Below are 115,343 nucleotides of genomic sequence, written 5' to 3'. Positions count from 1 at the left end.
TTTTATCACGTGCTTCCACCAGCACTGGACGCCAAATACCAAAAGGCACAAGCCCAGAAAAATAATCGCCGGAGAAATTTACTTTTTTACCACCACAATTACGATAATTCTTTGGTGGCGGGTCTAATTTCACCATCAACATATTCGAACCATCACGCCAATCTTCATAGCTGACAACTTCAGTAATATCAAATTCAAAAGATGAGAACATTCCTTCATGGCGGCCGAGGTATTGACCGTTTAGCCATACTTCACAGCTATAATCAACACCTTCAAATTTAAGAAAAACCTGCTTGCCTTGCATGCTTTGAGGTACTTCAAAACGACGGCTATACCACCATTCATATTCAGCTGCCCACTTGGCTTTGTGCATATTACGCCCAAAATATGGATCATCTATTTCATTTGCACGATGAAGATCCGTATATACATCTCCAGGCACCTTTCCAAAATTCCAGCTGAAGTGAGTACCTTGATACTCTGCAGGTAAGAGGTGTAACCCCTCAATCACCCCTTGCCCCGGACGCATCCGTTCCATCTGCCAACGACAGCCACTTAAATCTAATATTTCTTTCATTTCTCACCCTTACAGATAGATTTATATATAAACATTAAATTCAAATATAAACCACGGCATTGTAAGTTCAACCAATATTTAAAATTGGTTAACTAACTTGATAGGTGGGTCACTTTTCACATCTTAACTTTACATTCCAAGACGACCATAAAGGCAGAAACAAAATTCTAAATAAAATGAGGTTATTTCCTAGAGACACTAAGTTTTAAGATGACATGTAGCGGTGAGGATGTAAGAGAAGTCATTTGTTAAAACTTTTGACAGCTATAACCATAGTATGTTCTAGCTAAACAATCTCTCTAGAAGGAATCTTTAAGCAAATAAAAAAACCTCAAGCTTTTAATAAAGCTTGAGGTTAATTGTTTAATTAACTCGATTAAATTAACCGAAGTTCACATAGAACGTTTTTTTCTCTAAGTATTGTTCAAAACCGTACTTACCATCTTCTCCACCTGTTCCACTCAGTTTGTAACCATTATGGAATCCTTGATGCTGCTCTCCATGTCCACGATTTACATAAATCTCACCACATTCAAGCTCATGAGTTAAACGATGAACATTTTTAATATTTTGGGTGCAAATCATCGTTGCTAATCCATAATCGCTATCATTAGCATAACCAATAGCTTCTTCAAAAGTATCAAACTTGATCACAGGTAGAATCGGTCCAAAAGCCTCTTCATGTACGATTGTCATCTCTTGCTTAACATTGGTAAGCACGGTAGGTTCAAACCAATAACCTTGAGCAAACTCCCCACTAGTTAAACGCTTACCGCCATAAGCTAAAGTTGCACCTTCTTCAATTGCTTGGGCAACAAGTTGCTCCATATGTTCAAGCTCTCGGGCGTTAACTTTAGGGCCCATATCAGAATCCGCATGCATGGGATTTCCCACCTTAATGCCTTTCACTTTTTCCATAAAAATAGACATGAATTCATCATAAACGGCTGAATGAACATACATACGTTCATTACATGTACATACCTGACCACAGTTATCAAAGCGAGAATGTAATGCAGCGGCGGCAGCTTGTTCTAAATCTGCATCATCCATCACAATAAAAGGAGCCTTTCCGCCTAACTCCAATTGCACGTGAGCCATATTATTAGAAGATGCTTTAATAATTTGCTGACCAACTGGTGTACTACCTGTCATTGTCACCATATTAGTCATAGGATTGGAAGTTAACGCACCACCAAGACTTGCTCCACCACCGGTCACAATATTAAGAACCCCAGCAGGAATACCAACTTTTTCTGCAATATAACCCAATTCCAGTGTGGCTAATGGTGTTTCAGATGTTGGCTTAACAACAATCGTATTACCTGCAACTAATGCTGGTCCAATTTTTCGGCCTGCAAGAGCTAATGGAAAATTCCAAGCTGTGATAGCGACAACGACACCACGTGGAATCTTCTGGATCCAGATATGTTCATTCTCATTATCAGATTGAACAATATCACCGTCCATTTGACGAGCCCAGTCGCAAGCATAGTCAATAAAAGAAGCAGCAACATCGACTTCACCTAGCGCCACTTTCAACAATTTCCCTTGCTCTTGAACTAAAAGCTCCGCTAGAAACTCACGTTGATTACGAATTTCTTGTGCAAACGTTCTCATCAATTCAGCTCTTTCGCGAGCGGGTTTTCGCTTCCAGTCTGCTTGGGCTGCTTTTGCAACCGATAACACAAGTTCTGCATCATCAGCATCACCATCTTGAATTTGAGCAACGACTTCTTCTGTTGAAGGGTTAAGAACTTGATCTAATTTGCCATTTTTTGCATTGATCCACTGACCATCAACGTACATTTGATAACATTTCATATATAGCTTCCATTAACTAATAAATCACATCACACCAGTGGTGGATTAAATAAAATTGGTTTGACATATATTACACAATTAGCATACCAATTGTTCGTGAGCAACATCAAAATTTTCTTTTTTACTACCATATTATTATGATTCAAAAAGAGCTTGCAGGATTAATATTGGTATTATTTCAAAATCACAACTAAGTATAATTAGGAGGGGTAAGTAGATAAAAAGGTCGCAAAGACATGCGACCTATAACCGATGATTATTCAATTAGTTACTAATACATTGGCCATCTTGATTAAAGATATGACACTTTCTAATTTCAAACCAAAGTGGAATGCTTTCATATGCTTTCACTTCTTTGTCACTTGGAAGATGTACCACGAAACCTTCTTGGTATCCATATTGACCAAATAAATAAGTACTATTACCTAATCGCTCAACCACCTCAGAAGTAAATTCAATGCAAACTTCTCCTTTTTCTTTCATATTTAAGTGCTCAGGACGAATACCTAACTTCAAAGTTTGACCAGTAAGTTCCTCACCTAAACCAGGTAAAGGCATATCAATCACTTGGTCATCTGGTAACTTAACAATCAAACTATCAGCCGTTACTCGTTCGACATTTACGTCAATAAAATTCATTTTTGGTGAACCAATAAAGCCGGCCACAAACATGTTGGTTGGTTTTTTATAGAGATCTAAAGGTGAACCGACCTGCTCAATCCTTCCATCTTTTAATACAACAATTTTATCCGCTAGCGTCATAGCTTCTACCTGATCATGCGTAACATAAATCATTGTTGTATCTAACTCTTGGTGTAAGCGAGCAATTTGCAAACGCATTTCGACTCTTAACTCTGCATCTAAGTTTGATAATGGTTCATCAAATAAAAATGCTTTAGGGTTACGGACAATAGCTCGTCCAATTGCAACACGTTGGCGCTGACCACCAGATAACTCTTTAGGTCTACGTTTTAACAATTCTTCTAGTTGTAAAGTTCGTGCAGCAATCTCAACTTGAGATTTAACTTTATCTTTAGCTACACCACTCATTTTCAAGCCAAAACCCATATTTTGCTCAACCGTCATATGGGGGTACAACGCATAAGATTGGAATACCATTGATATTCCCCTCTCAGCAGGCTCTACATCATTCACTAAGGTGTCACCAATATATACATCACCATCTGATATCGTTTCTAACCCCGCAATTAAGCGCAATAATGTCGATTTACCACAGCCTGATGGGCCTACGAATACCACAAACTCACCGTGGTTTATTTCTAAATCAACACCATGGATTGTTTGTACCTTACCAAAGCGTTTTTTTACATTTGATAACTTTATATCTGCCATAACTACAAGCCTTTAAAATTCAATTCCAGTTAAAACTAACAACCAAAAAACAAAAAAACAAGGTCATTGGTTAACCTATTCTTACTATTTATATCTTATTTGTGATTTATCGCATATAAACAAGAAATGAACAAAGACAAACAGTGTAAACGTTTTACTAGTTTGAGTTTTGTCACATTTATCAATCAGAACTACTGCTAGTCTAAATTCAAAGTTTTGATAGGTTTGTAAGAGTTCCTTTTCTTATATCCATTTATCAAGCAAAAAATAAAGAGGATGAGATTGTGAGAATAGATAAACGGTTATATTTTTTAATTCCAGCATTGTTTTTATATTTAACATTTACTATTTACCCAGTTATGCAAGGTGTTTCACTATCCATGACACAATATGCAGGTATAGGTGAGGCTAAATGGATTGGTTTGGAAAATTATCAAGCTATATTTCAAGATCATAGGTATCTACAAGTTCTTAAAAACACTTTAGTTTATGGAATCACTGTGGTTATTTTTCAAAATGGCTTGGGCCTTATCTTTGCTTCGATTCTCTATAACATACCTAAAGTTCGAAACATGTTAAGAACGGCTCTTCTTGTACCGTCAATGCTCTCTCTTGTGATTGCTGGTTACATTTGGCAGTACTTATACTCACCATTAGGTGGGGGGTTAAACGAATTACTCGCCTCTATTGGACTTGGCAGCTTACAACAAGTCTGGTTAGGTGACTCACAAATAGCCATTTTTTCTGTTGCCGCTGTACACGTATGGATGTTTGTTGGTTACTCAACAGCTATATTCCTTGCAGGCTACGCTGGCATTTCTTCCGAAGTAAAAGATGCGGCTCGAGTTGATGGTGTATCACCAATCAAATCATTCTTTTACATTGATATTCCCCTGCTTGCCCCGGCAATTACAGTAAATATTACCTTAGCAACTATTGGTACATTAAAGTCATTCGAATACCCATTTATTATGACTGGTGGAGGTCCAGATTATTCAACCATGACATTAGGGTTACGTATTTTCATGCTGATCTTCCAAGAGTTTAAATATGGTATGGCTGCTGCACTGTCCGTTGTAATGATTGTATTTGTTGCACTTATTACTATATTGCAAAACAGTTACTTACGTTCAAGAGAGGATAAAATATAATGAACAACATTACCTCAACTGACACTCAAAATATGGTGGGTACACCTGTGAATCGAACTCAGAAAAAGAAATTATTAACGCCACGTAATATCAAGCAAGGCTCGTTAATTGGGCTTATGTGCCTCATTACTACGGTTATTTTATCGCCAGTTGTCTATATGATCTTTATGTCTTTTCGTAGCCGTAAAGAAATAATGTTAGAACCTTTAGGCTTACCAACAGAGCTACATTTTTCAAATTATGTAAATGTCATATCAGACATGAACTATTTTGGAACAGTAATGAATACGATTGGAATTACCGTCACGACAATTATTGCAGTGGCTATTCTTTCATCTTTAGCAGCTTATCCATTAGCTAGGATTAAAGGTAAATTAACTAATACTGCGTATATTTTCTTTATGTTAGGTATGGTGATCCCACCATTTGCAGCCCTAACTCCGTTATATTTATTTATGCGAGACCTTGGTTTATTAGATACTTATATAGGCTTAATTATTGTCTATACCGTGGGTCATTTACCATTAGGTGTATTCTTTTACACTAGCTTTATGAAAGCGATTCCTAAAGAATTAGAAGAAGCCGCGACTTTAGATGGGGCAACGTTCTTAAAAACTTATTGGTACATAATTTTTCCAATGTTGAAACCAATTACCGGCACACTAGCGATTTTTGTCACTCTTGGTGTTTGGAATGATGTTGTAAACCCACTGTTATTTATTACTTCCGAGAGCAAATTAACCATTATGCCAGCAGTATTACGTTTCTTAGGGACCTATTCTGTTGACCCTACACAGCTATTCCCAGCAGCAGTTTTAGCCTCTTTACCGTTGCTTATCGTATTTTTTGCACTCTCTAAACAGATCGTAAATGGTATGACTGCAGGGGCAGTTAAATAAATTATTGAAGATAACAGCAAAGTGATTTGCATATAACAATAGGACAAAAAAGATATGAAATTAAAAACTCTCTCTTTATGCTGCGGGTTAGCGCTAACGCTAGGAACAAGCACCCTTGCTTCAGCTGCCACAACTCTAGAAGTATCCAGTTGGAAAGGCGCTGGAACAGAAGTCGCTGGGTTTCCAGAGATTATTGCTAAATTTGAAAAAGAAAATCCTGACATAAAAGTAAAGCTTAATTACATGGCTCGTAACGATATGATCACAAGTATTCCCGCTCGTTTTCAAGCAGGAAACCCACCGGATGTAGTGATGGTCGATCGTGAATTTATCCAGCATTGGGGAGGGAATGGTCAACTTATGAAACTTAATGACCAACCCTTTATTGACCGTATAGAACCAAGCTTAAAACCATACCTTGGTTTAGGTGACTCTGCATATTATGCAATGATGCAAGTTTCCGGAATGGGCGTTTATGTCAATGACGATTTGTTTAAAAAAGCTGGTGTCACTCAATACCCTCAAACAATTGATGAGTTAACTAAGGTTTGTGGCCAATTAAAACAAAATGGCATTGAACCAATGTTATTGGCTGCCAACAATGGTAGTTGGACTCCATATGTTTATTTCTTAGCTATGGGGTTAGCAAACTCTGATACGCCGGATCCAGAAATGATTAATCGTTTAGTCTCTGGCGAAGAAAAATTTGCGGATAACGCTTCTTTCAAGCAGGCTTTTGAAGGGATGAAAAAGATTGTAGAAGCGGAATGTGTTCAACCTAAGATCAGTGCTGGTACTGACCCTTGGTCTGTTGCACTTACAACCTTCCAATCTGGGCGAGTAGCCATGTTACCACAAGGGTTATGGAATATAGCACCATTCCAAAAAGACGGATTACCAGAAAACTTTAGCTTGCATCCATTTCCAAGTATTAATGGACAAAAAGCAATTGTAATGGACTATACCGGAACTGGTTGGGCTATTCCTAAAGATTCAAAACATAAAGATGCTGCCAAAAAGTGGGTAGATTTTTGGATGCAAGATGCCAACTTATCAACTTATGTAAAAGCGGACACATCAATTACAACTCTAACAAATGGAACCAATGGTGTGCCTTCTCTTGCAAAACCATACCTTGATGCTCGAAGTGCGGGACACAAAGTAACCTTCCCTGTTGGAACAGTTGGTGTTGACTTAGGTGCAGAAATGCCGAATGACATTACTTCATTTATGTTAAATCCAAATCAAGATTACAATAAAATTCTACAACGCTGGGATGATCTAGCAGCGAAAGATCGTCGTAATCAAGCACGTAAGAATAACTAATTTAGACCCAAATAAAAAAGCGAGCTTGATAGATCGCTTTTTATTACCTGCTTGCCTATCGCTTTGCGTGTAGTTGGGCAAGTTTCTCTACAACCATATCTAACAACTTAAAATCAATTTGTTTAATTCGTACCTATTTGTTTTTCTTTAGTGGTGTTAAACACTTTTGCGTGCTTATTCAAATATTGATGGCAAGTCAATTAATACAACAAAAGGATGTGCATTAGATGAAACTCAAAAAACTATCGCTCTACTGTGGATTAGCGTTATCTTTCAGTAGTCCCACTTATGCCAATATCACCACTCTTGAAGTTTCAAGTTGGAAAGGAGCTGGAGCTGAAGTAGCCAACTTCCCAACAATTATTGAACGGTTTGAAAAAGATAACCCTGACATTAAAATTAAACTTAACTACATGGCTCGCAACGATATGGTTACGAGTATTCCTGCCCGATTTCAAGCAGGAAACCCACCAGATGTCGTCATGGTTGATCGAGAGTTTATTCAACATTGGGGGGGGAATGGCCAGTTAATACCACTTAATGATCAACCATTTCTCGATAGAATAAAGCCCGAGCTTATCCCATATCTTGGCATCGGTGATAATACCTATTACGCTATGCTACAAATTTCTGGTATGGGTGTTTTTGTCAATGATACATTATTTAAAGAAGCTGGAATTTCACAATATCCACAAACAATAGACGAGTTAACACAAGCGTGTACAAAGTTGGATGCTCACGGTGTTCAACCTATGTTGTTAGCTGCTAATAATGGTGGATGGACTCCATTTATTTATTTCTTGGCAATGGGCTTAGCAAACAACGATCAACCTGACCATACTTTGATTAATGATTTAATGAGTGGAAAGAAGAAGTTCTCAGAAACCAAATCATTGAAAAATGCTTTTGAGGCATTCCGAAAAATGATCGATGCCAAATGTTTCGATCCTAAAATCAGTGCAGGAACTGATCCTTGGTCCGTGGCGTTAACCTCTTTTCAATCAGGCAAAGTAGCAATGCTTCCTCAAGGCTTGTGGAATATTGCTCCATTCCAAAAAGATCAATTACCTGAAAACTTTAGTTTGCATCCATTCCCTAGTATCAATGGCACTAAAGCTATTTCATTAGATTATAATGGTCCTGGTTGGGCAATTCCAAAAGATGCAAAACACAAAGAAGCAGCAAAAAAATGGATAGATTATTGGATGCATGATGAAAATCTAAGCTTATATGTGAAAGCCGATACATCTATATCAACCTTGAAAAATGGCACATCTGGTATACCTCCATTAGCAAAACCTTATGAAGATGCTCGCGATGCTGGAAACTTTGTCACTTTTCCAGTAGGAACACTTTCCGTAGAGTTAGGTGCTGATATGCCAAATGATATTACTTCTTTCATGCTTAATCCAAAGCAGGATTATATGAAGATAATGCAACGTTGGGATAAAATGGTAGAAGATAAATAAGGAAATGTTAGGTTATTCTCGAACGTCAGCGTTCGAGAATAACTGATCTTTTATTATGTTAATAAACAAACTGATAAATTGTTTTATGCCTATATGGCTGACCCGGCTGTAGAAGTGTATTACTTATTGACCACTCAGGATGATTAGGTGAATCAGGTAAACACTGCGTCTCTAGGGCAAATCCCGAGTAATTCTTATACACAGTTTCTTTTCGTCCAGGGCAATTATTTAAGAAGTTTCCCGAGTAAAACTGTAATGCTGGTTGGGTTGTTTTAACCTTCATTACAATAGAATAATCTGACGAAGCTGCTTTGGCGACTACATTAGGGTTTGTGTTATTACCAAAATCAAACAAGTATGAATGGTCATAACCACCGACGACTCTTTGCTCGGGATCTGTTAAAAAGTCTTGCCCTATTAGTTTACAGCTTCGAAAGTCTAAGCCTTTGTTTTCAACAGAATCAATCTGATTTAATGGTATTCCATACTCATCAGTTGGAAGAAACTTTTCTGCAAGAATCAATAATTCATGCTGACGACAATCCATTTTCTCGTTGTGCCCATCTAAGTTAAAGTAGGCATGATTTGTTAAATTAATTGGCGTAGTTTTCGTTGTAAATGCATGATAAGAAATTTCAACTTCATTTTGCTCCGTTAACCTATAGCTTACTGAAACGTCAAGTTCACCAGGAAACCCTTGATCCCCGTCAGGGGAAATTAACGAATAAATTACTTGATTGGTACTTTGAAGTTCAACAGACCATCTACGTTGATCAAATCCTTCTATCCCTCCATGTAAACAATATCGTTCATGGTTTTTATTTAAATGATACTCAACGCCATCTATCGAAAATTTGCCATTATTGATTCTGTTAGCAAATCTCCCAACAGTAGCTCCTAAATAACATTTTTGTTGATAGAATTTTTCTAAAGTATCAATACCTAATAGAATTTCCCTATGGCTATCTTCTAACGGTACTGTGCAACTGAGCCAAGTGGCACCAATATCCATGAAGGTTGCTGTCATTCCCTTATTATTTGTTAAAGTAACAAGGTTACTGATAGCTCCATCTTTTGCTTTACCTTCTTGCATTGTTTGATATAACGAATGAACAGAGTTTGGGTAATTAAGTAATTTTTGTTTCATTACAACCCTCTCAATTGATTAGCACCATCCATTGCTTTACAAACATAGATAGTTTCTTTTAAACCTGTCAATTTTTCATATTGAGATTCAACAGCTTGTTTCACCGCATCAACAAGAGATGGTGGAACTAAGGCGACCACACAACCACCAAAACCACCTCCAGTCATTCGAACACCACCTTGATCATTAATAACCTTTTTGACAATATCAACAATCGTATCTACTTCTGGACAAGTAATTTCAAAGTCATCTCGCATAGAAACGTGTGATAACTCCATTAATGTAGATAGTCGTTGCATATCATGTGACTTAAGCGATTCAGCAGCTTCAAGCGTACGTGTATTTTCCGTAATAACATGCTTTGCGCGCTTTGCAACAATTGGATCAAGTTCGGCTTGACGCTCTATAAACTGTTCAATCGTTACATCACGTAGAGCTTTCACTCCGAAGAACTCCGCCGCCTCTTCACATTGTTGGCGGCGAGTATTGTATTCACTATCCACTAAACCACGTTTCTTATTGGAGTTAATGATCACTATTGCCATGTCTTCAGGCATGGATACAGCTTGTGTTTCCAGTGTTCGACAATCAATCAACAATGAATGGTTACGTTTACCTTCCGCAGAAATTAATTGATCCATAATCCCACAATTACAACCAACAAATTCATTTTCGGCTTGCTGGCCATTCAGTGCTATTTCTTGTTGGGTAATATTTAAATTATAAAGGGCTTTAAATGTCTGTCCGATCACAACTTCTAAAGCTGCAGATGAGCTAAGCCCAGCACCTTGTGGAACGTTACCTGATACCGCAATATCTGCACCCCCAAATTTATAACCGCGTTTTTGTAGGCAATCTATAACACCACGAATATAATTGACCCACATTGTGTCTTGATCAAAAACCAAAGGTTTCGAAATATCAAACTCATTCATTTGGTTGTTATAATCAACGGCGATGACTCGTACAATTGTATCCTTTCGCTTATTAGCCGCGACAACCGCTTGATAATCAATTGCGCATGGTAGAACAAATCCATCGTTATAATCTGTATGCTCACCAATTAAATTCACTCGGCCAGGAGCTTGGATAATATTTCCAGCGGAATAACCAAATACGCTTTCAAAAGCACTTGATACAGCTTCAATCAGTTGTTTTGAACGTTCTGTCATAATTAAACCTTTATTTTTTATGGGCCAGATTAAAATCCAACCTTTACAATTTATTAGTTATAGAGTTTAGATATCTGAGGATACTCACTCTAATTCATATACCATTATGCTTCTTTGTAGTGCTTGTCACTTACTGCGCGTAAACGTTCAGCAGCTTGCTCTGCCGTCAAATCACGTTGACTTTCTGCGAGCATTTCATAACCAACCATAAATTTTTTCACTGTGGCAGAACGCAATAATGGTGGATAGAACAAGGCATGAAGCTGCCAATGCTCGGTACTCTTATCTTCTCTTTCTAATTCATTATCGAAGAATGGTGCATAATGCCACCCCATTGAATATGGGAATGAACATTGGAATAAATTATCATAACGAGAGGTTAATTTTTTAATCGCTATTGATAAGTCATCCCTCTGCTCATCAGTAAGATCTTCCATTCTTTGAGCAGGAACTTTTGGTAATAACATCGTTTCAAAAGGCCAGGCAGCCCAATATGGAACAACCGCTATCCAGAACTCGGTCTCTACAACCGTTCTAGACCCATCATTTAACTCGGCTTGAACATAATCAATCAATAAGTTTGAGGCATACTGCTCATAATATTCACGTAAGTATTTATCTTTACGTTCAATCTCATTGGGTAAAAAGCTATTTGCCCAAATTTGGCCATGTGGATGTGGCTGAGAGCACCCCATAGCCTCACCTTTATTTTCAAAAGCCTGAACCCATAAGTAAGATTTACCTAGCTCCTCTATTTGTTCATTCCAGGTATCTATAACATTTCGTATTTGTGTTGTTTTAAGTTCTGGTAATGTTTTACTGTGATCAGGAGAGAAGCAAATAACACGGCTCAATCCGCGCACTCCTTGAGTTTTAAACAACGGATTATTAGACTCTGGCGCATCTGGAGAGTCAGGCATTAATGCCGCAAAGTCATTTTGAAAAACATAAGTCCCTTGGTAATCAGGGTTAGCATCCCCAGAAATTCGAGTATTAGTAGGACATAAAAAGCAACTTTCTTCATACGGTTTAATCGAATCGATTACTGGCTTTTCATCCTGGCCACTCCACGGTCTCTTTGCTCTATGTGGTGAAACTAATATCCATTGACCTGTTAATGGGTTATATCGGCGATGAGGGTGATCAACTGGATTAAATTCAATATTTGACTTCATGTTTTTTACACCTTAATTATTAGTCTTCATAACCATTTGGGTTGCTCGATTGCCAACGCCATGTATCAATCGTCATTTCTTCTATCGTTCGCGTTGCTACCCATCCGAGATCTTTTTCTGCTTTTTGAGTACTTGCCCAGCACTCAGCTATGTCACCAGCACGGCGTGGTTTAATTTCATAAGCAATATCATGGCCACAAGCATCAGAAAAAGCATTAACGACATCCAATACACTACTTCCTGTACCCGTTCCTAAATTATAAATATGCAAACCAGATTTATTTGATAAGTGGTTTAATGCCGCTAGGTGCCCATCTGCCAAATCTACAACATGTATATAATCCCTGACACCAGTACCATCTTGAGTTGGATAATCATCACCAAAGACTGCTAACTTATCTCTTCGCCCAACCGCAACTTGCGCAATAAATGGCATTAAATTATTAGGGATACCTTGAGGATCTTCACCCATAATTCCACTGCTATGAGCTCCAACTGGATTGAAGTATCGTAATAACGTAATACTCCACATATCATCCGCTACAAATAGATCACTCAAGCATTGCTCAACCATGTACTTACTGCTTCCATAAGGGTTAGTGGTATTACCGGTAGGGAAGTCTTCTGTGATCGGAACGGTTTCTGGATCACCATAAACCGTTGCAGAAGAGCTAAAAATTATCGTTTTTACATTAGCTTTTTTCATACAACGCGCAAGAACCAATGAGCCATTCACATTGTTATCATAATATTCAAGGGGCTTCGCTACAGATTCCCCAACCGCTTTTAAGCCTGCAAAATGAATCACCGCACCAATATCATGTTGTGAAAATATTGAATCTAAAGTTGCTTCATCTCGGACATCACCATGAAAGAATAAGGGCTTACAACCTGTTAATCGTTCAATACGATTTAAAACTTCTTGCTTACTGTTTGATTGATTATCAATAATCACAGGTTCATAACCACTTTCAATCAATTGCACACAAGTATGACTACCGATGTAACCTAAACCCCCTGTCACTAAAACTTTCATTGCTATGTCCTCAATTAAGAATTTCTGAACCACGATAATAACAATCTTCATTTATTCACTTCTGTGACCGCCCCCAAATAACTGTAATCGTTTCCACGCAAAATGAATATTTCTGTATTACTTTCTATAGGACGGCTTAAAAACACAACCATACAATCTCCACCATTCAAATATAACCCATTACAAATTAATAACTTACTATTTTTATTATTGGAATGTGATCTAAAGCTAATCTCATAAATTAAAGACGTAATACTATATAAGTATCATGTAAAACGATTACAAATACTCAAGTTACGCAACATAAAAATAACATTCTAATAAATAAGGGATATGAAGGAGATAGTAATGACATTGGACAAAGCACACTTTATAGAGACAAATGGTGAAAATTATATTCCTCTTTTTGAAACCAATATGAAAACGTTTCCATCAGGGTTTAAATTTAAAAATGTCATTGCGAAAAAGAAAGACAAAGCTGTAGAGATTCACACGAAAAGTAAAGAACACATGTATACTAGTATGGATATCATCCCAGCTATGGATGAAATATGGGATTGGAGTCAGCTAACAAGCTTTTGCTTTGCTTTTGATGCTCATAACTTAGGCCATCGTTCAACTCAGATATTTATTAATATTTTTGATCATAAAGGTCAAATGCACAGCAGAAGTATAAATATTGCTGGACAGTCAACTCATACATATCTGATCGAATTAAAAGGCGAATATTTAAACGGAAAGACCAACTATTATTCTGGTTTTCGTTCCAATCCAGCGCCTTGGGAGCATGACAGTATTTACGCTACATGGATGTGGGGGGAAATGAATCTAGATCTCACCAATATCCAAAGAATAGAATTCAGTATCAACGGTAGCTTAATTGACCATACTTTACTACTGAGTCACTTCCGTCTCTTAGAAAGCCCTAAATGTAACTCTAAGTATTTAACGAATATTATTGATCAATATGGTCAAAACGCCCACTTCGAATATCCAGAAAAAATTCATTCAGACCAAGAATTAGCGCATAAAACCCAGGAGGAATTAAAAGAGCTTTCTAATGGTGCTCTCCCCAATCGCTCACGTTTTAGTGGTTTTACAGGAAAAGGACAACATAACGCTACTGGTTACTTTAGAACTGAAAAAATTGATGGTAAATGGTCCTTAATTGACCCTGATGGTTATCCATATTTTGCAACAGGCTTAGATATTATACGTTTAGCAAACTCATACACTATGACTGGCGTTGATTATGACCATAATACTATTCAGCAACGTAATGTAGACGACCTCACACCTGAAGATTCACTTGAAAAACTTGAAGTTTCAATGGAGTCTAAGTCGACGGCGAAAGTTCTCAGTGCAATAAGAAGAGATTGTTTTCAATGGTTACCTAAATACGATGAACCTTTAGGCCAACATTATGCTTATATGAGAGAATTATTTGAAGGCGCTTTAGATCAAGGTGAAACATACAGCTTTTATGCGGCTAACCTTCACCGTAAATATGGTAATAATTTCATGCAAAAATGGCGTGATGTTACCATCGATCGCATGCTCAACTGGGGTTTTTCTTCTTTGGGAAACTGGACTGCTCCCGATTTTTATTCCAACAAAAAACTCCCTTTTTTCGCAAATGGATGGATTATTGGTGATTTCAAAACAGTAAGTAGTGGCGATGATTTCTGGTCTCCATTACCAGATCCTTTTGATCCATTATTCAAAGTTAGAGCTGAAGCAACAGCTAAACAAATAGAAAATGAAATCAATCAATCACCTTGGTGTGTTGGTATATTTATTGATAATGAAAAAAGTTGGGGGCGTATGGGTACCATTACTGGTCAACATGGTATTGCTATTCATACATTAACCCGTGATGCATGTGATAGCCCTACAAAAGCAGTATTTGTTAAACTGCTTCAAGATAAATATGGAAAAATTGAGGCATTAAATAACGCTTGGTTAACCAATATTTCAAGTTGGGAATCTTTAGCAAGTGGCGTTAACAACCTTCAGCATAACGAAGCACAACTAGATGATTATGGGATGCTATTGGAAGCATATGCCACGGAATACTTCCGTATAGTTAATGACTCTTTAAAAAGCAGATTACCAAATCACTTATATTTAGGATGCCGATTCGCCGATTGGGGTATGACTCCTGATGTGGTACGTGCTGCAGCGAAGCATTGTGATGTAATTAGTTATAATTATTACAAAGAAGGCCTACACCCAGAAGCGTGGGAATTTTTATCTGACATTGATATGCCAAGCATTATAGGTGAGTTTCATATAGGTGCAAAAGATACTGGTTTGTTTCATCCAGGATTAGTTACTGCAGATAACCAAAAAGAAAGGGGGGAAATGTACCAAGCTTATATGAACTCTGTTATTGATAATCCATATTTTGTTGGTGCACATTGGTTTCAATATATAGATTCACCGATTACAGGCCGTTCATACGATGGCGAAAACTATAACGTAGGTTTTGTTTCTATTACGGATACACCTTATGAAGATATGGTAAAAGCAGCAAAAGATGTTCACAATTCACTCTATAAACGCCGTTTTTCATGAACAGATTCAGATACTTTATGAAGCTTTCCAACTAAGTTAATCGTAATCAATAATGGCTAACAAAATTAATCTTTGTTAGCCATTTTAAATCTCACATGTAATGTTAAGATCGCTATATCGAATGTTAGATAGCCATATCCATAGAGAAAAAGTAGTCATCTAAATCAGCTTCTACGCCATTATCTGAACTTGCAATTTTTAGTAACTCTTGCTTAGAGTTTTCAATATGTTGCCACACAGCTTGCTTTGCTTCTTCAGGTGACTTTCTTTGTAGAGCCATAAAGATTGCTTTATGATCTCGTAACCAACTCTCTTTTAATTTAGGTTCATGCAAATATTTATCATTTAATGCTTTCCAAAGGGGGTTTTCTACACGAACATTTCGCCACATTTCTGCTGCTTGATTAATTAGCACCCTATTTTGTGTGGATTCAGCAATTAAACAATGGAACATTCGATCCAACTCTTCAAACTTCTCACTATCGCCGTTCAATTCTTGAACTTGCATATCCAACACGCGTTTCAATTCACGTAGTTCATTAATTTTAATTTGAGAAGCAGCAAATGCGGCAATGTTAGATTCAATAATCTGACGAGCTTGTAACAATTCAAATGGGCCAACATCATTGTATGGAATAACGGTACGCTGCGTGATTTTTTCAGGTGAATCAATAAAATAAATCCCAGCACCTTGTTTAACAACAACTAATCCCTTTAATTCAAGCATAATGATAGCTTCACGAATTGTCGCGCGGCTACTATCAAATCGTTCACTTAACTCTCTTTCTGAAGGCAGCCTTTCCCCAGCCTTAAAAACGCCTGAATATAGTAGATCTTCTATCTGTAACCCAACTTCATAGTATCTACGCTTTGTTTTCTTTCTATCCATATTACACCTATTTCAATCAACCAATTTCGAAAAATTGTTAAGTGGATTCATCATATCAGCAAACCAATATACACACACAAAGAAAAGCAACAAAATTGTAACTCATTCTATAAAATTTGAAGAACATCAAATAATCATACAAATAAGAGTTCTCATGTACAATGATAAAATCGAGATAACTTAGTTGAAGAAAGGTGTCTAAGAAAATAGCGCACATATTAGAGGCGGTTAGTAATGCACGATCTCAACTTATGATGAAATATTGTCCTGAGTATTGTTCATTACTCAAGCAACCAGCAATTTCTTTTAACAAAATGATGCTGTCTACTTAGAATTACATATGTCGTAGTTTGGAGTTGAGCTAGGGATCCCGAATTCGACTCTAATCTTGTTCTAATACGCCAGATATCTTCCAGTTTGAATGTTTTTTCTGTCCTGTTGAGTGTCACTAAAAAAGGGATGTTTACATTGATTACGCCAAACTCCTTTGAGGCAATAAACAAGCCACAAGCGATAAACCCATCAAGCCTTCTTCACATACTTGCCTGACACCAACATCTCGCCAATGCCTTGTAGCTTACAATCTAGCTCGTGATCTTTGCCTTCAATAATGCGGCGAACCACGCCTTTAGTACCAATCTTTAATACTTGTGAGGTACCGGTGACTTTTAAGTCTTTTGCTAAGGTAATTTTATCGCCTTCTTCTAATAACGTTCCGTTGGCATCTTTTACCGTAAAGGCATTTTCTAGTTCTTCTTGCGGGTTCCATTCGTAGGCACATTCTGGGCAAATAAGATGGTTTTGATCTTGATAAACATATTCAGACTGACAATTTGGGCAAGCAGGTAATGACATAATGATTTTCTCGATAAATGGTTGGGAATAAATAAATGATAGGAACGCACTTAATTCAAGCGAATAACATCAGAAGACAGGTGCGACAAAATAAACTCAACTCTTGATTGAACCGACTGTTTAGGCACTTCTATTAATTGATATCCGAACTCTAGATAAACAGATTGCATCACATTATAAGTACGAACCGCTTCGGCAAAATCTTGCTTACGTTCCGCATCATTGGTGTATATGTCTTCCCACGGTGGAAAAATAAAAACCTTTTGTGCGTATTGAGAATCTCGGCAAGAGTCTAATAGTGCTTCTGAGACCGGTAAGCTTTCAAGTATTGAATATCCATAACTATCAATAATGCCACGGTCAAAAAACACCGGTTTATTAGCACTCGAATACATCACATATAGATGTCTATCTTCGACTACCATTGCATCACGAAAGGCCGATTTATTTGCCCAAGGCAATGCATCACCGCCTTGCTCCACTTGTTGTTGAATAACGGCACGACCAGACTCTGGCGCACAGGTATAACCTAACGCTTTTAATTCAGTAATCACTGATGATTTCCCTGAACCAGGGCCACCGGTGAAAACATAACATTGATTTTGTTTCATAGAATACACTCTAACGAATAAGAGAAAACTGCTGCTGAAAGTGCTTTAGCAACGCTTGTAACCGCTTAGGTTGATAGCGGTCTTTATGATAAATCACGGAAAGGCTGACGTCGGGGATTTTCCATTCTGGCATCACTTCCACCAGCTTTTGTTGTTCGATTTCGGTTAGGCAATACAGCTTAGGGACTCGAATTAAACCACAATCTACCAGAGCCGCATTAATCAACGAGCGGCCATTTTTGCATTCAAATTGGCCCGAAACCGTCACATCGATATTTTGAATTGGTTTGCTTAACGATTGGTAGTGCCATTTCTTCACACTACCCGTGAGGCAATTATGTGCAAGTAGATCTTTCGGATGGTTTAAAGCCGTCGCTTGTTGGTTTAAATAATGCGGGCTGGCGAGTGTCACCATTTCTAAGCTCAATAATTGCCGACCAACAAAACCGGCATCTTCTAGCGACCCCATGCGAATAGCCAAATCAAAATCATCTTTAATCAGATCCACTCGATGACTACTAAAATCCATGCTAATAGTCACATCAGGGTACTGACGCATAAAGCTTGCCACCATAGGCGCAATAATATCCTCGCCTAAATGGCCACCCACACAATTAAGGTTAATGTGGCCACGCATTTGCTCAACATCATCTACCGCCGCATTGATTGCTTGCTCTATACCTGAAAAGTGGCTTTGACATTGGTTGAAGAATAATTCCCCTGCATCGGTCAGCTTTAAGGTTCGAGTGGTGCGGATCAGCAAAGTCACACCCATTTGCTTTTCAAGCTGAGTGATCTGTTTTGATACATGTGAGCGCGACACTTCAAGCGCTTCAGCCGCTTTGGTAAAGCTCCCCAGTTCAGCAATTAAGACAAACGAGCGAACATCGCTCAAGTTGATTTGATTTAGCATCATCACGCTCTTTTATTGTTTCTATATGGAAACAGTATTTCAACTTAAGCCATATATATCAACAGTAAACTTCTCCTTATAATTCTCGCCATCAGATAAACAAACGAATTAAATCAGGAATCAAATATGAAAAAACTTATCGTCATTACAGGTGCAAGTTCAGGTATTGGTGAAGCGATCGCACGTCAATTCAGCGCATTAGGACACCCACTACTCTTATTGGCTCGTCGTATTGAGCGTTTAGAAGCGCTAAATTTACCAAATACCTTATGCGCTAAAGTCGATGTGAGTGATGAACAAAGCTTTATTGATGCGATTGCCAAAGCTGAAGCGCAATATGGCCCTGTCGATGGCTTAATCAACAACGCTGGTAGCATGCTACTTGGGCAGTTAGATACTCAAGATTCCAGCGAGTGGAAGACAATGTTTGACGTTAACGTGATTGGTTTAATGAATGGCATGAAAGCGGTGTTAGCGCCAATGAAGTCACGCCAAACAGGCACTATCATCAACATTAGCTCAATTGCAGGTCGTAAGACTTTTGGCAATCACGCCGCTTATTGCGGAACCAAGTTCGCCGTTCATGCAATTTCAGAAAATGTGCGTGAAGAAGTGTCTGATTCTAATGTTCGAGTCACTACTATCGCACCTGGAGCGGTGGATACTGAGTTACTTTCTCACACTTCATCTGATGAAATTAAGCAAGGCTATAAAGAATGGACTGCCAGCATGGGTGGCGCTTTAGTGGCCGATGATATAGCTCGAACCGTCGTGTTTGCTTATCACCAACCACAGAATGTCTGTATTCGTGAGATTGTCGTCGCGGCGACTAAGCAAGCGATGTAGTAAATATATGAGTGAAGGAGGTTAGCTGAGTTCATCTCAACCAACCTCCTATTTTCAGTCATTATTTTATATATTGACCGACCGTATTAAGCCACTTTCAATGACACTGTTTTTTGGTCTAGTCTGCCCGAAAGACGTGTCAATAATAGAGCTACGACAACAATTAAAGCGCCAACCCACGGAGTATCGGTCAACGTCATATTCTCCACAACTGCACCGCCAACAATCGAACCAATAGCAATACCTACGTTGAAAGCTGCAATATTTAATCCAGATGCTACATCAACCGCATTAGGTGTGTACTTTTCGGCAATTTGAACCACATAAACCTGCAATCCTGGTACATTACCAAAAGCAAATGCTCCCCAAACCAACACGGTTATCATCGCCGTAATCGGATTCGTTGCGGTAAAAGTAAAGACAAGTAGTACTACCGCTAAAGCTGAGAAAATAATGGATAACGCTTTCACAGGTCCAAGTTTATCCGCCAGTTTCCCACCCCAGATATTGCCGATAGTAACGGAAATACCGTACACCAGCATAATTAAACCAATAGAGCTAGATGCAAACCCTGACACTTGCTCAAGAATTGGGGCAAGGTAAGTAAATGCAACAAAAGTACCGCCATAACCGACTGCCGTCATCATATACACCAACAACAAACGTGGTTGAATCAATACTTCTAACTGCTCTTTAAACGTCGCACTTTTTGATTGCTTTAAATTATTAGGAACCAATAAAGCACTACCGATTAACGCAATGACGCCAAGTACAGCAACAATCAGAAAGGTTGCTCGCCAGCCAAATAATTGCCCAATCCATGTACCTAAAGGAACCCCTGTGACTAATGCCACCGTTAAGCCGGTAAACATAATCGCAATGGCACTGCCTTCTTTATCTTTGCTCACTAACCCAGTTGCAATTGTGGAACCAATAGAAAAGAACACACCGTGAGCCAACCCTGTCAAAATCCTTGCCATAATCAGTGTTTCATAACTTGGAGCCTGCCAAGCTAATAAATTACCAATGACAAACAACCCCATTAAGGTCAACAATACATGTTTTCGGTTCCAACGCCCGGTTAATGCGGTTAGTACTGGCGCACCAATCGCAACACCTAATGCATATAAACTGATTAATAGCCCAGCAGAAGGAAGTGAAACCGCAAGATCGTTGGCGATAGTCGGGACTAACCCCACAATCACAAACTCAGTGGTACCAATAGCAAACGCACTTAGCGTCAGCGCCCATAAAGCAAGTGGCATAAAAACTCCTCATCAAAAAATTTGTGCTTAATCTACGGTATCGAGGTTAAGCATATTTATGTTGCTAAGGAGTATGCCCCAGTCTACTATTGTGAAAAATGGCATATTAGGCAAATTACTTTTTCACTTATGGCAATAATATCTAAAATATCAGACCTTACGATTCTATTGGCGATTCAAGATGTCGGAAGCTTTTCTGGCGCGGCAGACATCCTAGGGTATCCCGTCGCGAAGGTAACTCGGGCGATTCAACGATTGGAAAATGATCTCAATACCAACTTATTTAATCGTACAACCAGAAAAGTCGAGCCAACTGAAGAATGTAAGCGCTTTATCGAAGAAATAAGGCTTGGGATATCCCATATTGAAAAAGCAGAAGAATCATTAAAATTAATGCAACACCAGCCTTCTGGTCGCTTAAGAATCGATGCCGCTAGTCCATTTGTATTACATCAACTGATCCCTATTATTCCCGCCTTTCAAAAGGCTTACCCCCTAATTCAGCTCGATCTTGTTTCAAGCGAAGGCTTTATTGATCTCATTGAAAAGCGAACTGATATTGCTATTCGGATTGGTAAGCTAGCGGACTCTAATCTACATTCCAAAAAACTGGGGACAAGTCGATTACGCTTATTGGCAAGCCCGGAATATATAAAGGAATACGGAATTCCAAAAACAACGGAAGCGCTTAAGCAGCACAAAATTATCGGATTTTCTGATAATGAAGCTTTAAATGAATGGCCATTAACCGAACGAGTGAAACTTCCGCCGTCGATTACCGCCAGCAGTGGTGAAACTGTGATGCGTCTTTGCCTAGTTGGTCAAGGCATTGCTTTATTAAGTGACTTTATGACCAAGCAAGCTAGAGAGACGGGGGAGTTAATCGAAGTATTACCTAACGAATTAATCCACCCAACGCCAAGAGAAGAAGTGCATGCGGTCTATTATCGTAATACCGCACTCTCTAAGCGAATCTCAGTATTTTTAGATTTTGTCGCGGAAAACTGTGAAGCTTTTGTCATTAATAAAACAACATAAATAACCTTATTATCGATCAAAAGCATTCAACTTAAATACTGCATAGCAATCTTATAAAGAGCAGCCTTATAAAAGAGTGAGCTTAGCGTTAACGCACCACCGCAGATTTCACTATGGTCACGCCAATAATACCTAATAAAGCACCTGTGACTTTATCAATATAATACGCTATTTTGGTGAAGCGCTTTCTCACTCGCGGAGTCGACAGAAGATAGATAACCGCAGCATCCCACGCAAAAACAACGACTGTCATCCAAATACCTAAACCGAGTTTAAATCCAAAACTCACATCATTGGTTAAAACAACAGTAAACAAACTCAAGTAAAACAATAGGTTTTTAGGATTTAAAATACCCGACATAAAGCCAGTGAAAAATTCAAACCAGAATGAACTCCCTTTTGGTTCTATCTCGGAATCACCCACAATTTCTAAATTTTGATACGCACTTTTTCTTGCTCTCAGAGCTTTATAAGCGAGATAAATAAGAAAACAGCCGCCAATCACTTTAAGCGTAATCATGATGGGAACAGAAGCCGCCAGAATCGAGCCAACCCCAATAAGACATAATCCAATATAAACCGCATTGGCAATCGCAATTCCCAAAGCAACACCAATAGCATTGCGACCTTTATTACGAATGGCACTTTTTACCACTAAAACAAAATCCGGGCCGGGGCTTAATAACGCCAAAAAATGCGCGATCGCCACGGTGATAAAAATACTGGTTAATGTGACATCCATGTTCACTGATTCCTTATTTGAAGAGTTAACTTATTTAACGCGCTGAGTGTAATGTTCAAATGCCGTTATTTTTTCATACCCTTCTGAAAGATAGAGTGATTTAGCCTGTTCATTAGATATTGATGTCGCTAATTTAACAGTCAACGCATTACTCTGCTTAGCAAAAACTTGAACTTGCCTTAATAAAGCCCTAGCAACACCTTGATTACGAGCACTTTTTGCTACAAACAAATCATTTAAATACCACATTTTCTTCATAGAAACTGAAGAAAACGAAGGATATAGCTGAACAAAACCTAACCCTTCACCATTATCCGACACAGCAAGAAAAATAACTGATTCGTTGTTCTCAATACGAGAATGAATAAATTGTCGAGCAGCATCAAGATTAGTATCTTGTTGGTAAAATTGGCGATAAGCGTCAAATAAGAACGATACTGGACTTATTTCCGCCATCCCTGCTTGGATGATTTTCATTAAACTTCCTTTTTAATACCAATCTATAGCCCACCCGTTACATCAATGTAGTTTCCCGTCGAAAACGAAGACTTTTCCGAAGCAAGCCAATAGATCGCTTCTGCGACTTCTGCCGGATCGCCACCTCTTTGCATTGGTATCTTACTTTTTAACCTATCTACTCGTTCAGGCTCACCTCCGTCGCTGTGCATATCGGTATAAATCAGCCCCGGACGAACACAGTTAACACGAATTCCTTCGCCTGCTACTTCTATCGATAAACCTTTCGTTAAGGTATCAATCGCGCCTTTTGAAGCTGCATAATCAATATATTCATTAGGAGAGCCTGTACGAGAAGCACCCGATGAGACATTAACAATCGTCCCACCTTTACCACCATATCGAGTAGACATTCGCTTCACCGCTTGCTGGCAGCACAAAAAGTAACTGGTTACATTATTCATTAATACATGATTAATACGCTCTGCCGTCATATCTTCTAATCGAGATTGCGTATGTAAAATACCGGCATTATTAACAAGTACCGTTAGTTGCCCTAATTCTTTATCTATGGTTGAAAATAACCGCGCAACATCTTGCTCGCTGGAAACGTCGGCTTGAACCGTAATACAGTGCCCACCTTCTGATAGGATTTTATCAGCCAAATGTTGCGCAGAAGTAGAATCAGACTTGTAATTAATACAAACCGCATAACCATGCTTAGCAAATAATTCAGCGGTAGCTGCCCCTATCCCTCGACCGCCACCAGTAATTAATGCCACTTTATGATGACTCATTAATGAATCCTTATTGATGAGTAAAAAATGATATTAACAAATAGGATATATTTATCGACTTAATCATAACTGTTATCCTACGCACATAACGTGTTAATAGAGTAAGAATGATGATTGACGATAACCTAGTAATTGAAACCCTAGACGATCTGGAAGCGTTTTTGCGCTTAGTAGAAAACGGTGGCCTAGGGCTTGAAAATGTCACGGGTGTGGCGCTGGCAACCAATAATAGTAATGGTCGCCCGTTTGTTGCGGTTTTAGATGATAAGCACCAATTATTGCTTGGTCGCTGGGTCACTCAAGACGTGTTTGATAACGGTAAAGATATCGTACGTAACGGGCCGAAAAAAGCGCACTAGGCTTTTGATTTTCGATTATTAAATTTTCCAATGTTAACTAAGGGCTGACTGATTCAGCCCTATTTTTTGCACTACATTTTAGTTGTAAGGCTTTACACTACCTTCACATCTTTCTCGGTTTCCAATCTCTGCTTTAAATATTCCACAAACAATTGAGTACGGGTATGTTCATAATCCAGCTTCGGATAATAGGCATAAACTCGCGTATGATCTGACGTGACATTCGGCAGTACTCGAACCAATTCACCACGCTCTATTTCTTCTTGCAGCATCACTTGGTTGGATAAAATAATCCCCATGCCGCGTTTAGCACTGTGAAATAACGCTTCTGGATTGGTTGTCGAGAAGTTACCAGTTAATCGCACTTTTTTGCTGCGTTCACCTAGAGTGGTTAGCCTGACTTCTCGTTCGACTTTTTCACCCCAAATCAGCATGTTGTGATTGCTCAAATCATCGACCGTCTGCGGTTCACCATATTGCTTTAAATAGCTTGGCGCGGCATAAAAACCAGATTGATAATCCACCAAAGGAGCGGCACGAAAACTCAAAGTATCAAGGTTTTCAATTTCACGACCAATGTAAATATCAAAGCTCAGCTCCGGCAATTGACCGGGAAGTGTCGTGATCAACTGCACTTTAATTTGTGGGTATTGATGAAGAAAGTCATCGACATAACGCATAAAAAACTTAGAGCCTAATGCGAGCGTAGCACCAACTCGTAGCATCCCAGTTGGGGTTTGATTGATTGAACGTGTTTCATCCACCAGCGATTGCCATTGTTCGACTTGCGCTTTACCTCGTTGATAAAACATCGCGCCAGCTTCAGTTTGACTTAATGAGCGTGTAGTTCGTTTGAGTAGTTGCACTCCAATGCGTTCTTCTAAAAAATGTATGCGCTTACTTACCGCGGAGCTAGTGGTATTCAAACGACGTGCTGCTTGATTAAAGCTGCCTTCTTCCACCACTCGAATATAAGTTCTTACCGATTCAATCCAATCCATCGTTCGCTCCATTATTTCCCAAATAGACTTAATCTCTTTCCTATAGAGTCTATTATCATTTTATATTCACCAAAGTACACTAGTTACATGAAAACAGAAACGATAAACGCCTTTAAAAAAACACCACTTTTGCTCGCGATGATGATCATCGCAACGGGTCAAGTGGGTGTAAGCATTTATCTACCCTCTTTACCTTTGATCAGCCATGATTTAGCGGTTTCCCAAGCGCAAGTTCAGTCTATCGTCACTTTCTTTTTAATTAGCTTTGGCTTATCACAGCTATTTTATGGGCCGTTATCGGATGCGATTGGTCGTCGGCCAGTCTTTCTGGCAGGACAAGGCGTTTATCTACTCGGTACATTGATTTGTGTGTTATGGGCGACCAGCTTTGAAGCTTTGTTGTTTGGGCGTTTTTTGCAAGGTCTAGGTGCAGGCAGTGCTTCGGTACTCGGGCGTAGTGTATTGCGCGATAGTTATAACGGCCCTGACTTAACCAAAGCGTTATCTTATCTCTCGATGACCGCATCAATATTACCTATCATCTCGCCAGTATTTGGGGGGTGGGTCGCCTATCATTTTGGCTGGCAAAGTGTGTTTAGTGCAGTGCTGGTGTATTTAATTGCGATTGTCACGCTCGGCTGGAAAGTACTGCCAGAAACTTTACCCTACCCTAAAAGCCGCTTTAATCCGGTCAAAGTATTAAAAGGTTATGGCGAACTGATCACCTGTAAGCAAGTGGTGTCTAGTGCCAGTTATAACTGGATCAGCTATTTAGGCGCGGTTGTCTCGCTGTCTGTTTTACCTTTTTTGTTGCAAAAACAATTAGGAATGACGGTATCTGACTACGGTGAAGCGATGATCATTCCATCGGCAGGATTATTAATTGGTAGCGTGACGGTTAACCGCCTGCATAAGTATTTCTCGCAAGCTCGCTTGTTGTGTATCGCATTTAGCTTGATGGTGGTTTCAGGGGTTTGGTTGCTGGCTATGCCACTTTCCGCCTTACATTTAATTGGCGCGTTTACCTTATTAACGGTTGCACAAGGCATGAGTTTCCCTATTTCAATGTCGATGCTGTTAGAGCCACATCCAAATCGCGTTGGCGCCGTTTCTGCATTATCGGGCTCGATTCAAATGTGTATCGCTGGCTTCTTTGGGGAGTTTTTAGTACGTAACTTTGTGGCTAGCCAGAATGATCTCGGCATCTTTTATTGCTGTACTGCGTTAGTCATGATGCTGGTGTTGCTCGTCAGCCGCCGCACGCAAATCGAAGCTAAAGCTAAGATTCAAGCAAGTTAACATCGAGCAAACCAATCTGTATTAACGGGTATCTTTCGGGGTATCCATCACGACTAAGGTTGTTATGGTATTCACCTGTGGGATCTCCCCTAACACCTCAGAATGAAAGCGTTTATAACGAGTCAAATCTTTGGTTTCTACTCGCAGCAGATACTCATTCGCACCGGTGATGTTATGACATTCGGTGACTTCTTTTGCCAACATCACTTCTTGCTCAAATCCACGCTGTGACTTTTGACTATGATCCGATAGTCCAATCGTGACATAGGCAATAAAGCCAATCCCTAATTTCTCTGAATTAAGTACCGCTCGATATCCACTGATCACTTCTTGGCGTTCCAGTTCTTGCACTCGCCTTAACGTCGCAGAAGGCGATAAACCAATTCGTTCCGACAACTCAACATTGGATAATCGACCATCCGCTTGAAGCTCTTGCAATATTCTTTCGTCAAATCTATCCATAACTTAACTTTGTTGCTCACTTTATCTAAATAGCACATCAAATAGACATAAAATGTAGCCATAAACCCAATAATATACAAGGAACAGTCACACCAAATGGAAGCTAAGAAATGGATATTCAACAACTGCTCGCATTATTCACTTTTGTTCTAGTCTCAACCGCCTCACCCGGCCCTAACAACATTATGTTGATGACCTCTGGCGCGAACATTGGCTTTCTGCGCACCGTTCCACACATGCTCGGCGTCGTGTTTGGTTTTAGTTTTATGGTACTTCTGGTCGGGGTTGGTTTGATGGGCCTGTTTCAGTTGTATCCGGTTTTACACCAAGTACTGAATATTGCTTGTATTGCTTATCTCTTTTATTTGGCATTAAAAATTGCTCGCGCACAGCCCGGATCTCAAAATGCCGAATATCAACCAATGAGCTTTTTCGCGGCGGTTAATTTTCAGTGGATCAATCCCAAAGCATGGACCATGGCGATCACCGCAGTCAGTGTCTATAACACCCTCAATAACTGGCAAGGTGTGATAATCGTGTCACTGATGTTTGGCTTGGTGAATATGCCGTCCGCCACATTGTGGACTTATGCGGGGCAAAAACTGCAAATCTGGCTTAATAGCCCGCTACGCGTGAAGTGGTTTAACTATTCAATGGCGGGATTGTTAGTACTCTCAATTGCGCCGATGATGTTCTAAAAAGAAATAGAGCTCTAAAAAAACAGGACTCTAAAAAATAGTGCTCTAAAGGAAAATTTCGATTCCAATAAAGCAATCTACAAATCGCTTATTTACATTGTAAATTCAATATTGATTCCATTACGAGCAGTCTTAACACACAGCATTTATCTTCTTTCTATGATTAGTGCGAACGTTATTAAGAAAGGAGAAAATAATGATTAAACAAGGATTTACTTTAAGTTTGGGACTGGCCGCTGTGTCATTTTATAGCCACGCTGCCAACCAAGCTCCTTCACAACTTCCACCAGCCGGCATTGCCGTTGAAAATGCGCCCCAATTTATCGCTATTGCCTTTGATGACAACACGTTAGTCGATGGACAAAACTGGGTACTTGAGCAGTGGGGAAAACGCCAAAACCCAACTGGATACGGCAATGCTGCAACCTTTGACGGCTCGGCTATTCACACCACGTTTTTTAATACTTGTGAAGCGATAGTCGCGGCAAGCGAGCAAGGCACCAATGCTGGTCATGTTAAAGAAACTTGGTATCAAGCCAACCTACTCGGGCATGAAATGGCCAACCACACTCTCAATCATTTACATGGTTTGGAATTTACTTCCGCAGAATGGCAACAACAAATCAATGATTGTCAGAGCGCCATGAGTAAACCATTCACCCAAGTCGATCCTGAATTTCCATCCGATGCAGAAGGGGTTGATGCTAATGCAGTGGGCTTTCGTTCGCCTTATTTAGAATACAACGACGCACTATTTGCTTACTTAAAACAGAACGGATTTAAATACGATGCCAGTATTGTAGAAGGTTATGCGCCTGATCATCATGCCGGAAACCAGTATTGGCCATATACCTTAGATAACGGCAGCCCGGGCGCTGATATGGCCGCAAGTTGGGGCATAAAACCACCTATCACTCAACATGCTGGACTATGGGAAGTACCCGTCTATGCCTTAACTGTACCGGATGATGAAACCACCAAACAATACGGCTTTGATTATTCATTGCGCGACAAAATACAACAAAAGATGAGCTGGTTTGATGTTCAGTCTGGCAAAATTGAAGCCGGTGACTACAACTTATTTTATATGGCGCAACTTAGCGGCCCAGAAGTATTAGCGATTTTGAAATACAACCTCGATATGCGTCTGGCAGGCAACAAAGCGCCAATGACATTTCTTGGTCACTCAACTCAATATGATGACCAAATCGATCAATGGACACCGACTGCATCTACAGCCACAGAACGTCGCCAAGCAATCGAAGACTTCTTAGATTACGCGCTTTCAAAGCAGGATGTGCGTATTGTCAGCCATTTAGAGTTAGTCAATTGGATGGAGAGTCCTCAAGCATTGCCCACTCGATGTGAATCCGCTGAATGGATGAAAGACACTTCTTATAGCACAACTCAAAACGTCAACTATGCAGGATTTGAATGGCAGGCGAAATGGTGGTCTTACAATGAAAAACCACAAGATAAAAGCTGGTCTGCATGGCAGAAAGTGAGGGCTTGTCGCTGATGAGTGATTAAAACTCTCTCTTTCAAGATCCCTTAACAAAAAACAAGCCACATTCACTTATCTACCTAAGCAACCTCAGCTTAGACTAAGTAAATGTGGCTTTATTTATAGAGACCAATTTAACGATGTCGCTTCCTCAGATAATGCCCACAATTGCTTAGCACTTCGTTCATCTAATGCTAATGGTTCCAAAACACACTCACCCACAGCTCCTACGGTATCGGCGCGTTTAGTGGGGCCATAAAGCGTTGCTTCCTCAAGACCTTGTTCTGTGGCGCACATAACCTCTGGCCACGCACCTTTTTCTGCGGATTGGGCAATAATGCGAGAAAGCACCGACCACAGAATTTTATTAAATGAGCTGGCGGTATCCATAAGCAAGTTGGTTCGAGAAGCTCCCGGATGGCAAACATACACTTGAACCGCTTTACCTGCTTTTTTTATGCGTCGCTGCAACTCATAAGCAAACATCATTTGTGCAAGTTTGCTTTGAGAATATGAATTCCACGCGCTGTATTTATCGTCAAAGTTAATATCATCAAATTGAATTTTTTTCAGGCCCATTTTATAGCCATTGCTACCAACAACGACAATGCGTCCTTTAGAATCATTAATTCGGTCAAACAACATGCCACACAACAAAAAATGACCTAGATGATTAACACCAAACTGGCTTTCATAACCATCGACGGTAAGCTGTTGGTTGGCAACTTGTGCAATCGCGCCATTACAAATCAATGCCTCTATCCTAGGAACCGTTTGTAAAATCTCATTCGCCGCTTTACGAACGGAAGCCATCTCAGCAAGATCTACCTGCACGAAGCTTACGTCAATCTGTTGCCCAAGTAGCTGCTTTAATCTTTCAATGGCATGATTTGATTTTTCTACATTGCGGTTCAGCATGACTACTTTGGCCCCCTTGGAAAGAAGAATGCGCGATGCTTCAAACCCTGCGCCACTATTAGCTCCAGTGATCAGGTAAGTTTTCCCTGCTAGAGAATCAATACGCTCAGGAGTCCAACCTTTAATTCCACATTTCTTCTTTGTCATAAATAAAAGCCTTTTGATATTTAAGGGAGTCCAAAATAAATCATTTACATACCATCTATTACACTAGTATGTTGTTCTTAAACACACTATAAATCTCACATCGAAATGATATAAGGCGAATTAATCGCTAAAACATGCCTATTTGTATCAAAAAGAAGAAAGCAACGTGATCAGACAACAAATCAAGCAGTTGATAGAAAATCATATCCATGAAGACGGTATGATCGAAACAGGAATTAAAGGCGTTCAGCTATTTAAGGTGACCAATGCGATTCCATGCGCTCCTGCGGTTTATGAACCAACGATCATTGTAATTATTAATGGCAAAAAAGAAGCCATATTAGATGGTCATCGACATATCTATGATAATAGTCAGTATTTATGTTGCTCGACTTCTATGCCGGTTGAAGCAGGCACACCAGAGGCTTCAGAGGATGACCCTCTACTCGGCATCTATATCTCGTTAGATACAAAAGTGATGACAGAGTTGGCCATTGAGATGGAAAAAACCGTTGGCGTCATCCGAAACACCAAAGACAAAACCACTCAGCAAAGCCTCACCTTAGCAAACTGGGACGAAAGCTTTTCTGATGCTTTATTACGCTTGCTACAAATCACTCAAGATACAACCGACACGGCTATTTTAGGCGAAAGTCGATTACAAGAATTGTATTATGCGGTGTTAAAGGGAGAGGCTGGAGTATCAGTCAGACGTGCGTTTGGGATTGGCAATGAAATTGCTCGCGCTATTGAGTATTTGTCTTACCGGTTAGGAGAAAGCGTCACGATTGATGATCTCGCTTCTCATGTAGGAATGAGCCGAGCGGTATTTCATCGAAAATTTAAACACGCTACCGGTATGTCTCCGATTCAATTTATGAAAGCAATGCGGTTAAACCGTGCAGCGATGAAGATAGCCGCAGGAATGAATGTAAGTGAAGCGGCAATGTCTGTTGGTTATGCCAGTTCCTCTCAATTTAGTCGTGAGTTTAAACGTATGTACGCTCAATCACCTAAACAGTGGAGCCAATCTAAAGAGCTGATTGAGAATATCGTTTAAGGAAATCCCACCGGTAAATAAGCAAGATAATAAGCAAAAAGCCTGCTATCAACTGAATAGCAGGCTTTCATTTTGTCGATGAAAAAGGGAATTAATTCTCTTGTTGAGCATCTTCCATTTTTTCTTGAACTTGCTCTTTCGTCTCTTGCGCTTGCTCAACTAGCTCATCTTTCTTCTCAGCTAATTGCTCTTTGGCTTCAACCAGTTGCTCTTTTTTCTCAAGCAGCTGTTCTTTATTTTCCATCAAAGCTTCTTTTTTGCTCGCTAATACATCAGCAATGCCCGCTAGGTTATCCGCTAACTGCTGGGCTTTATCTTCTGGGAATTTCTCTTGCAGCGTGGTTTTTAGCTTGGCTTTTAGATTCTCAAGCATCTCTTGTTTTTCTGAATCAGAAGCATCACGTAGTTTTGAAACCGTACCTGCAATTTGCTTTAACTCAGGGAATAAGTTGGCATCTTTTAACGGAGCAAGTAGTTTTACATCTTGCAGATTAGCGTTATCAACTTTGCTATCTAGGGTAGTTAGCAAGGTATCCACTTTATCTAACGTTTGCTCACCACGTTGGTATAGCGGTGCAATGGCTTCGTTTTCAGCAAAGCTTGTGATCTTATCGACGGTTAAAAATAGCAAGACCATGATGATCACAATCGGCAGTAGTAGCCCACTGAATAAACCGACAAAAAAGTTATTAAAGCCAGAACCAAAGCTTTTCATTGTTATTCCTTAAGAAATTGAAATTAAAAGTAACTTAACGTCAATGTTAACCGATCTTTTAAAAAACGCCTAAGTCTCAGGTTATCGAAGCTAACCAACAAGCACATAATGATCGACGAGTAAGGCAACAAATAGCCCCATCAAATGGTAAATAGAAAACTTAAAGGTTTGCATCGCGCTGTTCGGTTTAGGGAAGTATTTTAATTCACACGCTTTATAGACAAAGCCTAGGGATAATGCGGTAGAAGCTATCGCATACAGTACGCCACTCATGCCAAATAATACCGGCAAGGCACAAATCATCATTAGTAGTATGGTGTAAAGCAGTACGCTCGTTTTGGTGAATTCTACCCCGTGTGTGACCGGGAGCATTGGAATATCGGCTTTGGCATACTCGTCTTTACGGTGAATCGCTAGCGCCCAAAAATGCGGTGGTGTCCAAATGAAAATGATCATAACTAATAGCCAGGCGTGAGGATGAAGCTCGTTCGTCATGGCTGTCCAGCCTAATAATGGCGGCATCGCGCCGGCAATTCCGGCAATCACAATGTTTTGTGGCGTAGCTCGTTTCAAGTACAAGGTATAAATCACCGCATAGCCCACCAAACTAGCAAAAGTCAGCCAAGCGGTGAGCCCATTTACACCAAAATACAGCACCCAAAAGCCGACAATCCCAATCACACTGGCAAATAAAGCGACTTTCCAGTTTTGTAACTGCCCCGACGGTAAGGGGCGATTTTTAGTGCGCGCCATTAATCCATCAATTCGGCGATCAATTAAATGATTCAAAGCTGCCGCAGAGCCCGCCATTAAGCCAATGCCAAACAGCCCTAGTACTAATGGTTGCAAAGGCAGTTTTCCATCAAGCGATAAACACATTCCCACCAAAGCGGTAAGGAGCATTAACATTACCACTTTGGGTTTGGTGAGTGAGTAATACAAACGCCATTGAGCCAACCAATAAGACTTAGTACGTTGGCGAGCATGTTCAGAAAACGATCTTGGCTCAGAGGTGGAGTTATTGGAAATCGAAGGCATTGCTGAGTGATGGCCTGAAAGCTTCACCGAGATACGCTGACTCTCTCGTATCGGCTCCTGCTTTGGCGGAAAAGGAATTACATTAGACTTCGGCATCGTGACCTCCTAACGTTTAAATCAAGCCTCATAATCACTTTGATAATTTTGATTGTTCGGTGATGTGACTCGGCTTGGTGATCATTCTCATCTGAATATGATTTGCGGCTTGCCCTATGATTTTAGACTGATAGATTTTAGGCTGATAAGACAAGCGTAATTGGGTGCATATAAACACTATATTTAACAATAGCAGCGCTGCGACTAAATTGTGGCCAACCGCTAAAATAACAGGTAGATGCATCACAACATTGGCAATTCCTAAGCTAATTTGCAGCACAACCAAACCAACTAAACTCCAAGCGGCTCGATTAAGTGCACGACTTGATGAAAAGCGCACCAGCCGCCAAGCAAAAAACAATAATGTGATAGCGGTAATAATGGCACCGAAGCGATGCACTAAATGAATCGCCATCCGTGAGCCATAGTCTAAAACGCCAAACTCATAACTATCGCCACTCATCAATAACGGGTGCTGAAAAATAGTGAATGCGCCGCTTAAATTAAACGCTTGCCACCAATCGCCTTCACACAATGGCAGAGAAGTACAAACTAAAGCTGCGTAGTTAGATGACGTCCAACCGCCTAAAAAAATTTGTACGATGAGTACGCTAAGTGATAGCCAGCCCATTCTTTGTAATGAAAGGGTTTGTAATGAAAGCGCTCGTAATGAGGACTTTTGCAATGAGGATTTTGGTAATGAAGCTTTTCGGAATGAAGAAGCGGAATGTAAGCCTTGATAACTCAAGTTCTCTTGTGGTTGAGATCCATCCTTTGTTATTTCAGTACCTTGCTGCTGACAATAAGGCCGACTGACCAAATAAAACACCAGTAACAAACTGAGTAAGGCGAAACCACCAAATAGGTGAAGCACCACAATAATCGGCATCAATTTTAAGGTCACTGTCCACATACCTAGAGCGGCTTGGAACACCACCAACAAAGATAAAGCACTAGGCCAAACTTTCGGAATATTTGGCACTTTGAAGCTCACTACCAAAATCGCCGCAATCAATAAACCTAGAGTACCCGCGACATAGCGATGGATCATTTCAAGCCAAGCTTTATAAGGCTCAATAGTATGCCCAGGAAATAACGCCGAGGCTCGCATAATTTCATCATTTTTCATCGGTACATTGAGTTGACCATAACAACCGGGCCAATCAGGGCAACCAAGTCCAGCATCAGAAATTCGCGTGTAAGCGCCTAACACAATCACCACCAAAGTGAGGCCGATACTGAGCCGAATCAATTTGCTTAACAATGCCGAATAATTCATATCGCCCCCTAGCCTAATTTAACTGCGGTTAACCGACTCGTGATAGCTTCAATAGTTTGCGTAAATCAGCTAATAGCCCTTTAAGCTCATCAGATAGTTCATCCTGACTAGTCACTGTGGGATAACGCATCACCCATTGGCCGAGCGGATCAATCAATACAAAATCTTGCCCAGCAAAGCTCTTCATCTCAGGCTGTTCCCAAAGCTCTGGCGCCGCTAACAACACAAAGCCACTATTTTGTAATGCAGTTAAATCTTCTTCATTGGCGGCAATTACCACAGGCATGACTCGCGGCTGATCTTTACCTAGTGCAATATGGCTTTGCTTTAATAGGTGCAATTGTTGCTGACAAATTTCACCGCAATCTTGTGGCAATAAGTACGCCATTTGCCAGGTATGTCGTGCTGGGTTTGCTAACCGTAAATCTTGATAGTGCAGCTGTGAATCAATCAATACGCCATGATTAGTCACGCCAGATTGATACCAGTTCATCGATAAAATTAATTTCGCAGCAATCACTGGCAGGGCAAAAATCAACAGCATGATAAGCAATACTTTTTTTCCCGAACGAGGAGAGTAAGCCGTTTTTGCCAACGATGATTGATTCAATGCTGCTTCATGTTTTTTGTTATGCATAAATACGCTCATCTTGATCCCAAATTACTGTAAGTGATTCGTTGGATTTATTGATTTCTACTCTTTTCTTTTTTCACCTTTTTCGATGGCTTTCCTTGACGATAAGCAAACCAAAACGCTAACCCCAACAATACTGCCGACATCGAAAACCATTGCACCGCATATCCAAAATGACGTTTTGACTGCATAGGCAATGGCTGCCAAGGATGTGGTAAGTGCTTACTAACTGATGTTTCATTACTTTCTGTTAATCGTAAACCACCCGTGAAAAGCAAGGGCTGCATTGGCTGAATCACATAAGAAAATAAGCTCAGCTGCCTATCTAAAAACAAATGCTGAGGTAAATCTTCAAGCGATAAGTTTTGAATTCTTAACCCTAGACCATTGGTTATTTCCATCATTTCAGGCATCAAGCCTTGGCTCATCGGGTTGTCTTGTTTTCGATACAATCGCCCAACTATTGTTTGTGTTTGAGACGCTTGCTTTTGAAACGTTTGCGTCTGATGCCTTTGATTCTGACTAATACCAACCACTTCAGGTAATACTTGTCTGTCACGACCTGCAGGTATAAAGCCCAATTCAATCAACCCCACAATTTCAAAATCAGATTGCGGATCATTGGCTAATAAACGCACCGGCTGAAAAACCAGATAACCGACTTTCCCCTGCCAAGTTTGGTTATCCCAATACACTCGTTGCACTTTTACGTCATCAGTTAATGGCGCAATCCTTAGCGACAACTTCACACCTGTTGCTTCTTCACTAGGGCTCATTTGCCAATCTTCAATTGCTACAGGATTAGCGTCGGCTCTTAGCTGCAATTGCTGCTCCGTAGCCAATTTTTGGTTACCGCGATCTAATTGCCAAAAGCCTAATTTGACCATCACCGCAAACACGACCACAGTTAATAGCAATAAACCGATCTTTTTGATTCCCCACTTCGACACAGGAGTTGCTATGACACTCGTTTCCTTATTTAAATTAACGCTGGTGCTTCTGCTGTTGTTTGTCATTTTTAACCTCGGCAGAGCTTTATACTCAATGGTGAAATACGATCGAGACGATCCCAATGCGGTGCCTATGAGTCAGTTTCTAGGTAAACGTCTATTCATCTCCGTGATTGTGATTATGGTGTTGTTAATTGGATTAACGTCGGGATTAATCTCCCCCAACGATCGCCCTTACTAATCAGTGTTGAACAACCAAAACCTAGAAACTAGAAACTAGAAACTAGAAACTAGAAACTAGAAACTAATATCCCTAGGTCATAAAACATAGACAAAGATAAATAAACACAGCCATACCACATCGACAAAATGCCAATACCAACTCCCAGCTTGAAAAGCAAAATGATCGCGAGGAGTAAAGTGGCTAAAGGCAATTCTCGCTAATAGCACTATTAAAAAGATGGTCCCTAGGGTGACATGCAATCCATGAAATCCAGTTAGTAAGAAAAAGGTGTTGCCATAAATGCCAGATTGCAGCGTGAGGTTCATTTCTTGGTAAGCATGAATGTACTCTTCGGCTTGATAAAACAAGAAAGCGACCGCTAAAACAATGGTAATTTCTAGCCATATAATCAGTGCCGTACGTTGATTTTTTTCTAAGCTCAATTGTGAAAAGTGCAGCGTAATCGAAGAAGTTAGTAAGATAATGGTGTTCATTAAAGGTAAGCCTTGCCATGGCATTGCTTGGGTTTCTACTCCACTCGGCGTTTTCACCAAAGGCCAAATGGCTTCGAACGTTGGCCACAATACTTCGTTGGTCATCAGGTTATTAGACGCCCCACCAAGCCAAGGCACCGCGATCATTCTGGCGTAGAAAAGCGCACCAAAGAAGGCGGCAAAAAACATCACTTCGGAGAAAATAAACCAGCTCATGCCTTGGCGAAAAGAGCGTTCAATTTGATGTGAATATAAGCCCGACATCGACTCCTGGATCACATTACGAAACCACCCCACCAACATGATCAGCAAAACGATGATTCCTGCCAGTAGCACGAACCCACCAAAATGACTCAGCATACCTTTGGGTTGCATATACAGCCCCGCACCTACTGCTATCAAAAATAAAGCAAAGGCACCAACAATCGGCCAATTACTTTCTGATGGCACATAATAAATCTCTGGTTGATGAGAAGCCGGTTGGCGAGTAGAAGGTGCTTGGCTATAACCAGTTTGCTCAGAAACTGACGACCTAGTTTCTGGCTCTATGGCAGACGATTGAGATAATGGATTCGACTTATTCATCTGGCTCTCCTTAAAACAAGCTAGTTCAGCTCATTTGGCGATGAATGTGATGATTGAGCGAACGACTCTGGCGCTCCCCTGCTCAGACTTTGCATTGCATTTTTATTTTGATTTGGCTGAGACGATGATTTGCCGCTTTCCGTAATGTCATACAAAGTATAAGAAAGCGTTAATCGATTCACCGAACTCGGTAAGTCTTTATCTACATAAAAAATCACCGGTAGTTCCGCTTCGGTATTAGCTTGCAATGGCTGATGATTAAAACAAAAGCATTCAATTTTATTAAAGTGGGTCGCAGCCAATCCCGGTGCAACCGAAGGCACCGCCTGTCCAATCATCGCCACATTGGAATTATTCACCGCCCGATAACTGGTTCTGATCACTTGGCCGGGGTGAACATCCATCTGCGCTTGCACTGGCTCAAATTGCCACGGCATATTCGAGCTAACCTGAGACATAAATTGCACTCGTACCAATCGCGATGTATCGACTTGAATGCCTTGCGAACTGGCCGCTTCAGTATTGGTTTTGCCATTAATACCAAGTTGCTCGCACATAATGTCGTATAACGGAACAAGGGCGAATCCAAAACCAAACATGCCCACGACACTCAGCACTAAATAGCCAATCAGCTTTTTATTGCTCCAGGTCTTTGTACTACCCTGGCTCTTTTTACTACTCTGAATCTTTTGATCTGACATACCCCCTCCTATTTTTGGTTAATCAACCTTTGGAGGTGTTGAAAATGTGTGGTGAGGTGCAGGACTTGGCACTGTCCACTCCAACCCTTCTGCTCGTTCCCAAGGTTTCGCAACGGCTGCTTCGCCACCTCGGATACACTTAATCACTACCGCTAAGAACAACAACTGAGACAAGCCAAAAGCAAATCCGCCAATCGACACTATTTGGTTCACATCAGCAAATTGGATCGCGTAATCAGGAATTCGACGTGGCATGCCAGCCAAGCCTAAAAAATGCATCGGGAAGAACAGAATATTGACCGAGATAATCGATAACCAGAAATGCCACAAGCTCAAGGTTTGGTTGTACATGTGACCCGTCCATTTCGGTAGCCAGTAATAGGCCGCCGCCATGATCGAGAATACCGCTCCCGTCACCAGTACATAGTGGAAATGCGCCACCACAAAGTAGGTATCGTGATATTGGAAATCTGCCGGCACAATTGCCAACATCAGTCCAGAAAACCCACCAATGGTGAACAACACAATAAAGGCAATAGCAAACAACATTGGGGTTTCAAACGTTAGCGCTCCTCGCCACATGGTCGCCACCCAATTAAAGACTTTTACCCCAGTGGGCACCGCAATCAACATAGTGCAATACATAAAGAAGAGTTCGGCAAATACCGGCATACCGGTAGTAAACATGTGGTGCGCCCAAACCAAGAATGACAACAAAGCGATAGAACAAGTGGCGTACACCATCGAATGATAACCAAAGAGTTTTTTGCCGCTAAATGCAGGAATAATCGCTGAAATGATGCCAAATGACGGCAAAATCATAATGTACACTTCGGGATGCCCAAAGAACCAAAAGATATGCTGGAACATCACAGGATCGCCACCACCTGCCGCATCAAAGAAGCTAGTTCCGAAGTATTTATCGGTTAACACCATGGTGACCGCACCGGCTAATACTGGCATGACGGCAATTAATAAGAACGCGGTGATCAGCCAAGTCCAGACAAACATTGGTAGCTTCATCCAATCCATACCCGGCGCACGCATATTCACTATCGTCACGATCACATTAATCGCACCCATGATTGAACTGATCCCCATGATATGTACCGAAAAGACAAACAATGCGGTGCTATCAGAGCTGAACGTAGTCGAAAGTGGTGCGTAGAAAGTCCAACCAAAATCCGGTCCACCACCGGGCATAAACAACGAACCCAGTAAAATCAAAAACGCAAAAGGTAGGATCCAAAAGCTCAAGTTATTCATGCGAGGCAATGCCATATCCGGCGCGCCAATCATCATTGGGATCATCCAGTTTGCTAAGCCAGTAAAAGCCGGCATTACCGCACCAAACACCATGATCAGGCCATGAACGGTCGTCATTTGGTTAAAGAAGTGCGGATCGACCAACTGTAACCCCGGCTGAAATAGCTCCGCCCGAATCACCATCGCCATCGCGCCGCCGGTGAAGAACATGATCAAGCTGAACCATAAATACAAGGTGCCAATGTCTTTATGGTTAGTAGAATAAATCCAACGCTTTATGCCTTTCGCTGGCCCATGGTGATCGTGCTCGATATCAATATGATCGGCAGTATCGGTTGACGCATTTTGATAAGAAGGTGAAGGGTTCATTGTGCCTCCGGTTGACTATCCATAGCCTCTGATGTTGCCTTGCTGTTCGATGTCGCACTTGTGTCTGGCGTAGCATTTGTCTCAGGTACTGCATTTTCTTCAGATGAAGACGAGCTTTGCGTACTGTCTTGAGTATTATTTTTATCTGGTAAAGTGCCGGTAGTAAGTACTTGCTTTATGTCTGAAGCCTGTACAGCATCGCCTGTATCATTACCCCAAGCATTACGCTCATAGGTTACAACCGCCGCCAATTCTTCTTCATTTAATTGATCAGCAAACGCCTGCATGGCCGTGCCCGCTTTACCATTGATGACAATATCGATGTGCGGCAATAAATCTCCAGTGGCAATTGGGCTGCCTTTCATCGCAGGGAAAACATTCGCCATGCCCTCACCGTTAACCTGATGACACACTGCGCAACGGTCGTTATAGACTTTTTCCCCTAACGCCATTAATTCATCCATGCTCAAGGTTTTGCCCAACGCTTTTTCCTGTTCCGCTTTTTTGGCGGCAGCCATTTGTTCTTGCTTGGCTAGCCAAATATCGAATTCATCTTCTGGTAAAGCTTGTACCACGATCGGCATAAACCCATGGTTACGACCACACAGCTCCGCACATTGACCACGATAAATGCCGGGCTTATCAATTTTGGTCCAAGCTTCATTAATAAAACCGGGAACTGCATCTTTCTTCACTGCAAAATCAGGAACCCACCATGAGTGAATCACATCGTCAGACGTCATCAGAAAACGTATCTTGCGATTAGTTGGCACCACCAGCGGATTATCAACTTCGAGTAGATAATGCTCGCCTTTTTGTTCACTACCTTCAATTTGTTTCTGGGAAGTCGTTAAGAAGCTATAGAACGCCACATCATGATTGAAATAGCGGTAATGCCATTTCCACTGCGAACCAGTGACGGTAATCGTGAGATCATCTTGCGAGGTATCTTCCATCGCAATTAACGTTTTAGTAGCAGGAATAGCCATCAATACGAGGATAATGATGGGAATGATAGTCCAAATAATTTCGACTTTAGTACTTTCGTGAAAATGCGCCGCTTTGACGCCTCGGGATTTTCGATGACGAATGATCGAATAAAACATCACACCAAACACCACCACACCAATAGCGCAGCAGATGTAAAAAATCAGCATATGTAGGTCATACACCTTGCCACTGATTTCGGTGACACCTTGGGTGAGGTTTAGTCGTGTTTCGGATGGGGTAGCAATCATCGGAACAAACAGCAGCATCCCGATAAACGCACGAATCGCTAGGCGCAGAGAAAAGCGTCTATCGCCAGAATCCGCGATAAGATAAGCAACAACATTAGTCCATGATCGAATCAAGATGCCCCCTCGTCCTTGCAATATTTTTATTGTTATTGAGGAGCAAAAAGCACACAGATACACCTAGTGAGCATAAGCTCCAACATGTTTAAGCAACATGGAATCATGGTGATGGTGTCATCAGGCAAAATTGGCACCACACCACGTTATACTTTTAGTCGTTCATAACGGGTACGGCTTTTCTAAGCTTTCAAATCAGCTAGATACATCTAAAGCTAGTTAGTGTTTTAAATTTGTTCAAGAAATAAACAGTATCAATATTCAAACTGTGAACACAAAACCAACAAAAAAGTTTTTCTCGCGTTCATTTAGTGTGCTATAAACCTGCGCAACATTTATTTAACAATATATATGCACACCAAAATGCATCAATTGTTAATTCTTGTACTGATATTCTCGCTTTCTAGTAGACAGATTCACTACAGAAGCTATGATGGTTCAGCCTAGAAGCTACTAGGCCGGTCAAACAGGATTTTTGACTGACAATAAAACATAAAACAGGCTTAAATATGCAAAACAACAACTCATTGATTTATCGATTGGCCAATGGCAATTTGGTACTGCAAATTTTAGTGGGTATTATTGCAGGTGTTGCACTTGCTATGATCTCTCCTTCAGCAGCAACTAGTATGTCTATTTTTGGTAGCCTATTCGTAGGCGCACTAAAAGCCATCGCACCTATCCTAGTTTTCGTTTTGGTTGCCGCATCTATTGCCAGCCAAAAGAAAGACTCAAGCAGTAACATGCGTCCAGTGGTAACACTTTATCTTGTCGGCACCTTTTTAGCGGCCCTAACAGCAGTACTAATGAGCTTTGCTTTTCCAACATCGCTTACCTTAGTAAATGCAGCAACAGGCACTACGCCTCCAGAAGGCATTGGTGAAGTATTAAATACTCTACTATTCCAAATTGTAGATAACCCAGTAAACGCATTAGTTAACGCAAACTACATCGGCATTCTTGCTTGGTCTGTTGGTTTAGGTTTAGCGCTTCGTCATGCGAATACCGCAACCAAAGATATGTTCAGCGATATCAGCCACGGTGTTTCTGCCGTTGTTCGCTTTATCATTCGTCTTGCGCCAATTGGTATCTTCGGTCTTGTTGCGACTACGTTTGCAACAACAGGCTTTAGTGCGATTGCAGGTTACGCTCAACTACTCGCGGTTCTACTTGGTTCAATGGCAATTATCGCTTTAATTGTGAATCCATTACTTGTTTTCCTAAAAACGAAACAAAACCCATATCCGTTGGTATTCCAATGCTTACGTGAAAGTGGTGTAACGGCATTCTTCACTCGCTCAAGTGCTGCGAACATTCCAGTTAACATGGCGTTATGTGAAAAACTAAAACTGAATGAAGATACTTACTCGGTATCGATCCCACTAGGTGCAACCATTAACATGGGCGGCGCAGCGATTACGATCACTGTATTAACGCTTGCTGCAGTAAACACTCTTGGTATTCAAGTTGATCTACCAACAGCGGTTCTACTAAGCCTAGTAGCTGCGGTTTCAGCTTGTGGCGCATCTGGTGTTGCTGGTGGCTCTCTACTACTTATCCCACTAGCATGTAGCTTGTTCGGTATTTCAAACGACATCGCAATGCAAGTTGTAGGTGTAGGCTTTATCATTGGTGTTATCCAAGATTCAGCAGAAACAGGCCTAAACAGCTCTACAGACGTGGTATTCACTGCCGCAGTATGTCGCGCCGAAGAAGCTCAAGCCGCGGCACAATCTAGCCAAGCTTAGGTTTCTTAAAACATCCTAGAAAATAAAAATGGCCAACTGAGTATTCAGTTGGCCATTTTTATTCCTATCATTCAAATACCTACCTTCTGGGTAACATTTCGATACATACCTTAATTGAAAATCACTTGATATGTTATAACATAACAGTAACTTTTCGTTAATTAATAAGAATGTGCCGTATGTTTAATATCAAATTTCCTTTATTGCTTGCTTGTGTTTGTTTATCGAGCATCCCTTTAGCTCAAGCTGAACCTAACCGTTCAAATACCCTATCTATTGCTGGAAGCTTAGAGTTTACCAATATTGATCCTTCATCAAATGGTTACTTATTTACTCGCATGCAAGTTACCGAAACCCTGCTTAGCGTTAGCTCAAAAGGCGAATTGTTACCCGGCTTAGCCAAAAGTTACCAAGTCAGTGATGATCATAAAACTTGGCGATTCACTTTAGAGAAAAATGTCACTTTCCATGACGGAAAAGCCATGGATGCTAAAGCGGTTGTCAATAGCTTACAAGTTGCTTGGCAAAAGCATGGCCCATTAAAAAGGGCCCCAATAGAAAAAATTGAAGCTATTGGCAATGATCAAATCGCCATTATATTAACTCAGCCTTATCGATCATTAGCCGCGATACTGGCACATTATTCTACCGTGATTGTTAGCCCAAGCGCTTATGATGAAGCAGGAAAACTAAATCAGTTATATGGTACGGGCCCTTATAAAGTACTCACTCTAGCTCCACCACATAAACTGACCGTAGAAAAATTTGATCATTACTGGAATAAGCCTGCCAACATTCAATACGCTACCTATTTAACTGGCCACAGAGCAGAAAGCCGCGCGTTACAAGCCACCAGCGGGCAAGCCGATATTGCTTTTGAATTGTCACCAACCAGCGTGATGCGAATGAAAATGCAACCACAGATCAAAGTACATGAATATTCCATCCCGCGGACTTTAGTACTAAAACTAAATGCAGGTGATCCACTCCTTAACACTAAAGACACTCGCCAAGCATTAAGCTTTGCCATTAATCGCCAAGGCATTGCAACTGGCGTTTTGCGTACACCTGGTGCCGAAATCGATCAGTTATTACCTGCCGCCATTGGTGACTGGTATCTTCCTCAATATGCTAAGCCCAATTATGATCAAGACCAAGCACAACAATTACTTGCCAAGCAAGGCTGGAAAAAAGATAGCCAAGGCATACTCACTCTCGATGGTAAAAGCTTTGAACTGACACTTATTACTTATGCTGACCGACCTGAACTTACGAGCGTAGCAACCGCTTTACAAGATCAATGGCGTCAAATTGGAGTAAAACTTAATATTAATATTACCAACTCCAGTGCAATTCCAGCAGGTCACAACGATGGGTCATTACAAGTTGCTTTGATGGCACGTAATTATGGTGTGATTGCCGACCCTCTCGCAGTTTTAAGTAATGACTTCTCACCACAAGGTGGAGACTGGGGAGCGATGAATTGGAGCGATAGCAAATTATCCGATTTATTTAACACCTTAAATTTGACCAACGATAAAACTAAATATCGTCAACTTGCTCAACAAGCATCAGAGCATATTTATCAGGGTTACGCTTTATTGCCTATTGCTAGCTATACCCAACATATTGCCGTCAGTACTCGTATTAAAGGCTTCACTTTCGACCCTTATGAGCGAGACTTTAAACTCAATCAAATGACGTTTGAACAATAATGTTAAATATTTTCTATCAACGCTTTCTGCAGCTTATCGCCGTAATTTTATCGGTCGGCGGGCTTACTTATTTATTGATGCGCTCGCTACCCGGTGATATGGCCTATCGACTCGCGGCCAGTCGCTATGGGCAAGATAATGTGAATGCAGAAGCGGCGGAATTTATTCGCCAAGAACTCAATTTAGATCAAAGTGGTTGGCAAAGCTTCATACAATGGTTAATTGATCTAGTCCAATTTAACTTTGGCAATTCATTAGTCAGCGGTGAGCCGGTTTTGGCAATCATTGAACATCAGATTTATCACTCCATGCTATTAGCGGGAGCTGGTATGTTGTTATCGATAATTTTCGCCATTCCACTAGGGTTGATCAGTGCTCGTTTTCCACTAATTAGCAATCCTATTATTTTAGGGCTTTCAACCTTACTCCGTTCCTTACCTGTGTTTGTCATTGGGTTAGGTTTAATCACCTTATTTGCTATTCACTGGGCGTGGTTTCCTGTGGCGGGTTTTGGCACTAGCGCACACTTAGTTCTTCCAGCATTAACATTAGCGATAAGCCTAGCCGCAGCTTCCAATCGCATTGTTTATCACTCGGCTGCTAGAGTATTTAAGTCTCCATTTTATCGATACGCACAAACAAAAGGGTTAAGGCCTACAACAACTTTCCGTCGTCATGGCATCATTAATATTGCCTTACCTGTTGTAGCCTATTGGGGGGTGCAATTAGTCATGGTGTTAGAAGGTGTGGTCATGATTGAATCTTTGTTCTCTTGGCCGGGAGTGGGCCATGGTTTAGCTCACGCTATCTTCGCCCGTGATATTCCAGTGATTCAAGGAACCGCTATTTGTCTTGGTATCGTCTTTGTCATACTCAATACGGCTAATGATTTACTGTGCCGTGCGCTCGATCCCCGCTCAACTCAAGCAGAAAGTAATAAACAAGGAGCTTTCGCTTAATGCACTCATACTCTCAAAAAATAGCGTTTGGGTTGTTATTCTTATTAGGTCTAATCGCACTATTTGGCCCTTGGGTCATCAGTATAGATCCTAATCAACAGAATTTAATGGCTATTTTATTACCACCAGGTAGCGAACATTGGCTTGGTACCGATCAATATGGCCGTAGCATGTTAAGCCGTTTAGCTTATGCATTGCGTTTATCGCTCACAATGGCAATCATTTGTGTGGTCACCTCTGCATGTATTGGATGCGTGTTAGGCATTGTTGCTGGCTGGAAAGGCGGTTGGATAGATAGATCGTTTTCAATACTCGTTAATATTCTATTAGCACTGCCTGCATTAGTCATCGTATTACTCTTAGCGGCGATGATGCCAGGCTCCTTTGCCGCACTTTACTTTGCCATATCACTGGTACAATGGGTTGAGTATTTCCAGCTTTCTCGTACCACAACTCGTAAAGTAATGGCCAATGAAGCGGTGCAAAATTCGCGTTTATTAGGCTTTAACCAATGGTATATCATCCGTCGTCATTTATGGCCTGAGCTTACCGCTCCCGTCATGACCATCGCCTCTTTTGGTGCTGCCAACGCTATTTTATACATGGCATCACTTGGGTTTATTTATGTTGGCATCCAACCACCAACCAGCGAACTTGGGTTAATGATTGTCGAGCTCTTTCCTTATTACAGCGAAGCCCCTTGGTTATTAATTCAACCTATTGTACTCATCGCACTGCTCATCATGAGTTTTCACCTATTAACAGGAAGTAAAAGATGACAGCCTTTTTAGAAGTTCAAAGCCTGACCATCAAACATGGTGAAATAAAATTAGTCACCGATATTTCATTTTCTTTACAAGATAACACACCACTAGTGGTTCTTGGGCAAACAGGCTCAGGTAAAAGCCTATTGCTAAAATTCATTATGGGAACTCTTGAAGATAACCTGACATTCAATGGTAAGCTATTGATTAAAGGTGAAGAAATCAGTTGGAAACAACGGAAAAGTCTATGGGGGGAAACATTAGCGTTACTGCCCCAAGAACCATCACAAAGTTTGAGCCCATTAATGAAAGGCGCTCAACAGGTCAGTGAAGTTTTGCAATTTGTACAAGGCAAACCCAAATCACAAGCGCAGCAAGAATCGGTGTATTCACTTACTCAATATGGGTTAGGTGAACATATCCAAAAACGTCCTTATGAACTGTCTGGAGGAATGGCACAACGACTATCCATGTGTATCGCTAGATCTAATAATAGTGATATTTTCTTAGCTGATGAGCCAACGAAAGGTCTCGATGTCAATCGTCGCGATGATATAATCCATCACTTAAAATCACGCGCGAGTCTCGGTGGCTTACTTGTAGTCACTCATGATATTGATGTAGCAAAAGGGCTTGGCGGCAGAATGTTGGTCATGCAAAATGGTAACGCCATTGAACAAGGTGACACCGATTCTTTACTATCCAATGCCCAACATCCTTATACCCAGGCACTGATCACAGCAGAGCCGGACAAGTGGGATAAACCTTTCATATCAAATTCAAAATCTAAGCCGATTTTAAAAATAAACAACCTTAGCCTACACCGAGGCTCTCAACGCTTATTTGAACAACTGAATTTTCAACTACATGCTGGTGAAGTGATTGGCGTTGTAGGCGATAGTGGTTGTGGTAAAAGTAGCTTAGGTGACGCTATTTTAGGTCAGTTAGAGATAGAATCTGGCAACATTGAGTATCTCGCCGAATGTGGATCTTCCGCGCTATATCCTACTTCTAAAGCAAAATGGCTAAAGTTGTTTCAAGATCCCATCGCTTCACTCCCTAGCCAAGCAACACTGGGTCAATTACTCAATGATCTCGTGACATTACATAAGCTGGATGAAACTCAAATTCCAGAGATGATGGCAACGCTACGTTTAAAACCTAAGCTCCTCAATCAAAAACCGCATCAAGCATCAGGGGGAGAACTGCAACGGTTCGCAATTTTACGAACCTTACTGCTCAAGCCAATCTTTTTGTTTGCCGATGAACCGACAGCGCGACTCGACCCAATTGTAGCAAAGGAGGTTTCAATCATGTTGGTTTTGCTAGCAAAGAAGCAAGGATGTGGCATGTTGATAGTCAGTCATGATCCCCAACTGATCCACGCTGTCTCTGATAGCGTCATTCAACTCTAAAAAGCTAACAAGGGTGGCGGAGCCTTTCGTTACCCTTACTACCTTGCATTTGCATAAAAAGCGCAATTCACCTTGAATGTGACTTTGTTTGCAATCATCAATGCATATTGATAATAAATAGCATTCCCAATGGCGAGCCAGTAAAATGGCCTCATCATTTAGGAGAATGCAATGACCAACCAAGCCGTACGACCACTTGTCAAACTACCGAAAGCCACCCTTTTCGCTTTATATTTCATTATCTTTCTAGGTTCGGCGGGGTTCTTCATTACCATTCCGGCTTATGTGAATTTGTTTTTAACTGATCACTCTCTGGCGATAGCTCAAGCGATGCCATTGGAAGATAGACGTACATTATTTGGTACGGTCATGTCAGCCGCGCCTTTTATCTCGATGTTTTTTACACCGTTTATCGCTCGCTTTGCGGATCGTTACAGCCGTAAAGTGGTGATGGCATTGTGTTTGGTGGTAGCGGCAATCGGCTTTGTGATGCCGGTATATGCGATTATTGCAGGTTCAGTGGCCTTGTTGTTTGCAGGTAATATGATCAACAGTTTGGGCTCGGCAAGCCAGCCTATTGCTCAAGCGATTTTGGCCGATAATAGCCAGGGAAAAACCAAAGCAACCTTAATGAGTTTTGTGGCTGTAGTAATGACGGCGGCAATGTCTTTTGGTCCAGCACTTGGGAGTAAACTTACTGCGCTCTATGGCCCTCAAGCCCCTTTTTATGCTTGTTTATTGATTGCGGTGGTTTGTTTTATTTTGCTACACATCATCCAACTACCAAAGCAAGCCTCTCCCAAACAGGCTACTTTAAAACAAGAAAGTCCATTCTCGTTAGCGGCGCCATTATCACGTAGTCAAAAAGGTTTGTTGCCTTGTTTGGCTATTATCTTTATTTGCCAGTTCAGTTGGAGTTTATATTTCCAAAATATCTCTTTTATTCTGCCGCAAAAATGGCAACTGGCAGTAGAAGGTGAATTTTACCAATACTTCATGTTGGCAATTGGCATCGTGATGATTGCGTCTTTGCTGTTTGTTCCCCGTCTGTTACTCACCTGGATGCCACTTAGGCGCGCGCTAAAATCGGTGTTAACTGGTGCAGGCATAGGCATGATTTTACTGGCGATCACACCGACGCCAGCCACTCACGTTATCGCCATGGTTTGGACATCGATTATGGTGGCGTCTTCGTTTCCTTTATACATTACGGCGTTGTCAGATCGTGCCAGTGATGGTGACCAAGGTTGGGCGATGGCGTTATCAAGTGCCATGGTCGGTTTAGCGTGGACATTAACCGGCTATCTCACGGCTATTTTCGTCAATATTGATTTAATGCTGCCGACCTTTATTGCAGCGGTTGGTTATACGGTGGCTATGATACTAGTACCCCGTCAATCACCAGTAGAACTACAAGAGGCGAAAGCGTAATCATGACTTTTGAATCTGTTCTTAAAAATCATCAATTTCATCCTGTTCTGGATAGTAAGTATCAGTTTGGTAAAGGGCTGATTGTCGACCTGTCACCAAGTAGCGATATCTGGTACAAGGTGAATGAACAGCATGACTTTTCAGCAGAAATAAAAAGACAGGTGGCTGAAACTAGTGCAGTAGTCGAGATTGGTCGTTATGCGGAACAACGTATGATTTATCAAGATACCGATAACTTTTCGGGTAGTGAATCTCGTACGCTACATATTGGGATTGATCTTGGTATCCCAGCTGGAAACTGCGTTTTCGCACCATTAGAAGGTGAAGTGTTTGGGTTTGCTAACCACCAGCAACAAGGCGATTACGGCCCAACTATCATTTTGCGTCATGAGCTAGAAGGTTATGTATTTCACACGCTTTATGGTCATTTAGCGGCATCATCATTAAATAACCTCCAACGTGGGCAAATCATTAAAGCTGGTGGAGCGTTCGCGACTATTGGTGATACTCATGAAAATGGCGGTTGGGCATCGCACCTACACTTTCAAATCATCCGTGATATGGCAGAGTATCAAAATGATTACCCCGGCGTAGTCGATCCCATTCACGCAAGTTTCTACCTCAAAAATTGCCCAAATCCTAATTTGATTCTTAAGCGTGAAGATTTAGCTATATAAAAACTCTCTTTTTAATAACTAAGAGATCTGAACAAAATCACGGAAAAAGTCTGTCTATCCTTTTAATCTGAAAAAACAGCCTAATATCTAAATAAGATAATCAAAAATAGATGTAGCACTCAACAAAAGGGAAGATGATGACGAACAAATATATTCCACCGAAAGTTTGGACCAATGAACAGCAAGGTGGCACTTGGGGTAGTATTAACCGCCCAGATTCTGGCGCGCGTTTTGAACGAGAACTACCAGTCGGTCAGCACCCAATTCAGCTGTATTCAATGGGTACGCCAAATGGCCAAAAAGTCACGATTTTGCTCGAAGAGTTGCTGGCAAAAGGCGTCACCGAAGCTGAATACGATGCGTTTCTGATTAAGATTGGCGATAGTGATCAGTTTTCTTCTGGTTTTGTTGAAGTGAATCCAAACTCCAAGATTCCAGCGTTAGTTGATCGTAGTGGTGATTCACAGATCAATGTCTTTGAGTCGGGCTCTATCCTGCTGTATCTTGCCGAGAAATTTGGCCACTTCATTCCAAGTAACATTGAAGACCGGACTAAGGTATTAAACTGGCTGTTCTGGCTGCAAGGCTCTGCGCCATATTTAGGTGGTGGTTTCGGCCATTTCTATCACTATGCGCCAGAAAAATATGAGTACCCTATCAATCGCTTTACCATGGAAGCGAAACGCCAACTAGATGTACTCGATAAGCAACTAGCCAACAATACTTACATTGCGGGTGAAGAGTACAGCATTGCTGATATTGCAATCTGGCCTTGGTATGGCAACTTGGTACTAGGCAATGCCTACAATGCCGCTGAGTTTTTAGATGTTCAAAGTTACACGCATGTTCAGCGTTGGGCAAAAGCAGTATTAGAACGCCCTGCTGTTCAACGTGGCCGTATCGTCAATAAACCGATGGGCGAAGCTTGGGAAGCCATTGAAGAGCGTCATAGCGCCGAAGATATTGATAAAGCGCTGAGTTTGAAGCCTTAAGTTAATCGAGTATACGTTTGAAATATCATCCCCCAATGGCATTACTGTTGGGGGATTTTTTAATTAGAACTTATCCGAATCAACTATAAAGTCATTATTAGTATTAACTTTAATTTCTTTGGTTGTTTCAGTCGCATTCAATTTGACTAAAGGAGTAAAACGATAAATAACATCGTAAGCACTTTCTATAGAGTTATTCCCTGTTAATGAAATGACATTATTAGATTTCCAGCCCCATAACTTTGCAGTGCCTACTATATCTTTAAGTATCCACTTGCTAAATGTATTGCCTGAATTTGGATAGTTGGTCACTTCCATAAACTCGCCGTATTTACTTGTTAACGAACGAACAAGGCTGTCATAAAAATATCGTTTTTCTTCCTTTGTATTTTGCATAATCATAAAGCGAGCCTGAACTTTATAAAGCAGCTGAGACTGTTGAGTGAAATGCAGTGTAACCCTGACTTTCTTCCCTGCTATTTCCGAAAAATATGAATAGGCTCTAGCTGAAGGATCTCGATTCAAAATCCTTTCATTATATTGGGTACCAAGCAATATATTATTTGAGCCCATTGGTAGGTTTCGACGTTTTGCTTCTGCCTTTACCGCAATAATATTCATCCCATACTGCCAACCATCAAATGCAGACACTCCGTTACCATAATTAAAATCTTCCGCACAAGGCGACGATTGAAAAACCAGGCTATCTCCTTCGCCACACTGATAGATTTTCGCAGCATTGGCAGAACTCGATATAAGCAATAAGTTAATAATGATAAAAATAGCTCGGCATAACATGGGAAACCCGCTTGATATAGATATGAAAATTACCCTTACTCACACACTGCTTGTAAGTTTCTTAAGTAAATCAATATATACGAGGGAGAGTATTATGCTGATTAAAAACAGAAAATTTAGACCGATATGAAAATTTTGGTTCATAAACACCAAAAATCCCCAACCTGAAAAATCAAAGTTAGGGACTTAAAAACTCATAAAGATAAGTGCTTATTTCTGTCTGGTTTGCTTCTATCCAAACTACTTCTGCTTAGCAACCTTACAACAGTAATCAATGATCACTTGGTTACCATCGATTTGTACATTTTGAATCTCACCATCAATGCTAATTCGGTTTTGCAAATACACTACCGCATTTTCTGGCGCGATCTGGTTTTTAAGTGAAGGCAAAATCGTATGCGGCTCAATATCTAGTTGCTGAAAGAAGCGACTGACAAAGCTTTTGCTAATCTCGCCCTTGCCGCGGATCACTTCAAAAAACTCACTGATCGTCATGCCTAAACGCTTTGCCATATCCATTTGTGTTAAGTGACGCTTGGCTTTTTGGGACATCCATAAATGATAAATCGCGTCTCTGTCTTGCTCTGTATATTCCATTACTTCTGTAAATCCATAACCGATAAAAACTGCTTATCAAAATGACAAAATCCGGTAAATGGCATGTCATTGACAGGTCAGGTTTTGTTTAGGGAAATTTAAAACTATGACCTAGACCACACGAGCTATGGCGCCTCCCCTGCTAATCGGATTTTATTGGTTAAAAACCACACTCATCGACTAGGCAAAAACTTGCCGTATAACTGGCAAGTTTTTGCTTAATTTAAAAAAACATAAAAACATAACCATTTGATTTAAATATAAATAAAAAATGGCTCAATTATTGCTTAGACCACTCCAAACATAGTGTTCAACCGATCATATAAATGACCACTATTGAATTCCAAATTTAACGAGCAGGTTTATCTATGGCAGGGCTACAATTTAGTATTCGCGTCGAGGGCGTCAGTGACGAATCGTTAGTGGTGAGAAGCTATCAAGGACAAGATAACTTTTCTTCGGTTCAGCAAGCTGATGGTAGTTGGTGTCATGGTTTTCGTTATCAGATTGAGCTTGCTAGTCGTCGCCCAGATTTAACGGCTTTAGACATGGTAGATAAAAGTGCTGAGCTTGTAATGCATCGCGATGGCGAAATAGTGCAGCGCATCAATGGTATTGTACGAAACTTCACCCAAGGTGAAACCGGTCATCACCACACCTTTTATTCTTTAACCCTAGTGCCTGAAATTGAGCGTTTATCCTTGCGCCATAACAGCCGTATTTTCCAATCCATTACGGTGCCGGATATCATCGCCACCTTATTTAAAGAAATGGATATTCAAGACTTTGCCTTTGCGCTAACTCGCACGCCAAAACAACGTGAGTTTTGCATGCAATATCGCGAAACCGACCTTGAGTTCATTAATCGCCTTGCCGCCGAAGAAGGCATGGTCTATCACATTGAGCAATCGAAAGGTAAACACAGCGTATTGTTCACCGATGATTCTCAAGTGATTAGCTCGTTAGATGCGCCTGTTCCTTATAACGTGATGGCGAGTGGTATCAGCTCAACCCCGTATATAAAAGAATTCAGCAAGACCACTCAATTTGAAGTCAGTGAAGCACACAGTGGTGACAACAGTTTTAAAAAACCGCAGTACACTTTCAGTCAACAAGCGGTAGCCAGTGATATAGACTACCAGCGTGATACCTATGAGCATTTTGACGCGCCGGGACGTTTTAAAGATGACGCCATCGGCAAAGAGTTCAACCAACTACGTTTAGATAGCCTGCGCTGCAGCGCTCACACTGCCAAAGGCAAAAGTAATGAGCCGCAGCTACAAACGGGCGCTAAGTTTGAATTAAGCGAACACACCGATGACAGCTTTAATAAAAAATGGTTAGTGGTTGCGAGCACTCATCAGGGGGAGCAACCGCAAGCGCTTGAAGAATCCGCAGGCAGCAAACCCACCACTTACGCCAATCAATTTGAAGCCATTCCAGCCGATAAAACCTGGCGCATGCCACAAATGACTCGCCCACAAGTCGATGGCCCAATGACCGCTTACGTTGTTGGTCCAGACGGCGAAGAAATCTTCTGCGATGACTATGGCCGCGTAAAACTGCATTTTCCGTGGGATAGATATTCCAACGGTGATGAGCATAGTTCATGCTGGGTACAAGTCTCACAAGGCTGGGCAGGTAGTCAGTACGGACAAATTGCCATTCCACGCATCGGCCATGAAGTAATTGTGTCATTCTTAAACGGCGACCCAGACCAACCGATTGTGACAGGTCGCGCCTTTAATGCCCAAAACCTACCGCCCTACACACTGCCAGATAATAAAACTAAAACTGTATGGCGCAGTGAAAGCCACCAAGGTAAAGGCTTTAACGAAATCAGCTTTGAAGACCAGTCTGGTTCTGAGCAAGTGTATGTTCACGCTCAAAAAGATTTTAAATCCGAAACGCTCAACGATCACATCACCGATGTAAATCACGACCAGCATCTAACAATAGAAAACGACCAATTCACCCAAATCAAAAACAATCACAATCTAACGGTAGAGGGCGAAAGCCGTAGCAAAATCACCAAAGATCAAACCTTTGTGGTTGGCGGCAACCTACAAATCAAATCCGGCTCAGTGATCGTCAATGATGCTGTCAATGAAGTCCATATAAAATCGGGTAACAAAGTAGTGATAGAAGCCGGTGCAGAAATTACCGTTAAGGTAGGTGGTAGTTTTGTCAAAGTCGATGCAGCTGGTGTTCATATTGTCGGTGTTGGCGTGAACATTAATTCTGGTGGTAGTGCAGGCAGTGGTAGTAGGTTTAGTGGCGCGATGGCAGCATTGCCAAATGGGATAGAGCCACCAATTGTAGAAAGCACACCGCCCGCTTCAATTACTCCGAGCATGCACGCTGAGATGGTCGATTCTGGCAGCTTAATGATAGAGCTTTGCAACTGTGGCATGGGGGGAATATGCAAAATTCATGGTTAAATCCTAATTGGAAAATCCAAGAATTGGACAAGGATCCATTAATCGATATTTCCTCAAATACATCGAAGATCTACGCATTAATTGAATCATCATTAATACCGAATTGGAAAGTGGAACTCTACCAACACATCAATCAACACCAACTCAGTGAGCCTTATAGCGAACTACTTTTCAGTGGCACTCACTATCAACACTTAGATTTCGGTCCTGTAGTCGTCGATATTACCTCCTATCCTGAGCTACAAGCCAAATGGCTAACTCAATTTGAGCAAGCCCCTTTAGGTTGCATACTTGTCGCACCTTCAAATGTTCAACAAAGTAATATTGTTGATTTGTTACGCAATAGATTAACCATCTATAAAAATGCCGCCCCCACTTTTCTTCGATACTACGAACCAAGAACCATGTTGGCATTTATCGGAGCTTTGAGTGACGAAGAAAAGCAGCACTTCTTCTATCCAATTCATGCGGTTTATTGGCATCACAACCAATGGTTTCAAGCGCAATGGTCCACACCAGAGTTCACCCCTAAACAGCTAGATTCATGGAAAATGACACCAACTCATCTAGATAAAATGGCAGATATTATGCAACAAATTCAATCTCATGAGGCATTAGCATGAGCCAAACTTATACCGTCCAAGCAGGTGATACCTTACTGGCTATCGCAATTCAACAACAAGTCGATTTTAACCAAATATTGGCGCTTAACCCTAAATATCAGCCCAATCCAGATTTGATTCAGATTGGCGATATCATCAGGTTGCCAGAGCCAGTCACAGCAGAAACCAATCAACCAATCAGCCCAATTGCACCACCAGAGCCGAAACGTCCGTTATGCAATACAGGCTCTTTAGATACTCCTCCGCAGTGTGAAGGCAAAGATATTAAAAATGTGTTGTTTGTTACTGAAGAACAAGGCAAACAATATTATTGTTTAGATGAAAGTTCACAACAATATCTAGAAGAAGAAGCCTCTTATACCCAACAACTTATCGAAGGTTTTCAGCAGGTGTTAGAACAAGCACCAGATGCAAACTCCGCCAGTGAACAAGATCACCTTGATCATGCCAATAAGAAAAAACAATGGGCGATTGATGCGGCAAATGCGGGAGCGATTGCTGTCGAACCACCCAAAGGTGAAACACAAGCAGCTTCGGCACCACAAGATGACAATCCAAAACGAGTGCAAGCCAAGCTAAAAGAACTTAAGCAACGCCGACGCTTTGTTTCCGACTACCGTCCCCTTTTTCTTAAAAATGAAAGTTCGGTTGATGATGTAAAAACGCGAGTTCTACAATCGATTGAAAAAGAAATTGCCTATTATCAACAATTAACAGAATCAACCCCCAAGCCTCAAAAGCCAGCAACAAGTGCCGTAACACTAAAGAATTTCACTCATAGTAAAACATTAACCACTAAGCCAGCTCGTAAACATATTGTTGAAGTATTTTCGGTGCGCCAAAATCAATTCATGTACGTGCGCGCAGAATTTTTAGAGCGCGAGCAAACCTATTGGCACAAAAGAACCACCAACCAAACCATGCTTTCAAAACTGCGTGATGGCAACGTGGCAGAATTTAAAGATGCCATCATCAAAGACATTAAAGACGGCGTCACCAAGAAGATAGAAAACCCAGAAATCGAACTGGTCCTTAAAGAATGGAAAGCCGAAGGGGGTAATAGCGGTGAGTGGAAAGCCAGTCATTATATCTTAAATGAAGATGGTGATACTCGCTTTGCCACTAACGCCGAAGCGCAACTCCTACGTTGGGGTGCCAGTGCTGCCGTGAAATCCACCTTTGAGCCAAGTAAGGGGAATGTTGATATTGGTATTAAAGCAGAGGCCGCCTATTCGCTAGCGGAAGCCTCTGTAGAGTTTACTTCTTACCTCCCTTATGAGGCGGGTTTTCCTATATCACTTAGCTACACCGATGCTAACAAACAGACCATGAACCATTCCTTTGGTCGCTTTCGTACTAACTGCACAGCCAAACTCAGTTGTTTTGCCGGCGTAATGGTCAGTGGTTCAGCAGGAATAAGTAATCAAAATTCACAAAATAACCAACAACCAGCCGGCCATAGCATATTGCTAGCACCATCAGTTGGCATGGGCGTAAACCAAGCAACCGGCCAAGTGGGCGTGAAAGCCGAAGGATTTTCAGGGGCACAAGTTGGGGGAGAACTCTCAGGCGGCCTTGAATGGCAGCATCCAGACAAAGAAACTACGTTAGATTTTGCTGAGCTGGCTAAATTAAAAGCGGAAGGTAACGTTGCATTTGGCCTAGGTGGTGGGATTGATTTCCAAATCGAACTAAGGGGGAGCGAACTCTACCTCTTATGCAATGGCCGTATTGTTTGGGGTGCTGGGGGAAGCGGTGGCTTTGGTGCCACAGTCAACTTTGAACAGATATGGGAGCTCGCTCAGGTAGTCTGGGAGGGGCTGCAATATGTTGATTATAGGCAGTTAAAGAGTGTAAATAATGATATGTATGAATATCTGATGAAGTCTAGTTATGTCGCTTTTGCTAGTGCAATGTTCAAGCCAACTCAAACCCTGATAAATACTATTAAAGTCGGTAGAGTTGAAATTGAAGAATACTGGAATAACAGACAATCACAACAACTTGAAGCCGAAATGCTATCTGAGCGCATTTTAAATAAACAAGCTTGGTCTGATATTACGCCAGATAAACTGCAACCAGAAACCATCGGCATGATGCTCGATACCTTAACTGAAACCTTTAGTGACAGCTGGGAAAAAGACCAAGAACGGGCAATTTGTTACCTACTAGGCAGTAGCATATACAGTTGGCGTAAGTTTGAAGAAGTATTAGTCAGAATGAACCCTGAGGGGAAAAAACAAAGTGATGACAAAGCTTTATTTGATAATCTCGCCCGTTTAAATGCTATTTTAGATAATAACCAACAGCAAGAATTTAACGACTGGGTGCATACCTTAGCGCAAAAAGACAAGCTAACCAAGCTGACACAGGTCAAGGGCACAACCAGACCATTCACGCCCTATAAAGACAATCAATTTGATATGAAACGAAATCAAATCAATATGCAATTAGCCAGCATAGGTCGCCCCCCAAAAAGCAGTCAATATGTATAGCTAAGCGGTTTTAACTAACGTAAGAAAACTAAAGTCTCACTTCACAATATGTGATGTGAGACTTTTTCTTTTTCACTATGGCATTGCAGGAAGAGGTTGCTGTAAAGCACAACGGAAACTTGATGATAGATAGTATTTCTTCTCACCCGGAGAATGTAAACGAGAAAACGTCATTGTTACCCCTCCGCCATCTCGTTGCACCTTTTCCGTGCCTGTTTCTGGGCCTTGTGGGTTATGTTCTGGTGAGTGTAAGTAATAATCTTTGGCATACCAGTCATTGACCCACTCACTTACCTGGTTACTCATACCATAGACTCCTAATGGATTCGCTGGAAAGGTGTCAACAGTTGTTATATTTGTCGAAGCATTCACCTCATCATCAATGTAATTTATCCAATATCCTGTTTTAGAGGAATAATAACTCCCTTCTCTCAGCTGACGATAACCATTATTGGTAGCAAAATAATAATGCTGGCCACGACTACGCGCGGCGTATTCCCATTGCGCTTCGGTTGGTAAATCAAATGGTAACGTAGTGACTCGGCCTAACCATAAACAGTAATCTTTAGCGTCTTGCCAATTTTTAGCAGGAGCGGCAAATGAAGCCCTCTTTTGCAACTGTTTAATATATTCATCGGTTCCTCGTATATAAGGAGAACCATCTAATTTTTGGTAGGCAACAGGCAAATCATTTACTTTACGCATCACCTCCATATCTGGGAAGGTGGTTTCAATTTTAGCTATAGAATAAGAATCTAGAGTGACTTTATGCAGGTGCATAGCTCCTGCCAATGTTGCACTTGGCCCACTAAAGCACTTATGCTCAGGGGACCAATCTATACGGTTAGCTGTTCCACTAGGGATTTCACAGGGCGCTTTAAAGTCGCCCATATCAAAACTGCCACCCTCAACAAACACCAAATTTTCAATAGCTTTTACTGCGACATCCGCAATTTGTTGTTTTTCTTCCGCGCTCACGTTGGGGTATTGAGAGGTAATATTTTGCTTAATGGTATTGGCTTGCTGTTCGCTAATTTGAGTGCTGTTGATAGTGATATCCGAACGGACATCACAGGCGGTTAACAAGGGTAATAATAGCGTCATCCCTAACCAGGTCGCTTTCATAAAAATTCCATATAGTTCAATTATTTCCAATGAAAAAATTATAAATAAAAGGGCATTTAGTGGCTATAAAAACAACCGTTTATTAATTGATTTTCAGAGAACATCTTGGAAATGATGTAACAAAAATCGCCTCTTTCATTTTTCTTCTATCACTTTCGGTTTTAGGCTTACACCGCTTCTCGCCTGTAACCACACACCACTCGCTTTCATGCTGTAACCGAATACTCCACCAATTAACAGTGAAGGAATAACCAACTGCCAATTTCCATCAGCGGCAAAGGTGGCACATGCGCCAATGAAGGTTCCGGGAATAAAACTCAACCAGTGTTTCTGCGCTTGAATACACATAAAAAAGGAAACCAATGCTGTCAGAATATAGCCAATGACATCGCTGCCGAGCCATTGCGAGCCATGAATAATGACCAGCGCCCAAATCACTCCAGAAAGGTTGGTCAGTAAGCTCACACCTAAACCTTTTAGCCCCTGAATTGGCGATGCAAAGTAGCTGGTGCAACCTAGAAAACCAGCCCAAGACAATAATCCCAAAGAAATAGCGACCCAACCCCAAATACCCGAAAGCAATCCAGTGGTCAGTGAAATGGCAAATAATGTCGACATAAGCAGATCTTCAGTTAAAAAATGAAGAAGGGAGAGTAAAGAAGGAACAAACTAAAAGAAGAGATTTTGATCACAGATAATATGAATGAAAAATTGCTATTACATATAAATGATAACGCAAGCGATTAACTACCATCACTTGCGTTATAGACCACTTAAGGTGCGTTGATTTACTTACGTCTCTCCCATTGAGTAATAAACACGATCGAAGCCATCATAATTGCAGCGCCTACCCATAAATTGCCTGTCGGGATCCAATCAAAGACGAGCCAACCTAAAAAGACATTAAACGGCAATTTTGCTAAATCAAATGGTTGCACAAAAGAGGCATCTGCCACGGCATAAGCTTTAACAATCGCCCATTGCGCTAACGCTGTCATTACGCCAGCACCAATCAATAATCCCCAAACACTCCAACCGGTTGGGGTAGACCACTCCGGTAATGCCAATAAGATATTAAAAGGCGTGAGTAAGATCAGCAGGTAAACCACCATAGTAGAAGGTGAATCGTTAACCGACATTTTCTTCACCATCAATGAATAACAGGCCCAGAAAAAAGCCGCGCCGACAGGTAATAATGTTGCCCAACTAAACGCATCAGACCAAGGCTCTAAGATAATCATCGCCCCGCCAAAGCCGGCTAAGGTTGCCATCCAACGTGCCCAGCCCACATTTTCTTTTAGTAATAGCCCAGAACCGACGGTCGCAAACAATGGTGAAGTCATTAACAATGCAATGCCTTGCCAAATAGGAACCGGATACGCCAACGCCCAAAACCAAAGTTGAATGCCGATTACCGATAAAAAGACTCGAAACGCATGCCAGCCAAAATGTTTGGTATACAGAGAACGGCGAATACCTAATGTTTTTAAGTAAGGCATGATCGCCACCAGCGCAATCGCATATTGAAGCAGAGCAACCGTGGTAGAAGGAATAGAAAAAGTAATGCTAATGTACTGGGCAGCGCTGTTAACTACAGCAAAAGACAAGCCAGCAATTAGCATCCACGAGGCACCAAGCACTGGTGAGTGGTTAGGCATATTCAAAAGTTCTCATACAAAGAAATAAATTAGGCTGGGATAATAAATCACACAGATAGGAATAACTAGGCCAAACCACATTCTCCCTACCCCGCGGACTTAATTAACCCGCTGCGGATAGTTAAGATCCTAGTGAGTTGATATTACTGCTCATTAAACCAACGTGGCACCATCACATTCAGTGAGCGAGGTTGAGTGCGAATACTAAGTTGTTCAGTTTCATACAGCTCACCATCAATCACATATTTAAAAGCGACTTCACTGGATATAGTGACGTCTTTGGCTTGCTTATGCACAAACCCCATCGGCTCTGCGGTAGGTAGTAAACCTGAGATAGCCAGTTCAGATAGCGATAATAAGCGCCCCGCAACACTTTGATGACTAGGCATATAGGTAATATCCAAAATACCATCTTGTAAATCCGGCTCTCCGCCACCTTGTGCAAGTAGCGTCGTAAAAGGAGCGGCATTGGCGACCACTAAACTACTCACGTCTAATTCTTGCGGTGCTTGTTTATCTAAAGCGATACGAATCGTTAATGTTTCATTATTGGCAATCGCACCCCATAAACCTTTTAAGTAAGCCAGCTGGCCATCATTATTTTTCTCTTCACGCTCAGCGTATTCAATCATTTGCTGTTCAAAGCCAATCCCAGATACCAACAGCATTAAATCGCTATTACATAAAGCAGTATCAATTTGAGTCACTTCACCATTTAAAATAGCGCCACAAGCCGTTTCCACTGGAATGATTTTATTCTCGATACCATAAAGTACATGACATAAAGCATTCGCAGTACCCAATGGTAAGATGCCAAGAACAATGTCGGTATGGACTAATTGACTCGCCACTTCCGTTACTGTGCCATCACCACCACCCGCGACAATCAAAGAAGCCCCTGAGTTAATCGCCTCTTTCGTCAATTCGGTTGCCGATATTTCAGGTGTGGTTTCGCGCACTTCTACCTGATATTTAGCTTTAAAGTTTTCTAGAATTTCATCTTTATAGGTGCCCCACTTTCCCCCACCAGAAACCGGATTCACAATCAGCCACACGGTTTGTTCAGAAACTAATGCTTGTTGCTTATCAAGTTGCTTTAACATTTTCATTTGCTCCTTATTCAAATTGGCGGTGCTGCGAATCGATTGAATTTTTTTCATCACATCTTCAATGCTCATTCTTGGATAACGACGTAATAAATAAGCAGCCAATACAAACACCGAACGCCCGCGACCTAGTGCGCAATGCACCACTATTTTCTTAGAATCCGCGAGTTGAACATCCATCCAATCTAATGCTTTTAATAACTTCCGCTTTGATGGCACTTTGTGATCAAGCACTGGCAGATTGAAATACTCAAAATCACGACTGGCTTTACGGCTTTGTAATCCATGAAATTCAGCTGTGATATCTAAAATACTGGTAATACCTTGAGCTTTTAACTCTTTTAGATCTTTGGTAAATAAGCGTCGAGCTAAGTACAACTGAGGATCAATACGTTGAATAGGCGCAACCGAATCATGAGTTCGCGCCCAATAATTATAGTAATGCGCACCAATCAAAAAAGGCGCAAGCACAAGTTGAATACCATTTGGGATCACCCCGTTAGGCTTTTTACGAAATAAGTGAGGGAAGTTACATAGATAAGCGATGCTGACAACCGACAAGGATAAAGCAATCCAAGCAAGCGGAATTGACAGCCAAAAATTGGGGCACAATAAGGCCAACACATAAAATAAAATACTGCCCACAATATAGTATTTGGTGACTAACATTATCTCTCCCTGCACACCTCTGCCATTACAATAATGAAACAATAACATTACCTTACTAAAGATGCCTATCTTATCTCAGCCAAATTCCAGCATCGTTAAATTAAGTTTATTCTTTTAAGAAATAATAACACTCGCGGCCTTAACTTTTTCATCAAAACCGGCTGAAAAAACACAAGAAACACCGTTAATCCCACAACAAACAAATCTTATCGAAACCATAAAATTATTCTGATTTACTATTTAAAAATTCGTTTTATTATCGCCCCTGTTCTTCGCAAGAAAGTACCAACCGCCACACTCAACTGTTAACATTTACAGTGTAAACAGCCTATTTAGTGTCGCTATTCGTTAACGCAAGGTTAATGGGCGCAGGTTGCAAATCTACGAGTTTGGATGATTTTTCCCTTCATACATCCAACTCAGAAAACGTCATATTGAATCTTCAATTATTAAATTAATTTATATTCAACCTGACTCAAATCAGTGATCTCCCAAGGCTAAAATCAAAAGGAATGCTGGCTATAAGCTAGGTTGGTGAGCTAACCATTGGATCAACTGATCCATTATTTGGGACCTACTATGTTTATTAAAACTTCAGTGTCTTTCAAAAAGACTGTGTTCGCTGCATCAATGACAGTAACAACCTTGTTCACGTCTGCGGCTTTATTTACTTCAAGCAAAACTTACGCTCAAGATGAGCAAGTGCTACACGTTTATAACTGGAGCAGCTACATCGCGCCGAACACGATTAGCGATTTTGAAAAGCAAACTGGCATTAAAGTGGTATACGACGTATTTGATAGTAACGAAGTACTGGAAGCCAAACTGCTTGCAGGTCGTTCTGGCTATGACGTAGTGGTGCCATCAAATAACTTTTTAGCCAAACAAATTCGCGCGGGCGTTTTCCAGAAATTAGATCGCACTCAACTGCCTAATTGGAAAAACCTAAACCCAGAATTATTGAATGCACTATCACCTAGCGATCCGGGCAATTTATACGCGATACCTTATTTATGGGGCACCATCGGCTTTGCTTACAACATTGATAAAGTGAAGAAAGCACTCGGTGAAGATATGCCAGCCGATTCATGGGATTTGGTGTTTAACCCGCAGTACATGGAAAAACTGAAAACCTGTGGTGTGTCATTTTTGGATTCACCCACCGAAATGTTACCCGCGGCATTAAATTATTTAGGGCTAGATACTGGCACACAAAAGCCGGAAGACATCAAACAAGCGGAAGCATTGTTCTTGTCTATTCGTGAAAACATCAGCTACTTCCACTCGTCTAAGTACATTTCAGATTTAGCGAATGGCGATATTTGTGTTGCGGTCGGTTATTCCAATGACTTATTCATTGCTCGTGACCGTGCCAATGAAGCAAACAATGGCAACAAAATTGAATACGTGATCCCGAAAGAAGGCGCAGGTAGTTACTTTGACATGATGGCTATACCAGCCGATGCCAAAAATGTACAAGCCGCTCATGTATTTTTGAACTACTTAATGACACCAGAAGTGATTGCCAACATTACTAATGAAGTCAGTGCTGCCAACGGTAACCAAGCGGCAACGCCTTTTGTAAACCAAGACATTGGTAGTAATGCTGGAATTTACCCAGATGAAGCAACACTGAAAAACATATACACGATCAGCGATCTACCCGCCAAAACTCAACGTGTCATGACACGTACGTGGACCAAGATCAAAACAGGTCGATAGCGCCGAAAGCACATACTTGAGTTGAAGTGTGATTAAGGCGTCCAAATTAGGACGCCTTTTTATTTTAAGAATAATTTAAAGAGAGTTGAAATGGCCATCACTTCCAGTGCCTACAAAAAAGCATTAGAGCGTCAATCTAAACCCAAAGAAATCTTGGTGAAAATTGATCGGGTAAGCAAACAATTTGACGACACACTTGCGGTCGATGACGTGTCGCTCACCATAAATAAAGGTGAAATCTTTGCTCTACTCGGTGGTTCAGGTTCAGGTAAATCAACCTTACTTCGTATGTTAGCGGGTTTTGAAAAGCCAACCGAAGGACGCATCATTTTAGACGGTGTCGATATTACTGACATGGCGCCTTATGACCGGCCGATTAATATGATGTTTCAGTCTTATGCGCTATTTCCACACATGAGTGTTGAGCAAAATATTGCCTTTGGTTTGAAGCAAGATTCACTGCCAAAAGAAGAAATCAACGCACGCGTGGCAGAGATGTTGAAACTGGTTCATATGACGCAATATGCCAAGCGCAAACCACATCAGTTATCTGGTGGTCAACGTCAACGTGTTGCATTGGCTCGCTCACTCGCCAAGCGTCCAAAACTGTTGTTGCTAGATGAACCAATGGGCGCACTCGATAAAAAGCTACGCTCACAAATGCAGTTAGAGCTGGTTGAAATTATCGAGCGTGTGGGCGTGACCTGCGTCATGGTGACTCACGATCAAGAAGAAGCAATGACCATGGCACAACGTGTAGCCATCATGCACCTAGGTTGCATTGAGCAAATTGGTAGCCCGATGGACATTTACGAAACGCCCGTTAACCGTTTGGTGTGTGAGTTCATTGGCAACGTAAACTTGTTCGATGGCATGCTGGTGGAAGATGAACAAGATCACGCTACGATTGCCTGTGTCGATTTACCACAGCCAATCTATGTAGGCCACGGTATTAGTACTCAAGCTGAAAACAAAAAAGTGACTTATGCATTGCGTCCTGAAAAGTTGTTGATCAGTACTACATTGCCAGAGGATTTAGTCCACCCTGACTTTAACTGGACAACCGGAAAAGTGTACGACATTGCTTATTTAGGTGGCTCTTCGATGTATCACATCCAATTGCCATCAGGAAAGATAGTCCAAGCGTTTATTGCTAACGCCGTGCGTCACGTCAAACGCCCAACCTGGGAAGATGATGTGTATTTATATTGGGAAGATGATAGTGGTGTGGTTCTGCAATGAATAAATGCCTCCAACAACTAGGACGTAAACTGGTCATTGGAATTCCATTCTTTTGGCTGTTTATTTTCTTTTTATTGCCGTTTGTGATCGTACTTAAAATTAGCTTTTCACAAGCCGATGTCGCCATCCCGCCCTACACCGAGCTGGTCAGTTGGGCCGATGAACAGCTGACCATTTTGCTCAACATGGGTAACTACTTGCTACTCAGTGCTGATGAATTGTATTTAGCTGCTTATCTTAGCTCGCTAAAAATGGCGTTGATCAGCACCTTGGCTTGTTTGATGATTGGTTATCCAATGGCGTATGCGATTTCTAAAGCCAAAAAAGAAACGCAAACTATCTTGTTGTTATTGATCATGATGCCAACTTGGACAGCCATTTTGATCCGTGTGTATGCGTGGATGGGTATTTTAAGTAACAACGGGTTATTAAATGGCTTCTTACTCCACCTAGGGCTAATTAATGAGCCGCTACGTATTTTGAATACCGATCTCGCGGTCTACATCGGTATTGTGTACTCATACTTGCCGTTTATGGTGTTACCACTGTACGCCAACCTAGTAAAGCATGACCAAAGCTTACTAGAAGCGGCGTCAGACTTAGGTTGTCGTAATATCTCGACCTTCTGGCAGATCACTGTACCACTGTCAAAGGGCGGGATTATTGCAGGTTGTATGTTGGTGTTTATTCCCGTCGTCGGTGAGTTTGTGATACCGGAACTGCTAGGCGGCCCTGATACTTTGATGATAGGTAAAGTCTTGTGGCAAGAGTTCTTCAACAACCGAGATTGGCCTGTGGCGGCGGCGTTAGCGGTCATTATGTTGGTGGTTCTTATGATCCCAATAATGTTCTTTAATCGTACTCAAGCCAAAGAACTTCAAGGTTAAGTTAAGTACGAATTGTTTAGGAATAACGATGAAACGTTTTGGTTTTGCAAATCTAATGTTGGTGCTCGGCTTGGTATTCATTTACTTGCCGTTAATCATCATGGTGGTTTACTCATTTAACGCTTCCAAACTGGTAACAGTATGGGGCGGCTGGTCAACCCAATGGTATGGCTCGCTATGGCAAAATACTCAGCTAATGGGCTCGGTATTTCGCTCATTAGAAATCGCCTTTTACACCGCTATTTCTGCGGTTGCACTAGGCACTATGGCAGCTTTTGTATTGACGCGAATCCCTCGCTTCCACGGAAAAGCATTACTAGGTGGCATGGTTACCGCGCCATTAGTGATGCCAGAGGTGATCACCGGTCTTTCATTGCTACTGCTATTTGTGGCAATGAATAACCTCATTGGTTGGCCAGTAGAGCGCGGCATGATGACGATTTGGATAGCTCATACCACATTCACCAGTTCGTATGTGGCCATCTTGGTCTCATCTCGCCTGCGTGAGCTAGATATCTCAATGGAAGAAGCGGCGATGGATTTAGGCGCTAAACCTTGGAAGGTATTCATGCAAATCACTATTCCAATGATCGCGCCATCACTTGTTGCGGGTGGCATGATGGCATTTGCTTTATCACTCGATGATCTAGTATTGGCAAGCTTTGTATCAGGCCCAGGCTCAACGACGCTACCGATGGAAATTTTCTCCTCGGTACGCCTAGGAGTGAAACCTGAGATTAACGCGATTGCTAGCTTGATCTTACTGTGTGTATCCCTGTTTACCTTTAGCATGTGGTTCATTATGGCAAGAGCAGAAAAGCGCTGTAAAAAAGAAATTTACCAAAGCAAAAAAGCATTAGTGATGGTCTAAAATTAAAACGAGCTAGTTAATGCGATACCCAAGTGACTTGGGTATCGGAGGGCTTCTAAATTTGAAGCCCTTTTTATATAAAAAGCACAACGAATTCATCAACATCAATTAAAGATCAAATTTCAGTGTCGATGTTTTAACCCAAACATGACGAAAAAAAGCACGAATCAGGCACCCGAAAAAGGAATTTGTAACTAGACTTAATATACCCAACAAAATGGAACAAAGCTCTTTGCCTATTGTCTTAAAGTTTGATAGCTTGAAAGAACAGTGACGAACTTCGAAAGCACTTAGGCTTTTGAATAACAATCACTTATGGATATGAAATCCGCATTTTTGCCTTGTATTTTCAAGGCGCTTCAACAGGAAGGTATTGTGTATGAAAATAAACATCCAAACGCATCATGTTTCTCTCAGCGAAGACTCACGTACTGAGATTGAAGGAAAATTCGATAAAATATCTTCACACTTCCCCGATTTAATCAGCTGCGACATTATTATCACTAAACAGCATAATGAACACCAAGTTGAAACCTTCACCAACTACGAAGGTGTTCGCATCTCAGCTAAAGCTGAAGACAAAGTGATGTATCCAGCGATTGCCGCTGCGGTTAAAAAATTAGAAACCGGACTTAAAAACCGTAAAGGCCAACTTAAAGCAGAGCTTCATGCAACACCAACTAGCACTAAGCCGGAAATTGCCTCTGATATTATTCAAGAAATGAAGTTAGTCGATTAATTACTTCGTTTAACAAGAAAAACAAAAGGAGCTCATTTGAGCTCCTTTTTCATTTCATATACCCAAAATAATTGGACACGATGGATATAAAATTAACTACGAGTAATCATCAACTTAATACCTAATGCCACCATCGCACCACCAAGTACTCGATCAATCCAATGACCACATTGCTTAAACTTCTTATTAATCGTTGGTCGAGACAATAACGTCACAATCAAAGAGAACCATGCGAACTGTAAAATCATGATCCATACACCATAAATTGCGATTTGATAGATTGGCATATCCGCTGACAACACTAAGGTAAATAACGATACAAAATAAATTGGCGCTTTAGGATTTAAAGCATTACACAAGAACCCCATGCCAACCATCTTTTTCGCCGACTGCACTTTCGCTACTGGCAATTCAACCTCGTCAGGCATTGCAGCTTTCGCTTTTAATCCCTGCCAACCTAGATAAATTAAATAACCACCGCCGAGTACTTTAATCACCCAAAGTAAACTTGCTGAATTAGCGATAATTGCCGCTAAACCAAAAGCAGAATAGAGAATATGAATCGATAACCCCAGCGCAATACCGACACTACACAGCAGCCCTGCTTTTTTACCATTCGAGATGGTTTGTTGCGAAACCAGTATAAAATCCGGCCCAGGCGAAGCAGCGGCCAACAAGTGAATAGAGGTAATTAAAACTAATCCGTGCCACAAATCCATTGAAAACTCCTTTCTCATCAATCTCTTGAATATAAAAACATCAATTCATCTTCTATTCAATGGTTATTTTGTGCATTTATTTAGCATCAGCTTCAACTGGCTTCACTTTTTGAAACCAATACACCGCGATCACTACCACAACAATGCCGATCATAGTTATGCCACTCAACTGTTCACCAAAGATCAAATAATCAAACATAATGGCCAAAAGCGGTATGCAATAAAACAACACGCTGACTTGGCTGGCACTGCCTCGCTTAAGCATGTAAAGCAGCAACATCACCGCACCGACCGAGACCACAATACTCATCCAAAATAATGAAATAAACAGTTCATTGGTCCATTCAACTTGCCAGTCGGTACATAAGGCCACCACGCTGAATAGCAATAAGGTGAATAAGTTTTGGTAGACCACCATGCTTTCAATATTCATGTTGATGCCTTTTTGCTTGATGGTGCCAAAAGTTAACGACATCAAAGCCAGCGCAGCAAACAACAGACCTATGACATGTGAAGCATCGATCCCTTTTGCACCTAATACAGCGATGCATAAGCCGATAAAACCAAGCGCTAACAGAGCATAACCTTGTTTCGACATACTTTCTTTCGCAAGGAATGGCGTAATGAGCGGCTGAAAACCTAATATCATGGTAATCAACCCTGGCGAGATTCCAGCATCGATAGACAAAATATACGTACTCAGGTAGGCAAACTGCAAAAAGAAACCGACTTTTAGCACCGCGATAATCGACGCTTTATCATGGCGAAATAATTCAAACTTTAATTTGGGTTTTACCACCAGCAGCACAAGAGTTGAGAATAGGAAAGTCGCCACTGCTCGTAGGAATAAAAAGGTCCAAGGTGACGCATCTATTAACCCCATTTTCACCATTACCGCCCCACTACTCCACATCAGCAAGAACAGCAAAGGAGCAGCCGTTTCAAAGCGAATAGGTGAACGTAAATTTTCAATCCTTTGCATTTTTAACCTTTTGAATCCATAACTTTACCAAATGAGTTTTCAGTATAAGAATCATTAGTAGTTAAAATGTGCTGATCAGACGGTCTTTATGACTAAAGTGATGGTTATCGATATGATTTAGGAGACAGACCAAAAAATTGGCTAAAGCGGCGAGTAAATGCGGATGGGTTGGAAAAACCGACTTTTTCTCCGATCAATTGCACAGGAAGATCGGTATGCGTTAAGAGCGCTTTGGCTTTTTCCATTCGAAGTTGTAAAACAAACTGCTGGCTGGTTTGGCCTAGGTTCGATTTGAATACGGTTTTAAATTGAGTAGGGCTTAAAAAGGATAGTTTGGCTAATCGTTCAACCGACCAATTTTGACTAATATCTTGTTGAATTTCACTTATGACACTCGCAATACGAGGATCGATTCTAAGCTGTTGGCCTTGCTGTTCTAATAGCTGCAATAGCATACCGCACATCGCATTTTCTAAATGAGCATTAGTTTTGCTCATCAACTGCAACCCGGCAAATTGCACATAAGCTAGAGTCGCTGGAGATAACAAAAACTTTTTGGTTTTAGCATGGCATAAGTTAGGTGGAAGTTGGCTGAGATCGACCACTAAAAAGCGTGCCGCTTCATCGGCGGAAAAAGCATGGTTCAAGCCAGCATGAATCACGATGGCATCGCCAACACTGACTTTGCCATCAAACTCGCCGACTTGCATTTCAATCACGCCCTGTAGTGGCAGCACAATTTGATGATAATCATGCTTATGCTGGCGTGATTGACTAATGTAAGAACGAATCGATAACCGATCGTTAATCATAACCGTTTATATTCATTACTTTTTCAGTAAATCTTTCAAGTTCGCAAACGGGTTATGGGTTGCTGCTTGGTGCTCATCTTCTTTTGGCGTTGAGTCAGCCGAGCCATATAAATCATGCTCTAAATATTTAGAGTGTTCATGGTCGTGACAATACAAACAAAGCAATTCCCAATTACTGCCATCTTCAGGGTTATTAGTATGATCATGGTCTTTGTGATGTACCGTCAATTCACGCAAATTAGAGTACACGAATTCGCGAGCACAGTTGCCACAAATCCAAGGATAAAGCTTTAACGCCTTTTCACGATAGCCACTTTCTTTGCGCGCGTAGTTAGCACTAGAGCCATAAAAATCAGACGACATATTGTTTCCTAATCATTGTTATTATTGATTTAATTTACACTGTAAACTGTTTATACCCAAGTAACCTAGTCTGGAATGGTGATCACTCCTAAATGTTCAAGCAGCATTTCTTGTTGCCACTGACAAATCATCGCGCCTTTTAAGTTCACGCTACGAATGTCTAGCCCTTCAAGTTCAACATGCGCGAGGTTACAACTTTTCCAGTTTGCTTGGCTCCATTGTTCGCTAGAAAACTCACCGCGACTAAGATCAGAGCCTTCAAATGAAGTGCCTTGTAGATTAGCACCGCGCCAACGGTTTTCAAACAAATCACACTTTTCGAGGCGTTGATTTTCTAAGTTTGCGTAGGTTAAATCACACTGCGTAATATAAGCGGAACAGAAATAGGTATTGTGCGTTATGTGATTAGCAAACAAGGTTCGAACAAAGCTTGCCCCTTTCAGCATACTATTGCGTATTTCGATGCCAAACGCTGAAGCCCCATCAAAGTTGGCCATGCTCAAATTACAATGTTTAAAACTGGCATCATTCAGTTTGGCGTAAGCAAAGTTGCACCCCATGACGTCACCGGATTCAATAAAAACACAATCAATAAACTGCGCATCAGACAGGTCACAACGAGAAAAGTCACACTGATAAAAATGACACTTATCAAACACTTCACCACTAAGATCTTGAGAAGAAAAATCGTGTTGATGAAAGGTTTGGCTTACTGGTTCAGTCATTAGCATTACTCGAAGAGTTAAAACTTAAGGAAAATTGGCAACAAAAAAGCCGCAACAAGTGCGGCTTTTTTTAATTCGTTATAAGTACTTAATTATAGTACTTCAACGTTTGCAGCTTGAGGGCCTTTTTGACCTTGCTCAACTTCAAACGCTACTTTTTGGCCTTCAGCTAGAGTGCGGAAACCTTCACCTGTGATAGCACGGAAGTGAACAAATACGTCTGCGCCGCCATTCTCTTGAGTGATGAAACCGAAACCTTTCTCTTCGTTAAACCACTTAACTGTACCAGTTGTCTTAGACATGGGTAAATCCTATAAATATTTTTTACTAATCAATTACGCTTGTTGCGTGTTATAGCCGGGAATAGAGTTACTTACGTGAGGATACTTAAAAGGAGGCACTTCATGACACTTAACTGGTATATCAGGTGTTGCGAAGACTTCTAAAGCAAATTTCAAATAAATAGGTCCGTTACAGGCCGTGTTTAAAGATACTCGGGTTTTTCATCGTTGTATAGGGTTATTTTTAAAAACTTGATCTAAGTAGTTCAAATTTTTTTCACGGCTATTATCGACCTACTTATGTGGTTATTTTTATTACTAAAATCACTATAGACATCTAAACGTAAAAGCCCCCATTGCTTAAACAATGAGGGCTAAATTACCGTCAAATTGTCAGAAAAAGATTAATCTAATTCTTCTAATTGGCGCTGATATTTTTTGTATTGTTGAGTGACTTCTTCACTTGGACCGCCCGTTAATAAACTCACTACAACAATCGAAATAGTCGAGAAAATTACGCCCGGTACGATTTCATAAACATCGAACCAACCACCGGTTAATTGCTTCCAAATAACGATGGTCACGCCACCAATCACAATACCCGCGAGTGCGCCATTACGGTTCATCTTAGACCAGTACAAGCTCAGTACAATGGCTGGACCAAATGCTGCACCAAAACCCGCCCACGCATAAGACACTAAACCAAGCACTGAACTTTCCGGATTCATTGCCAGTATCAAAGCAAACACAGAAACGCCAATCACTGCAATACGGCCAACCACAACCACTTGCTCTGACGTCGCATCTTTCTTAAATACTTGCTTATAGAAATCCTCTGCTAGTGCCGATGAAGACACTAATAACTGAGAATCGGCAGTACTCATGATTGCCGCTAAAATAGCCGCCAGTAAGATACCCGCCATTACCGGATGGAAAATCGCATTCACCAGAATCATGAAGATCTTTTCACCATCTTCAATTGCCAGCGTTGGATGGCCGTTAACATAAATCAAGCCAACTAGACCAACCATGATCGCACCTGCCATTGATAGCGCAGTCCACACTACCGCGATACGACGAGCAGTAGTTAAGTCTTTATTGCTACGTGTCGCTTTAAAGCGCGCCAAAATATGCGGCTGACCAAAGTAACCTAGGCCCCATGCAACAAGAGAGATAATCGCGATCGCCGTTAATGGCTCCCCTTTGGCAGATGTCCACATATTCAGCAATTCAGGGTTGATGTTATTCAGGTCGATATCAACTTGTGTAAAACCGCCACTCATTGCCGCAATCGGCACAATCAATAGCGCTGCAGACATCAATAAACCTTGCACTAAATCGGTCCAAGCTACCGCAAGGAAACCGCCAAACAAGGTGTATGCAATAACACAAACCGTACCAATGACGACCGCAATTTTGTAATCAAGGCCAAATACTGTTTCAAACAATTTACCGCCTGCCACTAAACCAGAACTGGTGTAGAACAAGAAGAACAACAAAATAAAGAAAGCGGAAATGGTTTGAATTAATTTTGACTTATCTAGGAAACGACGAGATAAGAAGTCAGGAATCGTGATCGCATCCGTGGTAATACTGTAAGTACGAAGACGCTTAGCACTTACCAACCAGTTAAGCCAAGTCCCGACGAGTAAGCCCCCACAAATCCAAGTGGCCTCTAACCCCGAAGCATAAGCATACCCAGGAACACCCAGTAATAGCCAACCACTCATGTCTGATGCACCCGCTGATAAGGCAGCCGGCCAAGGACCAAGGGTTCTTCCACCAAGAAAATAATCGGTTGAGCTTGAAGTTCGTTTATAGGCAACATAACCAATGGCAAGCATTAAGGCTAGGTATCCGATAAATGTGCTAGTAATAGCAAAACTATTTTCTATCATAATTATACCTTTTATATGATTAGCCCCTCTATCCTGAGGGGCTTTTTATTGTGTAGTAGATGGTTATGATACTAAATAATTGATAGTTATAATAATAAGAATCAGTCTTAACTCAGTATCACATATATTTAATGTTGATTTCCTAACTCTAGCAGAGTCGCGTTTCCTCCGACGGCGGTTATGTTAATAGTGCGAGTTCGCTCAGTAATAAAACGTAGAACGAGGCTAGGATCATGAGCTTGTACTAAGCTTAGTGAATCACATCTGTCTTGCGTGTTTTCAGCTGCAATCGTTTCTGCAATAAAAGGAACAATTGCACCTTTCTTTTGAGCTAAATCTGCGTTTATTGACCTTTGTGTTTTAGCGCTTCCGACAAAAGCAGCCATTCGAATATCCGCTTCAATCACCGCTTGATACGCATCGTACGCCACGATATGGACTAAATGTGCCGGCAGCACGCTACTTATCGCACTTTCAAGGCATTGATTCAGCTCTTTATCATCACTGCAAATAAGTACGGCATTACCAGCAATTAAAGCAGCAGTTAATGGTGCCATGACCGCCACCCAAGGCATTGATGGCTCCACAACCAATGCACAAACCCCTCTACCTGCCGTATATAACTCATTGGTTTCACCGGTTGGCCCAGGCATTAATTTAGGCTCAGATAAACGCTCATCCGCTTGTTGCAGGTGAAAATTCATCACCGCACTTAATGACGGTTGTGTTTCTTCTAAATTACGACAAACCGAACGTAAGCATTCACTTTTAAACGTATATTCGGTCAAATTCCATTGTTCCCAAGCGGTATTAGCATCAAAGAACGTCACTTCAGAAAAACGAGTAATAGTTTGCATAATACTCTCCTAAACAGATTCAGTTTCAGTGGTCATCGCCACTTGAGAAAAACGATATAGATAGTGCGGACCGCCAGCTTTAGGCCCAGTACCGGATAACCCTTGCCCACCAAATGGCTGAACGCCAACCACAGCGCCAACTTGGTCGCGGTTGATATAACAGTTACCGACACGTGCTTGTTTCTCAATCCAACGGTAAGTGGTTTCATTACGGCTATGCACGCCCATGGTTAAACCAAATCCCGTTTGATTAATATCTTTAACCACTTGTGGCAATTTATCGGCTTTAAAACGGATGATATGTAACAACGGCCCGAATTTTTCTTCTGTTAACACACGAATATCATCAATTTCAAATGCGGTTGGCGGAACAAAATCTCCGGCCTGACACTCTTCTGATAAGGCAAGTTCAGTTACCAACTTTTGGGTTTTCTTCATTTCATCGATGTGGGCAATCAGTTTTTCTTTTGCTGCGGTATCTATCACCGGTCCAACATCAGTTTTATGTAAGTAAGGTAGGCCAACTGATAACTCTTTCATTGCGCCTTTGATTAACTCAATAATGCGATCTGCAATATCTTCTTGCACATAGAGCACACGCAAAGCCGAACAACGCTGCCCTGCCGAAGCAAAAGCAGAGCGTAGTACATCACGCACCACTTGCTCAGGTAACGCAGTACTATCGACTATCATGGCGTTTTGACCACCGGTTTCAGCAATAAATGGCACCGGCTCTGCATCACGTTGAGCAAGCGTGGCATTAATTCGCTGCGCAGTTGGTGTTGAGCCTGTAAACGCCACACCGGCAATCGCAGGGTGAGCGGTTAATGCTGGACCAATTTCAGAACCTTGCCCGGTTAACAATTGAATCGCACCAGATGGGATCCCCGCTTCAAGCATTAACTCAATGGCTCGTGTTGCGATTAAGCTAGTTTGCTCTGCTGGTTTGGCAATAACGGTATTACCACTGGCAAGCGCGGCAGTAATTTGCCCTAAGAAAATCGCTAAAGGGAAGTTCCACGGGCTAATACACACGAATACTCCACAACCTTCGCGATAAATCATGCGCTCTACCCCATCAAATCCTAGCTGTTTTTTAGGTTCGAAGATGGCATCTTGCTTACTGTAAAAACGACAAAAATCGACAGCTTCACGTACTTCATCAATGGAATCATGAATCGTTTTACCGGCTTCCTTATGACAAATCGCCACTAACTCTGGCAAATGATCCTCTAAAAGATCCGCCAAACGGTCTAATTTTTCGCCACGAGCTTGATAACTAACCTTGTTCCATTCATGGAAGCATGATTGAGCAACCTCAATTGCCTCGGAAGCATGATCAAGGTTGGCATGGACAATAGATCCAACAGGGATCTTTCTGTCATAAGGTGCGGTGATTGCTTGAACCTGCGCATCGGCACTTTCTGTATCCTTGATCATGCTTTCGAAATATCTTTTGCCAGCAATGATAGGACCACCTTGCCAGGTTTGAGTCAGCCAATGTTCAACTTGTGCTTCAAATGGCTCTAGCTCACTTTGGATATCAATATTGACGCCATAAGAGTTTTGTCTTTCATTAAATATCGCTGGTGGCAGTGGAATCGCCGTATTGTTGTAATGCTCATGCGCGGTCAAGGTATCAACCGGATGTTGATTTAGAGTTTCAATTGGACAGCGAGCGTCAACCAAACGGTGAACAAACGAACTATTGGCACCGTTTTCAAGTAAACGACGGACTAGGTAAGGTAATAAGTCTTTGTGACTACCCACTGGCGCGTAAATACGTACAGATTGACCAAATGCTTTCATCGCATGTTCATATAGGGAATCTCCCATGCCATGCAAACGCTGGAACTCATAATCTTGGTGGCTGGCCATATTGGCAATCGCCGTCACCGTATGAGCATTGTGGCTAGCAAATTGTGGGAAGATATTGCCACGCACATGTTCACTTAGTAAGAAACGTGCACACGCAAGATAAGCCACATCGGTCGCTTCTTTACGGGTGTAAACCGGGTAGTTTGTGTAACCTGCTTGTTGAGACCATTTGATTTCGCTATCCCAATACGCGCCTTTAACTAAACGTAGTGGAATAAGATCACCTTGTTCTTTGGCAAGTGCATTTAACCAAACCAAAACAGGTAGTGCGCGTTTAGAGTAGGCTTGAATCACCAACCCAAACTGTCCCCACCCTTTCGCCGCTTCACTACGATAAAGTTTTTCAAATAACTCCAGCGACATTTCAAGGCGGTCGGCTTCTTCCGCATCAATGGTTAAAGCAACACCAAGTTGTCGAGCCTGTAAAATCAGTTGCTCAACAGTGTCGTATAGCTCGCTCATCACACGATCTTTATTGGCGACTTCGTAACGAGGATGTAACGCTGATAGCTTAATTGAAACCGAAGGTGCTGGGCTCACTGAGTGATCAAACTTATCATTACCAACCGCTTTAATCGCCATTAAGTAATCATTAAAGTATTTTTGAGCATCTTGAGTGGTTAACGCAGCTTCACCTAACATGTCATACGAATAGGTGTAGCCCTTCTCACGCATGTTTTTACCATTTTTTTGCGCTTCAGCAATGCTACGACCTAGCACAAATTGATGACCCATGATTTTCATCGCTTGGTGCATCGCTTTACGAATAACCGGCTCAGACATCTTATTGACTAGACGATTCAAGCCTTGAGTTGGGCTTTGCGCTTCTGATTCTTTTAAACCGACGACTTTACCCGTCAGCATTAGCCCCCAAGTCGAGGCATTAACAAACACAGAATCCGAATTTTTAAGGTGAGACTTCCAATCAGCAACACTTAATTTGTCACGAATCAAAGCATCTGCTGTTGCCGCATCAGGAATTCGCATAAGCGCTTCTGCTAAACACATCAATAAAATACCTTCATGGGTATCTAGGCTGTATTCAAGCAATAAAGCATCTATCATTTGAACGGCTTTTTTATCCGCGCGAATAGATTTGATCAGATCTGTGGTTTGATTTTCAATGGCAAGTTTTTCTTCATCGCTTGGTTGCGCTAAAGGCAATAATTCTTTAAGCCAAGTTGATTCATCAACCATATATAAAGGAGAAATTAAAGACCATAGTTGGTTTAAAGGCTGATCATTAAATTCCGCTTTCAATACATCTGCAGCAGTAAACATACATTTTCCTCATACAAATTCGGAACTATCATTGGAAGTAGATCTGAAGTGTAAGAGGAAAAATCCGTTTGTGATTGTTTTAAACTCCGTTTTATTTTACAAAAAGCATTTTCTGCAACAAAAAACCAACATGATCACAAAAATTCAATAAATGTATTGGTGACGGGAAATCTAGGGGAATTAGTAATCTTGACGGTACTGAGAAGGCGACATTCCAACCATTCGTGTAAAGCTATGGGTGAAAACACTTTGCGCAGAAAAACCAACCACTTCCGCAATATGGCCAAAACTGTACTGACCTTCTTTAATTAACCGCTTAGATTCTTCAATCCGTTTAGTGAGAACATATTGATGTGGAGTCATTCCAACTTGCGCTTTAAATAATAAATGAAATTGGCTTTCTCCAAGAAATGCACACGCTGACAAATCGGCTACGGTTATTTTGCTCGATAAGTGTTGCAAGATATACCGATCAAGCAGATCCATATTCAATCGATGCCCTTTTTTGTACATTTCGAATTTCTTAATATGACGGTGCAATAAAGCAATGATGGTATCTTGGCAGGCTCGGCACAATAACATATCTTCAGGATTGGCTTTAATTTCTCGAACCAACATTTGAATCAATTGCTGAATTTCAAAATCGAGTTGAAAGTAGACTTCTTCCGATAATAAATCTTCTAATAGATGGGCAACTTGAGAATCAATATTCAGCGTATCTAAAAAGTTGAGAACTAAAATGTCAGAAGCGCCAATCCCACCAAAACGATGCTCTGAAGAAGCTCGTACAATACAACCTTGCCCTGGGCCAATTAAGTTCACTTCACCTTCAACATCAAATTCAGCTCTACCGGAAAGCCCTATCACTATCTGAGTGTAATCATGATGATGGTGCGCCATGTGGCTTGGCAAAGTGATGACTTGTGCAGGTCGAGGTGGCGCTTGGTAAAATTCATCATAAGTAGGCATAACAAACCTTCATCCTTGAATCGTCGTCATTAAGCAGGAAACCTCTTGATCATTGTTCCGAAACGATGATCAAGAGCGTCTGTTTTACGGTCAGATGTCGTTCAATATAAAGTAATCTTATTAAGTCATTAAGGCGCTAAACGAGAGATATCCCAGTTAGTCGTAGAGGTATCTTGTTTGCTATACACAAAGCGGTCATGCAGACGATGCTCGCCACCTTGCCAAAATTCAATAGTATCTACTTTGACTCGATAGCCGCCCCAAAAAGTCGGAACGGGTATTTTCCCTTCCGCAAACTTGGCTTTCAGTTCCATGTATTTGCCTTCTAAAACACTACGGGCAGAAATACGACTACTTTGCTTACTCGCCCAAGCGGCTAGCTGACTTTCTTTTGGTCGCGAAGTGAAGTATTTCATATTTTCCATTGCGGTGAGTTTTTCCACGTGACCGGTAATATGGACTTGTCTTTCCATTGGATGCCATGGGAAGTGCAAACTGATTTTTTGATTGTGCTCTAAGTGCTGAGCTTTACGGCTACCTAGGTTGGTATAAAAAACGAAACCATCATCATCGACATTTTTTAATAATACGATTCGTTGGAAAGGCTGACCATGCTCATCAACCGTTGCAACTGTCATTGCAGTAGGATCGGTCAATTCAGCTTTTATCGCCTGCTCTAACCATAAGTTAAATTGCTCAACCGGATTGTCAGCCAAGTCAGAACGTTTTAAAGCATCCATCGCATACTCACGACGCATATCAGAAAGTTTCATGTATTTTCCCTAATTCTATTTTTTATTATTTTGCGCTTAACGTCAGGTGAATTCAAGGTCTGAGGTTGATAGCTAAGAGTAAACTTAACAAGCCAGTTTACAGTGTAAATCGAGGGTATACCCAAGTGACTTCATGCCAACAGATTTACACTGTAAATTGCTTCAACCATTGTCTTAGTTGTTGTTCAACTTGTTTTCTGCCCGCCAGTTTATGCTTTGCTGCTACCGCTTGCCATGAATGGAAAAGCAATACTTTGTCAATCACAACTGATATGCCATCGCTATCAAGTTTACTTTGTTGCGGAGCTAATTCTGAAAACGGATTCACTTGAGATAAGTATTCGATGACAAACTGACTATACCAAGGCACAACCGATTCAAAACTATTTCCCCCTAAAGAAAAGTTAGACAGTATAGGAGAAAGTGAAAATCGTGCAGAATCCTGATTCGGCTGAAACAACAAACTCGCTAATGTCTCATGTTCGATATCTTGGTATTGCAGAGGAAGAACGCGTTGAAAGTTATCAAGGCAACTTAAAGCAGCTGGTTCAACCCAATGTTTAGCGCGCTCAGATAATGCTTGTACCATAAAAGCAGAATAACAACCGCTGGCATGATCTCGACGAGTACCGATTGAAACTAACTGAAAAGATTTTTTCCAGAAATTGATCAGTTCTGCCGTTGCGCCAAAACTCACAGAGATGAAGTCAATAGGATTTACGCTATCAACCGATATTAACTCCTGCTGTAATTTCTGTAGAGCAAAACTCCCTACCCCATAACCTTGCCAAGTTGGGTCAATCGCAATTCGCATAATGCGAGCTGATGTTTGTTCCGCAGGTTGATTCATCGCTAAATGATTTGTTAGGTAGGCCGCGGCTAAGTGTCCTTTTGGTCGACGCACTCCTAGCTGAATATCTTTAATCAATTGACTATCTAATCCGCCTTCCATGCTTACCAGCAAGCAACCAATCACTTTAGAGTTTTCGAAAGAATCCTTATTCAGATAAGAAATCTGATAAACCTGAATCTCGTCAGACGCTAAAACTTGCATCACATCATTAGGCGTTGTTTGATAATGCGCAGTCACCAGCAAACCAAAAATAGAATGAAACAGTTCAGAATTTTTGATCAGTTGTTGTTTGGATACCAGACTCAACTCTATTTGTGAAAACAGTATTTGCGAAAGCTCTATCTGAGAAAGTTCCAATGACTCGGCATTAACATCATTGGTAGAGTTATCAGTATTGGTAGTATTGCTAGGAAGATTAAACTCAGAAACACTATCATCAGCATTAAGTAAAAACGTATCAAATGACCAGTTTTCTAATGGATCATTTTCCGCCCAGCGAATCGGTTGAGTTAACTCGACATGCTTCCAACCTGGACGATGTTGATTCAGCCATTGCATAAACTTAATCGAAAATCCTCGACCACAGCCTTCATAACCATGAATGGTGGAACTAAACACTAAACGATGAAAACGATTCACGAAACTTTTTAGCATAGGCAAAGGCAAAGCTGCTGCTTCATCAACTAATACTAGGTCGGCATTGACTTCCGAAATATTCAATTCATCAGGTGCAATAAAGCGTAACTGCGAACCATTAGAAAGATGCCATTCAGTACGGGTTTGAAATAGCCAGGTGAATTGACCAACCGTTTTATCCGCAAATTCAAAAAAGGGATTTAACGCGTTAATAGACGGTGCGGTAATGACTATCTTCATCACGCGTTGTGACATCAATTTTGCCGCCGCGATACCTAGACTGGCCGTTTTTCCTCGGCCGCGGTTGGCATTTAAAACTAATGGTCGGCGACGATGACCTGTCACTACTTTTTCAATTGCAGCAACAGCCTCAGCTTGTTGTTCAAATCGATTAAGCTTTACAGAATCCTGATCAAACTCAACATCAGCAAGTGATAAATCATCAGCCGAAAGATTATCAATACACGGCCAACGCTTAAAATGTTGAGCTAACCATTGGGATTGATATGAATTATCTAAAGATTCAAAATTGATAATAAAAAGAATGCCACCACCGACCAAAGCACCTAATGCCGCATTAAAGCTATTGGCATCAAAGCTTTTACTACCAGAGCTGCTGCTATCCAAGACTGAGCTAAAATCCACAACCAGCAACTCTACCTCTTGCCCAAGTAAACGCTGGCCTTGTTTACTCGTATAGTGTGCACAGCCTAACAAAGGTTGATTGCCACCAAGCCAAGCAGTTTTGGTGATATCAATATTCTGCTGCTCGATAAACCGCGTTAGCAATTGATGAGCATCGGCATCATTTAATTGTAATTGCACCGCAACGCGCTGATTAACAAGACGCAGCTTAGAAGACAAGGTAGTGAGGTAGTTAAGTGCTGACATACTTATTTCTAAATTTAAAATCGATGAAGTAAGCATATCACAGAGACAAAAAAAGCCGCACAAATGGCGGCTTAATTAAGGATAACAGTGATAAACCCAGTTACTTGAATAAAAGCTTATTAGGCTAATTTACCTTGCACATAGGCCAAGATATCTTGCATCACTTCATCATCCACTTTTTTCAGAGAAAGCGATAAGTTAGCGCCTTTGCGAGTATAACTAACGCGCCCTTTCACTAACTCAACTTTATCTGAAGCTGTTTCTTTTTTACTTGGTAGCAACTCTTCAATCCACGCTTCTAACTGGCTTGATACTTCTTTCGTCAAGCGAGCAACACCTTGAGATTGTGATTGTTGCCAAATCGCACCGTGCCCTTTTCTACACTTCTCAAGTAGCGTTTCTTGTGATTTTTGCGGTAATGAAAAGTACTGTTTATGCAGTTTAACGATAGTCGGACGGCCTACATCGCTCACATTAGGGTACGCTTGCAGTAATTCTAATGGTAGTGCGGCGGCTTTAAGTGCCCCACTCACCAAGGCTTCACTGCATTGGAACATTTGTGCTAATGCTTTTTGATCTTCAGCGGCACCAGAATCGAGCTTAGCTTGCATTTCGCGGCCACGTTCATATAACGATAATGGCTTATGCGCATTTGCTACATCAGATAAAAACTTAGCGTGGTCAGATTGAATATCATCGGCAACATAAATCAGAAAATCTTTCTGCGCCAAAATACACGACATGCGACGACGGCTACCGTCTAGTACTTCAATTTTACCTTCAGCATTACGTCGGCCAACCGCAGGATACTGCTGCCCGCGCTCTTTTAACGTAACTAAAATATCAGATAAAGCGTGCTCATTTAAAAATGATTGTTCACGTGAGTTCTCAGCAAACACCACGGTTTGGCTTTCGATTTCAGAAGCAGGCACAGACATCAATTCAAAAGCCACCAAATCTTGACCAGCAATCGCCAATTCAATCACTTGTGCTTTTTCTTTTACTGCTGCTTGAGCTTCCACAGGAGAAGTCGCACGGCGTTTATTCGCCTTGCCAAATAATTTAGCATTCAATTCAGAAGTTTTAATAGCCATTATTTATCCCCCTGGTTTAATGACGCCCAATGACTATGCATCACACGCTCTAATTCTAGCGCGCTTTTTTGAATAGCATCTTGTGCCGTAGCTAAAGTTTTCTTACCGCCTTCAAAATCACCGGCAGTTAAATCAAATACCGTGCTGTAAGTATCGGCACAAGTTTCAAATGCACGACTACGTGGAATGGTTGCCATCATCACTTGCTCAGCAAGCAGGTAATTCATTTCCGTTAATACCGAAACTTGTTTTTTATTGTCATCTTCAAACATAGTCGGCATTAGACGAACAAATTCTAAACCTTGCCAATCTTCCGGGAACATTTCATACACTGTTGGTAAATGTTGGAAAAAGTTCACTGTTGATGCCCAGTCTAAGCGCTTAGCCGCGCAAGGAATTAATAAGGCATTAGAGGCATACATTGCATTCCAAACTAATGGATCGACGTGCGGACCGGTATCCATCATGATGATGTCAAAATCATCAGCAATCTTATCAATCAACTTTTCTTTTAGTAGCTTCACAATATCTAATGACTGATTTTGTGATAAATGCTGCCAAGCTTCCGCGTTGAACATGGCATCTTCAGGAAACGCCGAAATGGTTTTTAAGTTCGGATATTGAGTCGGTAATAACACATTTTTACGTAAAAACTCAGTATCGACCTCTACCCCTTCCGGCACATTATCCAGCATGACATCCACTGCTGAATAGATTTCTTCGTGATCATCAACACTAATTTGTGGATTAAGGAACAAACGTAACGAACCTTGCGGGTCTAAATCGATTAAGCAAATACGGTAGCGTTTATCCAAATTCAATGCTAGACAAGCAGCAAGATGCACTGCCGACATAGATTTACCTGTGCCACCTTTTTGGTTCTGCACATTGACGATCCAAGGTTTATTACCGGTGTTCTTCTTACGCTGATAAAACATATCAACGCCAGCCGCATCCATTAACTGATGAGCTTCACTCAGTGTAATTGAATAGTGGTTCGCATTGTTTTTAGTAAATTGATGACCTTCCGCTTCCATTTTAGCAATCGCTTCGTCTAACTTACGACGCGTCAGCCCTGAACGGGTTTCCATCAAAGCTTTAGACATAGCAGGGAAATGCTCATCTTTACGTTCTTCTAAAACAATCTCGATACGATCTGCTTGAACTTGTTTTGTTTGTTCAGCAAGGCGTTCCAGATTTTGAATCGTCTGTTCTCTTTTCATAAGTTCATCCAGTTAACTTTATCTAAAATCATTGTACAACAAAAAACGATATAAACAATGATTAGCTGCACATTTAGTGTAATGATAAATTAAAAGCAAAATTGTCATTTATTTGCAATAACAGATAAAAACGTGCATTTACTCACATATTTTTCACCATTATTTACCCGAAAACTTCAAAACTTTTTAACTGTTACAATGTCACCTATTTACAATGTAAATGCCATTTCTCTCGGAACGATTAATTAATTAGATAAAATTACGGTCATTGTCGAATCAACATAAAAATAATGATAAAGCAAGCAAGTCTATTAAAAATTAACCAATCAATAAGAGAGTAGGGTGGGGCAAGATAAAAAACAAAAGAATCATAGAAACCAAAGCAACAACTACGCTTAATAATACAAAAAATAAATGAGTCACTTTGTATATAGACAGTTATATCAACTCGTAAGTAGCGAAAACACACCAATTTCAGCTTGTAAGCATATAGATAAATGGCTTCAAGATGCAGAATCAGAGCTATCATACGAACCTTTAGGCAAGTAGATTGTTGCCTAAGTGTTTTAAGAAAATGAATGAATCGTGCAGTTTCAATCCAAGCTGGATTGATGAAATAGCCTTGATCATCGTTCCATAATTACTATCAAAATAGTCCCAAATCCTCATATAAAAGCCGAAAGATTGAAAAACAGTGATAATTTCTATTTTAATTGGCCATTTATCTAATAAAGAGGAATATAAAGGAAGCATGATCAAGGGTTAAAATGTCAATTCAATTTGATTGATATAAAGATCACTTTCGGATCGATGATCAAGCGTAAATAAGCCTCGGAAGCATGAAAAGCCTTGTATAGATTACATTGAGTGTAAATTGAAGTGACATTTTTTATCGAAAAACACGCTTTAGCCTCGCCAATCAACGACTAATAGCCTTGATCATTCTTTCTAGCAGTGAAGACAAGCAATAATATTAGAAGGAACGATGAACTATAGCACTCCAGCTTGATCATCGTTCCATAAGCAATAACCAGTGAGAAGTAGGCTATTTTTCCATTTTTTAATAAATCGACTGTTATGATCTGTGGATAACATGTAAATGACAGATGATCATCGTTTCATTATTTGTTTGATCATGCTTCATTAAATTAATGATCATGCTTCTGTTTCAAATTGATCATGCTTTCAATTGAGTAATGATCATCGTTCTGAATGCTCTATGATCATGCTTTCAAACGAGAAAAAAATAACTTATTTATATTCATACACTTAAAAGCAAAACTTCAGCCAGATCATAAGATCATATAACCATTTAAGATCAAATAAACATAAAGATCAGTTATTTAAAGAAAAGCATTTTTTTCTTTCTTTTTTGATCTTTTTTATTTATTCTTTGGGAACTATATGAGATTTACATCCAATGACAAATGGAATTGATATGCCAACCCAAGAAAAGATCTTGATCAAACTCCCTCGAAACCACAAAGATGGTCACTTATTTCAGATCTCAGAACACACTATCGATTGGATTGAGCAATATCAACATTTCAAAGGTGTCACCAAAAGCATTGTTGAACTACTCAATTTAATTTCTCTTAAAGGCTTATCCAGCAAAGATGGTTTAGTTTCTACCACGGAATTAATTGAAGCCACTGATGGACAATTAACTCGCGCTGCAATTCAGCAACGATTAAGAGCTGCCGTATCTATCGGCTTATTTGGCCAAACTCCAGTTCGATTTGAAGAAGGTCTGGCTGGCAAAACAATGCTTCATACCTTCGTAAATCCAAACCAATTAATTTCTGTACTTGGTTCTACTAGCTTAAAAACCGATTCCACTCGCCAAACCGAAAAACAAAAACGTTCTAAAGCATTGGCGCAAACTCAAGTAAACCGTCAGTTGCTCAATGAACATGGTTTATATACGCCACCAGCAATGCGTGATGAAGCGGATCAATTCGTGGTTTCACCGACTAACTGGGCGGGTATTATTGATCAGGCTTTAGCACCACCAAGAACAAGAAAAAATTATCAAAAATCAATGGTTTCTATTTCAGGAACCCGTGCGATCATTGAAACTCGATCATCAAAAAATATCATGACGGTTGATGATCTCATGACCCTGTTTGCTCTGTTTACACTAACCGTTCAATACCATGATCATCACCAAGATGATTATCATATGAATGCCAAACAGATGCCAAATAAAACCCCTTTGTATATCACGGATATTTTATCTTTACGTGGTAAAAAGGACAGTGGGCCTGCACGAGATTCAATACGAGATAGTATTGATCGTATCGAATTTACTGATTTTCAATTGCATGAATTAACAGGCCGCTGGCTTAGTGAAAATATGCCAGAAGGCTTTAAGAGTGATCGCTTTCGCTTTATTGCCCGTACCATCACCGCATCAGATGAAGCACCGACAGAAAATGCCTCGGGTGAAATTCGCATCAAACCAAACTTATATATTTTAGTTTGGGAGCCTTCATTTTTTGAAGAATTGCTGACCAAAGATTACTTTTTCTTATTCCCACCAGAAATTCTGAAACAGCATACACTGGTGTTCCAGCTGTACACCTTCTTTAGAAGCCGCCTAGTACGTCGTTTAACGGAATCTATGCTGCTCAGTGAGATTAACCAGAAACTCGCTCGTAACATCGAATGGCGCCGTTTTTCGATGGATCTTATTCGTGAATTAAGAAAATTATCGGAAGGCAAAACCACTGAAGATCTTTTTGTGGTCAATTTATGGGGTTATCATTTAACGATAACCACCATAATGGATAAAGGAAAAGTTCAAGATTATCAGATCAATATCCGTTGCGATGCAGAAGAAGTATTAAGATTTTCTCGTGCTCGCACCACCAATGCTGGCAAACGAAATATGGCACCAACCTTGCCAAACCCACTACGTCACGAATTGGTGTCTAAACAAAAGCTGCAAGAATTGGCGGAAATTATTGATGGTGAATTTGAACCGATCCAGCGTAAAGATCCTTCACCAAGAGGCCGCCTAGGTCGTCGAGTGAAGCTCAAAAAGCATCTTGTAGAGATCAATGCGGACGAACTAACGATCACGCTCTCTAAATATACCTCACCACAAGCCTTAGAACGCAGTATAACGGCGTTATCAGCAATGACAGGGCATCCGTTCGCTTCTATCAAAGAAGAGTGTGACGAGCTTATGAGTAAGCTAGATTGGCTACGAGTTGGTGAAGATGTATTGCCTTATGAAACATTAAGTAAAACCATTGAGTTATTTAATCAGGAAACCAAGTCTAAGCATCTGTCGATTGAAAGGTTAATTGCAGGACTGGCTGTACGACGTAAAGTTTGCAAGCAAGTGTTTGATGGCCATCTCGATGAAACGGTGATGCGTGCATTAGATGAAATGGCGAACGTTTCTTAATTATTTATATTCAATGGGTTAGTGTTAAATTCGAAAGCATGATCAAGGTAGCTTCTTATTCATGCTTTCGGAACGATGATCAAGTGCGATAGATCAAGCTGTATGCTTAAAGACGACTTTGATCCCTATTTCTCATATTCAATTCACCTAATGGTGCCATAAAAGCAATATGCAGCTCTATGAGTTGATAACTTTCTTGCTGCCACTCTGGCTGTCTTTGACAAAACTCCAACATCATAACCGTTAATTGGTCGAGATAAGCCGCTCCCCAATACCTTAGTTCGACTTGAGTATGTGGATTGGCGGTTATGCTTTGTAAGCGCGCATAAGCCAATTGAGTATACTGGTAAGCTAGCTGGTGATGTTCGAGACCATCAAAATAATGAAATAACTGCAAACAGCCATCAAGCCAGGATGTGATCGCTTTAATATGCGTTTCTGATAATGGCTCCGATTCCGACCAAAGCTGCGGGGGAGGGGAGTGAATAAGAGACACTAACTCTGAAATATTATGACTGCCAGTATCTTGCTGGTGACATTTAAGGCGAAATAACCAAGTGCTGAGTTCCATTGCGAGCCTCTTTCTTGAGTCTTCGAACTATAATTTGATTGTAGTTGCTTTATACCAATCGCACTAATTATCTGATCATTTTTGCTTGTGAAAAACCTCGATAACTACGTTATAAATTTTGATTGTAGAGTGACTACTTATCGAAAATTTATGCCTTGTTCTCAAGGCTTTTTCCAGCGCAATTTCTGAACACCTAATTAATTTGATTGGTATTACTCTAAAGCAGCTTGTGCTGAAGGAATAAATTTTTGATTTTGAACTTGCCAGCAAAAAAAATTTACCTAAAATGCGCGAATCTGCTATTTATTATTGAGTGAAGGTTTGATTGCTAATTGTGACCGCTGAAATAGTCGCTTTTAGAATGGTGAGATCTTTGACGCTACACCCAGTTAAATAGAAACAAAAGCGGTAAATGGAATGGAAAACGCAACTTGTTTCTGAACTCTGAGTTTAGTCACACTCTGTATTTTATTTACTTAACAAGTGGACATTAGTTTGCTTAATATCCACTTTGTTTCCGCATGGTTTTCTGGAGGTACTTATGTCGATTAATTCAATTGATCATGATGACATGACTGGAATTGCAACAAGTTGGGATAATAAAGACGATTCGAATTCTCAAGCGACGCCGAAGCAAATGAAAAGCGCTGAAGCGAGACGTCGAATTGAAATGTTGAAAGAGATTCGTGAAAGCGGTCTAACGTTAGAAGAAGCGAGAGAACTTGGCTTACTTCATTAAGAGGCTTAGCTAATCTCAGCTGAAGTAAGTTATAAGAAGGATAGTTTATAAAGACAGGGTGTTTATTCATTCTGTCTTTTTATTTTCTGTTTAGTCAGCTCGTTGAATTGTTTGCTGCTAATATCTCAAATTTACACTGTAAACCGATGAATATCTTTTTATCATTTGCCCTCTGCTATGGTATATTCCTGTGACTAACGACTCTTGAGCATAGGCCATTTTAATGTCTATAAATTTATCTTTGTTGCCACCAACTGAGAAAAATAAAATCGAATTGGATAAGCAAGCTTCGTATGCGGTTTGGCAGTTAAAACAAGCGAAAGCTGGGCCAGAACTATTGCTAACTGAAGCTGAAAAAATTCGTAATGAAGATGAACGTAGATTCTTCGAACAAGCAGTCCAAAAATACAAACGGATAATGGGTGTCGCTTAAATCGCGAACTCGTTATCGGTATTCATAAGAGACATATTGCCAGTTTGCTTGAATGGTAATAGTGATACGCAAACTCTTATGATAAATATAACGCGTTAAATTGAACCAGAGAGAACATTCCCATGGGAAGAAGTTTTGAAGTGCGCAAGGCCTCAATGGCAAAAACAGCTGGCGCAAAAATTAAAGTTTATTCTAAATACGGTAAAGAAATTTACGTTGCCGCTAAAAATGGTGGTTCAGACCCTGATATGAACCTTTCGCTAAAGCACCTTATTGCTAAAGCGAAAAAAGACAACGTACCGGCTCACGTTATCGAAAAAGCATTAGATAAAGCGAGCGGTGGTGGTGGTGAAGATTTCCAACCAGCACGCTATGAAGGTTTTGCTCCAGGTGGCGCAAGTGTGATCGTTGACTGTTTAACAGATAACGGTAACCGTACTTTCCAAGATGTTCGCCAATGCTTCGTGAAAACGGGCGCTAAAATTGGTAGCCCTGGTACGGTTGCTCACATGTTTGATCACCAAGCGGTATTCCAGTTTAAAGGTGAAGACGAAGAAGCGGTATTAGAAGCACTAATGATGCAAGATGTGGATGTAACAGATATTGAGCTAGAAGATGGCGTGATTACTGTTTTTGCTCCTCATACTGAATTCTTCAAAGCAAAAACAGCACTAAACGAAGAATACCCAGATCTTGTTGTAGATGTTGAAGAAATTACTTTTGTTCCGCAAAACCACACGCCAGTAACGGGTGATGATGCGGTTAAATTCCAAAAGTTCTTAGACATGCTAGATGACTGTGACGACGTTCAACAGGTCTACCACAACGCTGAATTAGAAGGCTAAGCTAACCGCTCTGTCTGACTATCTAATAAAGTTATAAACAAACACCGAGCTTTAATGGCTCGGTGTTTTTGTTTTGCAGAAACGAATTTTATATCGCCGATTTAAAACTATGGAGTAGGGGTCGACTTCGTCTGCACTGGTGGCATGTTGGACGATAGTGATTAATCAGTAAATACCTGTTTCCAGTCTTGCTTCATATCGACCACATTCCAATTGTCTTGTTGAGCAAGTGGTAAAGCTTTTTCTAAGTGACCAATGGCCGAGTCTTTATCATAAGCCCATTCGCGCTTCTCATCGGTGTGGTGGATTAATACCGACATACTTGAATAAGTCGATGTTTTCGTCCATTGCAACATTTCTAAATCGCCATCTGAGTTACCAGCTGCGAAAACAGGCTTTTTACCGATATAGGTTTGAATGGTTAATGGCTTTTGAGCTTTATCATTATTCACATTTACTTCAGGTAAACGCATGATGGTAGGTTTGCCATTAACGAGTTTGTATTCAGTTTTCACTGAAGAACCTAGAATTTGCTCTTTCGGTATACCATAAACTTCCGGTGCCCAAGCTCGCATAAAATCAACACCACCGCCGGAAACAATATAGGTTTTGAAATCATTTTGTTGTAGGTAATGTAGTAGCTCTAGCATCGGTTGATAAACCATTTCAGTAAATGGGCGTTGGCTATCGGGATGACGTGCCGTTTTTAGCCAAGCTTTTACTGATGCATCAAATTCTTCAGTGCTCATTCCCGTATGGCTCGCCATTACTATTTTCAGTAGACCATCCATGCCTGATTTTTTAACGCCTTCAAGATCGCCTTTTAACACGGATGCAAAAGGTTCTTGTGTTTTCCATTCTGGATGTTGGCTCGCTTTTTCTTTTATTTGTTCTAGTGCGAAATACAGTTGGAAGTAAACCGGTTTTTCCGCCCATAGAGTTCCGTCATTATCAAATGTCGCAATACGATCGGATACAGGAATAAATTGTTTTGAGTCGAGAGTGGTGGTTTGTTGAACATATTGAATAATACTTTTTTTAGTTGCGGTATCATTCCATGATGGTAGGGGATCAACCTCAGTACTGGCGAGTACTTGATGACTTATTACAGTGACCATCACTACACTTAATATCCGTAAAAATTTCATAATGTGTCCTTAATTAATACGAGCAATACGTTATTTTTTGTCTAACTTGATAAAAATAAGGCCTGCGATTAGTGGCAGGCCTTATATTACGCTCAGTTAATTACTTAGTGGTGGGAGCTTCAGACAGTTTCTTCATCACGTCATCTAAGTTAAATGTTGCTGGTGTTTGGCTTGGTGGGAACTCTTTAAATGTTTCTAAGAATTTCGCCACATACGCTTGAGCCGGCACATATAAATAAACATGATCCATTACCCAATCCCAATAGGTATTAGATGTGATATCGGCTTCTTCATATGGGTCTGAACGTAGGTTAAATAGCTTAGGAGTACGCAGTGGTGTGAATGGGTCGGCCCATAAAGCTAGGGTCCCTTTCGTGCGTTGTTCCATAAAGACAATTTTCCAACTTTCATAACGAAGACCAACTAATTGACCATCATCATTGAAGTAGAAGAATTCTTTACGTGGTGATTCTTTTACTTTACCGGTTAGGTAAGGTAGTTGGTTATAACCATCTAGGTGAACTTTGAAGGTTTTATCCCCTACTTTTTTACCTTTAAGTAGCTCTTCTTTTATGTTTGTTTCACCCGCAGCGGCGGTTATTGTTGGTAACCAATCAAGACCACTGACAATACCATTGGCAATGCTGCCTGGTTTGATGTGACCAGGCCAACGGATCATAGCAGGAACACGGTAAGCACCTTCCCAGTTGGTTACTTTTTCACTACGGAATGGGCTATTACCAGCATCAGGCCATGTGTTTTTATGTGGGCCATTATCAGTGGTATATAACACAATGGTATTATCCGCTACGCCTAGATCATCAAGTTTTTTAAGAATAGCGCCGACTTGATTATCATGCTCAATCATACCATCAGCATATTCAGTACGTGAGTTAAGACCAGGTTTATCACGGTTTTCTTCTTTGACGTGAGTACGGAAGTGCATACGAGTTGCGTTCCACCAAACAAAGAATGGCTTATCTGCTTTAACTTGTTTTTCCATGAAATCCATTGCCGCAGATGAGGTCTCTTCATCAATGGTTTCCATACGTTTACGAGTCAGTGGACCTGTGTCTTCAATTTTTCCGTCAGAATAAGAATGAATCACGCCACGTGGACCAAATTTCTTTCTAAATTCAGGGTCTGTAGGGTAGTTACGTTGCTCTGGTTCTTCTTCGGCATTTAAATGATAAAGGTTACCAAAGAATTCATCAAAACCATGTTGGGTAGGTAGGAATTCATCGCGATCACCTAAATGGTTTTTGCCAAATTGGCCAGTTGCATAACCAAGTGGTTTTAAGAGTTGAGCAATAGTCACATCACGAGCTTGTAAACCAACATCAGCGCCAGGTAAGCCCACTTTGGCCAAACCGGTACGCAGCGTTGTCTGTCCTGTAATGAAGGTAGAGCGACCCGCGGTGCAGCTTTGTTCTGCATAATAATCGGTGAAAATAACACCATCGTTAGCAATTTTATCAATATTAGGGGTGTGGTAGCCAACAAGACCCATTGAATAGGCGGAAATATTGGTTTGACCGATATCATCACCCATGATGACTAAAACATTTGGTTTATCCGATGCCGCAAAGCTACTAAATGAAGCTAATGCCCCACTTATTACTATTGCCGTCTTAAAAAAATTACGCATGAAATCCTCCAGCGCGATAGTCCATGAAAAGGTTGGTAAATACCATTCCTTCCGCTTAGTGTTGTTCACAAGATATTTTATCGCACAACCTGATGATGAAATACCCAACACTAATAAGTCTAAACCATTTGCTTAAAATAGCAGGTTTTGTTTTTAACCAATTGTTTATGTTTAATTTTATTGGTTTGTTAATTTCCTTTTTTGATTTTTTAAGTGATTATAAAGGTTATAACCGGAAGTTATTTTTTATACGTATATACTGCAATAAAGGATGTTTTTTTTGCGTGATTATATGAGGTGAACAATGACAATAAATCGTGATTCTATTAAATATTTAGTCGAACATGTTGAACGGTCGGTGATTGGGCAATCTCATGTGGTTAATGCTTTAGTCATTGGTTTATTAACCGGTGGGCACATTTTATTGGAAGGTTTACCAGGCACGGCGAAAACTCGTTCAGTAAAGGCGTTAGCCAATGCGTTACAAACTCAATTTGGTCGAATTCAGTTTACTCCCGACTTATTACCTTCTGATGTGACGGGAACAGAGCTATATCAAGAGGTGGATGGTCACCATCAGTTGCATTTTCAAGCTGGGCCTATTTTCAATAACCTAGTGTTAGCTGATGAAATTAACCGTGCGCCGGCAAAAGTTCAAGCTGCATTACTTGAAGCCATGGCTGAAGGCACCATTACGGTTGGGGATAAAACACATCAATTGCCAGAGTTGTTTATGGTATTGGCGACTCAAAACCCGATAGAACAAGAAGGGACATACCCGTTACCAGAAGCGCAAATGGATCGCTTTTTATTGAAAGTGAATGTCGATTATCCGGAGGCAAATGCAGAGAAAGATATTATCCGTTTAGTGCGTAGTGAAGAACAAGGGAGCCTACAATTTCAGACCACCGATGAATCTACTTTTCAATTTGATATTCAAACGGTGTTTGATGCGCGCAAAGAAATTGCCGCGATTGAAGTTTCTGATATGGCTGAAGATTACATCGTTAATCTAGTGATGGCGACTCGTACACCAAACGATTATCCCGATTCGTCGTTAAGCCAATGGATCCAAATAGGCTCAAGCCCTCGCGCCTCTATTGCTTTGGATAAATGCGCTCGTGCTCACGCTTGGCTTAATGGGCGTGATCATGTGACACCGGATGATATACGAGCCATGGTTCCTGTGGTGATGAGCCATCGTTTTATCCTCTCTTATGATGCGCTTGCCGATGGCGTGACTCACCAGCGAGTGATTGATGAGTTATTAAGTTGTGTGGCAATAGGCTAAGAGAGGCAATATGGCGGCGCAAGACTTTGATCCTAGAGTATATTGTGAGTTCTCTCGTTTAGTTCATCTTCAAGCTCAATCCCATGCTTTTAGCTTTTTACCTCAAATGAATGCTGGCACGGCTTTGGCGGGGCGACATAATTCTCGCTTTCGAGGAAGAGGGCTGAATTTTGAAGAACTTCGTCATTATCAATTGGGTGATGATATTCGGAATTTAGACTGGAAGGTAACGATCCGCACCGGCAAACCTCATGTAAGAACGTACACTGAAGAGAAAGATCGACATGTATTAATCGCTGTTGATCAACGTAGTGGGATGTTTTTTTCCTCACAAGATACGATGAAATCTGTCGTGGCTGCTGAAATTGCTGCATTAACGGCATGGAGAGCACTTAAAGATAACGATCGCGTTGGTTTTAGTTTTATTACCCCTAACCATATCATCCATCATAAAGCCCAACGTTCGCAGAATGGTTTGTTAAGGGATCTCAATGAGATGGCTCGACATAACCAAGCATTAAACATTGAATCTAAGAATGCTAGCCATGTGCACTTTAGTGATTGGGTGAAAAGTATCGCTCAATTAAAACTAAAAGGGGCAACCATTGTGATGATCAGTGATTGGAATGATGCGACTGAATTAGACATTAAAAGGCTGCAATACTTACAGCAACACAATGATATTTTAAGTTTGATGGTATCTGATCCTATGGAGCAATGGCTTCCTGAGCAGATAACCAATAGCCGTTGGGTGATTGGTGATGGGCATTATCAACTTAGTTTAGATACCGCTTCAAAGATTGATACCGCTAATGAAACTCTCCGCAGTACAAGTCATATAAAACGCGAACAATTAGCCAAAATTATGACGATCAACAATTTACCTTTCATTGATTTGGATACACGTGGAGAACATATCAAGCAGTATAAGCGCTCGATAGGGGGGAAGATATGAGTAACCAGCCAACCCCACCATCTACTTATATTTTGAAGCAATTGCATGATGTCGGATTACCTGATCCGGTGAGTTGGTGGCCGCAAACTATTGGTTGGAAAATATTGGCCGCCATTGGTTTGATATTACTTTCTATCTGGCTGTATAAGCGAGCTCAAAATTGGTGGGAAAACCGCTATCGACGTGAGGCTATCGAGGTCATTAACACACTAGATATCAATAATCCTCAATTTGAATATCAAGCTTTTGTGATTATCAAGCGTGTGATGGGTTACCTCAACCCTGCGGATCAAGCTTTATATGGTGAAGAATTTCAGACAGCTTTGAATGCGTATATTCCTAGTGATCGCTCTAAGATGGATACCGAGTTGCTTAGACGGTGGATGCAGTCACTTAACAGCCGTAAAGAAGCGCTGAATATGGAAGAGAAACAGCGAATTCATCAGCATTGCTTACTTTGGATAAGAGAGCACCAGCCACAAGGAGCTAGAGCATCATGATGTCATCACTCGAATTTGCTAGCCCTCATTGGTTTTGGATTTTGCCTTTGCCGATATTGGTTTATTTCTTACTGCCTGCTTATCGAACGAAACAAACCGCGACCAAAGTCCCTTTCTTCAACTTACTGATAGAAGCGATAGGGGAAGAGCCCTCGGAAGGTGCGACACAACTTAAAGCCAGTTGGTGGCAACGTATTGCGCTGGTTATCACTTGGGGATGTTTAGTGATTGCCTTAGCCCAACCGAAAGTGTTGGGAGAGCCTCAAACGCGTGAAAGCATGGGGCGAGATGTCATGGTAGCTGTGGATTTATCCGGCTCGATGTCTGAACAAGATTTTACCGATCAACAAGGTAACAAAGTTAATCGTTTGGATGCAGCTAAAGCCGTATTACAAGATTTTGTGGCAGATCGTAAGGGCGATCGTTTAGGGCTGATTTTGTTTGGTGATGCCGCTTTTATTCAAACTCCCTTTACGGCGGATCATAATGCTTGGCTAACCCTGTTAGAGCAAACCGATGTGTCGATGGCGGGAGAAAGTACACACCTTGGTGATGCTATTGGTTTAGCGATTAAAACTTTTGAGCAAAGCACACCAGGCTCAGAACGCCAAAAAGTGACAATAGTGCTCACCGATGGCAATGATACGGGCAGCTTTGTTGAACCTATTGATGCGGCAAAAGTTGCAGCTGCCAAAGGCGTTCGTATTCATGTGATTGCTATGGGAGATCCAAGCACGGTTGGTGAGCAAGCCATGGATATGGATGTCATCAAGCATATTGCTAGCACGACAGGTGGAAAGGCTTATCAAGCAAAAGACAGTGAGGGCTTAAAGCAAGCTTATGCCAGTATTAATGATTTAGAGCCGCAACTTTATGAAAGCACGACTTACCGACCTAAAGTTTCTTTACAGCATTACTTTGTGATGGTGGTGATGGTTTTATATTCAAGTCTATTTCTTATCGCGACGATTAGGAGGGGGCGTTCGACAAGTCGCTCTCAAGCTACGAATGATATAAACACACGGGAGAGCAAGCATGTTTGATTCTCTGGTGTGGCAGCAGATTTTAAGTCAGTTTCATTTTATTCGCCCTTGGTGGCTAGTGGGCTTCATTCCTTTAGGGATTTTATGGTGGTTACGTTGGCGAGATGAAGAGAAGCCTCAGTGGGCTGAAGTACTACCTGAACACTTACGTAAAGTCTTAACGCTTGGTGAACATGGTTGGAAAAAACAATTACCACTGAAAGTATTAGCGTTATGCATCTCTATTGGGTTATTGATTTGTGCCGGACCTACATGGCAAAGAGAGGCTTCACCATTTGGAGAAGATAAAGCTGAAATGGTCGTGGTTCTAGATAACTCTGAATCAATGTTAGAAACCGATCTACCTCCAAGCCGACTTGAGCGCGCCAAACAAAAAATACGTGATCTATTAGCCTTACGTGCTGGTGGAAAAACGGGGTTGGTTGTTTATGCCGGTTCGGCTCATACCGCAATGCCACTGACTCAAGATAGCGCGGTATTCACACCATTTTTAACTGCTATTAGTCCAGATATTATGCCGGAAGCGGGAAAGTTCGCAGATAAGGCGCTACCGATTATTGACCAATTATTAAAAGGAAAACCGGGAGGAACTGTCTTGCTCGTTACCGATGGTGTAACCCCTCAAGCTATTGATGCTTATGCACAATTTTTTCAAGATAAACCTTATCAGTTATTAATTTTAGCCGCTGGTAACCCTGATCTTGTGGTCAATAACCCTATTGATATGAATTCGCTTAAAGCCTTAGCAAGTGAAACGAATGGTCGATTAGTCATGGCTTCAGTGGACGACAGTGATCTAAAAACGCTAAACAATGCAATTAAACGCAATATGCAAATAAATGGTGAATCAGCCATGCCTTGGAAAGACATGAGTCACCCTCTCATTGTTGTGTTAACTATCCTGACGTTATTGTGGTTTAGAAAAGGCTGGTTGGTGCAATGGTGCCTAATTGGTGCATTATCGCTGTCATTTTTACCATTACCTGCTCAAGCTTCCGTTTACTTACAAGCGAAAAAGCCAGCAGCGACCCAAAAGATCACAACTTGGCAACGGGTTTCACAATGGTGGGTGGACCTATGGCTCACCCCAGACCAGCAAGGTCAATGGCTTTTTAATGATTTGAAGTACCTTGAAGCGGCGAAACATTTTAACGATCCGATGCGTAAAGGTATTGCGTATTACTATGCGAGTGAATTTAAACTGGCTCAGGCTGAGTTTATTGAAGCCAACTCGGATGTGAGCTTATATTACGCGGCAAGTGCTCTCGCTCATCAAAGAGAATATGTGGCAGCTCGTAATTTGCTTCGACAGCTTGCAGCAAAAGAAGATATCGCTCCTCGCTTGCTAAAAGATATTCAGCATAACTTACAAGTGATCAACAATATTGTTGAAGATGTGAATCGCATGAGTCAAAGCCAAGCGGGATCAGCTGAAGGGCCGGAAGCCAGTAAAGAGCTTGGCGATCAACCTCAAACTGGTGAAGGGGCGGAAGAGCAAGTTTCTGCCCAAGTCATGGAAAAAGAAACGTTGAACGCAGAACAAATTTTGGGGAGCGATGAATTAGCAGATAAATGGCTCAAAAAAGTCGATGCCGATCCTAAAAGTTTCTTAGCTCGTAAGTTTATGCTGCAACTGCAACAACCTAGTGTGCCGTCAGAAAACGAAGAGGTGCCAGAATGAAGCGATTAAGCTTAATGCTGACTTTTTGGGGCTTAGTTTGGCTAGGTATTGTTCCTATTGCGCAAGCTGATGAAGTGTCGCCTTCTTCAAGCCCATATTCTGTTTCTGTAAAAACCTGGATTGGCCCTGAACATACAACACAAGCAAGAGACTCAGAAAAAGTTTACGCAGTGAATGAGCAAATTGTACTGACGATTGATGTTAGTACACCACGCTGGTTCTTGGGGCCTACGACGATTGGTAAAATTGATATCCCTAATTTGATCGTTAAGCAAAGAAACCAGCTTGCGACGAATTATACCGACCGTAAAGGAGGGGTTACATGGTCTCATCAACGTTGGGAAATTACATTGTATCCTCAATCTTCAGGGACTTTTACGATTCCTCAAATCCCCGTGACAGCAACGATTGCCGGAGAAGGTGGTAAAAAAATACAAGGTACAGTCACGACACATGAGTTCAGTTTTAAAGCCGCCTTACCAGATGCTCAATTGACCGATAAGAATCAGTGGTTTTCCGCAAGTAAGGTCAACGTTACACAAAACTGGCAAAGCAGTTATGATCAATTAAAAGTGGGAGATGCCATTACCCGCACTCTAACAATCACCGCGGATGATTCTCTCTCTATTTTATTGCCACAATGGTTAGAAGAACAAAGCACTTCCCATTATCAGGCTTATGCTGATCCCGCTATATTAGTAGATAAAAGTGTTCGCGGAGATTATCAATCGACCCGTGAAGACAAAGTGGTTTATGTGATGCAGCAAGGTGGTGAAGTAACGTTCCCAGATTTTAATGTAGTTTGGTGGAATAGTGACAAGCAAAGGGTTGAAACGATTCATATTGAAGGAAAGTCGTTTCAAGTGAAGCATACCTTACACTCCTTTATTCGCGCCTATTGGTTCGAGATTAGCTTATTCGTATCTGGTTTGGTGGCTATTGTCATCTTGGTGCTTGGAGTAGGGCGTTATTATCGTGATCGTCCGTTGCCACTGTTTGTTCAATTTAAACAATCTTTGATAAACAAAGACATCAAAACCGCACGCTTATTGCTGTATATCAAACTTAAAAAAGTAATGAATAAAGATGCTTTTTTTCAAGTAGATGATTTGATAACGTTGACTGAAGGCATTGCTGATTATGACTGTAATAATCAGCAACTCAAAGGTTACTGGAAATTAATTAAAGCCAGAAAAGCACAGCAAAATAATCGACTTCAACCACTAAAGTTGAAAAGCGTATTAAATAAAATATCGAAAAAATAAGACGAATACTTCAAAAACTTGTTTGTCATTGTGTTAACTTATTGTAATTGAAATGAAATCAACCTTGTTTGTTTTAGGTGTTAGCGTATGAAGTCTGCAGATTTAAACCTTATCCCGATATTTATTGTGATTTATGAAGAGTTAAGTTTATCGAAAGCGGCAAAACGTCTTGGGATAAGTCAACCTGCGGTAAGTAAAGCTTTGAAGCGCTTGCGTGATGTGTATGACGATCCTCTTTTTCACCGATCAAGTTTAGGCGTAGAACCTACCTCATTTGCCATGGATATTTATCCATCTTTTCAAGCGGCGTTAGATAACTTTAGCGCCACTTTATTTGCTTCAACGGAATTTGATCCTAAAGTTTCGAATAAAACATTTTCTATTGCTTGTGTTTCTGTGGTGGGTAGTGAGTTGTTTAACCACTGCATTCAATTAATCCAACGCATAGCCCCAAATATTAACTTAGAAATACACCCTTTATTCACTCAAGATTATGAGAGTGATTTACGGTTACAGCGCTATGATTTAATTATAGATATCACCCCACCAGCTCGTTCAAACCTTAAGCACGAAGTGTTATTAACCGAAAAAGGCTGTGTGGTGTGTCGTAAAGGCCACCCTAGGCTGATCAATAACACCCTTACCTATCAGGCTTTTTTTGCAGAAGAGCATATTGCACTTTCTCAGTGGAGAGTCAGAGGTAGTATCTTAAGTGATGAACATATGAAGTTTATTGAAAAGAGAAATATTCGTCACCGCGTGCCGGGGGCGGCAGAAATGCTATCGCTTATTTCCACGACTGACTTTATTGGTATTCTACCTATCTCGACGGTGCAATCTTTTCAAGGGTTATATCCCGTGAAACTATTATCGCTTCCTTTTGACAATACCGAGATGACGTTTAGTGCAATTTGGCATCCAAGCCGAACTCAAGATACAGCCCATCAGTGGTTACGAGAGCAGCTTCACAAAGCATTAGAATATAAAGATAAAAGTGAAAAACATCGTATGGGAGAAGTAGAGTACTAACGGTTTTGTTTTATTCTTGCTGAAACTCGCACCTTGAAGTTACTTGGGTATAGACTATCGAAAGAGCCGATAAAAAAGAGTTATATGATCTATAACTAAAATAACAAGTTAGTTTAAAGCACAAACATAGTACATCAATGTAAAATAATAATAGTCATTTGAGGGATCTATCAATGGGGTTTATGTGAAGTTTATTAGCCAGTTGTATCTAGCGATTATTTTAAGTTGTATCAGTTTTTCTAATCTAGCTAATACAGAACATGCCTCTGAATCTTGTGCCAGTTGCCATCAGAAACAAGTTGAAGATTGGAAGCAATCCGATCACTTTCATGCCATGGAACAAGCCACTCCAGAAATTAGCTTGGGGCAGTTTGATGGGCGCAGCATTCAATATTTAGGTAAGCCTGCAACCTTTTCTCAAGATGATGACAACGAACTGTGGGTTGATTTTGTCGATGAGCAAGGCAAACAGCATCATTTAAATATTATCTATACCTTTGGTTATAAACCTCTACAGCAGTATTTATTCGATGCGGGTAAGGGGAAGTGGCAGTTTATTCCTTTTGCATGGGATTCTCGAACTGAGCAAGAAGGAGGACAACGTTGGTTTGTGCTCCACCCAGATGAAAAGCCAAATGATACTTTTCACTGGACTCAACAAGGGCAAAATTGGAATCAGATGTGCGCAGACTGCCATGTTACCGATTACAAAAAGAACTTTGATTCAAACACCCATAGCTATAACCCAGAATTTTCCGCATTGAATGTGAGCTGTAATGCGTGTCATGGTGATGACTCTCAACACATCAAGTGGGCCAAAGGAGATAAAAGCATCAAGAATATGGGGTATGACGTGAACATTAAAATGCGTACTCCAATGTTCCATAAAAATGACAATGGTGACATGGTTTCTGTTCAGCCGCTGGTGGATAGCCAACAAGTGGATACATGTGCCAGTTGCCATGCTCGCAGAGCTCAGTTACAAGATCGCACGTCACCTCAAGATATTGTGAATGCGTTTACGCCATCACTACTGTCTTCCGATCTATATTATCCTGATGGTCAAATTTCCGATGAGGTCTATGTTTGGGGGTCTTTCATGCAAAGTAAAATGCATGAAAAAGGCGTCACGTGTACCAACTGTCATAATCCTCATTCCGGTAAATTAAAGTTGCCTGGCAATGATACTTGTACGCAATGCCACACTAAGACGGAATATGATACGGATTCCCACCATAAGCACGCGAAATTTAAGCAAGGTAATCAGTGTGTTGATTGTCACATGCCAGCCACAACCTATATGCAAGTAGACCCGAGGCGTGATCATAGCTTTAAAGTGCCAAGACCGGATTTAAGTATCTCGACCGGCTCGCCGAATGCTTGTACGCAATGCCATCAAGATAAAGATGATAAGTGGGCACAACAATCACTGAAAACGTGGTACCCGAATAGTAAGTACCAAGGTAAAGCTCATTATGGGACAGTCTTCCACCAAGCTGACACCGGGGTGCTTACGTCCAGCACCGAGCTATCTAAAATTGCTCAAGATGCAAACTATAGCGATATTGTGCGCGCTTCGGCATTGAGTCGTATGTCGACACTTCCTGATGCCAATGCCATGGTGGCGATTGCACGCGCGGTTAAAAGTGATGAGTCATTAAAAAAACTAGGGGCGATTGAAGCGGCGGAAAACTTTCCGATAGCACAACGATGGAGTTTATTGAGCCCATTATTATCTGATGATGCGCTATCGATCAGAACAGAAGCGGCGCGCGTTCTTGCGCCTATCGTGCCTGATCTTGCCCAATCAGCAAAACTCTCCGCTCAAGAACGTGACAAATTGAATCAAGTACTGGATGAATACCGTCAAGTCCAGGCCTATCAAAGTGATCGTGGTTTCTCGTATGCGGCATTAGGGAATTTGGCGATTAACTTAAACCGTTTGGATGAAGCGCAAAATCATTTCAATCAAGCAATCAAAGTTGAGCCGAATTTTGTGCCTGCTTATGTGAATTTAGCCGATGTTTATCGCCGCCAAAATAATGAAGCAGCAGCGCAGAAAGTGTTATTGAAAGGCGTCGAGATTGCACCGGATAATGCCTCGCTCTACTATTCTCTAGCCATGAGTTATGTGCGTAGTCAGGATAAAACGAAAGCGTTAATCGAGCTGGAGCAAGCCACATTAAAAGCGCCGGATAATGTAAGGTATCACTACACTTATTCATTATTATTAAAAGACCAAGGTCAGCTGAAAAAAGCAGTTGCAGCGTTAGAGCGAGCTTATCAGTTATCGCCAACAAGCCCAGATCTTACTTATGCTTTAGCGCAGGAGTATGCGGAATTAGGTGAATATTTTTCTGCACTACAATATGCGCAGAAGTTAAAAGCATTAGTGCCGAATAATCCTCAAGTGGATGCCTTTATTCAGCAATTGAAGGTTCAAGCAAATAAGTAAATGACCAATATTAGTGTCATTAGAAAGCCCGAATTTAACCTATTCGGGCTTTTTTACTTGTGTTTAGAGTGGCGTGTTAATCAAAGAACTTACCGCAAGGTGTGCCATCACTATCGAGTTGTAATTGTTGATTAGGGCAGTGTTGGTAGAAGTAGGCCGCTTCTGCTTGAGTCGACATTTCATTGCACATTTGTCGACTATCACAGGCGAAACCTTGTTGTGAGGGTTTGTTTGATGACGCTGCACTACCCATACCAAAAAATGCTGCTATTTGAGGTTTGTAATCGGCATTAATTTTGGGCGCGCTTTGGTAAAAAAATTGCCAAATAGCTAATCCAACTAAGATGATGAAGGCGATTTTTTTCATGGTGTACTGATAGTCTGAAGTGTTTAATTAATAACCACACCATGGAGCAGTTAAATAATAAAGCCAAGGTGCAATAGAGTACGTCTTGGCTTTTTGCGATTTGATTCTCAGTTTAATCGCTAGCATTTCATCACTTACAGAAGATCATGCCGTATTTTCAATAACCTCAGCGGAGATTAAATAGTCTGAATGGTTAAATTATTCAGCCATTTGCGTTTTAAGTAACGCGTAAAGCACAGACTTAGTTTGACGATTTCTTCTGAGATCATTAGCAAGTACACCCATGCAAAACTTAACTCTGCGACAAAAGCGCCGTAAGCAGTGAGTGGAATGCCGACCATCCACATGGCAATGAAGTCCATGCGTAAGCAGAAATGGTTTTCACCACCAGCTCGTAATATGCCGTTGATGATCAGCATATTAAGCATGCGGATGATAATCGCAAAACTCATCACCACAAAAGCCGGATCGGCAATGCCGCTGAAGTTAGGGCTGTCGAGATCCAAAAAGGCGATCACATTGTTTCGTTGCAATAGCATGATGCCGCAAGCGATCACTCCCATCACTAAAATGCATTTTATGAAAAACTTCGACATCGCTTGAGCTTGTAGATATTCATCTCGACCTAAAGATTGGCCAAGTAATACCGAGCAAGCCACCGATATTCCCATAAAAATCGCATAACATAAGCCTTCAAATGGCCCAATCATGCTGTAGACCGCCAGCTCAGTGGTGCCCATGTGGCCATAAATCATCTGGTAAGTAAGCGTACCAAAGGCCCACAACACCGCATTACACGCATTGGGTATCGCGAGTCGTTTATAAGATTGCCATAGGCGTGTGTTCTGCTTTTGGTAATCGCTGATGATTAACCAATGCTGCTGAAACTTTAATACCCCATAAATAAGCAGTACTTGAACTACGCGCGCAATAGTGGTCGAAAGCGCCGCACCCGCCACGCCCATTGCCGGAACTCCGAAGCCACCGTGAATTAACCAAAAGTTAAGAGCAATATTAATCGCGATAGTAATCGCCGCTAGAATTAAAGGCAGTACCGCGTTACCACTAGAGCGCAAACTGGCTTCTGCGGTGATCACCCAGTGAGTCAACATAAGCAAAGGTAGGCTATACAACAGGTAGTCAGCACCTTGTTGGATCACCTGCATATCATCGGTTTGCAGGCGCATGATTTGCGAACCGAATCCCACCATTAAAATGGTTACCGGGATCATAATAATCGAGCCAAACTTCAGCGATTGCATGGTGACAGTTTTGGCGGTTTCTTTGTCATCACGTCCCCAGTATTGAGAAACAAGGGTTCCAGTAGCAGTCGCTAAGGCAGCCATGATCATGATTGCCACGAAATGCCAGCGTGATGCGATGCCTACTGCGGCGGTCGCGGTTTGTCCAAAATCACTAACCATCAACACATCAGCCAGCGCTAAAATCGCCACTAAAGCACTTTGTAGCGCCACAGGAAACGCCAGCTTCACTACCCGAGAAAACAACTTAGGCGGCAAGTATGACGTTGGTGGATTGGTTTGTATGCAAGAGTGTGGTTGAATGGACATTGCACATTTCCTAAAAGAACTGACGCTGTAATTAGACTGCGAATATAGAAGAGCTTGGAATAAACCAACATGTTTGAAATCTCGAAAAACCTGTGCAAATCCGTCATTGAACAAGAGTTGCTCAATCGTCATTGGCAAGATGATGTTTATCTGGCTGAAGCATGTAAAGAGCGCTTTATTGTGTCTTCAGAGATCCCAGAGTTGAGTAATGAAGAAATTTCAATGGCGGGTCTAGGGGAGTTCTCACAAGGTTATTCAGTGGAGCGCCGTGAACCTGAAATCCATACGATTTTGTTTACGTTAGAAGGGGGAGGCTGCTTATCTACTCGTCATGGCATGCATCATATTCAGCCCAATAGTGTAACCGTTCTGCCGCAAGGTCTGCCTTTTCGTTTTGAACTAGGTGAGCATCCTTACTGGAAAATGGCGTGGATTTTATTACCGCCGACCGAAAAGTGGCAGCAAGTCCAACAAAGCAAACAAAGGGTAGAGCAGACTCATCTTAGCGAATCAGTCTGGTCACTACTTAATTTAACTCATCAAGAAATTCATGGACGAGCCACCTTTCGTCAGTTGCTATTAAGTGAATTATCCCGAGTGTTAATGGGTTCAACAGAGCTAAATCCATCTAATGCCGCCATGCGGGTACATAGTGTGTTTAATCAAGTAGAAGCGCAGTTGCATTTGCCTTGGACAGTCAAAGAAATTGCTCAGAAAAGCTTTTTGAGTGAAGAGCAGCTTAACCGTGTCTCCAAGCAGCTATATCAACGTTCCCCAAGCCAAAAATTGATCCAATTGAGAATGGAAAAAGCACTCGATCTACTGCATCACCGAGATTGGAGCATTACCATGATCGCCCACCGTTTAGGCTATCCCGATCCGTATAATTTCACGCATCGCTTTCGGAAAATATACGGCATGTCACCAAGGGATTATCGCAAAACCAAATTATGAATATTTGTAGAGAATCGTGAGCAACATGAATTTTCTTCATCTTCATTAGTAAATAAACGACATATCTATGCTGCGCTTAACACGTTATAAATTAAGCACGTTATCTTTTCGGATATAGGGACAGTAATCGATATGAGCCACGAATTTTCATTTAGTATCAAAAGTATCAGTTTTGATGAAAACTACCAGCCAGCGCAAAGCACTCGCGCCACCACCAATTTCGCCAATTTAGCGCGCGGTGAAAACCGTCAAAACAATCTTCGTAATACTCTGAACATGATCACCGATCGCTTCAATTCACTCGCGCATTGGGATAATCCAACTAGCGATCGCTACACCGTTGAACTTGATATCATTTCTGTGGACATGCACATTCAAAGCCATTCTGATCCTTTCCCATCAATTGAAGTGCTAAAAACCAGCATTGTTGATAATAAAACCGGCCAACGTCATCAAGGCATTGTGGGCAATAACTTTTCATCGTACGTAAGAGATTACGATTTTAGTATCCGGTTACGTGAGCATAATAAAGATAAAGAGCAATTTACGATTCCTGCTGATTTTGGCGATCTTCACGGCAACATTTTTAAAGCCTTTGTCGATTCGGATCTTTACCGCGGCCACTTCAGCAAACGCCCAGTGATTTGTCTGAGCGTGTCAGAAAATAAAGTTTATCGAAAAACCACCAATCAACACCCTGTGCTTGGCGATGAATATGTCCCTAATGAATCCTCACTCACAGAACAATACTTTCAGAAAATGGGCCTACAAGTACGTTATTTCATGCCGCCACAAAGCCGTGCGCCACTTGCCTTTTTCTTCTTTGGCGATTTGCTCAATGATTACACCAACCTTGAGTTGATTAGCACCATCAGCACGATGGAGACGTTCCAAAAGATTTATCGCCCAGAGATTTACAATGCAAATGCAACCGCCGGTGAGCACTACCAACCTAGCTTGAAAAGCTCAAATCATTCGTTCACGCAAATTACGTATGACCGTGAAGAGCGCAGCCGCCTTGCTATTGAACAAGGAAAGTTTGCTCAAGAACATTTTATTAAGCCGTATCAATCTAGCCTCAAGCAATGTTTTAAAAACGTCGCGGCTTAATTAAGTAAAGGATCGAATCATGAAAACACTTTTACCGACTTCAACCGCAGGAAGCTTGCCGAAACCATCATGGCTAGCAGAGCCGGAAACCCTTTGGTCACCTTGGAAGCTAGAAGAGCAAGCACTTATCGATGGTAAGCATGACGCCTTACGTATTGCTCTGCATGAACAAGCCCAAGCGGGGGTCGATATCGTCAGCGATGGCGAACAAACACGACAACACTTTGTGACTACCTTTATCGAACACTTAAATGGCGTGGATTTTATCAACCGCAAAACGGTGACTATTCGTAATCGTTATGAGGCGAGTGTCCCAATGGTTGTCGGCCCAGTGAGTCGTAAAAGCTCGGTGTTTGTCGATGATGCCAAATTCCTAAGACAACAAACCACTCAGCCTATCAAGTGGGCATTGCCTGGCCCAATGACCATGATCGATACCTTATATGATGATCACTATGGTAGCCGTGAGAAATTAGCATGGGAATTTGCCAAGATCTTAAATCAAGAAGCCAAAGAGTTAGAAGCGGCAGGCGTGGATATTATCCAATTTGATGAGCCAGCTTTTAACGTGTTTTTTGATGATGTGAATGATTGGGGAATTGCATGTTTAGAGCGAGCGATTGAAGGGCTAAAATGCGAAACCGCCGTCCATATTTGCTATGGCTATGGCATTAAAGCCAATACTGATTGGAAGAAAACGCTCGGTTCAGAATGGCGTCAATACGAGGCGGTGTTCCCTAAATTACAACAATCCAATATCGATATCATTTCACTGGAGTGTCATAACTCACACGTACCGATTGAACTACTTGAATTGATCCGAGGTAAGAAGGTCATGGTAGGCGCGATTGATGTCGCCACCGATACGATTGAATCACCTGAAGAAGTCGCCAATACACTACGAAAAGCACTACAGTATGTGGATGCGGATAAGCTCTACCCTTGCACCAACTGCGGCATGGCTCCACTTTCTCGCGATATCGCCTCAGCGAAACTGCACGCCTTGAGTGCGGGTGCCCAAATTGTGCGTGATGAATTGGCTCTGAGTTAATCAACGCCACCATTGGTAGGGTAGTTAACGCGCTCTGATCCATTAAAGCTGACACACATAAAAAATCCGATAAACACTAAGCTGTTTATCGGATTTTATAGTTTTAGTCTATACGGGTAATAAAGGTTTGTTCGTCATCCACAAAAGCGACAAATCCGCCGTGATAGATAAACACTCGACCACGCCCCTCAACTAGGCAAGCAAGCTGTGGATTCAAATCTTCATCATTATCAGGGCTTTGAAAAGTGCCGGTATCGGTGATGACACCACGGAATGTAGGCAAATATCCATAAGTGCGCTTGGCTTGATCAATCAGGCTCAATTCGCTGGTGGTAGAAAAGCAAGATGGAATATCACCGGCTTCTTCGATAAATAGCGTTTTTAGTTCTTCAAAAGCGGTAATCACCAGCCAGTCGATGTCGTTAACATGATGGATAAACATAGAGTCTCTCGATAATTCTGATGCGGAGATTCTATCATTATCAGGGGTAAAACGTAGTGGGAATTAGTGATTAAAGGCGGTGACTTTGTGTTATTTTGGGGTGTTTATTGGGCTGACTTGGAACAAGTTTTGTGCCATTAACGAGTTACGAAGGTGTTTTGCGTTTGTCAGGCAGATAGTCAAGAAAATCATAAATGCCAGCTAGTAGTGAACTGCGAGAGTACTGCCTTGCTAAACATTTATGAGAACATCATGATTCTGTGTATGTAGCGCACTTCTGTTGGTTTTGAGCATCTGCTTTGCTAATGGAATAACAATTGTCGCCCGAAAAATTTGTGTGAGTTATTTGCTAAAGACTAATCCACAAAAGGAGGATTAATTTATAAAAAAATTGATCCATATATAAGCCCACCAGCTATTACAAAAGTAGGGTGTATCTTTAATTTCTCTAATGCAATTGCTGAAATAAAAAATAGAAAAACAAAATGTATTGGGAATTGATAAAAGCTATTATCGAATAACTTAAACGTTAATATTGCCATCAAAGCTGTAATTATGGGTAGAACCCATTGACTCATCATTTTGACTCTTGGCGAATCTCGATAGTGATAAAGTAATTTTAAAGATGCAATCATAATGATTAAAGAAGGAGCGATCGTTGCAAAAAGAGCAATAATTGCACCGAATGTTCCTCCTACTTGATATCCAATATAACCGGCAATTTTAGTTGCTATAGGGCTAGGTAAAGCATTTCCTAATGCTAATACTTCTGAAAATTGATGAGTATTCATCCATTGATAATGAGTGACAACTTGGCTTTCTATTAAAGGAATTATTGCAGGCCCTCCACCATAACCGATGATGTTTGGGATAAAGAATGCAAGAAAAATATGAAAGTAAACCATTACTTAACCTCCTTGGAATGAAGGGGTTTAAGTAATGCGGTTAGTAATATAACTAAAATAATAATGGCAGGATGAATATTTAAAATTTGTATAGCAATAAAGGCAACTATACACATTGTTATAGTGGTTATTAAACCAATGGATCTATAACCCTTGGAAAAGAAATCTAAGGTAAGCTTTGTTAGCATCCAGGTGACAACAGGAACAACACCTTTAGCCATGCCTGAGACCCAAGCTTCATCTCTATATTCATTAAGTAGTGAAAGACCAAATATCATGACAATTACTAATGGAATACTTATCGCGGTGATTGCTGATAACATTCCAGTATAACCTGAAGTTTTGTATCCAATGTAACCCGCCATTTTTGTTGCAATAGGACCCGGTAGAGTATTTCCTATAGCTAGTACATTGGAGAATTCATGATCTGTCATCCACTTATGTCGATTAACAGTTTCATCATAAATTAAAGGTAACATGGTTGGCCCACCTCCAAACCCCAAAAATCCAACTCGCATAAATGCGATAAATATATCAATGTTCATGCTTTAACTCCTTTTAAAGCGCAAACCTTACAGTTAACTATAAGGTTATTATGATAATGAAAATGTATAGAGGAGGTTACAATTGGGTTTCCCTTACTCCTCTATATATTAATTAGAGTGTAAATATAAAAACAAACCTATTATGATTATTAAACTCTGTTTATTTCGGGGGACAGAATCCATTCTGCACTGTCATTGAGTACATCCATTTTTGTTATCTTCCCTTCTTTCACTTCAAAACGATCAGTATAACGGTTGCCATTGAATTCACGGCCATCAGGCCATTGCCCGTATAAATACCCTATAGAATAAACAACGCAATGATCTTCCTTTTGCATCGCATCATATTGCTTAATGTCTTTTTTTATCCATTGATAACGACTTTTATTAAAGTTGGTGATCTCTTGTGCGTTTTGCATTTCTCTTCGACCGGTGAAGGTTATTTTGACATCACTTGCCATATAAGTTGCAGCAAGTTCTGGATCTGGTCTCATTGAAGCGTCTAAGAAATTTTTTACGATATCGATAGCGTGTTCTAACTCAGTCATTATGTTTCCCTCTTATTTGGCATCCATTGTTCATAAAGGTGCAAAAATATTTAAAGTTGCGACATTTCGGTGCAATTCGGTGCGAAATTCATATCATTTTTCTGAATAATTCATGGCATCAATATTGCTAGCAATAATAATGCAATAGCTAGCAATTAAATGAAAGAGGGAATTTATGAATTTTTCAATGATGAGAAAGATAGTGAAAAAAGGATTGTCTGTTGGGGCATGTACAGCATTAACGTTAGGAGCTTATACGGTTTACGCTGCAGAGCCAATAAAAGTTGGTCTAGTCGCAGCGTTATCAGGTCAATCTGCCAAGTCTGGCGAGGCTATAACTCGTGGTTTAACCATAGCCATTGATGAAATTAATGAAGCTGGTGGTGTATTAGGTCGCCCATTGGAGCTAATAAGGCGCGATGATGAGAGTAACCCATCAAAAGGATTGCTTGCTTCACGAGAGCTTATGCAAAAAGAAAAAGTTGCAGTGTTATTTGGTGGGCTTGATACACCTGTTTCGCTTGCGATTGTCCCTATCGTGAATCAAATGAAAATGCCGTTTATGGGGGTATGGGCTGCAGGTACACCTATTACTCAAAATGGGGCTAAAGATAATTATGTCTTTAGGGTTTCTGCCGTTGATGAAATTGTTGATAAGGCATTGGTGAAATACGGTATTGAAAAATACTCAATGAAAAAACCGGGCATGATTTTAATTAATAACCCTTGGGGAGAATCAAATGAAGAGGGGATTAAAGTTGCTCTTAAAGAAAGAGGGCTTGAATACGCGGGTGTAGAGTTAATTGAATCGAGTGATTTGGATGTTATTCCTCAATTAACGAGATTAAAAGAAAAGGGGGCTGATTCATTGTTGATGGTAGCGAATGTTGCCCCATCAGCTCAGGTGGTTAAATCATTAGAGCGAATGGGCTGGGATGTTCCTGTTATTTCTCATTGGGGGCCAGCGGGTGGTCGATTCGGTGAGTTAGCTGGGCCAACAGCCGATCGAGTTCATTTCATTCAAACATTTACGTTTACTGATACCACGACAGGTAAAGGTGGCGAAGTATTTAGTCAGTTACAAAAACGCTTCCCTGAGATTAAATCCATTTCAGATGTTACCCCTGCAGTCGGTATTGCGAATGCTTATGATGCTATGCACTTAACTGCGCTAGCAATTGAGAAAGCAGGCTCAACAGATGGCACTGCCATTCGAGACAGTTTTTATGAAATTCAAAACTATGATGGTTTGATTAAAAACTATACCCAACCTTTCACTCCTAAGCAGCATGACGCTATCGGTGCTGATGATTATTTATTTACCCACTTTGTCGATAACCAAATCGTTCCTGTGGAATAAATGATCATTCATGTAGGAAACTTTAATTAAGGAGTAATTATGCTTACCGTAGCTATTATTACCGGCTTAGGTTTAGGCAGTATGTATGCCTTGTTAGCACTAGGCTTTCATATTACCTATATCGTCAGTAATACTGTTAATTTTGCCCAAGGTAGTGCCATGATGGTTGGTGCTGTTTTGGCTTATACTTTTTGTATTACGTGGGGTTATCCGTACTGGCTGGCCTTTGCTGCCACATTACTTATTTGTGCAATTTATGGTTTGGCTATTGAGCGATTTTTAGTTAGGCCATTTGCGAGTAAGGGGTCGGAAGCGTGGTTAATGGCTACGGTAGCAGGTGGAATATTAGTCGACAATGTTGCGCTTTTTTCATTTGGTAAAGAGCCGCGTCAATTTATTGCAGACTTCAGTGCTTTAAATTTTGAATTATTCGAAAATAACTTTGAAGGTTTACAAATCATCATTCCAATTGTGGGCGTTATTATTGCGCTTACTCTTGTGCAAGTTAGAGATAAAACCCGTTTGGGAAAAGTGCTTCAAGCTTGTGTGCAGAATCCTAAATCAGCACAACTAATGGGAATTAATGTTACACGTGTTGTAGCGGTAAGTTTTGCTATCTCAACAGTATTTGCTGCTATTGCTGGAATATTGATTGCCCCGTTGTATTCAGTTCATTCTGATATGGGAACTTTATTTGGCTTGAAAGCGTTTTCTGTCGCTATTCTTGGCGGAATATCAAGTGCTTATGGTGTCTTTTTGGCAGGATTAATTTTTGGTTTAATCGAAGCTATCGTCACTATTTATTTGGGATCGGCTTTTACTCAAATAATAACCTTTACATTAGTCATTGCAGCCCTTGCGATAAAGCCGAATGGATTGTTTGGATTAAATAAGGGAGTCAAAGTATGAATATGGCTAATAATAAATCTTTACTCTGTATATCAATATTAACGCTAATGAGTTTTACTTTTTGTTTCTTGCTCGATAGCTACTCTCTACTGGTGTTTACTTTATGTGTTTTAACCGCTTTGGTCGGTATTGGTCTCAATATCCTCATGGGAATGAGTGGTCAAATAAGTTTTGGTCATATCGCATTTTATGCATTAGGAGCTTATGTTAGTGCATTACTGCTTATTAATGATGTTCCTTTTGTATTAGCCATCTCAGTGGCAGCTCTTAGCTGCAGTATGATTGGATGCTTATTGGCTATCCCTGCGATGAGAGTAAGTGGGCCTTATTTAGCCATGATAACCATAGCGTTTGCTTTTGTGGTTCATCATGGGTTAATCGAATGGAAAGGTTTAACTGGGGGCGGTAATGGTTTAATGGGAATTCCAATGCCAGAGTTAGGGGAAATCGATTCAAGTCAGCTTTTGGCTTTGATTTCAACTTTTCTTTTAAGCTCAGCCCTTGTGGTTTATGCGTATTTATATAATAGCGGTTGGGGGAAGGCCATGAGAGCGGTGAAAGCAAGCCCGATCGCAGCTCGTTCTTTAGGCTTTAATCCGGTATATACCAAAACGTTAGCATTTGGTTTATCTGCCTGTTTTGCAGGTTTAGCTGGGGCTATTGTACCACCATTGATGATGTATATTAGCCCAAGTACCTTCCCATTCTCTCAATCTATTCTGTTTGTTTTGGTTGTTATTATTGGAGGTACAGGAACTTTATTTGGGCCTATTTTAGGGGCATTTATTGTTGTTTTATTGCCTGAAGTACTTTCCCCTTTAGCTGAGTACCGTTTACTGATCTTTGCTGTTTTACTACTTGCTGTGTTGTGGGGTGCTCCCAAAGGTGTACTAGGAGAAATAGAAGCAAGACTGACTCGTCGTAAAGTTGAATTACCACCAAAGTCGGTAAATCGTCACCTTCTTGCTCAATTTTATGACCGAGGTGGTAATGGGCTGTCTGGTCTAACTGTCGAAAAAATTGCTATTCAATTTGGTGGAGTAAAAGCAGCTCAAAATGTCTCCTTTAATGCTCAGTTGGGGGAAGTTACCAGTATTATTGGACCTAATGGGGCAGGGAAAACGACGGTTCTTAATATGATTAGTGGTTTTTATAAACCGGATACTGGATCGATTCGATTATTAACTGAGCTAGCAGGTCTTAGTGCCGATAAAATTGCCAGATCAGGGATCGGTCGTACATATCAAACGAGTCAATTGTTTGATGATATGTCAGTCCTAGAAAACCTGCTAGCAGCAATGCAAAATGGTCAGCTATCTCATCCGTTTCGTTCAGAAAAACCAGGTCAAAGAGAATTAGCGCTCAATTTGTTGGCATTAGTGGGTTATAACGGCTCTATTCATACTCAGGCTCAAGAGCTTCCTCATGTTGACCGTCGTATTGTTGAAATTGCGCGAGCTTTAGCGATTTGTCCTTGGGTTTTATTATTGGATGAACCAGCAGCAGGTTTGAGTCGCCAAGATACGGATCGACTGGAAACGTTATTGAAAACGATCGCAAGTTTTGGTGTTGCTGTCATATTAGTTGAGCATGATATGCAGCTTGTAATGGGGGTCAGTGATCAAGTCTTGGTATTGGATGCTGGTTGTCCTATTGCTATTGGTACGCCGAAGGAAGTACGTCAAAACTCAAAAGTTATTGAAGCGTATTTGGGAGGAACAAACTATAACGCACCACCTCGGAAGACCAAATGGAGTGGTAAAAAAGAAGCCGTTTTATTTACCAAAAACCTCACTATCGATTATGGTGCAGCCCCAGTGGTTGAAGGGGTTAATTTAGAAGTGAATCCTGGTGAATTGGTTGCGATATTAGGAGCAAATGGTGCGGGTAAGAGCAGTGTATTACAGGCACTTGCTGGTTTGAAGCGTCCAATTAATGGCAGTGTTGGTCTGTATGACCAATATATTCATAACTACGATGCAAATGAAATTGCAATGCGCGGTCTAGCATTAGTGCCTGAAGGGCGTCAATTGTTTAATGAATTGTCGGTCAAAGATAACCTGTTGATTGGTGCTTATTCAAGAAGGGATAAAGTAGATTTACAAGGTGAAATGGAAGAAGTATTAAATCGTTTTCCTAGACTGAAAGACCGTATTAATAGCCCAGCAGGTTTATTATCTGGTGGTGAACAGCAAATGGTTGCCGTAGGACGAGCCTTGATGGCTAAACCGAAAATACTCTTATTGGATGAACCTTCATTAGGTTTATCACCTATGATGATTGGTGAGTTATATGATGCTTTAGCTAACTTACGTGAAGATGGAGTGACAATTCTATTGGTCGATCAGATGGCCAATTTAGCACTGCAAATTGCAGACCGCGCTTA

103 protein-coding genes and 1 pseudogene (2 of these 104 cut by a window edge) are annotated in these 115,343 nt (G+C 41.0%); 48 read left to right on the top strand and 56 right to left on the bottom strand.

The genetic code is table 11. The annotated features are described in order from the left end of the window. From L3V25_RS02015 to ugpC, 3 genes are all read right to left on the bottom strand, one after another. Nucleotides 1–577, bottom strand: partial view of a sugar-binding domain-containing protein gene (locus L3V25_RS02015; protein WP_237293830.1) — the 5' end (the start) only. The gene continues 1,775 nt to the left of window position 1, outside the view; only the first 577 of its 2,352 coding nucleotides appear in the window; its start codon is at nt 575–577; its stop codon lies beyond the left edge, outside the window. 381 nt (nt 578–958) lie between these two features. After that, a complete protein-coding gene (gene aldA / locus L3V25_RS02010) occupies nt 959–2,401 on the bottom strand; it encodes an aldehyde dehydrogenase (RefSeq protein WP_237293829.1) in 1,443 nt (480 codons plus the stop codon). A gap of 264 nt (nt 2,402–2,665) precedes the next feature. Continuing rightward, nucleotides 2,666–3,754, bottom strand: coding sequence for a sn-glycerol-3-phosphate ABC transporter ATP-binding protein UgpC (gene ugpC, locus L3V25_RS02005; protein WP_237293828.1), 1,089 nt, complete (start codon nt 3,752–3,754; stop codon nt 2,666–2,668). Between the two features lie 284 nt (nt 3,755–4,038). Here ugpC and L3V25_RS02000 point away from each other — a divergent pair, with 284 nt between their 5' ends. From L3V25_RS02000 to L3V25_RS01985, 4 genes are all read left to right on the top strand, one after another. Further along, the gene (locus L3V25_RS02000; protein WP_237293827.1) at nt 4,039–4,905 is read left to right on the top strand and encodes a sugar ABC transporter permease; all 867 of its coding nucleotides are present in this window, start codon (nt 4,039–4,041) and stop codon (nt 4,903–4,905) included. Beyond that, nucleotides 4,905–5,804, top strand: a complete 900-nt coding sequence (locus L3V25_RS01995; RefSeq protein WP_237293826.1) for a carbohydrate ABC transporter permease — start codon at nt 4,905–4,907, stop codon at nt 5,802–5,804. Before L3V25_RS02000 ends, L3V25_RS01995 begins: the two co-directional genes overlap by 1 nt. Before the next feature lie 54 nt (nt 5,805–5,858). Continuing rightward, on the top strand, nt 5,859–7,130 hold the full coding sequence (locus L3V25_RS01990) for an ABC transporter substrate-binding protein (RefSeq protein WP_237293825.1): 1,272 nt from the start codon (nt 5,859–5,861) through the stop codon (nt 7,128–7,130). A gap of 227 nt (nt 7,131–7,357) precedes the next feature. Then, entirely contained in the window at nt 7,358–8,599 is a 1,242-nt protein-coding gene (locus L3V25_RS01985) for an extracellular solute-binding protein (RefSeq protein WP_237293824.1), read from the top strand. A gap of 58 nt (nt 8,600–8,657) precedes the next feature. On the opposite strand, the gene galM is transcribed toward L3V25_RS01985, so the two are convergent. The 4 genes from galM to galE form a co-directional block, all read right to left on the bottom strand. Beyond that, on the bottom strand, nt 8,658–9,746 hold the full coding sequence (galM, locus tag L3V25_RS01980) for a galactose-1-epimerase (protein ID WP_237293823.1): 1,089 nt from the start codon (nt 9,744–9,746) through the stop codon (nt 8,658–8,660). Beyond that, nucleotides 9,746–10,918, bottom strand: a complete 1,173-nt coding sequence (gene galK, locus L3V25_RS01975; RefSeq protein ID WP_237293822.1) for a galactokinase — start codon at nt 10,916–10,918, stop codon at nt 9,746–9,748. Before galK ends, galM begins: the two co-directional genes overlap by 1 nt. Nucleotides 10,919–11,022: 104 nt before the next feature. After that, nucleotides 11,023–12,093: a UDP-glucose--hexose-1-phosphate uridylyltransferase gene (locus L3V25_RS01970; protein ID WP_237293821.1), complete on the bottom strand. Its 1,071-nt coding sequence runs from the start codon at nt 12,091–12,093 to the stop codon at nt 11,023–11,025. A 19-nt stretch (nt 12,094–12,112) separates the two neighbouring features. Then, nucleotides 12,113–13,129, bottom strand: coding sequence for a UDP-glucose 4-epimerase GalE (galE, locus tag L3V25_RS01965; RefSeq protein WP_237294330.1), 1,017 nt, complete (start codon nt 13,127–13,129; stop codon nt 12,113–12,115). 348 nt (nt 13,130–13,477) lie between these two features. Between galE and L3V25_RS01960 the strand changes: the two genes are divergently transcribed. After that, nucleotides 13,478–15,706, top strand: coding sequence for a beta-galactosidase (locus L3V25_RS01960; RefSeq protein ID WP_237293820.1), 2,229 nt, complete (start codon nt 13,478–13,480; stop codon nt 15,704–15,706). Between the two features lie 124 nt (nt 15,707–15,830). Here L3V25_RS01960 and L3V25_RS01955 read toward each other — a convergent pair whose 3' ends face one another. From L3V25_RS01955 to L3V25_RS01940, 4 genes are all read right to left on the bottom strand, one after another. Next, nucleotides 15,831–16,595, bottom strand: coding sequence for an FCD domain-containing protein (locus L3V25_RS01955; RefSeq protein ID WP_237293819.1), 765 nt, complete (start codon nt 16,593–16,595; stop codon nt 15,831–15,833). A 522-nt stretch (nt 16,596–17,117) separates the two neighbouring features. After that, on the bottom strand, nt 17,118–17,450 hold the full coding sequence (locus tag L3V25_RS01950) for a zinc ribbon domain-containing protein YjdM (protein WP_237293818.1): 333 nt from the start codon (nt 17,448–17,450) through the stop codon (nt 17,118–17,120). A 50-nt stretch (nt 17,451–17,500) separates the two neighbouring features. After that, the gene (locus L3V25_RS01945; protein WP_237293817.1) at nt 17,501–18,061 is read right to left on the bottom strand and encodes an AAA family ATPase; all 561 of its coding nucleotides are present in this window, start codon (nt 18,059–18,061) and stop codon (nt 17,501–17,503) included. A gap of 10 nt (nt 18,062–18,071) precedes the next feature. Next, the gene (locus tag L3V25_RS01940) at nt 18,072–18,974 is read right to left on the bottom strand and encodes a LysR family transcriptional regulator (protein WP_237294329.1); all 903 of its coding nucleotides are present in this window, start codon (nt 18,972–18,974) and stop codon (nt 18,072–18,074) included. 126 nt (nt 18,975–19,100) lie between these two features. Between L3V25_RS01940 and L3V25_RS01935 the strand changes: the two genes are divergently transcribed. Next, nucleotides 19,101–19,820 carry an SDR family oxidoreductase gene (locus L3V25_RS01935; RefSeq protein ID WP_237293816.1) on the top strand — a complete coding sequence of 240 codons (720 nt, stop codon included), beginning with the start codon at nt 19,101–19,103 and terminating at the stop codon, nt 19,818–19,820. 86 nt (nt 19,821–19,906) lie between these two features. Here L3V25_RS01935 and L3V25_RS01930 read toward each other — a convergent pair whose 3' ends face one another. Beyond that, on the bottom strand, nt 19,907–21,085 hold the full coding sequence (locus L3V25_RS01930) for an MFS transporter (protein WP_237293815.1): 1,179 nt from the start codon (nt 21,083–21,085) through the stop codon (nt 19,907–19,909). A gap of 129 nt (nt 21,086–21,214) precedes the next feature. Between L3V25_RS01930 and L3V25_RS01925 the strand changes: the two genes are divergently transcribed. Then, complete coding sequence (locus L3V25_RS01925) at nt 21,215–22,123, top strand: LysR family transcriptional regulator (protein WP_267135399.1); 909 nt, start codon at nt 21,215–21,217, stop codon at nt 22,121–22,123. An 88-nt stretch (nt 22,124–22,211) separates the two neighbouring features. Here L3V25_RS01925 and L3V25_RS01920 read toward each other — a convergent pair whose 3' ends face one another. The 3 genes from L3V25_RS01920 to L3V25_RS01910 are packed head-to-tail and all read right to left on the bottom strand — an operon-like array spanning nt 22,212 to nt 24,118. After that, a complete protein-coding gene (locus L3V25_RS01920; RefSeq protein WP_237293813.1) occupies nt 22,212–22,865 on the bottom strand; it encodes a LysE family transporter in 654 nt (217 codons plus the stop codon). A 30-nt stretch (nt 22,866–22,895) separates the two neighbouring features. Continuing rightward, on the bottom strand, nt 22,896–23,342 hold the full coding sequence (locus tag L3V25_RS01915; RefSeq protein WP_237293812.1) for a GNAT family N-acetyltransferase: 447 nt from the start codon (nt 23,340–23,342) through the stop codon (nt 22,896–22,898). 23 nt (nt 23,343–23,365) lie between these two features. After that, entirely contained in the window at nt 23,366–24,118 is a 753-nt protein-coding gene (locus L3V25_RS01910) for an SDR family oxidoreductase (RefSeq protein WP_237293811.1), read from the bottom strand. Between the two features lie 110 nt (nt 24,119–24,228). Here L3V25_RS01910 and L3V25_RS01905 point away from each other — a divergent pair, with 110 nt between their 5' ends. Next, on the top strand, nt 24,229–24,477 hold the full coding sequence (locus L3V25_RS01905) for a hypothetical protein (protein ID WP_237294328.1): 249 nt from the start codon (nt 24,229–24,231) through the stop codon (nt 24,475–24,477). A 92-nt stretch (nt 24,478–24,569) separates the two neighbouring features. On the opposite strand, the gene L3V25_RS01900 is transcribed toward L3V25_RS01905, so the two are convergent. Continuing rightward, nucleotides 24,570–25,478: a LysR family transcriptional regulator gene (locus tag L3V25_RS01900; protein ID WP_237293810.1), complete on the bottom strand. Its 909-nt coding sequence runs from the start codon at nt 25,476–25,478 to the stop codon at nt 24,570–24,572. An 87-nt stretch (nt 25,479–25,565) separates the two neighbouring features. Here L3V25_RS01900 and L3V25_RS01895 point away from each other — a divergent pair, with 87 nt between their 5' ends. Next, complete coding sequence (locus L3V25_RS01895) at nt 25,566–26,777, top strand: multidrug effflux MFS transporter (RefSeq protein WP_237293809.1); 1,212 nt, start codon at nt 25,566–25,568, stop codon at nt 26,775–26,777. A 21-nt stretch (nt 26,778–26,798) separates the two neighbouring features. Here L3V25_RS01895 and L3V25_RS01890 read toward each other — a convergent pair whose 3' ends face one another. After that, nucleotides 26,799–27,239: an Lrp/AsnC family transcriptional regulator gene (locus tag L3V25_RS01890; RefSeq protein ID WP_027695533.1), complete on the bottom strand. Its 441-nt coding sequence runs from the start codon at nt 27,237–27,239 to the stop codon at nt 26,799–26,801. A gap of 110 nt (nt 27,240–27,349) precedes the next feature. Here L3V25_RS01890 and L3V25_RS01885 point away from each other — a divergent pair, with 110 nt between their 5' ends. Together L3V25_RS01885 and L3V25_RS01880 are read left to right on the top strand one after the other, a co-directional pair. Beyond that, on the top strand, nt 27,350–27,937 hold the full coding sequence (locus L3V25_RS01885; RefSeq protein ID WP_237293808.1) for a LysE family translocator: 588 nt from the start codon (nt 27,350–27,352) through the stop codon (nt 27,935–27,937). 196 nt (nt 27,938–28,133) lie between these two features. After that, nucleotides 28,134–29,456 (top strand): polysaccharide deacetylase family protein, encoded by a 1,323-nt coding sequence (locus tag L3V25_RS01880; protein WP_237293807.1) that lies wholly within the window; start codon nt 28,134–28,136, stop codon nt 29,454–29,456. Between the two features lie 105 nt (nt 29,457–29,561). Here L3V25_RS01880 and L3V25_RS01875 read toward each other — a convergent pair whose 3' ends face one another. After that, the gene (locus L3V25_RS01875) at nt 29,562–30,506 is read right to left on the bottom strand and encodes an SDR family oxidoreductase (protein WP_237293806.1); all 945 of its coding nucleotides are present in this window, start codon (nt 30,504–30,506) and stop codon (nt 29,562–29,564) included. Nucleotides 30,507–30,672: 166 nt separating this feature from the next. On the opposite strand from L3V25_RS01875, the gene L3V25_RS01870 reads away from it, so the two are divergent. Further along, complete coding sequence (locus L3V25_RS01870) at nt 30,673–31,566, top strand: AraC family transcriptional regulator (RefSeq protein ID WP_237293805.1); 894 nt, start codon at nt 30,673–30,675, stop codon at nt 31,564–31,566. Between the two features lie 91 nt (nt 31,567–31,657). Here the strand turns inward: L3V25_RS01870 and L3V25_RS01865 are convergent, their stop codons facing one another. The 5 genes from L3V25_RS01865 to L3V25_RS01845 all read right to left on the bottom strand — a co-directional run bounded on the left by L3V25_RS01865 (nt 31,658) and on the right by L3V25_RS01845 (nt 36,278). Further along, entirely contained in the window at nt 31,658–32,281 is a 624-nt protein-coding gene (locus L3V25_RS01865; RefSeq protein ID WP_237293804.1) for a hypothetical protein, read from the bottom strand. 90 nt (nt 32,282–32,371) lie between these two features. Further along, a complete protein-coding gene (gene cyoE / locus L3V25_RS01860; RefSeq protein ID WP_237293803.1) occupies nt 32,372–33,415 on the bottom strand; it encodes a heme o synthase in 1,044 nt (347 codons plus the stop codon). A gap of 34 nt (nt 33,416–33,449) precedes the next feature. Next, the gene (locus L3V25_RS01855; RefSeq protein ID WP_237293802.1) at nt 33,450–34,694 is read right to left on the bottom strand and encodes a COX15/CtaA family protein; all 1,245 of its coding nucleotides are present in this window, start codon (nt 34,692–34,694) and stop codon (nt 33,450–33,452) included. A gap of 28 nt (nt 34,695–34,722) precedes the next feature. Then, nucleotides 34,723–35,331 (bottom strand): hypothetical protein, encoded by a 609-nt coding sequence (locus L3V25_RS01850; protein WP_237293801.1) that lies wholly within the window; start codon nt 35,329–35,331, stop codon nt 34,723–34,725. 47 nt (nt 35,332–35,378) lie between these two features. Continuing rightward, on the bottom strand, nt 35,379–36,278 hold the full coding sequence (locus L3V25_RS01845; RefSeq protein WP_237293800.1) for an SURF1 family protein: 900 nt from the start codon (nt 36,276–36,278) through the stop codon (nt 35,379–35,381). Nucleotides 36,279–36,288: 10 nt separating this feature from the next. Between L3V25_RS01845 and L3V25_RS01840 the strand changes: the two genes are divergently transcribed. Continuing rightward, the gene (locus tag L3V25_RS01840) at nt 36,289–36,519 is read left to right on the top strand and encodes a DUF2909 domain-containing protein (RefSeq protein ID WP_237293799.1); all 231 of its coding nucleotides are present in this window, start codon (nt 36,289–36,291) and stop codon (nt 36,517–36,519) included. A gap of 77 nt (nt 36,520–36,596) precedes the next feature. On the opposite strand, the gene L3V25_RS01835 is transcribed toward L3V25_RS01840, so the two are convergent. Genes L3V25_RS01835 through coxB form a run of 4 tightly spaced genes read right to left on the bottom strand, consistent with a single transcriptional unit; the run spans nt 36,597 to nt 41,172 of the window. Then, entirely contained in the window at nt 36,597–37,580 is a 984-nt protein-coding gene (locus L3V25_RS01835; RefSeq protein ID WP_237293798.1) for a cytochrome c oxidase subunit 3, read from the bottom strand. 20 nt (nt 37,581–37,600) lie between these two features. Beyond that, nucleotides 37,601–38,281, bottom strand: a complete 681-nt coding sequence (locus tag L3V25_RS01830) for a cytochrome c oxidase assembly protein (protein ID WP_237293797.1) — start codon at nt 38,279–38,281, stop codon at nt 37,601–37,603. A gap of 18 nt (nt 38,282–38,299) precedes the next feature. Then, nucleotides 38,300–39,916 carry a cytochrome c oxidase subunit I gene (ctaD, locus tag L3V25_RS01825; protein ID WP_027695526.1) on the bottom strand — a complete coding sequence of 539 codons (1,617 nt, stop codon included), beginning with the start codon at nt 39,914–39,916 and terminating at the stop codon, nt 38,300–38,302. After that, nucleotides 39,913–41,172, bottom strand: a complete 1,260-nt coding sequence (gene coxB, locus L3V25_RS01820; RefSeq protein ID WP_237294327.1) for a cytochrome c oxidase subunit II — start codon at nt 41,170–41,172, stop codon at nt 39,913–39,915. The genes ctaD and coxB overlap by 4 nt, the downstream gene beginning before the upstream one ends. A gap of 605 nt (nt 41,173–41,777) precedes the next feature. Here coxB and sstT point away from each other — a divergent pair. The 8 genes from sstT (at nt 41,778) to yghU (ending at nt 50,969) form a co-directional block, all read left to right on the top strand. Further along, nucleotides 41,778–43,016, top strand: a complete 1,239-nt coding sequence (gene sstT / locus L3V25_RS01815) for a serine/threonine transporter SstT (protein ID WP_237293796.1) — start codon at nt 41,778–41,780, stop codon at nt 43,014–43,016. A gap of 179 nt (nt 43,017–43,195) precedes the next feature. Continuing rightward, nucleotides 43,196–44,731 carry an ABC transporter substrate-binding protein gene (locus L3V25_RS01810; protein ID WP_237293795.1) on the top strand — a complete coding sequence of 512 codons (1,536 nt, stop codon included), beginning with the start codon at nt 43,196–43,198 and terminating at the stop codon, nt 44,729–44,731. Continuing rightward, nucleotides 44,731–45,690, top strand: coding sequence for an ABC transporter permease (locus tag L3V25_RS01805; RefSeq protein ID WP_237293794.1), 960 nt, complete (start codon nt 44,731–44,733; stop codon nt 45,688–45,690). The genes L3V25_RS01810 and L3V25_RS01805 overlap by 1 nt, the downstream gene beginning before the upstream one ends. Next, a complete protein-coding gene (locus L3V25_RS01800) occupies nt 45,690–46,469 on the top strand; it encodes an ABC transporter permease (RefSeq protein WP_237293793.1) in 780 nt (259 codons plus the stop codon). The genes L3V25_RS01805 and L3V25_RS01800 overlap by 1 nt, the downstream gene beginning before the upstream one ends. Then, nucleotides 46,466–47,869: an ATP-binding cassette domain-containing protein gene (locus L3V25_RS01795; protein WP_237293792.1), complete on the top strand. Its 1,404-nt coding sequence runs from the start codon at nt 46,466–46,468 to the stop codon at nt 47,867–47,869. Before L3V25_RS01800 ends, L3V25_RS01795 begins: the two co-directional genes overlap by 4 nt. Before the next feature lie 171 nt (nt 47,870–48,040). After that, nucleotides 48,041–49,300 (top strand): MFS transporter, encoded by a 1,260-nt coding sequence (locus tag L3V25_RS01790; protein WP_237293791.1) that lies wholly within the window; start codon nt 48,041–48,043, stop codon nt 49,298–49,300. A gap of 2 nt (nt 49,301–49,302) precedes the next feature. Then, a complete protein-coding gene (locus tag L3V25_RS01785; RefSeq protein ID WP_237293790.1) occupies nt 49,303–49,977 on the top strand; it encodes a peptidoglycan DD-metalloendopeptidase family protein in 675 nt (224 codons plus the stop codon). Nucleotides 49,978–50,114: 137 nt separating this feature from the next. Next, on the top strand, nt 50,115–50,969 hold the full coding sequence (gene yghU, locus L3V25_RS01780) for a glutathione-dependent disulfide-bond oxidoreductase (protein WP_237293789.1): 855 nt from the start codon (nt 50,115–50,117) through the stop codon (nt 50,967–50,969). A 63-nt stretch (nt 50,970–51,032) separates the two neighbouring features. Here yghU and L3V25_RS01775 read toward each other — a convergent pair whose 3' ends face one another. After that, a complete protein-coding gene (locus tag L3V25_RS01775; protein WP_237293788.1) occupies nt 51,033–51,620 on the bottom strand; it encodes a hypothetical protein in 588 nt (195 codons plus the stop codon). A 387-nt stretch (nt 51,621–52,007) separates the two neighbouring features. After that, a complete protein-coding gene (locus L3V25_RS01770) occupies nt 52,008–52,364 on the bottom strand; it encodes a helix-turn-helix transcriptional regulator (RefSeq protein WP_237293787.1) in 357 nt (118 codons plus the stop codon). Nucleotides 52,365–52,732: 368 nt separating this feature from the next. On the opposite strand from L3V25_RS01770, the gene tssI reads away from it, so the two are divergent. Genes tssI through L3V25_RS01755 form a run of 3 tightly spaced genes read left to right on the top strand, consistent with a single transcriptional unit; the run spans nt 52,733 to nt 57,923 of the window. Next, entirely contained in the window at nt 52,733–54,805 is a 2,073-nt protein-coding gene (tssI, locus tag L3V25_RS01765) for a type VI secretion system tip protein TssI/VgrG (protein WP_237293786.1), read from the top strand. Beyond that, the gene (locus tag L3V25_RS01760) at nt 54,787–55,428 is read left to right on the top strand and encodes a DUF4123 domain-containing protein (RefSeq protein WP_237293785.1); all 642 of its coding nucleotides are present in this window, start codon (nt 54,787–54,789) and stop codon (nt 55,426–55,428) included. The genes tssI and L3V25_RS01760 overlap by 19 nt, the downstream gene beginning before the upstream one ends. Continuing rightward, entirely contained in the window at nt 55,425–57,923 is a 2,499-nt protein-coding gene (locus L3V25_RS01755) for a LysM domain-containing protein (RefSeq protein WP_237293784.1), read from the top strand. The genes L3V25_RS01760 and L3V25_RS01755 overlap by 4 nt, the downstream gene beginning before the upstream one ends. A 75-nt stretch (nt 57,924–57,998) precedes the next feature. Here L3V25_RS01755 and L3V25_RS01750 read toward each other — a convergent pair whose 3' ends face one another. The 4 genes from L3V25_RS01750 to L3V25_RS01735 form a co-directional block, all read right to left on the bottom strand. Next, nucleotides 57,999–59,048, bottom strand: coding sequence for an SUMF1/EgtB/PvdO family nonheme iron enzyme (locus L3V25_RS01750; RefSeq protein ID WP_237293783.1), 1,050 nt, complete (start codon nt 59,046–59,048; stop codon nt 57,999–58,001). Between the two features lie 135 nt (nt 59,049–59,183). Next, nucleotides 59,184–59,666, bottom strand: a complete 483-nt coding sequence (locus L3V25_RS01745) for a DUF1097 domain-containing protein (RefSeq protein WP_237293782.1) — start codon at nt 59,664–59,666, stop codon at nt 59,184–59,186. A 170-nt stretch (nt 59,667–59,836) separates the two neighbouring features. Then, nucleotides 59,837–60,706: a DMT family transporter gene (locus L3V25_RS01740; RefSeq protein WP_237293781.1), complete on the bottom strand. Its 870-nt coding sequence runs from the start codon at nt 60,704–60,706 to the stop codon at nt 59,837–59,839. 143 nt (nt 60,707–60,849) lie between these two features. Further along, nucleotides 60,850–62,481 carry a diacylglycerol kinase family protein gene (locus tag L3V25_RS01735; RefSeq protein WP_237293780.1) on the bottom strand — a complete coding sequence of 544 codons (1,632 nt, stop codon included), beginning with the start codon at nt 62,479–62,481 and terminating at the stop codon, nt 60,850–60,852. A gap of 579 nt (nt 62,482–63,060) precedes the next feature. Between L3V25_RS01735 and L3V25_RS01730 the strand changes: the two genes are divergently transcribed. The 5 genes from L3V25_RS01730 to raiA all read left to right on the top strand — a co-directional run bounded on the left by L3V25_RS01730 (nt 63,061) and on the right by raiA (nt 67,942). After that, on the top strand, nt 63,061–64,203 hold the full coding sequence (locus L3V25_RS01730; protein WP_276574033.1) for a polyamine ABC transporter substrate-binding protein: 1,143 nt from the start codon (nt 63,061–63,063) through the stop codon (nt 64,201–64,203). 90 nt (nt 64,204–64,293) lie between these two features. Further along, entirely contained in the window at nt 64,294–65,445 is a 1,152-nt protein-coding gene (potA, locus tag L3V25_RS01725; protein WP_237293779.1) for a polyamine ABC transporter ATP-binding protein, read from the top strand. Further along, nucleotides 65,442–66,332 (top strand): ABC transporter permease subunit, encoded by an 891-nt coding sequence (locus L3V25_RS01720; RefSeq protein ID WP_237293778.1) that lies wholly within the window; start codon nt 65,442–65,444, stop codon nt 66,330–66,332. Before potA ends, L3V25_RS01720 begins: the two co-directional genes overlap by 4 nt. A gap of 28 nt (nt 66,333–66,360) precedes the next feature. After that, entirely contained in the window at nt 66,361–67,203 is an 843-nt protein-coding gene (locus L3V25_RS01715) for an ABC transporter permease subunit (RefSeq protein ID WP_237293777.1), read from the top strand. A gap of 379 nt (nt 67,204–67,582) precedes the next feature. After that, a complete protein-coding gene (gene raiA / locus L3V25_RS01710; RefSeq protein ID WP_089123897.1) occupies nt 67,583–67,942 on the top strand; it encodes a ribosome-associated translation inhibitor RaiA in 360 nt (119 codons plus the stop codon). A gap of 92 nt (nt 67,943–68,034) precedes the next feature. Here the strand turns inward: raiA and L3V25_RS01705 are convergent, their stop codons facing one another. The 14 genes from L3V25_RS01705 to L3V25_RS01640 all read right to left on the bottom strand — a co-directional run bounded on the left by L3V25_RS01705 (nt 68,035) and on the right by L3V25_RS01640 (nt 84,177). Further along, nucleotides 68,035–68,661 (bottom strand): LysE family transporter, encoded by a 627-nt coding sequence (locus tag L3V25_RS01705; protein ID WP_237293776.1) that lies wholly within the window; start codon nt 68,659–68,661, stop codon nt 68,035–68,037. A 76-nt stretch (nt 68,662–68,737) separates the two neighbouring features. Further along, the gene (locus L3V25_RS01700) at nt 68,738–69,643 is read right to left on the bottom strand and encodes a DMT family transporter (RefSeq protein WP_237293775.1); all 906 of its coding nucleotides are present in this window, start codon (nt 69,641–69,643) and stop codon (nt 68,738–68,740) included. A gap of 104 nt (nt 69,644–69,747) precedes the next feature. Further along, nucleotides 69,748–70,455: an AraC family transcriptional regulator gene (locus L3V25_RS01695; protein ID WP_237293774.1), complete on the bottom strand. Its 708-nt coding sequence runs from the start codon at nt 70,453–70,455 to the stop codon at nt 69,748–69,750. 15 nt (nt 70,456–70,470) lie between these two features. Next, on the bottom strand, nt 70,471–70,818 hold the full coding sequence (locus L3V25_RS01690) for a YajD family HNH nuclease (protein ID WP_237293773.1): 348 nt from the start codon (nt 70,816–70,818) through the stop codon (nt 70,471–70,473). A 65-nt stretch (nt 70,819–70,883) separates the two neighbouring features. Beyond that, complete coding sequence (locus L3V25_RS01685) at nt 70,884–71,543, bottom strand: Qnr family pentapeptide repeat protein (RefSeq protein WP_237293772.1); 660 nt, start codon at nt 71,541–71,543, stop codon at nt 70,884–70,886. A 92-nt stretch (nt 71,544–71,635) separates the two neighbouring features. Further along, entirely contained in the window at nt 71,636–71,845 is a 210-nt protein-coding gene (locus tag L3V25_RS01680; RefSeq protein ID WP_017025474.1) for a cold-shock protein, read from the bottom strand. A gap of 383 nt (nt 71,846–72,228) precedes the next feature. Beyond that, nucleotides 72,229–73,722 (bottom strand): sodium/proline symporter PutP, encoded by a 1,494-nt coding sequence (gene putP / locus L3V25_RS01675; RefSeq protein WP_237293771.1) that lies wholly within the window; start codon nt 73,720–73,722, stop codon nt 72,229–72,231. Nucleotides 73,723–73,850: 128 nt separating this feature from the next. Further along, the gene (locus tag L3V25_RS01670) at nt 73,851–74,582 is read right to left on the bottom strand and encodes an aldehyde dehydrogenase family protein (RefSeq protein WP_237294325.1); all 732 of its coding nucleotides are present in this window, start codon (nt 74,580–74,582) and stop codon (nt 73,851–73,853) included. Nucleotides 74,583–74,588: 6 nt separating this feature from the next. Beyond that, entirely contained in the window at nt 74,589–77,738 is a 3,150-nt protein-coding gene (gene putA, locus L3V25_RS01665) for a bifunctional proline dehydrogenase/L-glutamate gamma-semialdehyde dehydrogenase PutA (protein ID WP_237293770.1), read from the bottom strand. Nucleotides 77,739–77,918: 180 nt separating this feature from the next. Then, nucleotides 77,919–78,707 carry an AraC family transcriptional regulator gene (locus L3V25_RS01660; protein ID WP_237293769.1) on the bottom strand — a complete coding sequence of 263 codons (789 nt, stop codon included), beginning with the start codon at nt 78,705–78,707 and terminating at the stop codon, nt 77,919–77,921. A 128-nt stretch (nt 78,708–78,835) separates the two neighbouring features. Continuing rightward, nucleotides 78,836–79,480 carry a pyridoxamine 5'-phosphate oxidase gene (gene pdxH, locus L3V25_RS01655; protein ID WP_237293768.1) on the bottom strand — a complete coding sequence of 215 codons (645 nt, stop codon included), beginning with the start codon at nt 79,478–79,480 and terminating at the stop codon, nt 78,836–78,838. A 145-nt stretch (nt 79,481–79,625) separates the two neighbouring features. Beyond that, nucleotides 79,626–81,860, bottom strand: coding sequence for a GNAT family N-acetyltransferase (locus tag L3V25_RS01650; protein WP_237293767.1), 2,235 nt, complete (start codon nt 81,858–81,860; stop codon nt 79,626–79,628). A gap of 119 nt (nt 81,861–81,979) precedes the next feature. Beyond that, nucleotides 81,980–82,954, bottom strand: a complete 975-nt coding sequence (locus L3V25_RS01645) for a ParB/RepB/Spo0J family partition protein (RefSeq protein ID WP_237293766.1) — start codon at nt 82,952–82,954, stop codon at nt 81,980–81,982. Further along, on the bottom strand, nt 82,954–84,177 hold the full coding sequence (locus tag L3V25_RS01640; protein ID WP_237293765.1) for an AAA family ATPase: 1,224 nt from the start codon (nt 84,175–84,177) through the stop codon (nt 82,954–82,956). Before L3V25_RS01640 ends, L3V25_RS01645 begins: the two co-directional genes overlap by 1 nt. Before the next feature lie 1,438 nt (nt 84,178–85,615). Between L3V25_RS01640 and L3V25_RS01635 the strand changes: the two genes are divergently transcribed. Then, on the top strand, nt 85,616–87,592 hold the full coding sequence (locus tag L3V25_RS01635) for a replication initiator protein RctB domain-containing protein (RefSeq protein ID WP_237293764.1): 1,977 nt from the start codon (nt 85,616–85,618) through the stop codon (nt 87,590–87,592). A 106-nt stretch (nt 87,593–87,698) separates the two neighbouring features. Here L3V25_RS01635 and L3V25_RS01630 read toward each other — a convergent pair whose 3' ends face one another. Next, nucleotides 87,699–88,163 (bottom strand): hypothetical protein, encoded by a 465-nt coding sequence (locus L3V25_RS01630; protein WP_237293763.1) that lies wholly within the window; start codon nt 88,161–88,163, stop codon nt 87,699–87,701. Between the two features lie 541 nt (nt 88,164–88,704). Here L3V25_RS01630 and L3V25_RS01625 point away from each other — a divergent pair. The 3 genes from L3V25_RS01625 to L3V25_RS01615 all read left to right on the top strand — a co-directional run bounded on the left by L3V25_RS01625 (nt 88,705) and on the right by L3V25_RS01615 (nt 90,180). After that, complete coding sequence (locus tag L3V25_RS01625; protein WP_237293762.1) at nt 88,705–88,902, top strand: hypothetical protein; 198 nt, start codon at nt 88,705–88,707, stop codon at nt 88,900–88,902. A gap of 223 nt (nt 88,903–89,125) precedes the next feature. Then, complete coding sequence (locus L3V25_RS01620) at nt 89,126–89,335, top strand: DUF3283 family protein (protein WP_193000304.1); 210 nt, start codon at nt 89,126–89,128, stop codon at nt 89,333–89,335. Between the two features lie 122 nt (nt 89,336–89,457). Then, nucleotides 89,458–90,180 (top strand): YebC/PmpR family DNA-binding transcriptional regulator, encoded by a 723-nt coding sequence (locus L3V25_RS01615; RefSeq protein WP_193000303.1) that lies wholly within the window; start codon nt 89,458–89,460, stop codon nt 90,178–90,180. 161 nt (nt 90,181–90,341) lie between these two features. Here the strand turns inward: L3V25_RS01615 and L3V25_RS01610 are convergent, their stop codons facing one another. Next, nucleotides 90,342–91,328: an HAD family hydrolase gene (locus L3V25_RS01610; protein ID WP_237293761.1), complete on the bottom strand. Its 987-nt coding sequence runs from the start codon at nt 91,326–91,328 to the stop codon at nt 90,342–90,344. Between the two features lie 100 nt (nt 91,329–91,428). Beyond that, on the bottom strand, nt 91,429–92,976 hold the full coding sequence (locus L3V25_RS01605; RefSeq protein ID WP_237293760.1) for an arylsulfatase: 1,548 nt from the start codon (nt 92,974–92,976) through the stop codon (nt 91,429–91,431). Nucleotides 92,977–93,280: 304 nt separating this feature from the next. Between L3V25_RS01605 and L3V25_RS01600 the strand changes: the two genes are divergently transcribed. The 8 genes from L3V25_RS01600 (at nt 93,281) to L3V25_RS01565 (ending at nt 103,195) form a co-directional block, all read left to right on the top strand. Continuing rightward, nucleotides 93,281–94,267, top strand: a complete 987-nt coding sequence (locus L3V25_RS01600; protein WP_237293759.1) for a MoxR family ATPase — start codon at nt 93,281–93,283, stop codon at nt 94,265–94,267. 10 nt (nt 94,268–94,277) lie between these two features. Further along, complete coding sequence (locus L3V25_RS01595; protein ID WP_237293758.1) at nt 94,278–95,222, top strand: DUF58 domain-containing protein; 945 nt, start codon at nt 94,278–94,280, stop codon at nt 95,220–95,222. Continuing rightward, a complete protein-coding gene (locus L3V25_RS01590) occupies nt 95,219–95,722 on the top strand; it encodes a DUF4381 domain-containing protein (protein ID WP_237293757.1) in 504 nt (167 codons plus the stop codon). Before L3V25_RS01595 ends, L3V25_RS01590 begins: the two co-directional genes overlap by 4 nt. After that, nucleotides 95,719–96,765: a VWA domain-containing protein gene (locus L3V25_RS01585; protein ID WP_237293756.1), complete on the top strand. Its 1,047-nt coding sequence runs from the start codon at nt 95,719–95,721 to the stop codon at nt 96,763–96,765. The genes L3V25_RS01590 and L3V25_RS01585 overlap by 4 nt, the downstream gene beginning before the upstream one ends. Continuing rightward, nucleotides 96,758–98,446, top strand: coding sequence for a VWA domain-containing protein (locus L3V25_RS01580; RefSeq protein ID WP_237293755.1), 1,689 nt, complete (start codon nt 96,758–96,760; stop codon nt 98,444–98,446). Before L3V25_RS01585 ends, L3V25_RS01580 begins: the two co-directional genes overlap by 8 nt. After that, nucleotides 98,443–99,711 (top strand): BatD family protein, encoded by a 1,269-nt coding sequence (locus tag L3V25_RS01575; protein ID WP_237293754.1) that lies wholly within the window; start codon nt 98,443–98,445, stop codon nt 99,709–99,711. Before L3V25_RS01580 ends, L3V25_RS01575 begins: the two co-directional genes overlap by 4 nt. An 87-nt stretch (nt 99,712–99,798) precedes the next feature. After that, nucleotides 99,799–100,740, top strand: coding sequence for a LysR family transcriptional regulator (locus L3V25_RS01570; protein ID WP_027695483.1), 942 nt, complete (start codon nt 99,799–99,801; stop codon nt 100,738–100,740). A 184-nt stretch (nt 100,741–100,924) separates the two neighbouring features. Then, nucleotides 100,925–103,195: a tetratricopeptide repeat protein gene (locus tag L3V25_RS01565; protein ID WP_237293753.1), complete on the top strand. Its 2,271-nt coding sequence runs from the start codon at nt 100,925–100,927 to the stop codon at nt 103,193–103,195. 76 nt (nt 103,196–103,271) lie between these two features. Here L3V25_RS01565 and L3V25_RS01560 read toward each other — a convergent pair whose 3' ends face one another. Together L3V25_RS01560 and L3V25_RS01555 are read right to left on the bottom strand one after the other, a co-directional pair. Beyond that, the gene (locus tag L3V25_RS01560; protein ID WP_237293752.1) at nt 103,272–103,562 is read right to left on the bottom strand and encodes a hypothetical protein; all 291 of its coding nucleotides are present in this window, start codon (nt 103,560–103,562) and stop codon (nt 103,272–103,274) included. Between the two features lie 176 nt (nt 103,563–103,738). Further along, entirely contained in the window at nt 103,739–105,133 is a 1,395-nt protein-coding gene (locus L3V25_RS01555) for an MATE family efflux transporter (RefSeq protein ID WP_237293751.1), read from the bottom strand. A gap of 69 nt (nt 105,134–105,202) precedes the next feature. Between L3V25_RS01555 and L3V25_RS01550 the strand changes: the two genes are divergently transcribed. The 3 genes from L3V25_RS01550 to L3V25_RS01540 all read left to right on the top strand — a co-directional run bounded on the left by L3V25_RS01550 (nt 105,203) and on the right by L3V25_RS01540 (nt 108,248). Continuing rightward, on the top strand, nt 105,203–106,087 hold the full coding sequence (locus tag L3V25_RS01550; protein WP_237293750.1) for an AraC family transcriptional regulator: 885 nt from the start codon (nt 105,203–105,205) through the stop codon (nt 106,085–106,087). A 132-nt stretch (nt 106,088–106,219) separates the two neighbouring features. Continuing rightward, a complete protein-coding gene (locus L3V25_RS01545) occupies nt 106,220–107,197 on the top strand; it encodes a DUF1852 domain-containing protein (protein WP_237293749.1) in 978 nt (325 codons plus the stop codon). A gap of 19 nt (nt 107,198–107,216) precedes the next feature. Then, nucleotides 107,217–108,248 (top strand): methionine synthase, encoded by a 1,032-nt coding sequence (locus tag L3V25_RS01540; RefSeq protein ID WP_237293748.1) that lies wholly within the window; start codon nt 107,217–107,219, stop codon nt 108,246–108,248. A 103-nt stretch (nt 108,249–108,351) separates the two neighbouring features. Here the strand turns inward: L3V25_RS01540 and L3V25_RS01535 are convergent, their stop codons facing one another. From L3V25_RS01535 to L3V25_RS01520, 4 genes are all read right to left on the bottom strand, one after another. Next, nucleotides 108,352–108,690, bottom strand: a complete 339-nt coding sequence (locus tag L3V25_RS01535; protein WP_237293747.1) for a cytosolic protein — start codon at nt 108,688–108,690, stop codon at nt 108,352–108,354. A gap of 380 nt (nt 108,691–109,070) precedes the next feature. Then, nucleotides 109,071–109,595 carry a chromate transporter gene (locus L3V25_RS01530; protein WP_237293746.1) on the bottom strand — a complete coding sequence of 175 codons (525 nt, stop codon included), beginning with the start codon at nt 109,593–109,595 and terminating at the stop codon, nt 109,071–109,073. Beyond that, nucleotides 109,595–110,140, bottom strand: coding sequence for a chromate transporter (locus L3V25_RS01525; protein WP_237293745.1), 546 nt, complete (start codon nt 110,138–110,140; stop codon nt 109,595–109,597). The genes L3V25_RS01530 and L3V25_RS01525 overlap by 1 nt, the downstream gene beginning before the upstream one ends. A gap of 149 nt (nt 110,141–110,289) precedes the next feature. Then, complete coding sequence (locus L3V25_RS01520; RefSeq protein WP_237293744.1) at nt 110,290–110,688, bottom strand: nuclear transport factor 2 family protein; 399 nt, start codon at nt 110,686–110,688, stop codon at nt 110,290–110,292. 175 nt (nt 110,689–110,863) lie between these two features. Here L3V25_RS01520 and L3V25_RS01515 point away from each other — a divergent pair, with 175 nt between their 5' ends. From L3V25_RS01515 to L3V25_RS16550, 4 genes and pseudogenes are all read left to right on the top strand, one after another. Next, entirely contained in the window at nt 110,864–112,048 is a 1,185-nt protein-coding gene (locus L3V25_RS01515) for an ABC transporter substrate-binding protein (RefSeq protein WP_237293743.1), read from the top strand. Nucleotides 112,049–112,087: 39 nt separating this feature from the next. Then, complete coding sequence (locus L3V25_RS01510) at nt 112,088–112,957, top strand: branched-chain amino acid ABC transporter permease (RefSeq protein WP_237293742.1); 870 nt, start codon at nt 112,088–112,090, stop codon at nt 112,955–112,957. Continuing rightward, nucleotides 112,954–114,669 (top strand): annotated as a pseudogene (locus L3V25_RS01505) (branched-chain amino acid ABC transporter ATP-binding protein/permease); the annotation flags it as partial. The gene L3V25_RS01510 and the pseudogene L3V25_RS01505, both read left to right, overlap by 4 nt. A gap of 84 nt (nt 114,670–114,753) precedes the next feature. Then, on the top strand, nt 114,754–115,343 hold the 5' portion of the coding sequence (locus tag L3V25_RS16550) for an ABC transporter ATP-binding protein (RefSeq protein WP_346656327.1). It continues 94 nt past the right edge of the window; the window shows 590 of its 684 coding nt (coding positions 1–590); its start codon is at nt 114,754–114,756; its stop codon lies off the right edge, out of view.

Origin of the sequence: Vibrio sp. CK2-1 (assembly GCF_021726515.1) — a bacterium.
GTDB lineage: Bacteria > Pseudomonadota > Gammaproteobacteria > Enterobacterales > Vibrionaceae > Vibrio.
Note: the sequence above shows the minus strand (reverse complement) of the source record. Positions and strands in the feature narration are given on the sequence as shown.

Bases quoted from the DNA above. Each gene is read 5' to 3' on its own strand.
- L3V25_RS01605 (WP_237293760.1), bottom strand. From the start codon at position 92,976: ATGCGTAATTTTTTTAAGACGGCAATAGTAATAAGTGGGGCATTAGCT.
- L3V25_RS01925 (WP_267135399.1), top strand. From the start codon at position 21,215: ATGGCAATAATATCTAAAATATCAGACCTTACGATTCTATTGGCGATT.
- L3V25_RS01590 (WP_237293757.1), top strand. From the start codon at position 95,219: ATGAGTAACCAGCCAACCCCACCATCTACTTATATTTTGAAGCAATTG.
- L3V25_RS01930 (WP_237293815.1), bottom strand. From the start codon at position 21,085: ATGCCACTTGCTTTATGGGCGCTGACGCTAAGTGCGTTTGCTATTGGT.
- L3V25_RS01720 (WP_237293778.1), top strand. From the start codon at position 65,442: ATGAATAAATGCCTCCAACAACTAGGACGTAAACTGGTCATTGGAATT.
- L3V25_RS01750 (WP_237293783.1), bottom strand. From the start codon at position 59,048: ATGAAAGCGACCTGGTTAGGGATGACGCTATTATTACCCTTGTTAACC.
- L3V25_RS01910 (WP_237293811.1), bottom strand. From the start codon at position 24,118: ATGAGTCATCATAAAGTGGCATTAATTACTGGTGGCGGTCGAGGGATA.
- L3V25_RS01685 (WP_237293772.1), bottom strand. From the start codon at position 71,543: ATGACTGAACCAGTAAGCCAAACCTTTCATCAACACGATTTTTCTTCT.
- L3V25_RS01635 (WP_237293764.1), top strand. From the start codon at position 85,616: ATGCCAACCCAAGAAAAGATCTTGATCAAACTCCCTCGAAACCACAAA.
- L3V25_RS01620 (WP_193000304.1), top strand. From the start codon at position 89,126: ATGTCTATAAATTTATCTTTGTTGCCACCAACTGAGAAAAATAAAATC.
- L3V25_RS01855 (WP_237293802.1), bottom strand. From the start codon at position 34,694: ATGAATTATTCGGCATTGTTAAGCAAATTGATTCGGCTCAGTATCGGC.
- L3V25_RS01575 (WP_237293754.1), top strand. From the start codon at position 98,443: ATGAAGCGATTAAGCTTAATGCTGACTTTTTGGGGCTTAGTTTGGCTA.
- L3V25_RS01705 (WP_237293776.1), bottom strand. From the start codon at position 68,661: ATGGATTTGTGGCACGGATTAGTTTTAATTACCTCTATTCACTTGTTG.
- L3V25_RS01995 (WP_237293826.1), top strand. From the start codon at position 4,905: ATGAACAACATTACCTCAACTGACACTCAAAATATGGTGGGTACACCT.
- L3V25_RS01615 (WP_193000303.1), top strand. From the start codon at position 89,458: ATGGGAAGAAGTTTTGAAGTGCGCAAGGCCTCAATGGCAAAAACAGCT.
- L3V25_RS01610 (WP_237293761.1), bottom strand. From the start codon at position 91,328: ATGAAATTTTTACGGATATTAAGTGTAGTGATGGTCACTGTAATAAGT.
- L3V25_RS01760 (WP_237293785.1), top strand. From the start codon at position 54,787: ATGCAAAATTCATGGTTAAATCCTAATTGGAAAATCCAAGAATTGGAC.
- L3V25_RS01715 (WP_237293777.1), top strand. From the start codon at position 66,361: ATGAAACGTTTTGGTTTTGCAAATCTAATGTTGGTGCTCGGCTTGGTA.
- L3V25_RS01970 (WP_237293821.1), bottom strand. From the start codon at position 12,093: ATGAAGTCAAATATTGAATTTAATCCAGTTGATCACCCTCATCGCCGA.
- raiA (WP_089123897.1), top strand. From the start codon at position 67,583: ATGAAAATAAACATCCAAACGCATCATGTTTCTCTCAGCGAAGACTCA.
- L3V25_RS01660 (WP_237293769.1), bottom strand. From the start codon at position 78,707: ATGCCTACTTATGATGAATTTTACCAAGCGCCACCTCGACCTGCACAA.
- coxB (WP_237294327.1), bottom strand. From the start codon at position 41,172: ATGCTGCTGTTTGTTCCGATGATTGCTACCCCATCCGAAACACGACTA.
- L3V25_RS01805 (WP_237293794.1), top strand. From the start codon at position 44,731: ATGTTAAATATTTTCTATCAACGCTTTCTGCAGCTTATCGCCGTAATT.
- L3V25_RS01530 (WP_237293746.1), bottom strand. From the start codon at position 109,595: ATGGTTTACTTTCATATTTTTCTTGCATTCTTTATCCCAAACATCATC.
- yghU (WP_237293789.1), top strand. From the start codon at position 50,115: ATGACGAACAAATATATTCCACCGAAAGTTTGGACCAATGAACAGCAA.
- L3V25_RS01695 (WP_237293774.1), bottom strand. From the start codon at position 70,455: ATGATTAACGATCGGTTATCGATTCGTTCTTACATTAGTCAATCACGC.
- L3V25_RS01585 (WP_237293756.1), top strand. From the start codon at position 95,719: ATGATGTCATCACTCGAATTTGCTAGCCCTCATTGGTTTTGGATTTTG.
- L3V25_RS01595 (WP_237293758.1), top strand. From the start codon at position 94,278: ATGGCGGCGCAAGACTTTGATCCTAGAGTATATTGTGAGTTCTCTCGT.
- L3V25_RS01740 (WP_237293781.1), bottom strand. From the start codon at position 60,706: ATGCCTAACCACTCACCAGTGCTTGGTGCCTCGTGGATGCTAATTGCT.
- L3V25_RS01535 (WP_237293747.1), bottom strand. From the start codon at position 108,690: ATGTTTATCCATCATGTTAACGACATCGACTGGCTGGTGATTACCGCT.
- L3V25_RS01600 (WP_237293759.1), top strand. From the start codon at position 93,281: ATGACAATAAATCGTGATTCTATTAAATATTTAGTCGAACATGTTGAA.
- L3V25_RS01545 (WP_237293749.1), top strand. From the start codon at position 106,220: ATGAGCCACGAATTTTCATTTAGTATCAAAAGTATCAGTTTTGATGAA.
- L3V25_RS01840 (WP_237293799.1), top strand. From the start codon at position 36,289: ATGACACTCGTTTCCTTATTTAAATTAACGCTGGTGCTTCTGCTGTTG.
- putP (WP_237293771.1), bottom strand. From the start codon at position 73,722: ATGATAGAAAATAGTTTTGCTATTACTAGCACATTTATCGGATACCTA.
- L3V25_RS01950 (WP_237293818.1), bottom strand. From the start codon at position 17,450: ATGTCATTACCTGCTTGCCCAAATTGTCAGTCTGAATATGTTTATCAA.
- L3V25_RS01730 (WP_276574033.1), top strand. From the start codon at position 63,061: ATGTTTATTAAAACTTCAGTGTCTTTCAAAAAGACTGTGTTCGCTGCA.
- L3V25_RS01940 (WP_237294329.1), bottom strand. From the start codon at position 18,974: ATGCTAAATCAAATCAACTTGAGCGATGTTCGCTCGTTTGTCTTAATT.
- cyoE (WP_237293803.1), bottom strand. From the start codon at position 33,415: ATGCCGAAGTCTAATGTAATTCCTTTTCCGCCAAAGCAGGAGCCGATA.
- L3V25_RS01875 (WP_237293806.1), bottom strand. From the start codon at position 30,506: ATGACAAAGAAGAAATGTGGAATTAAAGGTTGGACTCCTGAGCGTATT.
- L3V25_RS01915 (WP_237293812.1), bottom strand. From the start codon at position 23,342: ATGAAAATCATCCAAGCAGGGATGGCGGAAATAAGTCCAGTATCGTTC.
- L3V25_RS01735 (WP_237293780.1), bottom strand. From the start codon at position 62,481: ATGTTAGTCACCAAATACTATATTGTGGGCAGTATTTTATTTTATGTG.
- L3V25_RS01520 (WP_237293744.1), bottom strand. From the start codon at position 110,688: ATGACTGAGTTAGAACACGCTATCGATATCGTAAAAAATTTCTTAGAC.
- L3V25_RS01690 (WP_237293773.1), bottom strand. From the start codon at position 70,818: ATGTCGTCTGATTTTTATGGCTCTAGTGCTAACTACGCGCGCAAAGAA.
- aldA (WP_237293829.1), bottom strand. From the start codon at position 2,401: ATGAAATGTTATCAAATGTACGTTGATGGTCAGTGGATCAATGCAAAA.
- potA (WP_237293779.1), top strand. From the start codon at position 64,294: ATGGCCATCACTTCCAGTGCCTACAAAAAAGCATTAGAGCGTCAATCT.
- L3V25_RS01800 (WP_237293793.1), top strand. From the start codon at position 45,690: ATGCACTCATACTCTCAAAAAATAGCGTTTGGGTTGTTATTCTTATTA.
- L3V25_RS01510 (WP_237293742.1), top strand. From the start codon at position 112,088: ATGCTTACCGTAGCTATTATTACCGGCTTAGGTTTAGGCAGTATGTAT.
- L3V25_RS01700 (WP_237293775.1), bottom strand. From the start codon at position 69,643: ATGCAAAGGATTGAAAATTTACGTTCACCTATTCGCTTTGAAACGGCT.
- tssI (WP_237293786.1), top strand. From the start codon at position 52,733: ATGGCAGGGCTACAATTTAGTATTCGCGTCGAGGGCGTCAGTGACGAA.
- galE (WP_237294330.1), bottom strand. From the start codon at position 13,129: ATGAAAGTTTTAGTGACAGGGGGTTTAGGTTACATCGGTAGTCATACT.
- L3V25_RS01555 (WP_237293751.1), bottom strand. From the start codon at position 105,133: ATGTCCATTCAACCACACTCTTGCATACAAACCAATCCACCAACGTCA.
- L3V25_RS01920 (WP_237293813.1), bottom strand. From the start codon at position 22,865: ATGGATGTCACATTAACCAGTATTTTTATCACCGTGGCGATCGCGCAT.
- L3V25_RS01865 (WP_237293804.1), bottom strand. From the start codon at position 32,281: ATGAAAAGCTTTGGTTCTGGCTTTAATAACTTTTTTGTCGGTTTATTC.
- L3V25_RS01755 (WP_237293784.1), top strand. From the start codon at position 55,425: ATGAGCCAAACTTATACCGTCCAAGCAGGTGATACCTTACTGGCTATC.
- L3V25_RS01905 (WP_237294328.1), top strand. From the start codon at position 24,229: ATGATTGACGATAACCTAGTAATTGAAACCCTAGACGATCTGGAAGCG.
- L3V25_RS01650 (WP_237293767.1), bottom strand. From the start codon at position 81,860: ATGTCAGCACTTAACTACCTCACTACCTTGTCTTCTAAGCTGCGTCTT.
- putA (WP_237293770.1), bottom strand. From the start codon at position 77,738: ATGTTTACTGCTGCAGATGTATTGAAAGCGGAATTTAATGATCAGCCT.
- L3V25_RS01580 (WP_237293755.1), top strand. From the start codon at position 96,758: ATGTTTGATTCTCTGGTGTGGCAGCAGATTTTAAGTCAGTTTCATTTT.
- sstT (WP_237293796.1), top strand. From the start codon at position 41,778: ATGCAAAACAACAACTCATTGATTTATCGATTGGCCAATGGCAATTTG.
- L3V25_RS01540 (WP_237293748.1), top strand. From the start codon at position 107,217: ATGAAAACACTTTTACCGACTTCAACCGCAGGAAGCTTGCCGAAACCA.
- L3V25_RS01885 (WP_237293808.1), top strand. From the start codon at position 27,350: ATGGATATTCAACAACTGCTCGCATTATTCACTTTTGTTCTAGTCTCA.
- L3V25_RS01830 (WP_237293797.1), bottom strand. From the start codon at position 38,281: ATGTCAGATCAAAAGATTCAGAGTAGTAAAAAGAGCCAGGGTAGTACA.
- L3V25_RS01550 (WP_237293750.1), top strand. From the start codon at position 105,203: ATGTTTGAAATCTCGAAAAACCTGTGCAAATCCGTCATTGAACAAGAG.
- galK (WP_237293822.1), bottom strand. From the start codon at position 10,918: ATGACAGAACGTTCAAAACAACTGATTGAAGCTGTATCAAGTGCTTTT.
- L3V25_RS01625 (WP_237293762.1), top strand. From the start codon at position 88,705: ATGTCGATTAATTCAATTGATCATGATGACATGACTGGAATTGCAACA.
- pdxH (WP_237293768.1), bottom strand. From the start codon at position 79,480: ATGAAACTTTCTGATATGCGTCGTGAGTATGCGATGGATGCTTTAAAA.
- L3V25_RS01955 (WP_237293819.1), bottom strand. From the start codon at position 16,595: ATGGATAGAAAGAAAACAAAGCGTAGATACTATGAAGTTGGGTTACAG.
- L3V25_RS01770 (WP_237293787.1), bottom strand. From the start codon at position 52,364: ATGGAATATACAGAGCAAGACAGAGACGCGATTTATCATTTATGGATG.
- L3V25_RS01880 (WP_237293807.1), top strand. From the start codon at position 28,134: ATGATTAAACAAGGATTTACTTTAAGTTTGGGACTGGCCGCTGTGTCA.
- L3V25_RS01895 (WP_237293809.1), top strand. From the start codon at position 25,566: ATGAAAACAGAAACGATAAACGCCTTTAAAAAAACACCACTTTTGCTC.
- L3V25_RS01810 (WP_237293795.1), top strand. From the start codon at position 43,196: ATGTTTAATATCAAATTTCCTTTATTGCTTGCTTGTGTTTGTTTATCG.
- galM (WP_237293823.1), bottom strand. From the start codon at position 9,746: ATGAAACAAAAATTACTTAATTACCCAAACTCTGTTCATTCGTTATAT.
- L3V25_RS01985 (WP_237293824.1), top strand. From the start codon at position 7,358: ATGAAACTCAAAAAACTATCGCTCTACTGTGGATTAGCGTTATCTTTC.
- L3V25_RS01785 (WP_237293790.1), top strand. From the start codon at position 49,303: ATGACTTTTGAATCTGTTCTTAAAAATCATCAATTTCATCCTGTTCTG.
- L3V25_RS01850 (WP_237293801.1), bottom strand. From the start codon at position 35,331: ATGCATAACAAAAAACATGAAGCAGCATTGAATCAATCATCGTTGGCA.
- L3V25_RS01680 (WP_017025474.1), bottom strand. From the start codon at position 71,845: ATGTCTAAGACAACTGGTACAGTTAAGTGGTTTAACGAAGAGAAAGGT.
- L3V25_RS01935 (WP_237293816.1), top strand. From the start codon at position 19,101: ATGAAAAAACTTATCGTCATTACAGGTGCAAGTTCAGGTATTGGTGAA.
- ctaD (WP_027695526.1), bottom strand. From the start codon at position 39,916: ATGAACCCTTCACCTTCTTATCAAAATGCGTCAACCGATACTGCCGAT.
- L3V25_RS01515 (WP_237293743.1), top strand. From the start codon at position 110,864: ATGAATTTTTCAATGATGAGAAAGATAGTGAAAAAAGGATTGTCTGTT.
- L3V25_RS01630 (WP_237293763.1), bottom strand. From the start codon at position 88,163: ATGGAACTCAGCACTTGGTTATTTCGCCTTAAATGTCACCAGCAAGAT.
- L3V25_RS01525 (WP_237293745.1), bottom strand. From the start codon at position 110,140: ATGAACATTGATATATTTATCGCATTTATGCGAGTTGGATTTTTGGGG.
- L3V25_RS01990 (WP_237293825.1), top strand. From the start codon at position 5,859: ATGAAATTAAAAACTCTCTCTTTATGCTGCGGGTTAGCGCTAACGCTA.
- L3V25_RS01570 (WP_027695483.1), top strand. From the start codon at position 99,799: ATGAAGTCTGCAGATTTAAACCTTATCCCGATATTTATTGTGATTTAT.
- L3V25_RS01945 (WP_237293817.1), bottom strand. From the start codon at position 18,061: ATGAAACAAAATCAATGTTATGTTTTCACCGGTGGCCCTGGTTCAGGG.
- L3V25_RS01640 (WP_237293765.1), bottom strand. From the start codon at position 84,177: ATGAAAAGAGAACAGACGATTCAAAATCTGGAACGCCTTGCTGAACAA.
- L3V25_RS01790 (WP_237293791.1), top strand. From the start codon at position 48,041: ATGACCAACCAAGCCGTACGACCACTTGTCAAACTACCGAAAGCCACC.
- ugpC (WP_237293828.1), bottom strand. From the start codon at position 3,754: ATGGCAGATATAAAGTTATCAAATGTAAAAAAACGCTTTGGTAAGGTA.
- L3V25_RS01960 (WP_237293820.1), top strand. From the start codon at position 13,478: ATGACATTGGACAAAGCACACTTTATAGAGACAAATGGTGAAAATTAT.
- L3V25_RS01900 (WP_237293810.1), bottom strand. From the start codon at position 25,478: ATGGATTGGATTGAATCGGTAAGAACTTATATTCGAGTGGTGGAAGAA.
- L3V25_RS01745 (WP_237293782.1), bottom strand. From the start codon at position 59,666: ATGTCGACATTATTTGCCATTTCACTGACCACTGGATTGCTTTCGGGT.
- L3V25_RS01835 (WP_237293798.1), bottom strand. From the start codon at position 37,580: ATGAATAAGTCGAATCCATTATCTCAATCGTCTGCCATAGAGCCAGAA.
- L3V25_RS01645 (WP_237293766.1), bottom strand. From the start codon at position 82,954: ATGGCTATTAAAACTTCTGAATTGAATGCTAAATTATTTGGCAAGGCG.
- L3V25_RS01890 (WP_027695533.1), bottom strand. From the start codon at position 27,239: ATGGATAGATTTGACGAAAGAATATTGCAAGAGCTTCAAGCGGATGGT.
- L3V25_RS01795 (WP_237293792.1), top strand. From the start codon at position 46,466: ATGACAGCCTTTTTAGAAGTTCAAAGCCTGACCATCAAACATGGTGAA.
- L3V25_RS01560 (WP_237293752.1), bottom strand. From the start codon at position 103,562: ATGAAAAAAATCGCCTTCATCATCTTAGTTGGATTAGCTATTTGGCAA.